The organism is Stappia taiwanensis (assembly GCF_014635285.1).
GTDB lineage: Bacteria > Pseudomonadota > Alphaproteobacteria > Rhizobiales > Stappiaceae > Stappia > Stappia taiwanensis.
Window position 1 is genome coordinate 115,344 of the sequence record NZ_BMCR01000004.1, and the last position, 115,343, is coordinate 230,686.

A 115,343-nucleotide genomic window follows, 5' to 3' on the forward strand; every position below is an offset into this window, starting at 1 on the left:
ACGAGGTGATCGTCTCCTGCGGCGGTGGCGCCGTCGGCGAGGCGCTGCTTGACGCCGCCCTTGACGCCCGCGCCCTGTCGCGGCGGGCCGGCGATTGCCGCTGGCGGCTCCTGGCCGGGCACGGCATTGCCGAGGACCGGTTCGCCGAGCTCACCGCCCGCGCCGGTCATGGCGTCATTGTCGAGCGGGCCAGAAGCGACTTTCCCGCGCTGCTTGGCCGGGCGCGGCTCTCGGTCAGCCAGGCCGGCTACAACACGGTGCTCGATATTCTCCATGCGGGGGTTCCGGCGGTGTTCGTGCCCTTCGCCCAGATCCGCGAAACCGAGCAGCAGCAGCGCGCCGAAGCGCTCGCCCGCCATGGCCGCGCGGTGGTGACCAGCGAAACCGGCCTGACGGCGGAGCGCCTGGCCGCCGCCGCCGACGATGCGCTGTCCCTACCCCGCCGGCCGGTCAAGGTCCGGTTCGGCGGCGCGGCGGCGAGCGCCGACCTTCTCCTTGCAGATCTTGAGGCCATGACGCCGCGATGACCGCCACCGATCCCGATTTCCTCCAGTTCCGCGATGGCCTCCGCCGCCATCTCGACTGGTTCGCGGCACGTGGACGCAGCGTACCGGTCTGGTGGCGCGACGATGACGCCATCGAGCCGACCCCGGCGCTCGACCGGCTGCTTGCCATCGCCAACCGCCATGGCATCGAGGTGGCGCTGGCGGTCATTCCCCGGGACGTGCAGCCGGCGCTGGCCGACCGGCTGGCCAGTGAGCGGTTCGTCAGCGTGCTGCTGCATGGCTATCGCCACCAGAATTTCCAGAACAAGGCACGCGGGGAAAAGGCCGCCGAGCTTGGCAGCCGGAGGGATCCGGACGAGGCAATTGCCGAATTACGCGAGGGCGCGGCCCGCCTGTTCGCCCTGTTCGCAGAGCGCTATCAGCCGGTTCTGGTGCCGCCGTGGAACCGGATTGCCCCGCAGATCGCCCGGCGCCTGCCAGAGGTGGGGGTGCGGGCGCTCTCGACCTTCACCGTGTTCCACCCCCACGCCTTTGCCCAGGTGCAGACCCACATCGACATGATCAAGTGGAAGAAGGAGCGGCGCTTCATCGGCTGGCGCAGCGCGGCGCTCCGGTTCGACTTTCAGCTGGCGCGCCGGCGCACCAACCCGGATGAGCCGATCGGCATCCTGTCGCACCATCTGGCGCAAACCGATGCCTCGTTCGACTTCCTCGACCGGGTGTTCGAGATTCTGGGTGCGCACCCGGGCGCCCGTTTCGCCCGGGTCGGCGAGCTGATCCCTCGCTCTGCCAGCTCTGACACCGCCGCCGGGACAACCGGCGGTTAATCCGCCGGCTTCAAGAGCCGCAGGCGCCAGGTGACGTTCTTCTTGTCCGAGGTCAGGCGGTAGTCGTCGAGCACCTGCCAGTCGTCGCCGTCGGTGGCCTCCCACAGCCGGGCGATCAGCCGGTTGGCGCCGGACTCCAGCCGCTTGGGCGAATACATCGAAATGGCGATGACCCCGCCGGGCGCGAGGAACGGCACGAAGCGCGCGACCACTGCCGCCGGGTCCTCAGCGAAATGCAGCACCTCGTTGAAGACGATGGCGGAGAAGGTCTCACCCTCGGCGGGCGCGAAAGTGTGCATGTCGCCGGCGCGCAACGAGGCGATCTGCGGATCGACCTCGGCGATGTTCAGCGCCGCCGGGGCCAGGTCGACACCGACATAGCGCTTGATGCCCATGGGCTGCAGGCGCTCGTACAACAGCCCCTCGCCGCAGCCGATGTCCAGCACGCTGCCCATCGCATCGTTGAGCGCCAGCCACATGCCGATGATGCCATAGCGTCCGCTCTCAGGCAGATCGCGCAGGAACGCCCAGCGCCCGGCCCGATACTCCTCGTCCCATCCGGCGGAGGTGTTCGCGTTCTTGGCCATCTGCATTCTCCGGTTGGCGTCTTGATCCTCAGGTCGCCGGTGCGCGGCGACAGGCGGTTGCCGTCACTTATAAGGGTCCGCGGCGTCACGCAAACCGTCGCCGAGGAAATTGAACGCCAGAACAACGATAATGATGGGGATGACCGGCGCCATCAGCCAGGGATAGACCACCACCACGGAGATATCCTGCGCCTCGTTGAGCAGCACCCCCCAGGAGACCGCTGGCCGGCGCAGGCCGAGATTGAGGTAGGACAATGCGGTCTCGCCAAGGATCATCGCCGGGATCGACAAGGTGGCCGAGGCAATGATGTGGCTGGTGAAGCCGGGCAGAAGATGCTTGCGGATCACCCGCGAGGGCCGCGCGCCCATCAGCGTCGCCGCCTTGGCATATTCCTCCTCGCGCAGGGCCAGAAGCTTGGAGCGCACTGCCCGGGCGAGCCCCGGCCAGTCGAGCAGACCGAGAATGACGGTGATGCCGAGATAGATCCACACCGGCGACCAGGTCACCGGCAGCGCTGCCGACAGGGCCATCCACAGGGGCAGTTCCGGCAGGGAGCGCAAGATCTCGATCAGCCGCTGGATCAGGCTGTCGATGACCCCGCCGAAGAAACCGGCCAGCCCGCCGAAGAACAGCCCCAGCACGATCGAGATGGTCACGCCAATCAAGCCGACCGTGAGCGACAGTCGTGCGCCATAGACCAGCCCGGAGAACACGTCGCGCCCGAGCCGGTCGGTACCGAGCAGAAACAGCGTGCCGCCCTTGGCCGGGCAGACCAGATGGAAACTGCCTTCGACCAGCCCCCAGAACCGGTAATCCGGCCCCTTGCAGAAGAACCGGAGCGGCTGCACGTCGGTCCGGTCTTCCTCGAACACCCATTTCACGGTTTCAAGGTCGATGCTGGAGGTCATGCCATAGACGAAGGGGCCGACGAAGGACCCTTCATGAAACAGCCGCACCTGCTGCGGCGGGGCATAAAGGTGATCGTTGGAGCGTTCATTCGCCGTATAGGGGGCGATCAGTTCGGCGAAGGGAACGCACAGATAGAACAGCATCAGGATCACGCCGGACCAGACCGCCACCTTGTGGCGGCGGAACTTCCACCACATGATCTTCCACTGGGAGGCCTGATAATAGGCCTCCTGCTCCGCCGTCAGCGTCTCGGCACGGGCCGGGTCGAACGGTTCGGGATTGACGTAATGCTCCACCGGGGCGCCGGCCTCGTCCTTCACGCTCACGACACGGCCCTCCCGCCAAGGCGAATGCGCGGATCGAGCACCGCCAGCAGCAGATCCGAGACCAGCATGCCGATCAGCGTGAGAATGGCGACGAACAAGAGGATAAAGCCGGCCAGGAACTGATCCTGCGACTGCAGCGCGTTCAAAAGCACCGGCCCCACCGTCGGCAGGTTGAGCACCACCGAGACGATCACCGAGCCGGAGACCAGCGACGGTATCAGGTTACCGATGTCGGCGATGAACGGGTTCAGCGCCATGCGCAGCGGGTATTTCAGCAAGAGCCGGGCTTCACGCATGCCTTTGGCCCGGGCGGTGGTCACATATTGCCGGTGCAGCTCATCGAGCAGGTTGGCCCGCAGACGCCGGATCATGGCGGCGGTTCCGGCGGTGCCGATGACGATGGTCGGTACGATGAGATGAGCCAGGATCGACAGCATCTTGTCGACGCTCATCGGCTGGCCGATGTATTGCGGGTCCATCAGCCCGCCGATCGACAGTCCGAACCAGCGGTTGGCCAGATAGAGCATGATCAGCCCGAGCAGGAAGTTGGGCGTCGCCAGGCCGATATAGCCGATGAAGGTGAAGCCGTAGTCGCCCCAGGAATACTGCCGGGTGGCGGAATAGATCCCGATCGGGAAGGAGACGACATAAACGAACAGGATGGTCGCCATGTTGAGGATGATCGTCATCGGCAGCGTCGGCCCAATCACCTCCGCGACCGGTTTTTCATACTCGAACGACCAGCCCCAGTTGCCCTGAAGCAAACCGTCGAACCCATGCGGGCCGGGCCACAGCCCGACCCAGATCAGGTAGCGCTCCAGAAACGGCCGGTCGAGCGCGAATTCCGCCCGCAGGAACTCCAGCTTGGCCACGGAGGAGCTTTCGCCCGCCGCTTTCAGGGCGGCGATCTGGTTGGAGATGTAGTCACCGGCCGGAAGCTCGATGATGATGAAGGTCAGGAAGCTGATCACCAGGAGCGTCGGGATCATCGTCACCACCCGGCGCAGGATGTAATAGAGCATCAACCCGTCCTTGTTTCCTTCGGGACCGCCATCCCGGCGGATGCATCGTCGTTGTCGTCAAATCGCGGGCGCCGGAAGCGCGGCAGGCAGGCCGCGCCAGCGGGCCTATTTCACAAAGAACTCATCCATGCGGTGAATGCCGAAATGGGCACCGGGATCCCAACCGTAGATTCCCTCCTTCGGCACATTGCCGAGCCCCTTGACGACCACCGGCTGGCGCACCTCGGAGACAAGGCCGATGTGAATTGTCTCATCGGCATGGATCTGCAGGATTTCATGCCAGATCGCAGTTCGCTCCTGCGGCGATGAAGAGACCAGCCAACGGTCGTAGAGCTCGACCAGCCGCGCGGCGGGCGCCCAGTCCGGCTTCTCGCCGGTCTTGCCCTCGGTTTCGTAGTAATCGCCCCACAGGGACCAGGAGAGGAAATCCCCGCGTACCGGCACGAAATCCTCCGGCGGCATCTCCGAGGTCGGAATGCCATTCTCGAACCCGGCCCAGACCGACATGACGAGAAAACCGCTCAACGCCCGCTCGCGCATGGTGTCGCGCTGGCTGGGCTTGGCGAACAGCTTGACGCCGATCTCCTTCCAGGTCTCGCCCACCAGTTCCAGCGCGTCGAGCTGTTCCTGGCTTTCGCCACTGGCCTCGACGATGATTTCCAGCGGCCGGCCATCGGGCAAAAGGCGGATGCCGTCGCCGCGCCGCTCGGTCAGCCCCATCTCGTCCAGCAGCGCATTCGCCGCCTCAAGGTCGAACTCGGCATAGGCGTCCCGGTATTCCGGCTTGAACAGCGGGCTGCGCGACAGCACCGTGTCGTTGCCCGGCGTGCCGAAGCCAAGATAGAGCACCCGGTTGATCATCTGCCGGTCGATGCCGAGCGACAGCGCGCGGCGGAATCGGGTGTCGCGCAAGGTTTCCCGCCACACCGGATCCTTCACCGTCAGATTGGGCAGCAGGGAAATCTGCGAGCCCTTGCTGATCGGCCAGAGCAAGGTCTTGTAGCCGCCGGTCTTCTCGCCCTGCTTGAGGATGGTGATGTCGGAAAAGCCGATGTTGCGGGCCTGAAGATCGACCTCGCCCGCCTGGGTCTTGGCCGGGATGATCTTGCCGTCGGCCACGGTCATCACCACCCGGTCCGCATAGGGAAGCTGCTGTCCGGCGGTGTCGACCCGGTGGTAATAGGGGTTGCGCTCCAGCACGAAGCGCCGTTCGCCGGCATCCTCGAACCGCACCCAGGGCTGCAGCGTCGGCAGGTCCGGATTGCGGGCGTTGTACATGTCGTCTTGCTTGTTGAAGAGCGGCGCCCAGCCGCGCAGTTTGCGGGCGGCGGCCAGCTTCTTGATCTCCGCCTCATCGGCGTATTTGGCGTGAAACTGCTTCAGGTAATGCGCCGGGCGATAGATGAACGGCGGGCGCGACTTGGCCAGTTCCGGCTGAAACAGCGGATTGGGCGTGTCCCAGGTAAACCGCACCGTCGTTTCGTCAAGCACCTCGAACTTCGGCGGCTTGCCCCCCGCCAGCATGAAGGGCGGCAGACCCGAGGGCTGCAACCTTTCATTCAGCGCCACATCCTCATACCAGAAGCGGATGTCCTCGGAGGTGAACGGCGCGCCGTCCGACCACTTGTGCCCCTCACGCAGGTGCAGCGTGAACCTGCGGCCCTCCTCCACCTCGAAATCCTTGAGGATATCCGGCACCAGATTGAGCTCCTCGTCATAGCCAACGAGGCGGGCATAGCCCCATACATTGATGAGCCGCACGTCCTTGGAGCGACCGATCAACGTGTCGATATCGCCGCCCTGCCGGCCCGTGACCCGGCCCTTGGCCTCCAGATCGACCACCAGAGGCTCGCTTGGCAGGCGCTCGCCCACCGGCGGCAGGTCCTTTCCGACCCGCGCCTCCAGCATGGGCGTTTCCTTGAGATCGAGCGCCGACGCCGGCGACAGACCGAAGCCTGCCCCAAAGGCAAGCGCGGCCCCGACAAGGGCGCCGGCGGAAAGAGAAAAACGGCAACTCATAGAATAGCCTCCCTGGCCGGCTCGGGCCGTGTGGCGGATGCGCCAGGCGCGCAGACGAAATGGCCGGGCCTCATCTCGACGAGCACCGGCACAGTGCCGTCGGTCAAGCGGAACGGTTCGGGCCACAATGACGGCTCGGATGCGCGCTGCTCATCGAGCGCGGCGAAGTCGAGCGGCGCGTCAAGATCCGGCTCGGGCACCGACCGCAGCAGCGCGCGGGTGTAGGGGTGCAGCGGCTCCTGCACCACGCTCCGGGTTTCCCCGATCTCCACCACGCGCCCCCGGCACATCACCGCAACCCGGTCGGCGATATAATCAACCACCGCCAGATTGTGGCTGACGAACAGATACGTCAAGCCCAGTTCCGACTTCAGGTCCTTGAGAAGGTTCAGGATTTGCGCCTGAACCGACACATCGAGCGCCGAGGTCGGCTCATCGCACAGGATGAACTCCGGATTGAGCGCCAGCGCCCTTGCAATGCCGATGCGCTGACGCTGGCCGCCGGAGAAGGAATGCGGATAGCGGCGCAGGAAACGCGGATCGAGGCCGACCAGCCGCATCAGCTCGCGCACCCGTTCAGCCCGCTCCGCCGGCGTTCCCACCTCGTGGATGATCAACGGCTCCAGCAGGATGTCGTTGACCGTCATGCGCGGGTTCAGCGAGGAGAACGGATCCTGGAAGATCAGTTGCACCCGCTTGCGATAGTCGAGTAGCGCCGGCCCGCGCAGCCCGGCCACATCCATCGGCCCGGCGCCGGTGTCGTAGTGGATCTTGCCACCGTCGATGTCGATCGCCCGCAGGATCGCCTTGGCGGTGGTGGTCTTGCCCGACCCGGATTCGCCAACAAGCCCCAAGCATTCGCCTCGCCGCACCGTCAGGTTGATGTCGTCCAGGGCCAGAAGCTCATGCGCCCGCGAGCCCAACAAGCCACCCTTGCGGGTCAGAAAGGTCTTGCTGACATGTTCGAGGCGCACGAGCGGCGCCCCCTTGGCCACTCCGTTCGACCGCCCCCCCGCCAGAAACCCTTCCGCATGGGGCTCGATCGGACGGATCGGCACCAGCCGCTCCCCCGGCTCCATGCCGATGCGTGGCACCGCATTGAGCAGCGCCTTCAGATAGGCGTGTTGCGGATTGGCAAACAGGGCATCGGCCGGGCCCTTTTCCATGATCTGGCCGTGGTAGATCACCACCACCTCATCCGCCATGTTGGCGACGACACCGAAATCATGGGTGATCAGCAGCACGGACATGCTGAGTTCGCTCTGCACGTCCTTGATCAGCTTGAGGATTTCCGCCTGGATCGTGACATCGAGCGCGGTTGTCGGCTCATCGGCGATCAGAAGCGCCGGATGACAGATCATCGCCATGGCGATCATCGCCCGCTGGCGCAACCCACCGGACAGTTCGAACGGATAGGAATTCAGCGCCCGGGCGGGATCCGGAAAACGAACCAGCCGCAGCATTTCCCGGGTCAACTCGCGCGCCTCGGCGGCGTTGACGCTACGATGCAACTCGGCTGCCTCGCCGATCTGGTCACCGATGGTGTGCAGCGGCGACAGGGAGGTCATCGGCTCCTGGAAGATGATGGCGATGCGGTTGCCGCGAATGGCCCGCATCTCCTCTCCCTTGCGGTTCAGCGCGGCGATGTCGACCGCGGTGCCGCCGGCCATGTCGTTGAACAGCATCCGACCGCCAGTGATTTCCGCCTTTTGCGGCAGCAATCCCATGATCGCCTGGGAGATCACCGTCTTGCCCGAACCGGATTCGCCGACCAGCGCCACCGTCCTGTTCTCGGGAACGGAGAACGACACAGTGTCGACCGCGCGCGTACGCCCCTCACTTGTCACGAAGTCGACGCTCAAGCCGTCGACTGTCAGCACATCCACGTAAACCACCCTCCCCGGCGAATTTTTCCGGCCATTATAGGTGTCGCCGCACCAATCGAAAGGCCCCATGCCCGTCCAGACAGTGCGCAGGGCAGATCACACTTCCATGTCTTGCAGTTGACAGCGCCCTTGCCAAGTACGGTCTTTCAACAAGGTGTCAAAAACCTGCACGGCACCGGGAAAAAACTGGCTGGATCCGGAAGACCTGCAGCCAGATAGGGAACAACACCTGGGCCCGGACCCTATTCCGCCGCGCCGACCGACGAGGCCGCGGGCAGGTCGCCAATGAGCGGCGAGGCCCTGTCATCGACCCGCCAGACCGTCACCGCACCGCTGCGCCCGCGCAGGCGATGGGTGCCCGCAGGCGAAGAGGCAATGCCCCCACCTGCCCGGCGTATGGTGTCCTCGCTGGCGAGAATCACCACCTCATCGTCGGGGCTGACGTCCCGGCCCAGCGACTGCAGCCGCTCGCACAGGTTCACCGCGTCGCCGACCACCGTGTAGTTCCAGCGATCGAGCGCGCCCACATTGCCGACCACCACCTTGCCGCTGTGAATGCCGATCCGCAGCCGCATCGGCGGCTCGCCCCGCTCAGCGCAGGCCCGGTTGTCGGCCCGAAGCGCGGCGGCCATGCCGACACACGCCCGCACCGCCGCACGGGCATGGTCGGGCCGCGCATCCGGCGCGCCCCAGAAGGCGAGCATTCCGTCGCCAATGAACTTGTCGACGGTTCCCCCTTCCCGCTCCACCGCCGCCACCAGCAGGGCGAAATGCTGGTTCAGCGCCTCGGCGGTCTCCACGGCCGTCAGGTTCTCCGACAGGGACGTGAAGCCGACAATATCGGTGAACACGAGGGTGATCTCCATCTCCCGCGCCACCATCGCCTGATCCATGCCAAGGCGCATCAGCTTGCGAAACAGCGACCGGGGCACATAGGTGTTCATTGCCCGCAAGCCGACCACCATGGCGTTGAAGGCCTGATACACCTGATTCAGCTCGCGAATGCGGCTTTGCGGCAACGGCTTGACCCGGTCGAATTCCAACGCCCCGATGTATTGCGCGCGCTTGGCAATCTCCGCCAGCGGGCGCGCGGCGCGGCGCAGCAACAGCACCGCCAGAACCAGCGCAACGACAATCGAGAGAAGCCCGACGGTCGCCGACCCGAACAGGCGCCGGATCTCGCGCGAGATGGTCGAGGCCTCGTAATACTGCCCGACGATCCACACATCCGGGCCATAGCCCTCCAGCCGCTTGGTCATCGACAGGTGGTCGGGGCCGTCGTCATGGGATTCGATGTCGCGCACGTCGACCCCCAGGGCGCTGGCCTTTTCGAAGGTCTCCATCAACTCGCCGGTCGCCAGGCCGCTCAAGACCGAATCGCCCAACTCGGAGATGGTGGCCGGAAGTGCGATCGACTTGCCGGTCAGGGCCCGCACCAGCGCCAGGTCGGAATAGGCGATCACCTCATCGCCATTGGCCAGGATGAACACCGTGGCATCGTCGCCGCCGTCGAGCTGGCGCACCGCGTTGCCGATCTCCTCCGTCGACACCGCTGCCGTCAAATACCCGGAAAGCTTGCCCTCGTTCACCAGTGGCACGGTGACATTGGCATAGAGTTCACCGCTCGCCTGCACCAGCGGCCCCCAGGTCGCGCCGGATCGGGCTGTGACCTTCGGCAGGACGTAGCGCTCGGAAATTTCCGGCACCTGTTGCCGCTGAAACGGCCAGAGCCGGCCGGTCTCGCCGCGATAGATGCCGAATTCCTCGCCGCTGACATCGGTGATCACAAGCACGTCGATCACCATGTTGGAGTAGACTGCGGCGAGCAGGGACGGTTTCAACTCCTCGAATTGATCCAGACCGATCTCACGGTTGTCGAAAAGGTTCTTCAGTTCCAGCACCGCGCCGGCGGCAAGATCGAGATGGTCGCTGACCTGCTGCGCCAAGGCATTGGTGGTCAACACCGCCTTGTCGTTCAAGAGCGAAAAGGTGTTGCGGATATTCGCGGTGACGGCAAGACCAAGCACCAGCAGCATCGACACGGTCAACAGCGCGCCGAAGGCCGTGCTGACCAGCGCGGTCATCGAAATGCCGCGCACACTTTTGGTGCCGAACATCGTCAGCCGTTTCAACATGCTTGACCGATTACCTTTCGCTCGCCCTCGCCACTGCCGGTAGCATACTCCGGTTTTCAGTCCAAACGTGATTCACTAGGGTCCAGCCCCATAACTGCGGCTGCCCCTGGCGCCCCCCGCCTCCTCCCGGCTGTACTCAATCCCCGCGAGCGGTTAAGCAGCCATGACGAGCATGCCCTGCCGCCGGAGCCACAATGACCGTGATCGACTACGAAGCAGAATACAACAACCGGGCTCTGGTGCCCGAGCATCCGTCACTGATCGAAGGATGGCGCCGGGATGCGGCCGCCTACCGCAGTGAAGCGAACGCGGAACTGGATATTTCCTACGAGCTCTCGCCGCGCGCCGCTTATGATCTGTTCCTGCCCACGGGCGGTTTGCCGTCACGTGGCGTCATCGCCCTGTTCCTGCATGGCGGCTACTGGCAGGCGCTCGACCGCAGCTTCTTCTCGCATATGGCGCGCGGCCCGGTGGCCCATGGCATCCCCACGGTGATTGGCAACTACGACCTGTGCCCGGAGGTGCGCATCGGCGACATCACCGAGGAAATCCGCCGGCTGATCGCCCATTTGTGGGAGCGCTACCGCAAGCCGGTCATCGTCTATGGCCATTCGGCCGGCGGCCATCTCACCGCCGAAATGCTGGCCACCGACTGGCGTCAGCGTGGCCTGCCGCCGCGGCTCGTGCCCGCCGGCCTTGCCATTTCCGGCCTGTTCGACCTTCAGCCGCTGGTGAGCACATCGCTCAACGCCAATCTCCGGCTCGACCGGCAGGAGGCAATCGCCGCGTCGCCGATCGCCCGGATCGCCCCGGCCGGCACCGCCCTGATCGCGGCGGTGGGCGGTGATGAATCCTCCGAATTCCTGCGGCAATCGCGGATCATCGCCGACATCTGGGGACGCGGCGGCGTCGACACCACCCTCGACATCCGCCCGGGGGAGAATCATTTCACCGTGATCGCCCCGCTGGCCGATCCGGACAGCGACCTGACCGCCGCGCTGGTGGCCCAGGCCCGGAAGGTTTGCTGAGCCTCCAATTCCCCGCCGCAAAATATGACACCGGTCAATGCGCCGCCCCGTCCTCGCCGACATCGTGGCGGTCAAGCCATTGCCAAGCGGGCGCCCCGAGCCTTCCGGGAGCACCCCGCCGCCGAAACAAGGAGCCCTTGATGCGTCCCGACACTCCCGCACCGGTTCGCCTGGAAGACTACCGGCCGACGGATTTCGCGATCGACACCGTGTCTCTCGACATTCGCCTCGCCCCGAAGGCGACCCAGGTGCGCGCGCGTCTCGCCATCCGCCGCCGCGACACCGCCGCGAAAGGCGCCCCGCTGGTGCTCGACGGCGACGAACTCGATCTTGTCAGCCTGGCGCTCGACGGCCGTCCGCTCGCCGCTGACGCGTACACCGCCGCGCCGGACCGGCTGGAGATCCGGGCTCTGCCCGACGGCCCCTTCGTGCTGGAGATCGAGACCCGCCTTGACCCGGACGCGAACACCAAGCTGATGGGGCTTTACCGCTCAAGCGGCACCTATTGCACCCAGTGCGAGGCGGAGGGCTTCCGCCGCATCACCTATTTCCTCGACCGGCCCGACTGCCTGTCGGTCTACACCACCCGCATCGAAGCGCGCGAAAGCGATGCCCCGGTGCTGCTGGGCAACGGCAACCCGGTGGAGGCCGGCCGGATCGAGGGCACGGACCGCCACTATGCGGTCTGGCACGACCCGCACCCCAAGCCTGCCTATCTGTTCGCCATGGTCGCCGGCGACCTTGCCCGGGTGTCCAACCGTTTCACCACCGCCGACGGGCGCGATGTCGCGCTCAACATCTACGTGGAGCACGGCAATGAAGGCGCCTGCGACTGGGCGATGGACAGCCTCAAGCGCTCCATGCGCTGGGATGAGGAGGTCTTCGGGCGGATCTACGATCTTGAGGTGTTCAACATCGTCGCCGTTTCCGACTTCAACATGGGCGCGATGGAGAACAAGGGGCTGAACATCTTCAACGACAAGTATGTTCTCGCCAGCCCGGACACCGCCACCGATCAGGATTACGCCGGCATCGAGGCGGTGATCGCCCATGAGTATTTCCACAACTGGACCGGCAACCGGATCACCTGCCGCGACTGGTTCCAGCTCTGCCTGAAGGAAGGGCTGACCGTCTTCCGCGATCAGGAATTTTCCTCCGACATGCGCTCGCGCCCGGTCAAGCGCATCGCCGATGTGCGGCTTCTGAAGTCGCATCAGTTCCCCGAGGATGCCGGCCCGCTCGCCCATCCGGTGCGCCCGCGGCTCTATCACGAGATCAACAACTTCTACACCGCCACCGTCTATGAGAAGGGCGCCGAGGTGGTGCGGATGCTGAAGGCTCTTCTGGGGCCAGAGGACTTCCGCGCCGGCATGGATCTGTTCTTCGAGCGGCATGACGGCGAAGCCACCACGGTGGAAGCGTTTCTCGCCTGCTTCCAGGAGGCGAGCGGCCGGGACCTTGCCCAGTTCTCCCTGTGGTACGAGCAGGCGGGCACGCCGACGCTGACGGTGGACAGCAAGTACGAGCCCGAGGCCCGGCGCTTCACCATGACGGTGCGCCAGAGCGTGCCGCCGACCCCGAAGCAATCGGCCAAGAAGCCGATGACGATCCCGCTCAAGGCGGCGCTGATCGGACCGGACGGGACGGAGATGACCGGACTGAGCGTCGCCGGCGCGGAAATGACCGGCGACACCCTGCACATTCGCAACCCCTCGCACATGATTGTCTTTTCCGACGTGCCGGCCCGTCCGGTGCCGTCCTTGCTGCGCGAGTTTTCCGCGCCCGTACACCTGAAGTCGGATCTGTCCGACGCGGACCTTCTGTTCCTCGCAGCCCGGGACACCGACCCGTTCAACCGCTGGCAGGCGTTGCAGTCGGTGGCGCTCAGCGCGCTGATCAAGGCGACCCAGGCCGCCGCCGGCCAACGGCCGATCACGGTCGATCCGGAACTGGTGGACGCGATCGGCGCCAGCATCGCCGATGACAGCCTCGACCCGGCCTTCCGCGCGCTCTGCCTGCAGTTGCCCGGCGAAACGGATCTTGCCCGCGAGATCGGCAAGGATGTCGATCCGGAGGCAATCTGCCAGGCGCGGCGGCAGGTGCGGGCGACCATCGCCGACCGACTGGCGGAGACCATGCTGGCCACCTACACGGCCATGACCAGCCCCGGGCCGTTCTCCCCCGATGCGGCGGCAAGCGGGCGCCGCGCCCTGCGCAACGTTCTGCTGGAGTATCTCAGCCACGGAACAGGTGGGCAGGATGGCACGCTGGCGCGGGCCCATTTCGATGCCGCCGACAACATGACCGACCGGGCGGCCGCGCTCGGCGTGCTCGTCCATGCCCGCCTGCCGGGACATGAGGAGGCGCTTGCCGCCTTCGCCGACCGGCATGGGCACACGCCGCTGGCGCTCGACAAGTGGTTCACCATCCAGGCCACCGCGCCCTTTGGCGATGCGCTGGACACGGTGAAGCGGCTGACGACCCACGCGGGCTTCTCGATGGGCAATCCGAACCGGGTGCGGGCGCTGATCGGCGCCTTTGCCACCGGCAACCAGAGCCAGTTCAACCGGGCCGATGGCGCCGGCTTCGACTATCTGGCCGAGGTTGTGCTTAGCCTCGACAAAACCAATCCGCAGGTGGCCGCGCGCCTTGCGTCCGCGTTCCGCTCCTGGCGCTCGCTCGAACCGGAACGGCAGGCCCGGGCGGAGGCGGCGCTGCGCCATGTAGCCGCCATGGCCGAGTTGTCGCCGGATGTGCGCGACATCGTCGACCGTTGCTTGCAATAGGCCTGACGGGCTCAATTTGACGCTGCGTCCCACTGGGTTTTGCGCCGATGCGCCAGGCCTGGTGGGATTTACCTTTGATTAACCATATTTTTCCGCGCAGACTCTAGACAAATCAGGCGAATACGATTCAAATGAAAATGATTCGAGGGCGCCCCGCGCTCACATTTGCGGCTAATTTGCGGCTTAATCGACACATCGGGAGCTACCACGATGGCGCGCGCCTTTGTCGGCACTGCGTCCGCGCGTCGATTCGCGGACTTGATCCGGAAACACCGGAACAGTAAGTCGCTGACCGGCCACATCCGTCTGCTGGCCCAGCCCGCCTATCAGCGCCTGTTGCTTGCCGAGCCGATCTTCCGCCGCACCATTCCGATCCTGTGCGTCGTCTTCGTCGCCACTCTTGCCGTCTACCGCGCGCTCATCCTGTCCTATGAGCATCAGGAGACCGACCGGCGCGCGCAGGACGACCTGACGATGATCGCCACCACCCTGGCCGCCCGTCTTAGCCTGTCCGAAACCGCGCTGCCCGAACAAGGCTTCCGCACCGCGCTGCAGGCCGAGCTTGCCGACAGCCTGCCGCCGCGCGCCACCAGTGACGCCCGCCAGATCCTCATCGCCGATCCGGATGGCAAGGTGGTTGCCAGCGCGCCGATCCGCTCCGATCTGGAAGGCATGCTTCTTGCCGACATTCTCGGCGCCGGGCAGCCACTGACCGTCTTCGGCGCCCGCGCCGGCGTCTTGACCGTCGCCACCGACACCGACGAGGAGGCCTATGCCACCGTTCACCACCTGAACGGCCGGCTCGGCATGGTGGCACTGACCCAGCCCAAGGACATGATCTTCGCCGACTGGCGCGCCAACGTCTCGGCCAATGTCACCTTGTTCGTCGGCACCGCCTCGGTGCTGCTGGTGCTGATCTACGCCTTCTTCGCCCAGGCAACCCGGGCCGAACAGGCAGACCAGATTTACGCCGCGACCCGGGCGCGCATCGACCTGGCCTTGAGCCGGGGACGCTGCGGCCTGTTCGATTGGGACCTGTCGCGCGGCCGCATTTTCTGGTCGGCCTCGCTCTATGAAATGCTCGGCATGCCGGCGCGGGACGACATTCTCGGGTTTGCCGAGATTTCCGCCCTCACCCACCCGGATGACGTCGATCTCTACAAGCTGGCGGAGAGCCTGCTGGAGACCGGCGAGACCACCGTCGACCAGATGTTCCGCATGCGCCATGCCAATGGAGAATGGGTCTGGCTGCGGGCCCGGGCGGAGGTGCAGAGCGAGCCGGGCATTTCCGAGCCGCATCTGATCGGTATCTGCATCGACGTGACCGAGCAGAAGCAGCTCGCCGAGCAGAGCCGCACCGCGGACCTGCGCCTGCGCGATGCGATCGAGACGATTTCCGAGGCCTTCGTGCTGTGGGACACGGAAAACCGGCTGGTGATGTGCAACTCCAACTACCAGACCCTGCACAACCTTCCGAACGCGGCGATCCGCGCCGGAACGCCCTATGCCCAGGTCATGGCCTCCGCCCGCCAGACCGTGGTTTCGGCGAGCCCGACCATCGGCAGCGACGGCAGCGATCCCTCCTCCAGCTACGAGGCCCAGCTCGCCGACGGCCGCTGGCTGCAGATTTCCGAGCGGCGCACCAAGGATGGCGGCTTTGTCTCCGTCGGCACCGACATCACCGCCCTGAAGCGGCATGAGGAAAAGCTGATGGAGAGCGAACGCCGCCTGATGGCGACGGTCGCCGACCTGCGCCAGTCGCGGCAGAAGCTTGAGGTTCAGGCACAGCAACTGGTCGAGCTTGCCGAGAAATACTCCGAGGAGAAGACCAAGGCCGAGGAAGCCAATCAGGCGAAGTCCGAATTCCTCGCCAACATCTCACACGAACTGCGCACGCCGCTGAACGCCATCATCGGCTTTTCCGAGATCATGGATCAGGGCATGTTCGGCCCGCTCGGCTCCGACAAGTACCGGGAATACTGCACCGACATTCACGACAGCGGCCGCTACCTCCTGAATGTGATCAACGACATTCTCGACATGTCGAAGATCGAAGCCGGCCGCATGGAGCTGAAGCGTGAGGAGGTCGACCTCGTCAGCATCGCCGCCGATGCGACCCGCATCATCTCCGCCGCTGCTGCGGAAAAGACCATCACCGTGGAGCGTCAGACCGAGGACGACCTCGCCCTTGTCGGCGACCGCCGGGCGATCAAGCAGGTGTTGTTGAACCTGCTCGCCAATGCGGTGAAATTCACTCCGGATGGCGGCTCCGTCACCCTCGACGCCCGCCGCGATGCTGACGGCAAGGCGGTCACGGTGACCATCTCCGACAATGGCATCGGCATCCGCCAGACCGATATCGCCCGGCTCGCCAAGCCGTTCGTCCAGGTCGAGAACCAGTTCACCAAGACCCACAAGGGCTCGGGTCTCGGCCTTGCCATCGCCCAGTCGCTGGTGAAGATGCACGGCGGCGACATGGTCATCCAGTCGGAAGTCGGCAAGGGCACGCGCGTGACCGTCTCCCTGCCGGTCCACCCGCAGGACGCCTGAGGCGTCCGGCCGCGCGTCCCGCCAATCAGCCGCACTTCCAGACCAGCCAATCGCCAGTTCAGCCGGTCGCCTCCTTCTCCGCTTTCACCGGACCGACGATCCGCTCGAAACAGGCGCGGACATCGCCTTGCATTTCCGCCAGGCGATGTTCCTGATGGGCGAAATCCGGTGCCTCGCCGGCATGGACCAGAAGATCGCGCACGCCCTTGGGCACCTCTTCAGCCTTGAACCGGCCTTCCAGCGCCAGTCGCTGCACCTGGGTCAACGCATGATAGGTACGGCCGGCCGGCAGCAGCACCTCCGCATCCTCCGGCGCGAGGAACCCGGACCGCAGGCAGCGCTCCAGCGCGGTTTCGGTGGTCTGTGACAGGATGCCGGGATCCGCGGCGCCGTGCACCAGTTGCAGGAACTGGGCAATGAACTCAATGTCGACCAGCCCACCGGCGACCTGCTTCAGGTCCCAGATGTCCTTGCTGCCCTTCTCCGCCTCGATCCGGGCACGCATGGCCGCCACCTCGCCGGCCACCGCCGCACGGTCGCGCGGTCGGGCCAGCGTCTCGCGAATGGTGGCCTCGATCCGGGACTGGAACGCCGGCGTGGACGCGCAGATCACCCGGGCGCGGGTCAGCGCCATGTGCTCCCATGTCCAGGCATCCTTGACCTGGTAGGCCTCGAAGGCGGAAAGGCGGGTGGCAAGCGGCCCGGCATTGCCGGAGGGGCGCAACCGGAAATCCACTTCGTAAAGCCGCCCTTCGGCGGTGGGCGCGGAGAGCGCCGCCACTAGCCGCTGGGTCAGGCGAATGAAGTATTGGCCCGGTGCCATCGGCCGCTTGCCGTCGGTCGCGGTCACCGCCTCGTCATGCTCGTAAAGCAGGATCAGATCGAGATCGGAGGAGGCGGTCATCTCCCGCCCGCCGAGCTTGCCCATGGCCAGCACCGCCCAGTCCGCGCCGGGCAGACGTCCGTGGTTCTCCGCCACATGGTCGATCACATGCGGCAACAGGCCGGCGACGATCTGCTCGGCCAGCCGGGCCAGCGCCTCGCCCACCTGATTGGGAGTGAGGGTATCGGAGAGAAGCCGCAGGCCGATCAGGAACTGTTGTTCCTGGGCGAAGATCCGCGCCCGGTCGAGCGCATCCTCGTAGAAACGAGCCAGCGTCAGGGTCCGCTCCAGACCGGCGGCGAATTCCGGCGAGGTCGGCATTGCCCCGAAAAACGCCGGATCCAGCACCGCGTCGAGCACATGCACCCGCCGCGACACCACTTCGGCCAGGCGCGGCGCCGCGCCCATCACCGTCGCCAGCAGCTTCAGGAGTTGCGGATTGGAGCGCAGCAGGGAGAAGAGCTGCACACCGGCTGGCAGTTTCGACAGGAAGCCATCGAAGGCAAGCAGTGCCTGATCGGCATTGTCGGTGCCTGCCAGTGCGTCAAGCAGCACCGGATGCAGCTCGGTGAGCCGTTCGCGGGCCTTGGACGAGCGCACCGCCGGATAGCGGCCGAAATGCCAGGCGCGGATGATCCGCGCCGCCTCGCGCGGGCGCTTGTAGCCGAGCCGCGACAGGGTCTCCAGCGTGTCCGGGTCGTCGTCGTCGCCGGTGAACACCAGATTGCCGAGTTCGGAGGCCAGCTCCGGCTCGTTCTCGAACAGGGCCGAATAATGGGTCTGCACCGTCGACAACTCAGCACGCAGCGCCGTTTCGAAACTCGCCAGATCGGTAAAGCCCATCAGCCGCGCCACCCGCATCCGCTCGGCCTCGTCGGCGGGAAGGATGTGGGTCTGCTCGTCGTTCAGCATCTGGATGCGGTGTTCCACATGGCGCAGGAACACATAGGCGGCCGTCAGCTCATCCCGGGTTTCGCCGGAAATCCACTCCAGCTCCGCCAGCGTGGCCAGTGTCTCCAGCGTGCGCTTGCCGCGCAGCTCCGTGATCCGTCCACCGGCGATCAATTGCTGGGTCTGGGCGAAGAACTCCACCTCGCGGATACCGCCGCGCCCGAGCTTGACGTTATGGCCGGCAACCGCGATCTGGCCATGGCCCTTGTGCACATGGATCTGGCGCTTGATCGAATGCACATCGGCAATCGAGGCATAGTCGAGATACTTGCGCCAGATGAACGGGGCAATCTCCTTCAGGAATGCCTCGCCCGCCGGCACATCGCCGGCGCAGGCCCGCGCCTTGATCAGCGCCGCCCGCTCCCAGTTCTGCCCCAGGCTCTCGTAGTAAACGAGCGCTGCCGGGATCGACATGGCCAGCGGCGTGGCACCCGGGTCCGGCCGCAGCCTGAGATCGGTGCGGAAGACGTAGCCCTCCGCCGTGCGGTCGCCCATGATCTTGACCAAGCGCTTGGTCAGCCGGACGAACTCCACCGGCGCCTCGGCACCGCCAGTGATCGGCGCATGCTCGGGGTCGTAGAGCACGATCAGGTCGATGTCGGAGGAGTAATTCAGTTCGAAGGCGCCGTATTTGCCCATGGCAAGGGCAACGAAACCGCACCCTTTTTCCGGCCGATCCGGGTCGGTCGGGGCGAAGCGGCCGCGCCGTTCAAGATCCCACAGGCAAAAGCGGATCGCGGCGGTCAGCGCCGCATCGGCGAAGCCGCTGAGCGCGGCGGTCACCGCCGTCAGGTCGAGCGCCCCGCCGATATCGGCCAGCCCAAGGGTCAGCGCCAGATCCTTCTTCAGCGCGCGCAGGCGCGCCATCAGATCCGCTTCCTCCTCGCAGCGCAGCGCGTCCGCCGCCGCGATCAGTGCCCGGACGCGCTCGGCCGGCACGCTGGTGAGGACCTCCCCGAGCCGCTGCGGATCGGAACAGGCAAGATCGCGCAGGTATGGCGCGTTCGACAGCACGCCCCCGAGGAAGGCTTCCGCTTTCCGTCGGCTTTCGTCGCCGTCCAGCATGGCCAGCGCCGGCTCCAGATCGGCAAGGGTCGCCTCGGCCACCGCCGCGTCCCGCGCCTCTGGCAGGACGGTCAGCGCCGCCATCAAGGGCGCCGTCGCACCCGCACCTTGCGTCTCATCCACCATCTCCAAGGCCACCTTCATTCCCCTGCTTTCGCGCCTTCGCCTTGCCCAGCGGCAGCTCCAGCACCGCCCTCAACCCCGGCGCGGCGTCCTCCAACACCAGCTGTCCACCGTGCAGCCGCGCCACCGCGTTGACGAGGCTGAGCCCCAGTCCGGACCCTGGCAGGTTCCGGCTGGCCTCCAGCCGGACGAACCGCTGCACCGCCCGCGCCCGATCGGCCGCGCCGATCCCCGGGCCGTGATCACGCACCGACAGCCGCACACCGTCGCCAGACCGCGTCACCGCCAGTGTCACCTTTAGCGGATCCGCCCCCTGCGGCGTACCGTATTTCAACGCATTCTCGATCAGATTGATCACCGCCTGAACCAGAAGCTCGCGATTTCCATGCAGAGCCAGGCCGGACGCGGCCTCCACGGTGAGGCTGCCGCCCACATCCTCCACCACGGGGGCGTAGAGTTCCGCCACCTCGGCGACAAGCGCGCCCGCATCGAGATCAACGAGCGCCGCATCGGAGGAGCCCGCCTCGATCCGTGCGATCCGCAGAAGCGCATCGAAGGTGCGGATCAGGCCATCGCAATCCTCAATGGTGCGGGACAGGGCATCATCACTTGGCGCGCCCTCCCCGCCCTGGCGCATCGCCTCCTCCAGCCTGTTGCGCATCCGCGTCAGCGGCGTCTTCAGGTCATGGGCGATGTTGTCGGAGACTTCCTTCAGCCCCTGCATCAGCGCCTCGATGCGCTCCAGCATGGCGTTGAGGCTGACCGCCAGCCGGTCGAACTCATCGCCGCTGCCATCGACCGGCAACCGCTCCGACAGATCCCCTTGCATGATCCGCTGGCCGGTGGCCGACATGGCGTCTATGCGTTTCAGCACCCGGCGGCTGACGAACACCCAGGTCACCAGCCCAAGCGCGGCGATCACGAACAACCAGAAGCGCATGGCCTCGGACAGAAGATCGCGAAAGAACTGATGCTCGCGCAGGTCGCGGCCGACCAGCAGGCGGAAACCGCCGCTGAGCTGGAATACGCGGACGAAGGCCTCACGCTTGGCACCGCCGCCGAACGGCGCATAGGAGACCCGCTGCAACTCACCGCTTTCGCCGGCGAAGACGCGCTCGCCAAACCCTTCCACATTGCCCGCCAGCACGTTGCCGGCGAAATCCGTGACCAGATAGAGGCTTGCACCGGGCTGACGGGCGCGCGCGTCGATGGTGGCGACGAGACCGCGAATGCCGCCGGTGCGGTAGCGCTCGGCCAGACCGGAGATTTCCGCATCGACCGTTTCCACCACCTGCTCATGCAGCAGCGAGGCGGTGTTCTGGGAGAGGTAGACGATCACCGCACCGGAGGCGAGCGTCAGCGCCGCCAGATAGATCAGCGCCAGCTTGAACGCGGTGGTGCGGAACAGCTTACCGAGAGACGTCACGGATCGTGTACCCGGCGCCTCGGATGGTGTGCAGCAGCGGTTTGTCGAAGTCCTTGTCGATCTTGCCCCGCAGCCGCGAGATATGCACGTCGATTACATTGGTTTGCGGGTCGAAGTGATACTCCCACACATGCTCCAGCAGCATGGTCCGGGTCACCACCTGGCCAGCGTTCTGCATCAGGTATTCCAGCAGCTTGAACTCACGCGGCTGCAAGGGAATGTCGCGTCCGCCGCGCGAGACGGTGTGGCCCAGCCGGTCCAGCACCAGATCGCCGACGGTGTAGCGGGTTTCCACCTCCTGCTGGCGCGGCCTGCGGCCAAGCGCCTCCACCCGGGCGAGCAGCTCGGAGAAGGCATAGGGCTTGGGCAGGTAATCGTCGCCGCCCGCGCGCAGGCCGGTCACCCGGTCATCGACCTGGGCCAGCGCCGACAGCACCAGCACCGGGGTGTGATTGCCTTCGCCGCGCAAGGTGGAGATCACCGACAGGCCATCGCGCTTGGGCAACATCCGGTCGACCACCAGAACGTCATAGGGTGCGGTCGCGGCCAGCTCGTAGCCCGCCTCGCCATCGGCGGCATGGTCGACCACATGCCCCGCTTCGCGCAGGGCCTTGGCCAGATAATTGGCCGCTTCGACATCGTCTTCGACAATCAGAATACGCATGATGGTCTGGCAATCACCGTCGCTGGCAGGATGGACATGAACGGCACGCAAACCGGCCCGTTGGAGGCTTGCTCCACCCGGACCGGCCAGCGCACCGGATCCTGTCCGATTTAACGCAGAAAGGTTGATCAATTTCCAGCCGGGTGAAAGGCCCGGCGGACCACCCCGCCGGGCGGCGGGATGATCCCTGTTTTCAAGTCAGGTCGCCGGATCAGCCGCGGGCAACCGGCACCGCCACGAAGCGGGTGGCGGCATCGCCGCGCTGGACACGCATCAGCACCGCCTTGCGACCCTTTTCATCGGCGGCAAGCACCGCCTCGGTCACATCGCGCGGGGCATTCACCTCGCGGCCGGCGATCTCCAGGATCACGTCACCGCGACGCAGGCCCTTCTCGCTGGCGGTGCTGTCGGGCGCCACATCGGTCACCACCACACCGCGTTCCCCGGCACCGACCGCCTTGGCGGAGGCCAGTTCAACCCCGAGTTCCTCGACAAAGGCCGCCCCCTTGTCCCCGGACTTGCCAGCGCGTGCCGCCAGCTTGCCTGGCTCCTTCAATTCACCCAGGGTCACGGCGATGGTCTTCTCCTTGCCATCGCGCCAGATCGACAGGTCGACCTTGCTTTCCGGCGGATAGCTGGCGATCTTGCGCGCCAGATCGCGCGGCCCGTCGACGGTCTTGCCATCGACCTTGAGGATCGTGTCGCCGGACTGGACGCCCGCCGCCAGCGCCGGGCTGTCATCCTGGGCCTCGGCGACGATCGCGCCCTTGGCCTCGGTGAGACCAATACTCTCGGCGATATCCTCGGTCACCGGCTGGATCTGCACGCCGAGCCAGCCGCGCACCACCGTGCCATCGTCGCGCAGGTCGGCGACGATATCCGTTGCCGTGGACGCGGGAATGGCGAAGGCGATGCCGACGTTGCCGCCGGAGGGCGAGAAGATCGCCGCGTTGACGCCGATCACCTGACCCTTGGTGTTGAAGGCCGGACCGCCCGAGTTGCCCCGGTTGACCGGTGCGTCGATCTGGATGAAGTCGTCATAGGGACCAGCGCCAATGTCGCGGCCACGGGCCGAGACGATGCCGGCGGTCACCGAACCGCCCAGACCGAACGGATTACCGACCGCGACCACCCATTCGCCGACCTCCGGCGCCTCATCGGCGAATTCGACGTAGGTGAACTTGGTGTCCGCATCCACCTTCAGCAGCGCCAGATCGGTGCGCTCGTCCGAGCCGATCAAGCGGGCGTCGTATTCCTCACCGTCATCGGTGACGACGGTGAAGGCCGTGCCGTTGGAGACCACATGCTCATTGGTCACCAGATAGCCGTCATCGGTGATGAAGAAGCCCGAACCCTGGCTCTGGCCAAAGCGCTTGGGACCGCGCTCGCCGCCCTGGCCGCGCCCGTCCTCACCGAAGCGGCGGAAGAAACGGTAGAGCGGGTGGTCGGACGGCAGGTTCTCAAAGCCCGGCATGCCGCCCGGGGCCGACATCATCCTCGGCTGAACCTCGGTGCGCACCCGCACGCTGACCACCGCTGGCTTCACACCGGCCACCACCGCGGCAAAGCTCTGCGGCGCGGCGGCATCGACGCGCACCGGATCGGCCAGGGCGAACTGGCCGGGAACGAGAGTCTGCGCGCTCAGGGCGCCAGCCAGACCCAGCGCGACCGCACCGGCCAGCACGCTGGCACCGCGCGAGCGGGAGCGGCGGGGCGCCTTGATTTCACGAATGTCACGCATGTCGGTTCTCCACGTCTTGGATCGAAACTCGTCAGGTCCGGAGGCCGTGTCCTTGCGCCGCCGGTCCCTGTTGTCCCGTCCTATATGGAGACCGCTGCCTTACCGCTGCCTGTCGGCGGGATTAAGCTTTTGTAATGTTGCCGATACCGGATCTGCCTCTTCCAGCCGGGTGACGACGAGGGCGCCGGCCTCCAACGTCCGGTGCACCGGGCATTTGTCGGCAATTTCCTGCAGGCGCTGACGGGTGCCCGTGTCGAGGCTGCCCTCGATCCGCAACACCCGGTCGAAGCGGTCAATGCGCCCGCCCTTGCCCTTCAGATCCTCGTCGCACTCCATGCAGTCATCCGCATGAACCTTGGCGTGAAACACCCGCGTGGAGATGCGGTCGACGGCAATGCCCTTGCGTTCGGCATACATGCGCAGGGTCATCACCGTGCAGGCGCCAAGCGCGGTCGACAGGTAGTCATAGGGCGACGGGCCGCTGTCGAAACCGCCCACCGCCTCCGGCTCATCGGCCAGCATCCGGTGCGCACCGCTCCTGACCATCGCCTGGAATTTGCCCTGTCCGGTTTCGCTGACGAGCACGCCGGCGCCGGCCTCCTCTTCCGCCTCAGGCGCTTCGCTGGCGAGATAGCGGGCGGCCCATGCGGCGATCACCCCGGCGGCATAGATCGCATCCGCCGGATTGCTGAGAAGATGATCGGCGGTGTCGAGCGAGACGAAGCTTTTCGGGTGCTTCGCCGCCACGAACAACGCGGTCGCATTGTCGATGCCGACGATCTCGTCCCGAGGCGCGTGCATGACGAGCAAGGCCTTCTTCAGATTCTCCACCTTGCCGCGCACGCTGTGGCCGGCGATGTCATCGAGAAACTGCCGGCGGATGGTGAAGCTGCGGCCGTCAAGCGTGACGTCCGCCTCCCCTTGCGCGCGGATGGTCTCCAGATCTCCGCGGAAATTATGCACCACATGCTCGGCATCGGCCGGCGCGCCAATGGTCGCCACCGCCACCGCTTCGGGAATTTCACTCGCCACCGCTAGCATCGCCGCCCCGCCGAGCGAATGGCCGATCAGGAGCCGCGGCGCCTCGTAGTTATCGCGCAGGAAGGCCGCCGCCTTCAGCAGATCGCCGACATTGGAGGAAAAGTTGGTGGAGGCAAAGTCGCCGCCCGAGCCGCCCAGGCCCGTGAAGTCGAACCGCAGGACACCGATCCCCTCGCGGGTCAGCGCCTCGGAAATCCGCCGTGCCGCCACCAGATCCTTGGAACAGGTGAAGCAATGGGCAAACAGCGCGTAGGCACGGACCGGGCCGGTCGGAAGGTCCAGACGGGCGGCCAGTTCCGCGCCTTGTGCGCCCGGGAAGGTCAGTCGAATGGGGGTCGCGGACAATTCGGTCTCTCCCTGTTCACGCGCGCCGGAGGCTCAACCCTCCGCCGGGCAGATTAGTATACCGCCCGCACCGGCGGCCATCGTCGATTGAAAACAGTCATGGGAGGGGGAAAGGGGGCGGGCCGGCGGCTCACTTGCCGTCGGCGCCCTTGTCCAGCAACCGATCCAGCGCGGCCTGCTCTTCGGCGCTCAGCCCGGTGGGCTCACCCACCGTGCCGGCTACCGTGCGCCGCCGCGCCTTCATCACCAGCACGAATGCGCCGATCAGCAGCATCACCGGCGCGATGGTCCACAAAAGCAGCGTGTGCATGGAAAAGCGCGGCTTCAGGAGCACGAATTCGCCATAGCGCGAGACGAGGAAGTCAATCACCTCGCCATCGCTGTCACCGGCGACAAGCCGTTCACGGACGAGAACGCGCAGATCCTTGGCGAGCGGCGCGTCGCTGTCGTCGATGGACTGGTTCTGGCACACCATGCAGCGCAGGTTCGCCGACAGGTCGCGGGCCCGCTGTTCCAGCACCGGATCGGCCAGCACCTCATCGGGCGCCACCGCCCGGGCCGGGACCGGACCGAGCAGGGCAACCGACATCATCGCCAGAAGGCAGGCGGACAGAATGCGCATCATCGCCTCCTATTCTGCCGGAACCATGCGCTGGCGCGCCGGCTTCGGGGCCCCGACGCGCAGGCGCCGGTCGAACAGCGACAACGCGCCGCCAAAAGCCATCACCAGACAGCCGAGCCAGATCAGCGTCACCAGCGGCTTGTGGTAGACGCGGATATCCGCGCCGCCGTCGCCATGCACCTCGCCGATCGACACATAAACCTGCGAGAACCCGAAGGTGACGATGCCCGCCTCGGTGGTCGGCATCTTGCGGGCGGTATAGAGCCGCTTGGCCGGATCCGTTTCGGCCACCTTGACCCCGCCCTTGAGGATGTCGAAATGGCCGACGTCGTCGATGTAGTTGGGGCCCGTGCGGCGGGCGAGCCCGCCGAAGGTCAGGGTGTAGTCGGCGACCGTCACGCTCTCGCCCGGCCGGATCGTCACCACCTTTTCCACCTGGAAGGCGGTGGCGGCCACGAGGCCGAGCACGGTGACACCGATGCCGATATGCCCAAGCGCCGTTCCCCAGGCCGCGCCCGGAAGCCCGACCAGCCGGCGCAGGCCGGTCGACAGTCCCACCTGGGAGAAGCGGGCGCGGGAGAGGATTTCCGCCGCCGCCCCGGCGATCACCCAGATGCCGAGACCGAAGCCGAGCGCGGCCAGAATGCGATCGACCCCTTGCAGCCAGGCCACCAGCAGCGTTGCCGCCAGCGCCAGCCCGAGGGCGGCATAGAGCCGCTGCGACACCGCGTAAAGATCCCCGCGTTTCCAGGCCAGCAGCGGCCCGAACGGCATGGCGATCAAGAGCGGCACCATCAGCGGGCCGAAGGTCAGGTTGAAGAACGGCGGGCCAACCGAGATCTTCTCACCGCCGACCACTTCCAGCGCGAGCGGATAGAGGGTGCCGACGAAGACGGCAACAGCAGAGACCGTCAGCAACAGGTTGTTCAGCACCAGCGCGCCCTCGCGGCTGACCGGCGCGAACAGGCCGCCCTGTTTCAGCAGCGGCGCCCGCCAGGCGTAGAGCGCCAGCGAACCGCCGACGAAGATAGTCAGGATGCCGAGGATGAAGGTGCCGCGCATCGGATCGGTGGCAAAGGCATGAACGCTGGTCAGCACGCCGGAGCGCACCAGGAAGGTGCCCAGCAGCGACAGGGAGAAGGCCAGGATCGCCAGCAGCACGGTCCAGACCTTCAGCGCACCGCGCTTTTCCATGACGATGGCCGAATGCAGCAGCGCTGTGCCCGCCAGCCAGGGCATCAGCGAGGCGTTCTCCACCGGATCCCAGAACCAGTAACCGCCCCAGCCCAGCTCGTAATAGGCCCAGTAGGAGCCCATGGCGATGCCGAGGGTCAGGAACATCCAGGCCAGCAGCGTCCAGGGCCGGACCCAGCGTGCCCAGGCCGCATCGACCCGGCCGAGGATCAGCGCGGCGGCGGCGAAGGAGAAGGTGATGGAAAAGCCCACATAGCCGACGTAGAGCAGCGGCGGATGGATCGCGAGACCAACGTCCTGCAGGATCGGGTTGAGATCGTTGCCTTCCATCGGCGCCGGCGACAGGCGCAGGAACGGATTGGAGGTCACCAGCAGGAACAGCAGAAAGGCAAAGCTCACCATGCCCTGAACGCCCAGGGTCGCGGCCCGCAGTTCAGCAGGGATGTTGCGTCCGAAGGCGGCGACCAGGGCGCCGAACAGCACCAGGATCAACACCCACAGCAGCATGGAGCCTTCGTGGTTCCCCCAGACGCCGGTCAGCTTGTAGAGGAACGGCTTGGCCGAATGGGAGTTCTCAACGACGTTCAGAACGGAGAAATCGGAGGTCGCATAGGCCATGGTCAGTGCGGCAAAGGAGATGCCGACGAACAGGAACATCATGCCCGAGACCGGCGGAGCCACCGCCATCATCCGATCATTGCCGGTCACCGCGCCCCAGACCGGCAGCACCGATTGAACCAGCGACAGGATCAGCGCGAGAATCAGCGCGTAGTGTCCGATTTCAACGATCATCCCGGCCGTCTCCCCAGTGGTGCGCGCACCTTAGTCATTGGCGCCAAGGTCGTGGCGCCGTTTGCAGCGAAGATCATTCCTCGCCCTGCCAGACGCCCTTGCCCTTGAGCGCCTCGGCGACTTCCTTCGGCATGTAGTTCTCGTCATGCTTGGCGAGAACGCTGTCGGCATGAAACCAGCCATCCGGCTTCATCACGCCTTCGGCAACCACCCCCTGCCCCTCGCGGAACAGGTCCGGCAACAGGCCCACATAGACCACCTGCACCGTTTCCACCGTATCGGTCACGGAGAAGCGAACCTCCGCCCCGTCCCGGCGCTCGACGGTGCCATCGGCGACAAGCCCGCCGAGGCGGATGCGCTGGCCGTCCGGATGCGCCTTGCCGACAATATCGCTCGGGCTCTGGAAAAACACGATCTGATCGTTGAGGGCAAACAGGATCAGCCCGACCGCCACGGCGAGCACGCCGCCGGCCGCCGCGATCATCGAAAGGCGTCTTTGCTTGCGGGTCATGGTGTTCTCGTCCCCGTCATCTCATCTGGTTGTACCGGCCGCCGGATCCCTCCGGCGAAGTCCTGGCCAATCCGGCTCAGGAGCCGATCCCGAGTTCCGCGGCCAGACCGCGCAGCTTCGCCTGCGCTGCCGGATCATCCTTCAGCGCAACAAGCGCCCGGTCCTTGACTTCGCGCAAGCGGGGGCCATCGCCCAGCACCGCCAACGCCCGCATCAGCCGCATCCATTCCTCGGCGGAGCCGCCCTCCTCGCTGAGACGGGTGTCAAGCCGGTCAACCATGCCCTTGATCATCTCGGCGCGGTCGCTGGCCGACATCTCGGCGGCGGCGGCCATGGTCTCGCGATCCGGTCCCGGCAGCGCCGGCGACGGCGGCACTTCGGCGCCGAGCTTCGCCATTTCCATGCGCACCGCCTCGACCCAGGCTTCGCCGCCCTTGGCCTCGGCGAGCAGCGCCTTCCAGGCGGCAATGGCCTCGTCCTTGCGGTTTTCCTGGCCGAGCGCCAGCGCGAGGAAGAATCTGGGTTTGACCGCCTTGGGGTCAAGCGCAACGGCCCGGTCGAACGCGGCCCGCGCCTCCGCCGTGACGATGCCTTCGGAAAGGATCACCAGCGCTTCGCCAAGATCGGTTTCCCGGCGCACGTCCGAGCCCACGAGCCGGATGGCATTGCGATAGGCAACAACCGCATCCCCGGTCCGGCCAAGGCGCATATAGACCGGCGCCAGCACGTCCCAGCCACGTCCATCATTGGGATTGTCGGCCAGATGCTGCTCCACCTTGGCGACAAGCGCCGCCATCGAGCGGTTCTGCTGCGTGTCCTCAAGCCGCGCGGACAGCGGCTGGTCGGCGAGGTCCGGCGACCCGAGCGCCAGATAGGTGAAAAGAGCGGCGGCGGGAATGGCGATGACCACCGCCACCTGCAACAGGCCGCTCGCCCCGCGCCGTGCCGGGCTGCCGGACAGGGAGGCCGCCGCGTCCGCCTTGTCTTTCGTGCCAGTCTGCGCACCTGCCCCACCGGAGGCCTCCGCCTCGCGGCTGGCGGCCAGCAGCCGCCGGGCGATCTCGGTGCGGGCGGCGGTTGCCGCCTCCTCCGACACCAGCCCCCGGTCGAGGTCGCGCTCGATCTCATCGAGCTGGGCGCGGTAGACTTCCGCGTCATGGGCTGCGGCGGGCGCATGCCCGCGTCGTCCGCGGGCCAGCGGGACCAGCACCGCAAGCGCAGCGGCGACGGTCAATAGCGCAAAGGCGATCCATAGGGTCATACCCGGCATATAGACCGCGCATTTGCGCATTTCGCAAGAGCCGGCACCCTGTGACAGGCGGTCGCGGGGAAAGAAGTTGACCGCCAGATGGTCTTACCCGGGCGAACCGGTCAGCCGGTGGCCCGTGTCTCTTGTTTCCGCGAAGACAGGGCGGCCTTGCGGCTGCGACGCAAAAGGTCGGCGTAATCCTTGCCGAAATGGGTTTCGCACAGGCAAATCGCCGTATCCACGGCGGCAAGATGAGCCGAAAGCCGGGCCTCAGGCGAATCGGACAAGGCGCCGAGCAAGGCCCGGGTCTTGATCTCCAGTGTCTGGTCCAGTGCCTGCCGGGTGCGGGCGGTGATCTCGTTGGCCGCCAGGCTTTCCGCCGCATCGCGCATCCGGCTAAGCAGCAACACGCCGCGCTTGGCCTCCTCGATGGTTGGCGTGTCGAGCTGCGGCTGGCCATCGCCATCGAGCGGCGGCACCGCCAGCGCACGGCGAATGTTGCTGGCCGCCGCCTCCAATTCGCCGGTGATGAAACGGGACAGCGCGCGGCGGGTCGCCGCGATCCGCCGGTGCCACGCCGGTGCGTCCTCCAGCTCGAATTGCCGATCGAGGGTTTTGACCAGCGCGTGATAACCACCGAGCGCTTCGAACAACACCGCGTTGGAACAGCCGCCGCACACAATCGCCGCGAACCGTTCCGCCTCGGAAAACGCCATCTCCGCGAAGGCCGCATAGGGCGAGGCCGCGATTTTCCGCAGGTTCGGCGTCTCCGCCAGATTGCTTGCCAGCAGCAACAGGGCTTCGGGCGCCTCCGCCCGGCGTAGTACCACCGCCGCGATGATGATCGCGTGATCGCGCTTGCGGTCGGTTACCGCCTTGATCCGCCGGAGCGACGGGCTGCCCGGCTTGAAGTCCCAGACGGTGAGCCGTTCCGGCAGGCTTTCACGCAGCGGGTCGAGCCAGGAGAGACCGTGAAACGCCTCCATCATGTCCACGAGATCGCGCAGCGCCCGCTCGCCACCCACCTGCATGGCCAGCCGCTGGCGCGCCCGGTCATCGCCCCGCGCGACTGCAAGTTCCTCGTCGATCCGCGGCATCACCAGATCGCGCAGGTCCTCGGCAAGCGTCGCCACCTCTTCCGGCTCCACTTCCAGCCGCAACGCCCGCTCGCCGGCCGAGGCAAAGGCCTCCGGCGCCACATCGCGTTGCAGCCAGGTCCATATCAGCGGCAGGCTCGCCCGGGTGATCCGGCCGCGCTCCTTGTGCTGCAAATTCTCATCGACCAGCAGATCGGCGACAGGCGCAAAAAACATCCTCTGCAGCCAGTCGCAGCGCGGCTGACGCGGCAGCCGGTCCACTTCCCCGCGCCGGGAGGCCTCCATACAGGCATCAAGGATGAGATCGATATGCGGATCGTCCGTGCCCCGCGCTCGTTCATTCTCCAACCCGCGCATCAGCGTGCGCAGCGCCTGCACCGACAGCGCGTCGAGATAGGATCGGATTTTCACACTCAATTGGTGCCGGTCCGGCATCGGCTTCCGCTCGACGACAACAGGGTTTGGAAATGAGGTATGACCTTCGCAGAAAAGGATTAATCAATGCTTGGCAGCGCGCCGGCGCGCACGCCGACCAACGCCGGCAACGCCTGCACGCGCCCGTCCAGCGACAAAAAATTACGTAACGTCAGATAGTAAGCTCAGGTGATCGGCTGCCAACCGCCGCCCTGACCGCGACAGGCGGAGCCGCGCATGGAGCGTTCTCCGTCCTTCAGAAGCAGCACATGGGTGTAATCCCGGCACAGGATATTGTTGACCTGATAGTTCGGACCGGCAATCACCCGGCCGCGCACGCCGCTCGACCTGTTGCTCCAGTCGACGGTCTCGCCGGTGCGATTGGCAACAAGCGCATTGCGCAGAGCGGTGGCCGCCGCCCGGCGGTCCGCGTCCGACAGCGCCTGCCCCGCATCGGTCTTCAAGAGATCGGCGAGCGCCAGATCGGCCTCGCTCTGGCGCAAGGGCTGTTCACGAAAGGCGCTGCCGAGGAAGCCCCCGCCGACGACAATCGAGCCATCCGACGGATCACCCGTTCCCGTGCATCCCGCCATCAGTCCCCCCGCGACGACCACCGCGCCGAGCCTGCCCCAGATCATGTCGCTTTTCCTGTCCAGCTCACGTCAATTCCGTTCCTGACCCGCGCGATCCGCGCGGCACCCCACGCAAGGCCTACCCTAAAGCAATGGGCCCGGTGGCTCCATCCACCAAATTTCGGGATCGGCGCCCAGCGCCGGCCTGCGGCGGGAGAATGGCCGCATCGGCCATCCCGTAGCGCAAGGTTACCCATGCCTTTGTGGCCGAACTGCGTCATCGAGGGCGGGCAATACCAGCCGCGCGCACAAGCCGCCGGACGGCGCCGGCTCCAGGGTGAAGCTCCCCCCATAGAGCCGCGCCAGATCGACGACGATCGACAGACCTAGCCCGGTTCCCGGCACCGTTTCATCGAGCCGCCGTCCCCGCTGCAGCGCCTCGGCGCACTCTTCGGGGGAAAGGCCGGGGCCATCGTCGATGACCTGGATGACGAGCGTTTGACGTGCGTTGCCATCCGGCTCCAGCCCGGCCTCGACCCGCACCCGGCCACGCGCCCATTTGCAGGCGTTGTCGATCAGATTGCCCGCCAGCTCCTCCAGATCATGCTCCTCGCCGCGAAAGCGCGGGGCGCCGGTCACCTCAAGCGCGAAGTCGAGATCCCGGTCGCGGTAGATCTTCGACATGGCCCGAATGAGCCGGGCCAGCACCGGTTCCACCTCGGTGGCCGCACCGATCACCCGGCGCTGCGCCGCCATGCGCGCCCGCTCCAGGTGATGATCAACCTGGGTGCGCATCAGCACCGCCTGTTCGGACACCTTGTCGGCGAAGGGGCCGGGATGGCCGCGCGCCTCATTGACGATCACGCTGAGCGGTGTCTTCAGTGCATGAGCCAGATTGCCCACATGGGTGCGCGAGCGTTCCACCACCTCCCGGTTGGAGCGCACCAGCGCGTTCAGCTCCACCGCCAGCGGCGCCAGCTCGGGCGGCAAATCCTCATCGACGGCCTCCGCATCGCCCTGGCGGACGGCAGCGAGCGAGGCGCTGAGCGCGGCCAGCGGTCTGAGGCCGATCCGCACCTGCAGGAAGATGGCCGCGACCAGCCCGAGGCCCAGCACGAACAGCGTCAGCGCCACCCGCCCGGCGAAGGTCGCCACCCGGGCCTGCAATTCAGCCGCGTCTCCGGCGACGGCAATCAGGTAGGCGACCCCTTCGCCGAAGATGATCTTGCGCTGCAACAGGCGCAGTTCACCCCCACGCGGACCGGAAATGGTGGAGCGCAGGTCCCCGGGACCGGACAGGGGCGGCAGGTCCAGCCGGTCGCCGAACAGCGACTGCGAGGCATAGATCATCTCGCCGCTGCGGGCGTTGGTGACGCTCCAGTACCAGCCCGAGGCCGGCAGGTCGAAGCGCGGCTCGCCAAGATTGCCCGGCTCCACCGGCTCTTGCGGCGTACCGGCGGCCATCTCACCGACGATCGCCTTCACATAGACATCCAGCCGGGCATCGAAGGACCGTTCGCTGTCCTCCCGGTAGAGCGCGACGAGCACGACCCCGGCCACCGCCAAGGCCAGCACCGACCAGATCGCCGCGACGGTGATCAGCCGGGTCGACAGGGCGCGCTTGCCGGATCGGCGCCGCTTGGTGGCCTGCGCCTCAGGCATCGGCGGCGGCATCCCCATCGGCGATCCGGTAGCCGAGCCCGCGTACGGTCTCGATCAGATCGGCGTCGACCTTCTTGCGCAGCCGGCCGATGAAAACCTCGATGGTGTTGGAATCCCGGTCGAAGTCCTGATCGTACAGATGTTCGATCAACTCGGTGCGCGAGACGATCCGGCCCTTGTGGTGCATCAGGTAGGAGAGCAGACGGAACTCGTGCGAGGTGAGCTTGATCGTCATGCCGTCGCGGGTGACCTTGCCGGCGCGAATGTCGAGGCGGATCGCGCCGACGCTGATTTCGTTGCTGGCGTGGCCGGCGGCCCGGCGCAACAGGGCGCGCAGACGGGCAACCACCTCCTCCATGTGGAACGGCTTGGCGACATAATCATCGGCGCCGGCGTCGATGCCAGCGACCTTGTCGCTCCAGCGGTCGCGGGCGGTGAGAATCAGCACCGGCATGGCGCGGCCGTCCCGGCGCCAGCGCTCCAGCACACTCAGCCCGTCCAGCACCGGCAGGCCGAGATCGAGAACCACCGCGTCATAGGGCTCGGTATCGCCGAGGAAATGCCCTTCCTCGCCATCATGTGCGGTATCGACCACATATCCGGCTTCCGTCAGAGCCTCGACCAGTTGCCGGTTCAGGTCCCGGTCGTCTTCCACCACCAGCAAACGCATTGTTGACGCAATCCTTCATTTGGGAAACTGCCACTGTGGCGGCCGCAAGACGTGGCCGCCGCTCAGTTCAGCACCTGGCCGGTGCGGGCATCGACCACCCGTGTGACCAGCCGTTCGCCGCTCAAGACCGACAGACGGTACACCAGCCGCCCCCCTTCCTCGCACAGTTCGGCGCGAACGATCTCCCCCCGCACGGCCCCGGCGATGGCGCCAAGGGGTTGGGCCTGACCGTTGGCGACGGCCGCACGGGCCTGGGACGGACTGAGGCAAGCGGCCATGGCGGCCTGCGGCACGGCCAGAACGGCAAGGGCGGCCAGCGCAAACGCGACAGCCTGCCGGCGAAGGGCCGGGGCAAAGCTGCTGGCGCAGCGGCGAAGGGGGCGGGCGATCCAGAACATGAGGGCGACCTTAGCGTTTCCTGCCTGAATAGCATATGAACGGAATGCTCATCTCGAGCCGCAACTGGACATTCTCAGGCAGCCTCCCCCTGGTCTACCGGCCACCGCCGCCCGGTCCTTTGCCCGCCCGTGTCGCCCGCACCGCCCCTTGCAGTCCATCGACCAAAAACAGGCTGACGAGGATGCCGCCGGCCCAGTCATCGAGCGGCGCCGGCAAGGCGGCGACGTCCCAGGCAAAACCGAAGATGCTGTCGGCGATCACCGCCGCCCACCACAGCCCAAGCGGCAGCACGAACAGCAGCCGGCCGAGCCGGGCGGCGGTGAAGAAATGCCCCTGTTCGGCCAAGAGCACCGCGCGCGCCTCCGCCCGCGCGGCCAACTCGCCGCGTATTGCCTCCGCCGCCAGACCGACCGACAGACGCTTCGCCTCGCTTTGCGCCGCCACCCGGCGATCCAGATGGGCAAGCAGCAGCCGCGCCAGCGGTCCGGCGACGAGCCGGAGCAGTCCGATCATCGCCCCTCCCCCTGCCGGCGCCAACCCGCCGGGCCATCGGTCACATGCCGCAGGAGGATGTTGCCAAGATTAAAGGCGATGACCACCCAGAGCGCCGCTTGCGGCCCCAGATGGCTGGTCCAGTCCACGCCCGCAAGATAGTGCAGGCATTCCAGAAGCAGCGCCGCACCGGCGGCAAGGCCATTGAGCACAAGGGTTTTCCAGCCACGCATGAGGGGTCCTTTCCGGAACGAGAGAGAGAAGAGACCAGACAGCCATCCACGCAGACGCCCACGCGCGCGCCAGACCAGCCAACCGGCAAGGAGCGCCGCGAGGAGCCCCGCACCGGCCAGCCAGAGGGAGCGATTGCCGCCCGCAGCCAGCAGTGCGGCGGCGCCGGCCGGCAGCAGCGCGACAAGGCCCTTGCGACGAAAAAGGGGGCGACGGACCGGGCGGCGGGGCGCGGCGGTTTTTGTGCGCTCTCCCGCATCCGCCGCCGGACGGGCGGTGTTTTGGGTTTCGGACGTGGCAGCATCCTTGCCATCGCTGTAGTCGCCCGTGAGCAGGAGCCTTGCCTCCTCCCGGCGGCGCCGGACCAGTCCGGCCAGGCGGCGACCGCCGGCGGTGGCGTAGTTGTCCGCAAGGATCCGCGCGGCGCCGGTCACATCGCCCGCCGCCAGCGCGCGCGCCCAGCGCCACTTGAGAGCGCCGGGCCCGAGATTGTAGGCAACAGAGCAACAGGCATCGAAGCGATGCTGCGGCAAGGCGCCGAAACGGGCAAGAACCGCCGCGCCGTACTCTTTCTCCACGAGGCGGGCCAGCAACACTTCGCAGTCCTTGCGCGCGATGCGGTCGCCGATGGCGAGCGGGCGGCGATGCCGTTCGCGCCACCACGCGCGGAACACGGCGGAGCGTTCGGTGAAGCCGTAGCCGATGGTCACCACCCCTGCCGGATCCCGGTAGGCGCGGGTGACGAGCCCTTCATGCCGCGCGATGAACGCGGCGCCCCTGTCGCTGAGACGCATCGTATTGGTTCTCCCTGTGACGTGACCGGAGTTTTTCCGTGAGATCGACGGCTAGAGCTGCAAGGTTGCCGTTGCCGGCAGCCCGTTGCCCATCACGGCGGAGAGCTGGCGCAGCCGCAGGGTGAAGCTGCTCTGCACCGCGCCGAAGAGCGCCAGTTCCTCCGCCGGATCGAGGCGCAGGCTGGTGGTCTCCACCTCCCGGCTCACCAGCGGCACGGCGCCGGAGCCCAGCAATTCGACCCGGTAGGCCTCGCGCTCCTCGCCCAGCGGCACATCCGTGCCGATCCAGCCATCGCCAGCGGTCCGGGTGCGGCGGATCCAGGAAAAGCTCACCGCGCCATCGGCCTGACGACGCGCCTTGAGATGCACCGGCGAAAACGGCATCAGCCCCAACCCGGAAGCGGTGTGGCTGAGGTCCGCCCGCGCCGGACTGTCGAGCGGCGCCCCCGACGGCACGGCGGTGTAGTCGAACGGCAGCCCCAGTTCATCGCGCGACAGTGGCAGGGTCACCAGCGCTTCGTTCAGCAGCAGCACACCGGCACCTTCGGGCGCACCCGCCGCCGCCCCCGCATCGGTGCCGAGCAACCCGCGCAACAGACCCTTCAACAGGTACCGGCGCGGCCCGATCAACTCGGCGGTCTGAAACTGGATGATTTCGATGCCGCCGCCGGGGGCATGCACCGCCAGCGAATTGACCCCGCCCAGCACATCCAGCCGTGCCCGACTGGAAAGCGTACCGCCATGCAGTTCGACCTCCAGACGGGCGGCCCGATCCCACACGCCGAGCGGCCCGGGAGCCAGCGCGGCCTTGGTGGTGCCGAGGATCGCCGGTGCGTCGATGCGCGCATGCAAGGACGGCGGCGCGCCAGCCTGCGCCCGGTAGACATCGAGCGCGCCGGGCCAGGGCACGGCAAAGGCGGCCATGCGCGGGGCGTGCGGAGCCGGATCGTCCGGCAGTGGCGGCAGGTCGAGGATCAGGAGTTCCGCCGCGCCGATGGCGCCGCGCACGGCGCGCGGCCGCGCCTCCCCGCCCCGGGCCTTGCCGTCGGCGCGCGGCGGCGGCATCACCCGGCGGGCGCGCAAACGTCGAAGCAGCCCCTCCTCCACCGCCTCGATGCGCATGTCGACCGGCGCCGTGCTGCCCAGCACCGGATCGGCGGCAAGGGTGACCACGTCGCCCGGCTCGATATCGAGCCGCCCCGGCGGCAGGGCAAGGGTCACCTCCTCCCGCTCGCTCCAACGCCGGGCCAGCAGCCGGTCGGCCAGCGCCCGGGCGCGACCCGGATCGACCGACCCGCCCAAATCGAGGTCTTCCACCCGGCGGCTGTGGCCTTCGCGGCGGCGCGAGGACACCAGAAAGCGGCGGTGATCGCGGCCGCTGTCGCGGGCGGCAACGCGGATTTCCGCCGGCAGGTCCGCATCCTGCGCCCGGCGGATGGAAACGAGCGCCGCGCCGGCCTCCGGCTCGGCGATCCCGTCCGCTGAAAGGGTTGCCACCGGCGGCGACCAAGCCGGGCGAAAGGCGATCACCGCGCCCTGATCGACAGCCACCGCGCCCAGCGCATCGAGCAGCGGCATCAGCACCGAGCGCAAAGCGACCGGGCCGGCCACCGTCATGCCATCGAGGGTGCCGGAGAGCCCGGCGCAGCGGAACACATCCGCCGGCACGCCGAAATCCTCCGCCAGCAAGCGGATCATCCCCTCCAGCGTCGCCCCGCCGAGTCGGCCGGTGAGCCAGTGGCCGGTGCGCCAGTTGTCGCCATCGCTCCAAAGGTCGGTCTTCACCGGAAAGGCCGGATAGGGCCGCGCGTCCCAGCTCCACAGATAGATCCGGTCCGCATCGACCATCGGCCCGCCATAGACCGGCGAGAGCGGATTGTCGCCGATGCCCAGGCGCGGATGATCGCCGCTCCACCAGGACAGCACCGCCTCCAGCGCCCGGCGCTGGATCAGGTCATCGCGTCCGCCGTTGGAAAAATGCGGCAGGGCCGATTCAGAGGATTTGGCGTCGTGAAACACATTCGGCTGGTTGGCTCCGGCATCGACCGCCGGTACGCCGAGTTCCGACAGCCAGATCGGCTTGGACATGGGCACCCAGTCGGTCGGCGCGCCCAGCTCCACCCCGCCGACCCGCTCCACATGCGGGTTCGACCACCAGCCCTTCAGGTCCTTGGCGCGGAACACCCAGGGCTTGGCATGGGCCCCGTCGGTGATCGGTGTGCGCAGGCCCGCCGCGCGGTCCTCGGGGCTGGCGTAGTACCAGTCGTGATCCTCGCCGCCGGCCACATGGGCGCGCAAGGCGTCGAGATCGTACGGGTCCGTTCGCCCGTCCGGGTCGCCGCCGTGACGCTGGTCGGCGAGCGGAAAATAGGCGTCGATCGCCACCGCGTCGATGGCCGGATCGGCCCAGAGCGGATCGAGCGGAAAGCGCAGTTCGCCCGCCTCCGGCACGTCGCCGCCATATTCGGTCCAGTCGGCGGCGTAGGTCACCTTGGCCGTGCCGAGCAACCCCTTCACATCGCCGGCCAGCGCCTTCAGCGCGGTGACGAAGGGATAGACACCCGGGCCGGAGCGCAGACGGGTCAGGCCGCGCATTTCCGAGCCGATGAGGAAGGCATCGACCCCGCCGGCGGCGAGCGCCAGATGGGCATAGTGGAGAATGAAGCGCCGGTAGGACCATTCCGCCGGGCCGACATAGCGGATGGTGCCCGCCGGCCAGTTGGAAAACTGCCCCGGCGCCGCGCTGCCGGCGAACGCGGCCACCTCGGCGGCGGCCACCGCGCTGCCGTCCGGCGATCCGGGCTCTCCCGGCGCCAGCGACGCGGTCATTCGCCCGCGCCAGGGGTGAGGCGCCTGCTCCGCCCCGCCATAGGGGTCGGGCAGCCCGTTGCCGGCCGGCACGTCCATCATCAGGAACGGATAGAGCGAGACCTTCAGCCCGCGCGCCTTGAGATCGCGGATCGCGGCGATCACGCTGGCATCGCTTGGGGTGCCGCCATAGGCCGGACGGCCGCCGGTCTGGCTGACCTCGCGCGCCTGATAGCGCGACAGACCGCCCACGCCCCAGGTGGCGCCGGTGGTGGTGCCGCCCTTGGCCTCCACCCGCGGCGTCACCGTGCAACTGCCGCAGCGCAGATCGTCGCCGAACCAGGCGACCACCAGCGCCACCCGCTCCAGATTGGGGCACAGCGCCTGCAACTCATCGAGCGAGGCGGTCCAGTTGCTGGCCGCATGCAGCACCACCCGGTTGACCTCCTCGCTGACCCCCGGGCGCGGCGAGTGGGTCACCACCGCCGGATCGTAGACGAACTCGCCGGCGCCGGGGATCAGGGTCACCGCCCGCACCATCTGCTCCAGCGGCTCCACGGTGCGGATGACCTCGAAGGTGAGCTGCGGCAGGCGGTCGCCGAATGGCTCCAGCGGCAGGCGCTCGAACACCACATAGGCGGTGTTGCGATAGGCCGGAGTGTCACCCTGCCGAGCGGCGATCAGCGGGTCGGGCAGTTGATCGGCATCGCCGTGGTAAAAGCGGCAGGTGATGCCGGTGAGATCGAGCGGCTTGCCATCGGCCCAGACCGCGCCGATCCGCGCCACCGGTCCGGCGCACAGGGCCACGGCGAAATTGGCGAAATAGCGATAGCTGCGCACGGTGGCACTCGGACCGCCACCTTTGCCGCCGCTGCTTTCCTCTTGCACCACCTCCTCGAACCGGGTCGCCCAGATGATCTGTCCGGCCAGCCGTGCCCGACCATAGACCATCGGCAGCGGCGCCCCTTCGGTGGAGGACTGCACCGACAGATCGTCGAGCCGCCGTCCCTCGATGGTGCGGCTGCCGCCGAACAGCGCCTGATCGAACGCATAGCCGGCGACCGCGCCGGCGGCCTGGCCGAGCAGCGCGCCAAAACCGCCCAGAAGGGCACCGCCCAGCGCCTTGCCGGCGGCAGCGAGGATCAAGGTTGCCATGGCAGAACTCCCGGAAAGGCAAAGACAGCGACAAGACGCCGGCGCCAGGCCGGCACCAACGCGCTTTCGGCAACGGCCACGCCCTCGTAGGCGTGGATCATGGTGTCGGCGGAGGCGAGAATGCCGACATGCTTGGCCGGGGCGCCGTCGCGCCAGCGAAACAGCAGGACATCGCCCGGCTCGGCCTCTGCCAGATCACGCTCGGTGAAGTGGCGGCGGGCGGCGGCCAGCAAGGTCTCGCGTCCGCCGGTCTCGGCCCAGTCGCGGCTGTAGGGCGGCAGAGGTTCAGGCTCCGACCCCAGCACCGCGCGCCAGACGCCGCGCACCAGACCGAGGCAATCGGCCCCTGCCCCCTTGCAGCTTGCCTGATGACGATAGGGCGTGCCGATCCATTGGCGCGCCTCATGGAGGATGCGCTCGCGTTCGATCATCCGCTTGTCCTTCGCAGCTTTGTCCGGTGGAGCCAGAAAGGAGCGTGCCAGCCTGCTCCCGGCGCTCACTCCATCAACGCGCCGCCGTCGTTTTCCGGCGCGCCGCGACTTGGATAGGTCAGCGCGAAATCGGCCCCCGGCATGTGGGGAAACCCCTGAAAGGCGGCGCTGTTGGCGAATTTCGCGCCGCAGGTGGAAAAATGCTTGTCACAGCCGGCAGTCAGCCGCACCGCCGTACCGGGATCGAGTGGCAGCGGCAGAGGCACCAGCAACGCGATGTCCCGCACGGTGCCGGCGCCGGGCATATCGGAGACGATTTCGCCGACATGACCGGCGGACGCGCCGTCGATCACCTCCAGCCGGCCGCCGGCGAACCAGCCATCGGCGGCGGCAACGCCGTCCACCCGCACCTCCGCCTCCCCGCCCCCGCTCACCGTGCCGGCCCTGCGGAAGGCCGGCAGGTCCAGATCGACACCGCAGCGCCCATCGCCCAGATCCGCATCGCACAGGTGGGAGAACACCCGCCCTTGCGGCTGGTCGAACAGATGGGGCAAGGCCCGCAGCTCGGCACGGAACACGCCGCCGGCCCGCGACACCTCGCCGACGATGGCCCGGCGCAACAGCAGCCGAACCGAAGGGTCCTGCCAATCGACGGCGAAGATCTCCACCTGCGCCCCGTCCCACAGGCCACCGGCCAGTTCCGCCTCGCCGATGGTCCGCGACGACAGGATGCCGGCCACCTCGGCGGTGCCGGCGGCCAGATCCGGCTCCAGCGTCGCCGCCGAGCTGTCAAACCCAAGGCGCGGCTCGAAAGTCACCCCGTCGAAGCGCAAGGTCCGGTCATGATCGGTGAAGCCAAGCACGGTGCCATCCTGCCGGGTCACCCGCCAGCAGGTGGCCCGGGTCGTCACGCTACCGGCGAATCGGGCCAACACGTTTGGGTCCAGCTCCCGCATCAGCCTGCCTCCTCTGCTGTCAGGTCGATCTCAACCAACGGAATGGTCGGCACCCGGCCGGCCTCCACATGGGTCAGGCTCATGTCCAGCCGGTCGGTGTCGAACCGCACCGGCACATCGAAGCGAAACCCGGCGGTGACCACCGCCCCGGGCGGCGGCAGATGCGCCGGCAAAATGGTGACGAGACCGGTGGCGGTGTCGCAGGTGAACTCAGCGCCCTCGGTCAGTTCGCTGCCGTCGATCGCCACCCGCACGGTGCCCGCCACCGGCTTCAGGATCGGCCGCCTGTAGGGTTCGGGGCCGGCGCCATAGGTCTTCACCAGCGGAAAACTGCCGGCCACACCGTCGCCGGTGCCGATCACGCAGTCGGTGGGCGCGAGAGCCGGTCCGGTTGCCGCCGACAGATGATCGAACGGGTCGCGAAAACGAAACCCACACAGCCGCCCGCGCACCCGCTCGAAAAACGCGGCGACGGCCTGAAGATCGGCGAGCGAGCGCACGCCCGTTCCCGCATCGTAGCGCCGCCGGGAATGCGCCCAGCGGGCGTTGCGCGTTTCCGCGCCCGAGCCCAGGGTCACCACATCCGTGCGCCGCTCCGGCCCGCCGCTGGCGCCGAAGGCAACGGACAGCGGAAAGCGCTCGTCGATGAACTCAACCGTCATTTGCAGAAAGCCCCCTTATGCACAGGCCGGGCGCCGGAATTTCACGGCATTTGATCTTGCTCAAGGAAACGGGTAGCGGGAACGCGCAATGTCGCATCACCAACGGAGGTCATTACCCGAATGAGTCACGTTCCCCACGATTTGCACGAAGAGTTTCCCGAGAGCGCCGAGGCGTTGCACGCGCTGAAGGTTTCCAACGCGCATTTCGCAAAGCTCGCGGAGGAATATCACGCCGTGAACCGCGAGATTCACCGCATCGAGAGCGAGGTCGCTCCTGCTTCCGATGAGGCGCTGGAGGAACTCAAGAAGAAGCGTCTTCACTTGAAGGATCAGATTGCGGAATTGCTCTCCGCAGCCTGAAACGCCGGTGCCTGAGCCCCTCCTGTTCAGGCCCGACGTCAAAGCCCGCGCCGTCCCCGTCCGACGGCGCGGGCTACCATTGTCGAGATCTGCGCCTCCGAGCGGGCAAAACTGTCCGCGTCCCGCGCTTCCACATTGAACACGATCTGCGGCATTGCCGGCCCGCCTGCGCCCGCCGCCACGCCGAGCCGTCCGCTCGCATCGCGCGCCAGCGGCAGGATCGCCTCCGCGCCCGCCTCCCCCATCAGCCCGGTCGATTGGCCCGACATCGGGAAATAGGTCGGCGTGCCGACGACCCCACCCTTGGCAAACGGGGTCACCGTGGGTGTTGCCGTGCCCAGAAGGCCGCCCCCCAGCACGTTGCCAAAGCCCCCCAGCAGGCCGCCAATCGCGCCCGACAGCCCCTTTTCCAGTGGCGCCAGCGCAGCAGACAGAGCCTTTTCCGAGAGGGAGAGCGCCAGCGCGCGAAACACCGTCTCAAGCCGCTTGCCGTCGACCAGCGCCTGTTTCAGCGCTCCGCGCAGGTTGACCGAAACCTCCATCGAGCTGTCGCGCACCTTGTCCATGGCCCGCGCCAGCTCGTCGGCACCGCGCAGCGGCAGTTCGACCTTGTCTCCATCTTCGTTCATTGCCCATCCTCCTCTTTCCGCGCCCGCTCATCGGGATAGTGCCGCATCAGGCGTTCGAAACTCGCCCGGTTGGGCGCGCCCGTCCGTATCGCCGCCGAGGCGCCAGCCCCCAGCGCCAGCGCCACCTCGCGCGGGGTGGCCCGCCAGAACGCCTCCGGTGGCCAGTTGAGCCCGCCGAGACAGAGCCGCATCACATCGTTCCAGGGAAAGGCCGCGACCGGTGTCCCGCCCGCGGCCCGGAAGGGTTTTCGCAAGGCTCCGGGTCCGCCGCCTCCTGCTGCCCTGCGGCCTCAGTGGGCGCGCCGGTTTCCGCATCCGGTCCAGCGAAGGTCACCTGAAGCAGGGTCGAGACAAGGCCGGCCAGCGCCTGCACGCCGCCCTCCGCTCGCATTTGCCCCACCTCATCGTCGGTGACGTCATGCCCCGCGCCGCGCAGGCCCGCGCCGATGATCCGGCTGAGATCGCGCGCCGACAGCCGGCCGGAGCCGAACCGGTCGGCGAGCGCGGCAAGGTCCTCCACCCCGAAGGCGTCCTCCAGCTCGGCCAGCGCGCCGAGGGTGAGAACCAGGGTCCAGCGGCGTCCGTCGAGCGTTGCGCTCACTTCGCCGCGATGACGGTTGGCCATGGCTCAGCTCCCGGTGAAGGTCAGGGCGCCGGCGGATTCCAGCGCGATGTCATAGGTCACTTCGCCATCGTGATCGCCGGCGTAGTCCAGCGTGACGATCTGGAACGGCCCGGCGATGGTGCCGAAGTCGGGGATCACCACCTGCCAGTCACGGATCAGCCCGTCGAAGAAGAGGCCCCGCACGCTGGCGTCCGCCGCGCTGTCGCGAAAGATCCCCGCGCCGGAGATGCTGGCGCTGCGGGTGCCGGCACCGGCCAGCAGCTCGCGCCAGCGCCCGGCGCTGTCCGCATCGGTGATATCGACGCTCGCCGCGTTGAGGGCGATGCGCCGGGCGCGCAAACCCGCGACGGTGACGAACCCGCCGATCCCGTCGCTGTCGCATTTCAACAACAAGTCCTTGCCTGCCTGGGCAGCCATGAGACACTCCCTCGGTTTGTGATGGTGAGGTTGGGTGCCGCCGCGCCGGTCAGGCGAGCGGTTCGGTGACGATCCGCACGCTCAGCCGGCCGCGCCAGGTACGCCCGTTGCGCAGCCGCTCGCTGCGCGACACCGGATCGGCGATATGGATCAGCCGGTGACCGACAAGATGCGCCGCCAGCGTCGGCAGGGCGGCCTCAATCGCATCGAGGATCGCCGCCACCTCGCCGCGCGCCGGCCGGCGCGACAGCACGTGAATGTCGACCGCATGGCGCTCGCCCTCGCCGCGCTCCGCCGTCAGCAGCCGGGTTTCCACCGCTCCCAGTTCGACGAAGGGATGGGGACAGCCGCGCGGCGCGCCGTCATGGATGCGCGGCCCGCCAATGAGGGCCAGCAGCGCCGGATCGGCGGCCAGACCTGCAACGATGGCCCCGCGCAGGGCCGCTTGTCCGCTCATCGGCCGTCCTCCTCGACAAGGCAGGTGATGTAGCCTGCGCGCCGGTCGCTGTCGTCGACTGCCAGGATGCGGAACACCCGCGCGTCCTCCACCAGCCGCCAACCGCCGGTGATGCGCCCATCGGCACGCAGCCGCGCCCGGTGGGTGGCGATGCCGTCGAGCCGCTCCGCCTGCCAGCGCTCGGCAAGGCTGGCCGGCGCCAGCGCAACGAACACAGGTCCCATGTCGGCGAAGACGAGTTCCGCCTCGCCATCCGCCGCCTCGATCCGGTCCGGCCGCTCCAACCGCATTGCCCGGTCGAGCGCCCCGATCCGCCCGCTCACAGTCGCAAGCTCCGGTAGCGGCCCAGCAGCGCGTCGAGCCCGGCGGGAACGGCGGCCATCGCCGTTTCCACCCCAAGCGCGCGATGCTCGAACCAATGGGCGGTCAGAAGCAGCACCGCCTGCACCAGCACCGGCGGAACCGCGCTGGCATCCGCGCCATAGCCGGCGGTAAAATCCACCTCGATGCCGTTGAACCCGTCGAGCGGGCCCGGCGCACCGGCGGCCACCTTGAGACGCGGCGCGCCCGAGGCGCCGTCAAGGCGCAAGGACGCGGGCGCCACCGCGACCGGGGCCCCGTCGCCGGCGAACACCAAAACGCTTTCCACCGAGGCGACCGGCGCCACCGGCAGGTAAATGACCCGGCCCGGCGGCCAGTCGTCCAGATAGTAGCGCCAGCCCTGGGTGATCAGCGCCCGGCGGGTCACGCTTTCCACATGCGCCCTTGCCGTGCGGATCAGCCGGGCGATCAGCCCGTCTTCCGCCGTCGAGGTCAGCCGCAGGTGCTGGCGCGCCTCCTCCACGCTCACCGGCTCGGCGGCCGGCTGCGTCGTCACGATCGCGGTCATGTCGGTCCTTTCCCCGCAAGGATCTGGGATCCGCCGCACGCGGGGGCGCGCACGGCGGATCGACCTCGTTCCGGTTCGGCTGAGCGATCAGGCGGAGAAGGTCAGCAGCTTGATGGCGTCGAAATCCTGAACGCCGCCGCCGACCCGCTTGGTGGTGTAGAACAGCACGTAGGGCTTGGCCGAATAGGGATCGCGCAGGATGCGCACCCCCGTGCGGTCGACCACCAGATAGCCGCGCCGGAAGTCGCCGAAGGCGATGGCCGGGCTGTCGGCGGCAATGTCCGGCATGTCCTCCGCCTCGATCAGCGGGAAGCTCATCAGCGTCGCCGGGGCGCCGACGCTTGCCGGCGGCTGCCAGAGGTAGTTGCCATCCGCATCCTTCATCTTGCGCACCGCCGCTTGGGTGCGCCGGTTCATGACGAAATGGCCGTTCTGGCGGTAGCCGCTCTTCAGCGCATAGACGAGGTCGATCAGCACATCGCCGGCATCGCTCGCCGGGAACGCACCGGCGGTACCGGTCGAAACGGTGCCCAGATTGCCCCAGCTCCAGGCGGCTTCAGCGACGCGCGGATAGTCGAGCAGCCCGCGCGGCTTGTTGACCCCATCGCCGGTGACGAAGGCGGTGCCTTCCTGCGCGGCGAAGGCGGCCTCCACCTCCTCGGCGATCCAGGCATCCACATCCACCGCCGCATCCTCCAGCAGCGACGGGGTCGCCGCCGGCATGGCGTAGAGCTCCATGGTCGGGAACGAGAGCTCGGCGAGCACCGGGGCGTCGGTCTGCGGCCGGGCCGCCGTTTCCGCCACCCAGCCCGACTGCGGCCCGTTGGTGGAGAACGGCTTGCGGAAGACGCTGGAGGACACCTGGCGAATGCCGGCAATGGCGCGGATCGGCGAAATCGCGGTCAGCGCCCGCAGGATGCCGCTTTCCGTCTCCTCCGGCACCAGATAGCCGCCATCGGGATCGGAGCCGGTGGACATCGCCTTGCGCTCCAGATCGCGCAGCCGCTCGTCCTGCCCCTTGCGCATATAGGCGTCGAAGGCCTCCTTGTGTTCCCGGCCGGCGGCATTGCCGACGCTGCCACGGCCCGTCTCACCGGCGCTGCGGCCCGGACGCGCCGCCTTCAGCGCCAGATCGTCGAGCCGGCGCTGCTGCCGGTCGAGCTGGCGGTCGATGCGCTCCAGTTTCTCCGCCGTCAGCACATCGGTGCTGCCGCGCGCCTCGATCTCCGACAGGCGCTCGTCGTTGACCTCGCGAAAGGCGGTGAAGGCGGTGCGCATCTCGTCGAGCTCGTCGCGCGGCGACAGCCCGGTCTCGCGGCCGGTCGCCGCCTTGGTTTCGGTCAGCGGCAGGGCATGAGACATGTGCGAAGGATGGGTCATGAGGGGCGAAGGCTCCTGTGCTTGAGGGTCGGCTGGGCAAGGGGCCCGGGCGCGGCGAGACGGGCGCCCGGGTGTAGCGGGAAGGTGACGAGCGACACCTCCCAAAGGTCGATGTCATGCAGGCGGCGGATGCCGGTATGGGGATCGCGCCGGGCGCTTCTGGCGCGAAAGCCGATGGACAGCCCGTCGAGCGCACCAGCGGCAATCAGCACCGCCGCCTCCCGGCCAGTGGCGGTTCCGGTCAGAAGCCGCCCCTTGACGAACAGGCCGGTGCGGTCCTCGCGCATCTCCTCGAAGACGCCGATCGGCCGGGCCGGATCGTGCTGCCAGAGAAAGCGGATACCGGCCGGGCCGCGCTCGCGCAGGCTGCGGTGGAAGGCGCCGCGCATCACCAGATCGCCGGCATCGTCGAGGCTGCCGAACAGGCTGGCATAGCCGCTGACGACCGCGGTCGGCGGATGCACCGTCGGTGGGTGTGCCGGGTCCGGTCCAGCCAGGGGCGCGCCGCTCACGCGCCCTGCCCGGCCTGCCGCGCCCGCCGCTGCAAGAGCCGGGTGAGCGCGACGGCGAAACGGGCAAAGACGGCGCGATGGCCGCGCGGGCGCGCGAGTCCGGTCGCAGCCGGTCGGTGATCGGCCATGGTGGGTCTCCCTTCATGGTGGTCAGGTGGTGGGGGCGATCCTCGGGGCGGCAAAAGTTCAGGCCCGTCCGGGTTCGCAAACTGATTCAATTGCGGGGCAAACACGCTTGATCGTCAGGGGTTTGCAGCGTGTTCCCGATAAAGGGATTCAGTCGTCGAAATCGCTGAACAGGCGGTTCAGCCGGGCAATCGCCTGGACGAAATCGTCAAAGCGGCGGTTGGAGCGGATCATCTCCCGCACGGTCCAGACCAGAAGGCTGCTCACCGTGCCGGCCCAGAGGAACAGCACCAGATGGGCCAGATCCCCCCGGGCGCCGATCATCTGCGCCAGCGGCGTCAGCGTCTCCATCACCCCGCCCCCGGGGTTGAGGTGTCGCCGCCGCCCTCGACGCTCCCCTCGGGAGGCAGATCGGGCGGCAGGTCGGCGCCATAGCCGACCGCCACCCGCTTTTCCGAAGCGCTGAGGAAATCCGCCGCGCCGACCCGGCGCCACAGCGCCTCGCGCTCGCTCGACAGGGCCTCGACCCGGTCCGCATCCGGCCTCAGCCGCAAACCCGTCCCCTCCGCCGGGCCGAGCCAGCGCGCCAGCGCCTCGGCCACCCGGCCGGCAAGCGGCAGCACGGTCTGGCGCCAGAAGGCGCGGTTGGCCTCCTGGAAATTGGCGTACGTGTTGTCGCCGGGGATGCCGAGCAGCATCGGCGGCACGCCAAAGGCGAGCGCGATCTCCCGCGCCGCCTGGTTCTTGGCGGCGATGAAATCCATGTCCCTCGGGGTAAAGCCCATCGGCTTCCAGTCGAGCCCGCCTTCCAAAAGCAGCGGCCGGCCGGCATTGCGCGGCCCCTGATAGCCCTCCTCCAGCTCCTTCTTCAGCCGGTCGAACTGCTCGTCGGAGAGATTGCCCCCCTCCGCCCCGCCATAGACCAGCGCGCCGGAGGGCCTTGCCGCATTGTCGAGCAGCGCCTTGTTCCAGGCGCCGGCGGCGTTGTGCAGGTCAAGACTCACCTGCGCCGCCTCGATGGGGGCGAAGCCGTAGTGATCGTTGAGCGGATGAAACACCTTGAGATGCAGGACGGTGGGCCGGCCATCGGCCTCGCTGGGGCCAAGCCGCACCGTGCGCCCGGCCACCGAATAGTCGAACGCCTCCGGCCAACCATCGCTGCCCAGCACCACCTTCACCCGGTCGGGCCGCAGGGTGTGGAGTTCGCGCGCCGCCCCGTCGATCAGCACCCGCTCCAGATAGGCGTTGCCGGCCACCAGCAGGTGGCCATACACCTCCTCCAGCAGCGCGGTGCCGGAGGCCATCGGGCTTGGCCGCGCCAGAAGGTCGAGCAGCGGATGCCGGTCGAGCTCCCGGTCCTCCTCATAGAGCACCAGCGGCACGCTGGCGGCGGCCTCGGAGATCATCCGCACCGCCCGGTGCACCACCGGATTGCGCGCATAGCCCTCGCGGGCGAGCGCTGCATAATCGCGCGGCGTCCACACCGGCCGGCCGGCGGCATGGAAGGCCAGCAACGCCCCGGCGCGCGAGGCCTTGACCTCGCCGGGCGTATGCAAAAGTGATTCAAGCATGGATTTCAAGCCCATGATATCCTTGGCCTTTCCCTTGAAATCTGAGAAACGGATTCAGTCGCTTGAGCGGCTGATTCAACGCCTTGCAAGAGTGGATCAGATCCGACGCAGGCGGGGCATCGGCGTGTCCTTCAGCGCCAGTTCGCTGATGGCGTAGACCAGCGCGTCGAGCCGGTCCGGCGAGCGGCCGCTGGACAGGCCGTCGCTGGTGAAATCGGTCATTTCGTCTTCCAGCGCCGGCAGGGCGCCCACGTGGCGCACCCGCCCCTGTTCGTAGAGCAGCGCCACCGGTTCGGCCCTGAGCCACTTGCCGCGCCGGGCGCGCACCGCCCGCACCGGCACGGAAGGATCGACCCCGGCGATCATGCCGGTGACCATCTCGCCGCCCTGGTTGACCTCGGCGACGAGGCAATCGGCCTCCGCCTCGTGCCAGGCGCGCACCGCCGCCCGGGCCCAGGCGCCGGGGGTGGCGCGGGCAAGGCTGCGGTCGGCCAGCACATAGACGATGCCGGTGGCGGCGATGCCGGCGACGATCAGCCCGCAGGCATCGGAGTTGCGGCCCGAGGTCGCCGGCGGGTCGAGCGCGACCACCACCCGCACCAGCTCCGGCGCCTCCTCCACCCGGCAGGCTTCCAGCCCGTCGCGGCTCCACATGGCCCCTTCGCGCTGTTCCACCAGTTCGCCGTCGAGTTCCTGCCGCGCCAGCCGGGTGCCGGCGTAGCGCTTGCGGATGGCGGCGACGAAACCGGCGGCCAGATGAGCGGCATTGGCTTCCGTCGCCGCGCCCACCACCCGGGTGGCCGGGTCGGCGATGATCCGTTTCAGCAACGGTATCGGGCGCGGTGTGGTGGTGACGAGCTGGCGCGGGGATGCGCCAAGCCTCAGGCTGAATTGCAGCATGTCCCAGGTCTCCTGCGGGTGGCGCCACTTGGCGAGTTCATCGCACCAGGCAAGCGCGAATTGGGGCCCGCGCAGCGCATCCGGGTCCTCGGAGGAGAACACCTGCGCCACCGCCCCGTTGGGCCATTCCAGACGCCGCCGCGAGGGTTGCCAGGTGGGCCGCTCGCCGGTCGGGTGCACCGCCAGCAGGCCGGACACCCCCTCGATCATCACCTCGCGCACATCGGCATGGGTTTCGCCGACAAGGGCGATGCGGCCGCCGTCCGGGTTCGCCCCGCGCCGGGCGCTGCCGACGGTCGCCCGCAGCCACTCGGCGCCGGCCCGGGTCTTGCCGGCACCGCGCCCGCCCATCAGCAGCCAGCAGCGCCAATCGCCCTGCGGCGGCAACTGATGGGGGTGGGCCCACAGCGCCCAGTCATGGCGCAGGAAGGTCAGCGCCTCCCGGTCAAGCCCGGCCAGAAACTCCGGCAGCGCGCCCCTGGCGGCACAGGCGATCAAGCCGGTCCGCAAGCTCCTGTCTGAGCGCATCCTCGTCCTTTCCGGATGGTTCCAGGTCCTTGATGCCGGCCCGCAGCTCGATCAGGATGTCGAGGGTCTTGGCGAGACTGCCGAGGGTGCGGGCATTGCGTTCCACATGACCGGCGGCCTCACCGCCCTTCAGCGCGGCACCGGCCGCCGCCTCGCCGCGAAGCTGGCTTTCCACCGCCGCGATCTGGATTTCGAACGCCCGGGTCAGCCGGGCAACCATGCGGGCAACACCCCGGGTGTCCCCGGCCTCGATCAGGTCCCGCACCGCGCCGTGTCGCACCCAGCCATCGGCCCGGGCGCGGCGTGCCACCGTCGCCTGTGTCACCTCCATCATCTCGGCGATGACCGCGACGTGGAGCTGGTCCTGTTCGAACAAGCGGCGGGCCGCCGCCCAGCCCTCGGCGGTCAGATGCACCGGCCGCTTGCGCCCCGGCGGCTTTCCTTTTGCCTGCGGGGTGGGCGGCGGCGGGTCAGACGGCTGCAGCCTCGATGCCGCTCCGGTCTTCGCTTCCGCTTCCCTGCCCCTGTCAGTCCTGCCCTCTCCGCCCCCGGGCTTCCGGCAAGGGCGGCCAGCGGCCTCTTCCTCAGCCATGCGCGCTCCCTCCGTTTCGGATTTCATGTCAGCATGCGCCCTGCCCGACCCGCCGTGCCGCTGGCGAACGGGCACAAAAAAACGCGCCGGGCTGCGGCGCGTTCGGGCAGGTCTCTGTCAGTGTCCTTGTCGGGCCTTTGCCCCTTTGCTCGCCGGATCGACATGAAAAAACCCGGGGTGCAACGCCCGGGTTCGAAAAATCTGCTCTGAATGATCCGTTCCAGGCCGCGTCCACCGCGACCAGCATCGGCGCCCTTAACACCGGCGCCGGACGCAATTCTTCGACCATGACCAAACCCTAGCCGATCACCGTCACGCTGTCAAGAATATTTTCCTAGGATTTTTATCCTATAATATTTCAGTCATCAGCCATGATGGTTGGCCTCATCACTAATAGTGCTCCCCTCTCAACTTCCAGAACTCTTATCCACTCCGCCGCCCTCTCAAAAACAATAAATATTTTATCACAATAAACACATCTACGAGACTTGGGTTTTGGAGCTGATTAAACTCCTCCTACAGCCACCGTAACAGATTACCCCCCCAAAAACCTGATCCTATATTTCAGGTATAAATCTATATTTAGATAGCCAACCTTATTCAGACGGACTTTCCGTATGACGGTTCTGATCGCGTTCAGCATCAGCTGGAACTGAGAACGATGCAATGACAGAAAAAAACACTGCAATTACAGAAAATACAATGCCAGCGCACACATAAGCCACACCCCGCCCCGCGTAAATGATAAAATTATACGCACCTCCTCTCACAACCCTATTCGAATAGGAGTCGTCATACATCAAATTTATGCCATAGAACGTAAAACCCAGCGCAACAATTGCCGAGACAAAACCTATCGAGATCCAAAATCCCCTCATACAAAAATCCTTTACCTGAATATTAAATCTCGCCTCAACTTACATCGCTTGGACGATGATGTAGATACCACAATCGCTATCAGTAGACCTAGTTTTGGCGGAAACTGCAACTCAGAGCAGTCAACCGCATCACCCACCAGAGATTTTCCTAGGATTTTTATCCTGACGCCTCGGAGGTGTCCTCCATCGGGTTCTCGCCCGGCCAGTCGGCGAGGAAATTCTCGTAGTCTTCCAGCGGGATCCCGTCTTCGGGGAACACCCGGCCGCGCACGGAAATGCCGGCGGCGTGGACGCTCTGCGGATCGCCCGAGACCAGCGGGTGCCACCAGTAGAGATCGCGCCCTTCGGCCATCAGCCGGTAGCCACAGGTCGGCGGCAGCCAGCTCAGGCCCGGCACGGTTTCCGGCGTCAGCGGCAGGCAGTCCGGCACCTTTTCCAGCCGGTTGTCGTAGTCGCGGCAGCGGCAGCTGCCCTCGTCGAACAGGGTGCAGCTCAGCGAGGTCCAGACGATTTCGCCGGTGTCCCAGTCCTCCAGCTTGTTGAGGCAGCAGCGGCCGCAGCCGTCGCACAGGGATTCCCATTCGCTGCCCGTGAGTTCGGCCAGGGTCTTGCGGCGCCAGAACGGCAGCGCCTCGGCGGACGGCTCCGCCGTCTTGCCGCCGGGAAGGGTCGTGCTGTCGTCGCTGGCGGTCATGGTCTCGTCCTCTCCCGCCCTTGGTCCGTCGTCGGGCCTGTCGCTGGCGGGATTTCTTGAATCATGTGGTCGATCGGGATTAAAACAAGTCTTGTGATCGGTGCGGGGGAAGGTTGGCGCCGGCCCGCTCCTCATGCGCTTGCCTGAGCGCCATAGCAGAACGGACGGTCAAGGTGAACCAGAGATCCTTCGATCCCGAAGGAACCCCGCCAGAAGACAAGGGCACGCCGGAGGGCTCCGGCCGCCGGGGCTTGCGTGCGCGGCTCCTGTCGGTCGATGCCTTTGTCGACACCTTGCTGTGGCGCAGCTTCTCCGGCCTGCGGCTTGCCGGCGAGCGCTATTCCGCCTGGCTGCGCCGGTTCCGGGTGCGCGGTCCGGGGCGGATCGCCGCCGAGCTGGCGTCCGATGCGGTAACCTTCGGCGTGCTTGGGCTGATTCTCATGCTGGCCCTTGCCCAGGACGCCTTTCAGCAGACCGACCGGGCCGACTGGCGCACCACCGACGATTTCTCCGTGACCTTCCTCGACCGGTTCGGCAACGAGATCGGCCACCGGGGCATTCTGCTCAACGACACGGTACCGCTGGCCGAGATTCCGGATCACCTGATCAAGGCGGCGCTGGCGACCGAGGACCGGCGCTTCTTCCATCATTTCGGCATCGATGTGGTCGGCACCTTCCGCGCCATGGTGGAAAACGTGCGGGCGCGCACCGTGGTTCAGGGTGGCTCCTCGCTGACCCAGCAGCTTGCCAAGAACCTGTTCCTGTCGAACGAGCGCACCTTGAAGCGCAAGATCAACGAGGCCTTCCTGGCGCTGTGGCTGGAAATGAACCTGACCAAGCGCGAGATCCTCAAGCTCTATCTCGACCGGGCCTACATGGGCGGGGGCACCTTTGGCGTGGCGGCGGCCTCGGAGTTCTATTTCGGCAAGAACGTGCGCGAGCTGAGCCTCGCCGAAGCGGCGATGCTGGCCGGCCTGTTCAAGGCGCCGAGCAAATACGCGCCCCATGTGGACCTGCCTGCCGCCCGCGCCCGCGCCAACGAGGTGCTGACCAACATGGTGCAGGCCGGCTTCATGACCGAGGGCCAGGTGATCGGCGCCCGGCGCAATCCGGCGGTGGCGATCGACCGCAGCGACCACCGCTCGCCCGACCATTTCCTCGACTACGCCTTCGAACAGCTCAAGGAGCTGGCCCGGACCCGGCCGGACCTGACCCGCGACCGCATCCTGACCGTGCGCACCTCGCTCGACCCGGGCCTGCAGCGGCAGGCGGAACGGGCGATCCTGTCCAGCCTGCGCCAGCATGGCCAGCGCTACCGGGTAGAGGAAGCTGCGGTGGCCGTGGTGGTGCCGGAGACCGGCGCGGTGCGGGCGATGGTCGGCGGCAAGGACTATGGCGCCAGCCAGTTCAACCGCGCCGCCGACGCGCTGCGCCAGCCCGGCTCCGCGTTCAAACCCTTCGTCTATATTGCCGCCTTCCTGAACGGCTATTCGCCGAAATCGGTGGTGCCGGACGCGCCGATCTCCATCGGCGGCTGGAGCCCGCGCAACTATTCGCGCGGTTATGCCGGTGCGGTGACCTTGAAGACCGCGCTGACCAAGTCGATCAACACCATTCCGGTGCGGCTGGCCCAGGCCATCGGCCGCGACAAGATCGTCGAGGCGGCCCATGCCATGGGCATTACCAGCGAACTCAAGATCACCCGCGCCCTGCCCCTTGGCGTCGCCGAGGTGCGGATCATCGATATGAGCGCGGCCTATGCCTCCTTCGCCACTGGCGGCTACAAGGTGACGCCGACGGCGATCCTGGAAATCAAGAACTCCTCCGGCGCGACCATTTACGAGACCGCCGCCGGACGCGGTCCGCGCCAGCGGGTGATGCCGGAGGAAAAGGCGGCGGAGATGAACGAGGTGCTGGTCAATGTGGTGGAGCGCGGCACCGGCCGGCGCGCCCGCATCGACGGGGTCACCGCCGCCGGCAAGACCGGCACCACCCAGGCCTATCGCGACGGTTGGTTCGTCGGCTACACCGGCAATTATGCTGCCGCCGTCTGGTTCGGCAACGACGATTTCAGCTCCACCGGCCGGATGACCGGCGGCAGCCTGCCAGCGATGACCTGGCAGTCGATCATGGAATACGCCCATCAGGGCGTCGAGCTGAAGCCGCTGCCCGGCGTCGACCGGCCGCCGCACTCGGCTGAGGAACAGCTGCTCGCCGGCGACGGCACCCAGGGCGCCGGCCGCCCCCGGCTCCTGCGCGAACAGTCGATCTCGGTGCTGAAGGACATCGGCGCCCGGCTCGATGCCATCGGCAAACGCGCCGAGGCCCCGACGGCGACGGCTGGCGAAGGACCGGTATCCCAGTGACCCTGACGCTGCCCAGCAATCCGGAGACCGACGGTCTGCGCGCCGATCCGCTGCCCCCGCTGCTGCGGCCACGCCGGCGGCGGATGGCCGCCCGGCTTGCCGTCCTCTGCGCCATCGCCCTTGTCTCCGGGCTCGGCAGCGCCTTCCTCGCCATCGACAAGGGCGGGCGGTTCGACGCGCTGACGCTGGGCGTGTGGGAAGCCCGGCCGACCGAGGGCACCCGCGAGGCCGATCCCTATTCCGCCGCCATGCATGCCCGCACCGGCCGGGTGCCGCTGGCCAATGGCGAGGGGCTGATCTTCCTCGCCAGAACGGACAGCACTGGCGCGGATCTGAGCCCGCGCTGCGAATACGTGATCGAGGGGCAGGCCGCCCCGGCCCGGCTGTGGACGCTGACCGCCCTCGATGACGACCTTAAACTGGTGGAAACGGTGACGCCGCGCCCCGGCCTCAACAGCCGGCAGATGCTGCGCCGGCCGGACGGCAGCTTCCGCATCACCGCCGCCGCCGAGGCGCGCGCCGGCAACTGGCTGGCGACCACGCGCGATGCCGGCGGGCTGGTGTTCGCGCTGCGGCTTTACGATACGCCGCTGACCACCGGCACAGGCGTTGCCAACGTACCGATGCCGGAGATCCGCCGGGAGGGCTGCCGATGAGGCTTCCAGCCCTGACACAGCGCCTGCGCCTGTCGCTCCCCCTTCTGTCTTTCCCTCGCGTTTCGCTCGGGCGGTTTTCTCCCAGTCGCCGGCCGTTGCGCCTGCCGCGCCTTGTCCGCCCCGATGGGCTGACCCTCGCGCGCTGGGGCCTCGTTCTCCTCGCCGGCCTGTTTCTCGGCGGCATCATTCACATCCTGGTGGTGATGCGGGTGCCGTCGATGGTCCACCAGACCGCCTATGCGCGCGTCGCCGAGTTCGGTCCCGATGGCAGCTTCAACCGCCTGCCCGACAGCCTGCCAGGCGCTGAGCCGCTGCCGCTGCTCGATCCGCAGATGCTGCATGCCGCCTGCCGGTTCGATCTCGACACCGGGCCGGTGCGAATCATGGCCGCCCTGCCCCCGCCATTCTGGTCCTTCGCCCTCTTCAACGCCCAGGGCGAGGCGATCTACAGTCTCAACGACCGCACCTCCGGCAATGGCGGCACGCTCGACGTTCTGGTGCTGACCAGCGCCCAGCTTAGCCAGGTGCGGGAGAACCCGCCCATCGGCCTTGAAGACATGATCGTCATCGAAACCGCGGAAGACCGGGGCTATGCGCTGCTCCGGGCCTTCGGCGGCGATCCGGTGCGCCGGTCGATCACCGAGGAAGCCCTTTCGGCGGCCCGCTGCACCGGCCTTGAGGAAAGCGGCGTGATCGTCACCCTTCCGGCCACGACCGACACGGCACCCGCCGGACAGTAGACTACCCACGGTTGCCGGACGGCGCCCGGCGGTGCAAATTGCCGCCAGACTCGCCCCGGTTACTGCTGCCGAAAGCCGGCACCCGCGGGCGCAACGCGACAGCATGAGGTATGGCGTGACCCAAGCGATCAAGACGGACCCGCGCGAGGCGCGCCTTGCCGAAACGGTGCGCCGGGCCATTGCCCTCATGCGTCCGCAGCTCGATGCGCATTTCTCGGTGCGCCTGTGGGATGGCACGGTGGAGCCGCTCGGCAATGCGGTCAAACCCGGGCTGACCGTCGCCCTCAACGAGCCCGGCGTGCTGCCCTCGCTGCTTCGCCGCCCCTCGCTGGACCGGCTGATCCGTCACTATGCCCATGGGCATATCGACATTGAGGGCGGCACCATCATCGACATCGGCGCGCCCTATGCCATCGACAAGGCCGCCCGCCGCCGCTTGCGCCGGATCGGCAAGATGGAGCTGCTGAAGACGATCTGGCCGCTTCTGACCGCGCGCGGCATCTCACCGGACGAAACCCGGGGCTTTTCTGGTGGCAAGGCCGATGGCCACAAGCGGGTGAAGAGCGACAACAAGCGCTTCATCGGCTTTCACTATGATGTCGGCAACGACTTCTACCAGCTCTTCCTCGACCCGCAGATGCAGTATTCCTGCGCCTATTTCCCGACCGAGGACACCACGCTCAACGCAGCTCAGGCGGCGAAGCTGGAAATGATCTGCCGCAAGCTGCGGCTGCGCCCCGGCGAAAGGCTGCTCGACATCGGCTGTGGCTGGGGCGGGCTGTTGTGCCATGCGGTGCAGAACCATGGCGTCATTGGCCATGGCGTCACCCTGTCGGAGGAGCAGCTTGCCTTCGCCCAGGCGAAGGCGGAGCGCCTTGGCATCGCCGACCGGGTCACCTTCGAGCTGCGCGATTACCGGGACCTTTCCGGCCAGTTCGACAAGATCGTCTCGGTGGGCATGTACGAGCACATCGGCCTTGCCAACATTCCCACCTATTTCGGCACCGTGCGCGGGTTGCTCGCCGAGGACGGGCTGTTTCTGAACCACGCCATTTCCCGGCGGGCCAAGGGCAAGAAACGGCGGCTGATCAAGCGGCCGGAACAGCGCGCCTTGCAGAAATACATCTTTCCCGGCGGCGAGCTCGACGACATCGGCCACACGGTGGCGCAGATGGAACGGGTCGGGTTCGAGGTGCATGACGTGGAGAACTGGCGGCCGCACTACGAGAAGACCACGCAGATCTGGTGCGACCGGCTGACCGCCCGGCGCCAGGAGGCGGAGGAGATGGTCGGGCCGGAGCTTTACCGGCTGTGGGTCGCCTATCTGGGCGGCTGCGCCCTCACCTTCCACCGGGGCTCGGCGCGGATCTACCAGACGCTGGCCGGCAAATCGGCCAAGGGCCATCCGCCGGTGCCGCTCAGCCGCGCCGATCTCTACCGCTGACAGCCAAGCCCGAAGCAAGGCATCGGCAGCCCTTACTTTTGCAGCGGCGGGCGCTCGGTGCCCCAGTTGGAGTAGATCCGAGACCGGCGCAGCGGCGTGTCCTGGCCATAGCGGTTGCTGACGTCGCAGCCCTTTTCCAGGCGCACCACCTCCGCCGCGAGCCGCTTCCAGGCCACATTGGCATCCCAGACCTTGTCGCTGGACGGGGTCTCGATCTCCAGCGCGTCAATCGCCTTTCGGTAGGAGACGAGACGGAAGCGCAGGGCATGACCGGCCCATTCGGTCATGCGCTTGTTCTCCCAGACCCGGGCCTGGGCACCGGCCAGCTCCTCCCGGGTGGAAATATCGCGCCGGCCAAGCGCGCGCAGGCGCTCCTGATCGGCCTTGGCCACCCTGAGCGCCACCTTGCAGAAGGGATCGACCAGCGCCGCGTCGCCGGTGGCATCGGCGGCCACCCGGTCGTAGCGAACCTCGCTGGAGGCATAGCGGTCGGAGCGCAGGAAGTCGTAATAGCGCATCGGGTCGATCCGTCCGGAAGTTTCCGGCAGGATGCGCGTGCGCATCAATTCGGTGCGGCTCCCCTCGATCCAGTCCTTCGTCGCCGGCGGGCGGATCAAGGTCCAGGCCCGGTCGCGCAGCTCCTGCTCGTCATCGGTCAGGTTGAAGCGCGAGACCGGCTCGCCGCGATTGGCGGCCATTTCCGCTCCGACGGCCGGCATCAGCGTGTCATGCACCACCGACGGCGCCGCCCGGTCGAAATCGCCCGTGGGCCGGCTGCATCCGGCCAGCAACGCGGAAACCAGCGCCAGGATCACCAGCGATCCGCGCCGGCCGTGCGATGCCGGCGCCCGATGTCGAAGTCCCTCGATGGTCAATCCGCGTCTTTCCCGTTTCCGGCCCGAACCCGGCCTGTTCCCGGAACCTTGCCAGTGCCAAAGGCCTTCCGGCCACCAGCCGGAACGGGTCCCTGCCGTCAGATCGAACGGCCCGGGTGATCACGGTCGGCGGCCCCGATCAGGCCACCATCGACTTTGCGCCCGATTCGCGCGCCAAGATCAAGGGAATGACGCTCCATCCGGATCCCCGGAAAGATAATCACCTCCCCCCGCGCGGTGCGGGTGTAGGCCGCCTGCCGGCACGTCCGGCGCTTCGACCGGGGAGCGGTAGAAAAACTCAGCACGGTACCCATTGCATCCTCCATGAGCCCCGAGGAGCGGCCCCTTGCCGTTCCTGACCCCTGGCAGGTCACGCGAAACCATCTGCCGTAAGGTTAGTAGGCCAGTGCCTGGGTTAACAAGTTGCTAACGGTTTTTTGCCAATTTGATGGAACGGGCCGCATCGTTCAGAGCGGCTGCGGTCAGAAGAGTCCCTGGGCGCTGTTCTCGCCCTTGCGTAGCGTACAAGTCGGGCCGTGTCGAAATCCTCTTACAAGTCATTGGACGGTGTCGTGGATCTGTCCCTGGAAACGGACCGAAATCGCAAGGATCGCGTGTTGCTGGCGGCCAGCGAGCTGTTCGCCACCACCGCCAGCCATGACGGATCCGAGGCCCACATCTTCGCCGAGCTGTTTCGCCAGCTTCTGCCGGCGACGCCCGATGCGGACCGGCTGCGCATCGCCGAAACGCTCGCGCCCTATCCGCACACGCCGCCGGCCTGTCTGGCCCAGCTCATGGCCGACGCCAATGAGGATGTCGCCGCCATCGCACTGAACGCGGCCGCGCCGTTTTCCGGTCCGGATCTGGTGCGGCGCATCGCCCGCGGTCCGGAGCGTCTGCGCGCGATCATCGCTGCCCGGCCGGACCTTCCCCGGGACGCGGTGACCGCGCTGTTTCATTTCGCCGACGCGGACACCTTGCGCGCGCTGCTCACCCGCGAGCCCGAGGCCCTGGACGATGACGCGCTGGCCGCCCTGTCCGAGCGCAAGGAGGTCTTGCGCGCGCTGGCGGATCTGCTCGCCCGCCGCAAGGCGTTGCCCTCGACGCAACTGTTCGCGCTGTTTCTCGATCTCGACCATGCCGGGCGGCTGGAGGCGATTGCCGCCGCCGAGGCCCGCACCCTGTCGGAACTGGTCAAGCGCCAGGATCCCCGGGTGCTCAATGCCGCGTTCAAGCCGGAGGTGCTGAAGCATCTGGTGGAGGCGGCGCTCAATGGCGGGGCGGCGGTGTTCGCGGCCCATCTGGCCTACACGCTGGACATTCCGGCGGAGACGGCGGCGCGGATCGTCGACGATCCGGGCGGCGAGCCGCTGGTGATCTGCCTGCGCGCGCTCGGCACCAGCGATGCCGATGGCGGGCGTATTCTGGTGCGGCTGCTCGGTCAGCGCCGGCCGCTTGCCGAGCTGCGCGATCTGCTGGCGCTGCTGAACTCGATCACCCCGCGCGCCGCCATGTTCCTGATCCACGAATGGCAGTCGGGCCGCGAGAGCGCTGCCCAGCCGGCGCAACAGGGCGTGCATGCCCCGGTCTATGACGGGCTGGCTCAGGCGGAACGGCCGACGGTTGCCAAGAGCGGCACCCGCCGTTCGTCGCAGGACCGCGCGCTCGCCCCCTCCCGCCGCGAAGCCAGCTGACGCTCGGCGATCCCGGTCAGCGCGGGATCAGTCCCCGCTGTCGGCCACGTTCCAGAACACCCGGCCCTCGCGATCCTCGACCTCGACGATCCACACATCCGGATCCATGCGCCGGTCGCTGGCAAGCCGCGCGTCCACCGCCTCGCGATCGGCCAGCGACAGCAGCGGCTCGAACAGCCGTTCGCCGCCGTTTCCCTCGCCGAAAAACGACTGCGGCGCCGGGCCGTAAAGGTCGTAGCGCCCATCGAGCCGGTCGACGACGATATAGATCGCACCGGCTTCCGTCGCGCCCCGGGCGGTCAGACCGGCAAAGGCGTTTTCGGCAAAGCAGCGGCGGATCAGCGCGGAAACCCAGAATTCGGAGGTCAGACGCATGGGCGCTCCTGCGGCGGTTCGTCAGAGGGAATGTGGCGGGGCTTCAAGCAAGGCCGCCCGGGTCATCCGCCGAGCGGACGTCCGGTCACCTTTTCGATTTCCGTAACCAGCGCGGGCGAGAGCGCACCGGTGATCGGCTTGCCGCGGTCGAGTTCGAAGCGGCGAATGGCATTGGCGGTCTGCTCGCCCGAATACCCATCGACATTCAGCGGACCATAGCCCAGCCGGACCAACGCCGCCTGGATGCGCGCCACCCGGGCCCGTTCGCCCGACAGGGTCGTCTCGCTTTGAGAGCCCGTCTGCTGGTGCGCTGCGGGCGGCTCGGGCGGGGGCACCGGCAGAGGTGGCAGGCCGGCCTCCGGCGCGCCGCTGCCGGTATCCATCGCCAGCCGCGCCAGCAGTCCCTCATCGATCTGGCCGGTATCTCTCAGGCCGCGACTGCGCTGATAGGCGCGCACGGCCCGGTCCGTCGCCGGTCCCTTGAGCCCGTCGAGGGAACCTTCATAGACGCCGAGGCGGCGCAGCTCGACCTGAACATCGCGGACCAGCACCCGCTGCGCCGACCTTGCCCGCTCCTCCGCCGGGGTCAGTGCCGGTGCGGGCGGCGGCGCCGCCTTGCGGGTGGCGAACAGCGGCGCCGGATGCGGCCCCGACTGAAACGCGGTCGCATTGGCGATGATCAGGCAGCCGGTCAGCACCATCACCAGCCAGCCGCCGGCGGCCACCGGATTGTCGAGCGCCATCGCGCCCAGTCCGGAGGGCTCGGGCTTGGCTGCTGGCGTCTTTCGCCGTGGCGCCTTTCGCTGCGCGCGGCTCATGGCTGGTTCTCCCGGCTCATGCGATCTTCTGCAAGGCGGTGTGATTGGCGTTGGTGCCGGTTTCCCTCGCTACGTCCTTGCCCGTTTTCCTGTCGCCGGGCAAGTCCTCGGACCTCTCCCCGCGCGGCACGTGCGAGACGGCCGCGTCGGTGTCTGCCCTTGACGGAACAGCGGCGGCCTGTTCGCCCGTGGCGGCACGGCGCGGCAAATACACGGTGACCGTCGTCCCCTCGCCCAGCCGGCTTTCCAGGGTCATGCGCCCACCCTGAAGCTCCGCCAGCCCCTTCACCACCGCCAGGCCGAGGCCCGACCCTTCATGGGTGCGGGCCGTGCCGCTGCTTGCCTGAACGAACGGCAATTGCACCCGCTGGGTGTCTTCCGGGGCAATGCCCGATCCGGTATCGCGCAAACCGAAGGCCAGCCCTTCACCTTCGAGCCGGGCGAAGATCACCGCCCGCCCGCCAGAGGGCGTGAATTTCAGGGCGTTGGAAATCAGGTTGAGGGCGATCTGCCGGCAGGCCCTTGCATCGGCGGTGAAGCTACCGATTGCCAGCGGCACATCGCAGCTCAGCCGCACGCCCGCCTTCTGCGCCTGCGGTTCCATCATCCGGCGGCAGCCATCGAGGCAGGAGCGAATGTCAAACGGTTCGGCAATCGTCTGCGCCTGCCCGGTCTCGATCCGCGTCATGTCGAGCATGTCGTTGACCACCTGAAGCAGGTGATCTCCGGACTGGTGGATCAACCCGGCATATTCCCGCACCCGCTCCGGATCCGCCGCCGTTTCCGGCAGTTTGCGCATCAGGTCGGAGAAGCCGATGATCGCATTGAGCGGCGTGCGCAATTCGTGGCTGACCGTCGCCAGAAAGCGCGACTTCGCCTGATTGGCGCTTTCCGCCTCGGCCCGAGCGGCGGTCAGTTCTTCCTCCGCCTGCTTGCGCCGGGAGATATCGCGCAAAACACAGACGATCCGCCCGCCCTCGGGTCCCTCCTCCGCCGCCTTCTTTCTGCGGCAGACCAGTTCCAGCCAGCCGTATTCCGCCATGCCGGTTTCGCCGGGACGGGCCTCGCCGCGACGCACCCGCAGTTCCAAAACGCGCGTTTCGCCATCGGAAAGGGTGTCGGACAGGGCCTTCAGATAGGCCGGCCGGTCGGCCACATGGATGCGCTGAAACAGGCCATCGCCGAGGATGTCCGCCCGCGCGGCACCGATGATGCCGCGCGCCGGCGGGGTCGCGAACAGCACCTTGCCGGCGCTGTCATGCACCGAGATCGCATCGGCGACACTGGCGGCGACCAGTCCGTATTTCTCTTCCTCGCGGCGCAAGAGCGTCGCCTGATGGCGGGCATCGGCCTGGAAACGGACAGCCAGCATCGCCGCGTACAGCAGCGCCAGCCCGCCGCCGACGGTTTCGACCGGCAGCCAGCCGGCAATCGGAGCAGCCGAGAGCGGCCCGACCAACCCCTGGCCGCCAAGACCGGCCAGCAGCGCCACCAGACCGCCGACCAGACCGGTGGTCGCGGCGATTGCCTTGCGCGATCCGGCGAAGGCCGCCTCCACGGGCGCGAGAATCACGAAGGGCAGCAGCGGCGAGGCGAGCCCGCCGGTGAGCCCGGCCAGCGCGGTGAACAGCCCCGCAAACAGGGTCGCCGACATCACCTGGGCGCGGTCATGAGCGCCGGTGCGCGAGACATACATGGCCAGCGGCAGATGCGTGATCAGCCAGGCGAGAATCAGCGTGAAGAACAGCGTCACCGCCCCGCCTAAGGCCAGCATCAGCGGCAGCAGCGCAAGCGCCAGCATGCCGCAGGCAAGATGATCGCGAATGAAGGTGCGATGACGATGGAATGCCCGCGCGTCCGCCGCCGAGGGATGCACCAAGGCATCCACATATCGGCTCACCGGCCCGAGGGCTTCCCGCAATTCTGGCATCATTTTCTTATGTCCCGGCACGCCTGCCGCTTGTTGGCCAAACTGTTCCTCATCGTCACAGGAACGGTTTAAGGAACCATGAAACGGCGGCGCCGGGCCGTTTTCCCTGAGGCATCCCGGGACCTTTCCGATTTGATTAAAATTTGACGCAAGTTTTCATCAAATTCGCCTCGAACTTGATGAAAATGCCCTTCGTCCTCGCAACCGGGCGTTCGAACCTCCTTGCTAGGTTTGTCCCATAACGCGCTCCGGCGACCGCATGGCCGGCGACCGGAGCCGACCGAACGATATCTACAAGGGCGGCTGTCATGTTCTTTCTTCTCAGAACGGCATTCTGGATCGGGCTGGTGCTCCTGCTCCTGCCGATCGACACCGGAAGCGACGAATCGCAGGTCAGTGGCGTCTCGCCGGTTCAGGCGTTCTTCGCCGCGCAATCGACGATCAGCGATCTCTCCGGTTTCTGCGAGCGCAACCCGGAGACCTGCGAGACCGGCGGTCAGGCGATTGCCCGGATTGGCGCCAAGGCCAAGGTCAGCGCGCAGATGCTCTACGAGTATCTGGAAGAAGACGAGACGGCGGCGCGCACCGGTACGCTGACGGCGGCGGACCGCACCCCGGCCTGGACCGGCGATGCGCGGACGGCGGCCTCGCAAGGCCTCGCGCCCCACGACAACACCGATGCGACCGACACCGGTGCGGCCGATACTGGTGCGGCCGATACTGGCGCGCAGCTCACCACCCGGCTCAGTGCCCGCAGCGGCGGCGCACCGGCGGCCCTGCCCCAGCCGAAGCCGATCCGGGGCAACGGCCCGGCCTGATCTTTTTCGCCAGGCCGGATGATGTCGCCCCGCAGCGACCCCGACCCGGCATCCGAACACCGACGGTTTGGCGGTTCCTTTCCAGACCACGCGATTGTCTTTCGCGCCAACACCTTGGCGGGCCCGTCCCGCCAGCCGCAGGCGGGCTGCTGCCCAATACCGCCTGCGGCTTTTTCTTTTTTCGCGACACCACGCCGCAGCGCCATCGCCCCCGGTCTGCCCACGCCGACGCACGCAAGGTTTCCCCCGCCGCCTCGCCGGTCTATATGTCACGGGTAATACCCCTAGAGCAGCATATGGCGGCCATGACCACGACCCTCGACAGCATTCTCGACGATTTCGCCTTTCTCGATGACTGGGAAGACCGCTACAAATACGTCATCGAACTGGGGCGGATGCTGCCGCCCTTCCCGGACGACGAACGCACCGAGGCCAACAAGATCCGCGGCTGCGTCTCCCAGGTGTGGCTGACCAAATCCGTGGAACGCGACCCGAGCGGCGCGCCGGTGCTGGTCTATGCCGGCGACAGCGATGCGCATATCGTCAAGGGACTGGTGGCCATCGTGCTTGCCATGTTCTCCGGCCGCACGGCGCAGGAAATCGCCGAGACCGATGTCGACGCGATCTTCGCGCAGATCGGCCTCAAGGAACACCTGACGCCGCAGCGCTCGAACGGCCTGAAATCCATGGTCGAATCGATCAAGGCGGACGCCCGGTCGGTGCTCGCCCAGGCCTGATCCTCCCACCGGTCGCCGCTACCGGCGACTGCCGAGCCCATAGTGCCGGGCCAGCCGGTCGAGGCCGAGGGCCAGAATGACCTTGGCCGAGCGCGCCGGCCAGCCGCGCTCCCGTTCGACCGCCTCCAGCCCCTTCAGCAGGCAACAGACGTCGACCAGCACGCCGGAGAGCTCCGGTCCGACAGCGTCAAGCGCCCGCTCCATCCGCTGCCGCGCCGCCATCACCGCGTCGGTCAATTCACCGATGCCGCCGCGCCGGGAGCCGCCGCCGGTCGCCCCCGTCGCCAGCGTTTGCCAGGCCGGGGCGGCCAGACCCGGGGCAATCTGACCGAAGGTATGATCGGCCCGCAGCCGCTCGCCCGCCTCGAACTGCTCCTGGCTCAGAAAGGCCTTGCCGTTGCGGGTCCGCCGGGTGCGCAGCCAGGCAAGCGGGCTTTCCGCGTGATTGACGGTCATCACCTCCACCGTGCCGTCCCGCGCGCGATCCCGGCGCAGCCCACGCGCCTGATGCTGGGCGCGAAAGCCATCCTCCCCGGCAAGCGCCCGGCGCAGGCGCGCCCGGCCAAGATCCGTGAGCTCGATGGTGCCCGCTTCCGTCATCCGCAGCAACTGCCGCCGCAGCCCCTGCCCCAGGCTCGCGGCCGGCACGGTCAGCACCGGCGGCGCGCCGGTGCGCGCATCCGCCCGCCCGGCCGCGGCGCGCAGCCGCCAATCGCCATCGCCGGCACCGCTGCGGTCCACCACCACCCAGACGGAGGCCCGTGACAGGCGTTTCAGCAGGCGCATTAGTGCCCCGCCCTCCTCACTGAGACGCGCCGATACGGCCCGCCCGCTCATCGCTGCCCCCCGGCCCGAACCGGACACAGCCGCACCAGCCGAAGCCCCGAAGCGATCGCCTCCTCCAGCGCGGAGAGCGTTGCCTCGAACTCCGGGTCGTCCCGCCGGTCCTCGATCACCCGGCACGCATGAGCGACCGTTGTCCGGTCGCGCCCGAACGTCTGCGCCACCGATGTCAACGTCCGCTCAAGAACCACATGATGGAGATACATCGACACCTGCCGTGCCAGCGCGGTGCGGGCCGGCCCCCGGCTGCGACGGTCGATGTCCTCCTGCGTCACCCCAAAGGCCGACATCACACAGGCGGTGACGATCAGCTCAGCCCCCCTGTGTTCCGCGCCCGCGCCCGAAAACGCCCGCTCTTCCTTGTGAAATTTCGCTGGCCCCTGCATCGGCTGCCCGTGAACAAGCATGGCAATCTCCGTCCAAAAACAATCATAGGTTTATATTCCTATAGATTTACGAGATTTTTCCCGCGAGGGGATAAATCTTTCACGCCATGCACCAACTCCGCGCATCGCGCGGCGGGTTGTCCGCCCCTCCCCGGCGCCATGTCACACTGGCGACAGCCCGCCCCAGTCCCCCGCCGCAATCAGCGATGGGCCCGGACGGGCGGCAAGGGCCGGCGTCGCCCGCCCGGCGGCGTTGGAGGGAAACAATGAACGGTATCGGGGACAAGTCACCGCAAGCGCCGGACGCGGCATCCGCATTGCCCTGTCGTCAGCGCTATCTGATGATGATGGACCGGCTGTTTCCCGACCGCGCGGCACCGCGCCCCGGCACACGCGATGGCTGCGAGCGCATCAGCCGTGAAGGGCTCCAGGCGCAGCGCGCGCGACTCGCCGCCGCATTGGCTGCGGAAGCGGGGCGCGGCATCGCCGGCCACTGGAGTTTCGACGCGAACCGTCTGCTGGCCCTGCGTCAGGCCTCGGACCAGTGCCATGCGCTGCTCGACGCCATCGGCCCCGGCACGGCCGAAAAACCATCGGAGACGCCCGGCAAACGCAAAAACGCCACCGTGGAGACCCACGGCGGCGTTCCGAATTCCATCTGAGCCGAAGCTGCGCTTACTTGGTGCGCTTGCGCTGCTGGCCGAGGCCCATCTTCTTGGCGAGCTCCGAACGCGCTGCCGCATAGTTCGGCGCGACCATCGGGTAGTCGCTGGCAAGGCCCCACTTCTCGCGGTACTCTTCCGGCGACATGTCGTAATGGGTCCGCAGGTGGCGCTTCAGCGACTTGAACTTCTTGCCGTCTTCCAGGCAGATGATGTAGTCGGGCGTCACCGATTTCTTGAGCGGCACAGCCGGCTTCAGCGGCTCCGGCTCAGGCTCGGCCACTGCATTGCTGGTGCGATGCAGGGCATTGTAAACTTCACTGATCAGGCCTGCCAGATCGGTCGATGCCACCGTGTTGTTGGCGACATAGGCCGACACGATGTCGGCAGTCAAGTCAATGAGATTGGCGTCGACAGCCGTTTCCGTCATAATCCACCCGCTAGTTTTGTCGGTACGTTCGGTAACAGATCAGCAATTTCATGTTCGGCAAACTATGACCGATAGGCGTTACTACCAGTAACCACCAGCCGAACTACGATTCAGCCAATCAAATTCAGTGCCTGTTCTATATCGCGCAATTTTTTCAATCACAAGCAAAAAACATAAGATTGATACCGCAAATCATCCGGTTTTTTATGAACCGGAGCAGTTTGCCCTAGTCTTCGCAACACTGAACCAAAGCAGACGATCAATAAATTTCCTCAATCCGCCAAGTAGCCCCTGACCATACAAACCGGCAAGGCGCTGCGCCGGGCCAATCCCCCGACGGCAACGGCTCACTCCTCCGGCTTCGGCATCTCGTCGACCTTGGTCGCCGCACAGGGGCGATACCCCACTTCCAACGCGGCCTTGGCCAGAAGATGCGCCGACACCGGCGCCGTCAGCAGGAAAAACACCACCCCGGCCAGCGCACGGGTGATCACGTCGATCTGATGGGCATGTATGGCCAGGGCAATCAGCATCAGTCCCGAGCCCAGGGTTCCGGCCTTGGAGCCGGCATGCATCCGCATGTAGACGTCCTGCAGCCGCAGCAACCCGATGGCGGCGATCAAGGCGAAAATCGATCCGACCACCAGAACAACACCAACGGCCACTTCATAAATCGGGGTCATTGTCCGCTCTCCCGCCGGGCGATGCTGTCCTGAACCTCATCGACAATGGTGGCATCCTTGGCCAGCCCCCGGTTCAGCACGAAACGGGCGAAGGCCACGGTCGCCAGGAAGCCGACAAGCCCCAGGGCGATGGCGATATCGAGATAAAGGAAATAGTCGGTCTGAACGCCGATGGCGGCGATGAAGCCGATGCCGACCGCGACGAGCATGTCGAGCGCCACCACCCGGTCCGGAAGGGTCGGCCCGCGCACGATCCGCACAACGATCAGGAAGAACGCCACGGTCAGGATCGCCAGCGAAATATTGACGCAGACGTCGAGGAACCAGGACGAGAACTCCGGGGTCATCGGAAGGCCTCCAGGATCTTGCGTTCGAACCCGTTCTTGATGTCGTCGATCGTCGCCTGGGGATCGGGCACATCCAGGCAATGCACGTAAAGCACCTTGCGATCCTCCGACACATCGACCGAGAGGGTTCCCGGCGTCAGGGTGATCAGATTGGCCAGCATGGTGATCTCGAAATCCCGGTCCACCGTCAGCGGATAGGCGATGATGCCCGGCGACAGCTCGATCTTCGGCATCAGCACGATCCGGGCGACCCGCAGGGCCGACAGCACCAGCTCATAGACGAACAAAACCGCCAGGCTGACGATCTGCCAGGCCCGATTGAGGTAGCCGGCGGTGCCGACCTGCTCGCGAATGAGGTACAGCGCACCGGCACCGAGCAGGAAGCCGAAGGCCAGGTTCACCGCTTCGAAACTGCCGGTCACCGCCCCCCAGGACAGGGCCAGCAGAATGTTGATCAGAAACAGGCCGGTCATTGGATCGCGTCTCCGAATACGGACCGAAGGTAGCCGAGCGGTTCACCGAGGGACGCAGCACCGCGCCCGGCGACCTGCATCATGAACTCGGGCTGGATGCCCAGAAGGACGATAAGCCCGAGCAACAGGCCGATCGGCAGCCAGATGCCCGCACCAGTGATCTTTGGATCGGGGACCGCCAGCGCCTTCTCATAGCCATCGGGGGTTCCTTCCGCCCCGCCGCGCCAGAAGGCGAAGACCCAAACGCGGCCAATGGCGATCGTCGTCAAAAGGCCGGTGATCAGGATCGCGGCGGCGATCCAGCCATGGCCACCGACCAGCGCGGCATCCACCAGGAGCACCTTCGGCCAGAAACCGGAAAACGGCGGCAGGCCTGCGACTGCGAAGCCGAGCATCAGGAACACGGCGGCAAAGGCCGGATTGGCCCCGTAGAGCCCTCCCAGCTCCCGCAGGGAGAACGAGCCGCCAAGCGCCCGCATGACGCCCGCCGCCATGTAGAGCGCGGTCATCACCAGGATCGAATGGACCGCGTAGAAGATCGCGCCGGCCAGCGCCGGCGTGGTGCCGATGGCAAGGCCAGCCAGCATCGAGCCGATGCCGGAGATCACCAGATAGCCGAGCAGGCGGCGAATGTCGGTCTGTGCCAGCGCGCCGAACACACCGGTCAGCATGGTGAGAATGGCCACCAGCGCGATCAGGTCGGCCAGGGCCGCGCGGGCATCGGGCATCAGGAGCACGAAGATGCGCAGCAAGGCATAGACGCCCACCTTGGTCAGCAGACCGGCGAAGACCGCCGACACGACGATGCGCGGCGTGTGATAGGAGGCGGGCAGCCAGAAATTGACAGGGAAGGCCGCCGCCTTCATGGCGAAGGCGAGGAAATAGAGCACCGCCACCGTCGTCAGTGGGCCGTCCATGCCGATCCCCCGCGCCTTGATGGCGATGTCGGCCATGTTGAGCGTGCCGACGATGCCATAAAGCAGGCCGGTGGCGATCAGGAACAGGGTCGTGGCGATGATGTTGAGGATCGCGTATTTGACCGCGCCATCGAGCTGCGCGCGCTCGTTGCCGAGCACCAGCAGGCCGAAGGAGGAAATCAGCAATACCTCGAACCAGACATAGAGGTTGAAGATATCCCCGGTCAGGAAGGCGCCGCAGACGCCGGTCATCAACAGCAGCAGGAAGGGATAAAAGCCATAGCGCCGGCCGGACCGGTCAACATCGCTTGCCCCATAGACCGCCACCGCCAGCGCCACCAGCGACGAGGTCAAGGCCAGGGTCGCCCCGAGCGCATCCGCGGTGAAGGCGATGCCGAAGGGCGGCAACCAGGAGCCGGCGACCATGGTCACCACGCCCTTGTCCAGCACCCGGGCAAGCAACCCGGCGCAGCTGAGCACCAGCAGGGTCAGGAAGATGATCGCGACCTTCGGCTGCGCCTCGGTGTTCTTGCGCGTGATCAGGCAGAGCGCGCCGCCCAGAATGGTCAGGAGCAGCGGTGCCACCACCAGCCAGTCGCCGGGCAACACCGGCTCAAGGCGCATGGCCTGCGACAGATCCACGGCTGTATCGGCAGCGGCCATGCTCAATATCCCTGCGGCGGCCGCACGTCGCCGGTCGGCTCGGCCACGCGCATTTCGTTGGTGTCATCGGTGCCCAGCTCCTGATAGGCGCGGAAGGCCAGCACCAGAAGGAAGGCAAGGAAGGAGAAGGAAATCACGATCGCCGTCAGGATCAGCGCCTGCGGCAGCGGATTGGCAATCGTCTCGGCGGGAACCTGCAAGGCCTCCGGAATGATCGGAGGCACCTCGCGCAACAGCCGACCGGAGGTGAAGATCAACAGGTTGACCGCATTGCCGAGAATGGCGATGCCCAAGAGGATGCGCACCAGCTGGCGCGACATCAGCAGATAGATCGCAACCGCGAAGAACAGTCCGATCAGTACGGAAACGGTGGCTTCCATCAATCGCTCTCCCGCTCTTCGAGGGCCAGGGCAATCGAGCCGATCGACCCGACCACCACCAGATACACGCCGATATCGAAGATCATCGGCGTCGACAGCGGCACCTCCACCCCGAACAGGCGCACATACCACCACTGGCTGGTCATGAACGGCTGGCCGGTGAACAGCGACACCAGCCCGGACAGCGCAGCCATCAGGAGACCGGCGGCGGACAGGCTCATCGGATGCAGGGTGATCGCCCGGCGCACCGCCGCGACCCCGCAGGCAATACCGTAGATCGCCAGCGCGGATGCCGCGATCAGCCCGCCGATGAAACCGCCGCCCGGCTCATTGTGGCCGCGCAACAGCACAAAGACCGAAAACAGCACCATCAGCGCCGCCAGGTAGGGGGCGATGGTCCGGAAAATGACCGTTCTCATACCCGCGCCTCCTCGCGCTTTCGCAGCGCATCGCCACCGGCGGCAAGATCAAGCGCTTCCTCCGCCGACCGCTTCGGCCGCACCCGGATCAGCGCCAGCACACATAGCCCTGTCACCATCACCACCGCAATCTCGCCAAGCGTATCGAACCCGCGGAAATCGACGAGGATGACGTTCACGATGTTGCGCCCATGGGCAATGGTGCGGCTGTAGGCCTCGAAGAAATCCGACAGCCGCCGGTCGAAGGGCGCCGAGGTGATCTGGATCAGCAATCCGGCGAAGCCGGCACCGATCGCCAGCGCGATCACGCTGTGGCACAGGCGCGCGGCCATTGGCCGATGATCGCGCGGCTGCAGATTGAGCCGGGTCATGACCAGGGCCAGGATCACCACCGACAGGGTCTCGACCATGAACTGGGTGAAGGACAGGTCCGGCGCGCCGAACAGCATGAAGATCAGCGCCACGGCAAAACCCTGGATGCCCAGCGAGACGATGGCGGTGAGCCGCGTCCTGGCAATCAGCACCGCTACGAGACCGGCGGCGGCAATCGCCAGGACGCCCCATTCGTAGAACCGGAAATCGGGCATGGCAAAGCCCGTCGGCCAGGTGCCGGCCACGGTCATCGGCACCAGGATGGCGGCGGCGGTGATCAGGAAGGTCATGGTCATGTAGACCTCCATCCGCCCGCCCTGCACCGTGCGGGTCACCCAGGCGGAGAAGCTGACAATGCCGGCGATCACCTGGTCAAAGCCCTTGTCCGGGCCCCAGCCGATGGCCGTCAGCAACCGCGCCGTGCCGGCCCGCAGCGCATCGAGGCGCAAGAACAGCACCACGCCAAGGGCAATGGTGCCGAGCGACAGATAGAGCGCCGCGCCGATATGGGTCGGCACCAGATGCACATCCACCGCGCTCGGCACCCCGAGGATCGACGACACCACCGGACCGATCACCAATACGCCGGTGTCATGCGCCAGCAGCGCGCTTGCCAGACCGACGAGCGACAGCACCACCGGACCGGCATAAAGCAGCACCGGCCCCTCGTGGGCGTGCTTGGGCGTTTCCACCTTCGGCCCGAGGAACGGCTTCAGGGCTACGGCAGCCGCAATCACCAGCATCAAGGCATTGCCCAGAACCGCGGTTGCCGTCAGCGCGTAGTTGGCGCCCGCACCGCCCCAGATGCCGGTGTAGAGATATTCCTTGGCGATAAAGCCGACAAAGGGCGGCAGGCCGGACATGGACAGCGCCGCAAGACAGGCGGCGGCAAAGGTGATCGGCATCGCCTTGCGCAAGCCGCCAAGCCGGGTGATGTCGCGGGTGCCGGCTTCGTGGTCGATGGTGCCGGCGACCATGAACAGCGCGCCCTTGAACAGGGAGTGAGCCAGGAGATAGAGCGCCGCCCCCTCGATGGCCTTTTCCCAGCTGGTGCCGGTGAGCATCACCAAAAGCCCGAGCGAGGCGACGGTGGTATAGGCCAGCATCAGTTTCAGATCGGTCTGACGCACCGCCAGAATGGTGCCGACCAGCAGCGTAGCGCCGCCGAAGACCGGCAGGATCGTCGTCCACAGCGCGGTATCGCCCAGCACCGGATGCATCCGCATCAACAGATAGACGCCAGCCTTGACCATGGTCGCCGAATGCAGGAACGCCGACACCGGCGTCGGCGCTTCCATGGCGTTCGGCAGCCAGAAATGGAACGGGAACTGCGCCGACTTGGTGAAGGCACCGCCCAGCACCAGCGCCAGTACCAGCGCATAAAGGCCGCTGTCGCGCAGCGTGTCGCCGCTGGCGAGCACCGCCGACATATTCGCCTCGCCCGTCACCGCCATGATCACCAGGAAGCCGGCCAGCAGCGACAAGCCGCCGCCGCCTGTGACCACCAGCGCCTGGATCGCCGCGCGCCGGGAGGCGGCGCGCAGATGATCGAAGCCGATCAGCAGGAAGGAGGTGATCGACGTCAGCTCCCAGAAGATGAACAGGGTGATCAGGTCGTTGCCAAGCACCAGCCCGAGCATCGCGCCCATGAACAGGAACATGAACGAGAAGAACCGCCCCTGCTGCGGATGCCCCTTCAGATACCCGCCCGAATAGAGAATGATGAAGGTGCCGATGCCGGAGATCAGCAGGGCAAACAGGGTGGAAAGTCCATCGACGAAGAAGGAGAAGGTCACGCCGTAGGCCGGCGCCCAGTCCACCGCCGGCGTGAAGCTGGCCCCGCCCGCCACCTCGGGCACGAGCCCGGCGAAGAACAGGAAGATCGCCGCGGGCACCAGCGCCAGCGGCCAGGCCGCATTATGCGCCAGAAGGCGCGTCAGGGTCGGGGCAACGATCGCGGCCGCGAAGGGGGCCAGAACGGCGATGAAGGTCGCCTCGGATCCTATGAGCGACATGTGCCTCCCCTGGGAAGATGAAACGGGCCAAACGGCCGGATAAACGGACGACTCATGACGGACCACCGAGTGTTCCCCAAGAATCGCCCCACATATAAACAGCCCTCTCGTGCGAGCAAGCGAATTACGCCTTGAAACGCTGGAGTTTCAACGAAAGTTCGCAAACCATTGCGGCAGCACCGAGGGGACCCTATTTAATCGGGTTGTCTATCTTCCTCGCACGGGAGCGCCGCATGATCAAATCCGGGGACCGCAAATACGTCCGCAAGTCGGATGCGGAGTGGCAGGCGGCGCTGACGCCAGAGCAGTTTCATGTGCTGCGCCGCGCCGGTACGGAGCGCCCGTTCACCGGTCCGTTCTGGGACACATTTCACAGGGGACGCTATTCCTGCGCCGGATGCGGTGCCCCGCTGTTTCACTCGGACACGAAGTTCGATGCCGGCTGCGGCTGGCCCAGCTTCTTTCAGACCGTGTCGCCGGACGCGGTCACCGAGATCGAGGATCGCTCCCATGGCATGGTGCGCACGGAGATCCGCTGCGGCGCCTGCGACGGCCATCTGGGACATGTCTTCCCGGACGGGCCGCACCCGACCGGCCTGCGCTACTGCATGAACGGCACCGCCCTCACCTTCGAACCGGCCACGGATCGCAACGAGAGCTGAACCGCGAAGACGCGCCGCCCTCGCCTGTCAGACAGGCAGCGGCACCGCTTGGCTCACCCCTCCGCCCCGAGCTCCAATATCCGCGGCACCACGATCTGAAAGTGGTCGTCCCAGCTTGGCGGACGGAATGTCTCCAACCTGCGCACCTGCCGGGCGCGGCGCCGGGACCCGGGGTCGGCGTAGTCGCAAATCGCCTCCGCCCAGCCGAGCCCGTCGACCGGGTTCAGATACTCCGGCACCCCGGCGCCGATTTCCCGGAATGCCGGGATGTCGGAGGCCAGCGCCGGCACCCCGCTGGCAAGCGCCTCGACGAGCGGCAGGCCGAAGCCCTCCACGAAGGAGGGAAACAGCAGCGCGCGTGCATTCCCCAGCAACTCCGACATCGCCGCATCGGACAGATCCGCCCGTTCGCTGACATGACCGCGCAGCGCCGTGCAGCGGTCGAGCATGTCAAACACCGCTTCCGCTTCCCAGCCCCGCCGGCCGACGATTTCCAGACGCGGGGTTTCCGGCCCCATCCGCTCGGCCAGTTGTCGCCAGACATTGAGAAGCAGCAGGTGGTTCTTGCGCGCCTCAATGGTGCTGACAAACGCAAAATATGGGCGCTGCGAGGGCGCCGGTGCCGGCAGCTCAGGGCGCCCACCCTCCCACAGGCGCCCCTCGACGCCCAGATGGGCCGTGACCGTTTTGGGCGTACGCAGGCCCTTCCGGGCCGTATACGCCTTGAGCGCCCCGTCCGTGTAGTGAGAATTCGCGATCACAAGATCGGCACAGGCGCTGATGGTTTCCACGCGTCTCTGGTGCTCGGAAATAGACCGCTCCACGACATATTCGGGGTGGGTGAGCGGGATCAGATCGTGCAGAAAGCAGACAACCCGAATGTCCCCGCGCTGCGCCAGGCGCCGCACGATCCCGCCTGGCTGCAGGCCACCATGGTCGAGCGACAGATAAACCGTTCCCGGAGCAAGGCCGCGCATCGCCATGCCGCCCCCGGTCAGCACCCGCAAGGCCGCGGCGCGGAGCGCCGCCAGCCGCCCGCTCCCCGGCCCAAGCGAAGCGTCCGCCCCGCCTCCATCGAACCAGCGCGCGCGCGTGGCATCGATCAGCCGATCGCCGAAAGTCTCGGGAAAGCGAAACAACCGCCCCCCGGCCGCGTAGGCACAGGTCAACCGGATTTCCGGCCGTGCCCGCAATTCCAGAAGATAGGCCAGGATGACCCGGTCGATGCCTGTCGGGGTTGCCCGCGACAAACGCCGGACCAGACGCCCGATATCAACAACGACTTCAGTCACCATCCGCTTCTCATCCGCCGCGCGCATCCAGCCACCACACGCCTGCGTGGTCATACACCCGGTGATGGCACAAGCGACGCGACAAAGCGAGCATGGCGGGACGCCCCCCCGCGCACCTGAAGCTTGGCCGCCAAAAACACCCCGTTACAACAAGCGAAGCGGAACGGAATTCAAGCAGAAAAAAGACAATAAACTGATACACTCAAGTCTCTTCAGGACAACACCAGCTCCACCGGCAACATTCAACGCAGAATTGATTGATTTTATTATTATAGTCCTATCCCTTCAAATGGTTACAAGCATGATGCGGGGATTTGCAGGCATGCAATCGACCAATTCCCCCTCCAGCCGCCCTTGCATCCCGCGCCTTTGTCGGTAAATCTCCCGCCCGCCGCCCGGCCGCCCGACAACACCTGAGCGATTCGCCACGTGCAAACGACGCAAGACAGACACCGCCTTGTCAGATTTTTGCGGCATAGCCTTGGGCTTCGGGAGCCTTTCGGACTCCTGGCCTTTCAGCAGCGCATGGCTTCAGACTTTTCAGCGGAGCAGAAATGAAAATCCTCAATGAATTGCGCCCCTCGGCCGAAGGGTTCGCGGGCATCCCCCAGGAAACCCGGATCATTCATTCAATCCTTCTGGAAAACGATACGATCAAGCCTTACGGGCTCCTCAACAGCAATACCGCTCCACTTGGCCCCAGCGTTGCCCGGCTTGACCGCCTGAAGCGCGACCTCCGCTACGCACAGGCGCGCGTGGTGCTGGAACTCGCCGAAAACGGCAACAAGAAGTTTTTCGAAGTCGTCAATCGCGAAATCCAAAAACTCCTGACAGCACAGGCCCTCAAGTTCCGCACGCTCACGGGCTATAAAGTCCGGTTGCATGGCGTCCCGATGCAGGACCACGGCGACTTTCTCTGGCGCAAGTACTTTTCCAAAACGCTCGACCCCAAGGAAATGACGAACGTCCTGGGGGGCGATTATGTCGCCATGCGTTTTCCCTGGCAGATGCTGCAGAGCGTGGGGATGAAGAAGCCCTTGCGGAAGACCTACGCGCGGCTCGACACCAGCAAATACGACGTGTTCATTTCGCAAACGCCCTGGCCCGCGCGCGTTTCACCGAATACCCAGCTCGTGGTTCGGTATCACGATGCGATTCCGATGTTCTACCCGCACACGATTCACAATGCGTTCCGTCACCAGTTCACGCATTACTTCCCGCTGAAGAGCAACATCCAGCAAGGCGCGAAAATCGTTTGCAACTCGGAGAACAGTCGCAACGAAGTTCTGAATCTCTTCCCCGGACATGAAAAGCTGACCCACGTCATCCCCTGCGCGGTGTCCGATCTCTACAAGGCGACCGATGAGGTTCCGAGCCGCGAGCGCCTGCGCGACATCATCCGCGGCGGCATCGAGCCGGCAACCGCACCGGAATTTCTGAGCACACGGGAAGAGCGCCTCTTCTACGACCGGCACCTGAATGCGGACACGCTCGACTACATCATGATGGTCTCGACCATCGAGCCGCGCAAGAACCACAGCCGGCTGATCGCCGCCTGGAACGCCCTGCGCCATTTGGGGCACGAAAACACCAAGCTTTTGATCGTCGGCCGCCCGGGCTGGCACGTCGAAAGCACGCTGGAGTCGATGAAGACGTTCCAGCAGCGTGGCCTTCTGTTCAATGTCTCCCGCGTCAGCGCGGGCGACCTGCGCCGTCTCTACAAGGGCGCTCGGGCGGTGGTCTGCCCGTCGATCGCGGAAGGCTTCGACCTTTCCGGCATCGAGGCCATGCTGTCTGGCGGCGTCGTCGCCGCCTCGGACATTCCCGTGCACCGCGAGGTCTACGGCGATGGCTGCACCTACTTCAACCCCTACTCCACCGGCGAGGCCGTTCAGGCCATCCAGAGACTTCTGGACCCGGCCAATGCCGAGGAACGGGAAACCATCCGCACGCGCGGCGAAAAGCTCGCGCAGCGCTACCGCCGCTCGGTGATTGCCGACGAATGGCACACCTATATCGACCGCCTGCGCGCACGCACTGCCTGAGGAACCGAACCATGTCAGTCACCCGCGAAGACGTCATCTGGGCCTATCGCATGATCCTCGGGCGCGAGCCTGAGAGCGAAGCTGCGATTGAGCATAAGATCGCACGCCTCCAATCACGGAAAGAGCTTCGTCGCGCCCTGCTGTGTTCAAAGGAGTTCGTCGGCACTGCCAGCCCGGTCGAACTCGAAAATTCTCAAAATTTCCTGAAAACCGAACGCGCCGAAAGTCTTTCGCCCACCGTCATTCATCTCCATATCCCGAAAACTGCCGGGACAAGCCTGAATGAGAAACTGGCCGAAAATTACGCCAGCAGACCAAAATGGTCTTATCACGATCAGAACATCACCAAGTTTTTTGAACTAACGCCAGAAGAGAGATCACATCTCGATCTCATCTTTGGGCACATGGACTATGGTATTCATGAGTATATACCTAGAGAACACGTCTATCTTTTCGTCCTAAGGAAACCAATTGACCGTATCTACAGCTATTACAACTACGTAGGCAAAAATAAGGAACACCCACTTTTTGGAAAAGTAAAAACAGGGCCTGAGAATTTCGGGAAATTCCTTCGACAATCGATGTCTCGTAGCGAGATCCAAAAAGAGATCAACAATTCGCAAGCACGCAGAATTGCAGGCGACTATGACAAGCAGGAACTCAGTCCCTCCGATTGCCTCAAAAAAGCGTGTCACATCTCTTTCGCGCCCAACGTCCATTTCGGACTGACGGAAGATTTTGGCGAATACCTACAAAGACTCCACAAGCTTGGACACGTAGCGCAGACCTCAGAGATTCAAAGAAACGCACTCAATAGCCAGTCCTCTCTCGAAAAGGCACTGGAAGGATTGTCAAGCCAGGAAAGCGAAATATTAAAAGATTACACCTTGATAGACGATAAACTTTACAAGTCATGCCATGAATTCATCGAGTTTAACAAGAATAAAAAATAGGAAGAATCATGACAATCACTAAAGAAGACGTCATTTGGGCCTATCGCATGATCCTCGGGCGCGAGCCTGAGAGTGAGGAGGTCATTCGTCTGCATATGGGCCTTGCCGACAGGGAGGCCCTGCGCGCCGCCATGCTGGCGTCCCAGGAGTTCCAGTCCAAGCAAAAAACAATCGAGTTTCCGGAGAAGTGGGTCAGCACCGACGTTCATGCCGGCGCCTTTCGCATGTGGCTCGATCTGGGTGACAAATACGTCTCCTTCGGCTGCCTGATGGACAATTACGAGCCACTGGAAAGCGGCTTCATCGCCCGCAACGTCAAACCGGGACAAAATGTACTGGACATCGGCGCCAATATCGGCTGGCACATGCTGGGGCTGCGCAAGGCGGTCGGCGCGGATGGCAGTGTCTGGGCGTTTGAGCCGCGCCGGCCAACGCTCGACTATCTGCAGCGCACCCTTGCCGACAACGACCTGTCGGACAGTGTCACGATTCACCCCTTCGGCCTCTGGGACGAACCCCGTTCGGCCCAACTGGCCTGGACGGAAAAGACCACCAATCCCGGCGGCAGCTATGTCGACGCGGAGGGCACCTCCGGGCAGAGCAAGATCGACATTGACCTGCGCGCGCTCGACTCTCTGAACCTGCCCCGGACCGACTTCATCAAGATCGACATCGAGGGCGCCGAACCGCGCGCGCTCAAGGGTGGCGCCCGGCTCATCGCGGCGCATAAACCGCTGATCCTGTCGGAGTTGCATCCGGACCAACTGCAAAACGTTTCCGGCGTCTCGGCCGCTGAGTATATCGGATACATGAAGGGCTTCGGCTATTCCTGCCAGTTGCTTGAGCCCGGCCGCATCGGCGAGACCATCGACGATTATCCCTCCGATCTTCCCCGCGAATTGACCAATGTGGTCTTTTCGACGCCGGAGCATGAGGTCTCCTGGTAAGCTCTCGCAACAACCTCTCTCCGGAGCTTCATACAGGCTCCGAAGAGAGGTCGAGTGGCAGGCTTCACCGTGGCATGGCCAGAGCCCGCAATTGGGCGAATTCATCACTTTGCACAAGAGCCCGATAGACCTCAGCCAGGCTCAGTCCTCGCTCTCGAGCACTCCTCAGATAATGCTCCCGCCCGGCCGGCCCTACCTCGCGTCCCAGCACCCGGCGATAGGCCTCCTCTAGCCGCTCCCGCGTGACCGGCTCTGCCAAGGCCGAGGGGGCGATATCCCAGGTCATCAGGCGTAAAAGCGACTCGTCCGTCTCCACAGAAACGCTGGCGAGAACCCGCCTCGCCAGTGCTTGGGCAAAGGTGTGAGCCGGATGCTTGCGGTCCTCAAACGCAAGTCCACGCTCCGCATGGCGTGCCAGCCCGTCGAAAACATTTGGCGGCGTGCGGAAACACGGCCTCAGATCCGCGCCCCTTTCATCGACGTAGTACCGGTTCAATCCGTCAAAATAGACGGACGCATAGCCGTTCTCGAGAAGCAGCCCCTCCCACTCCTGATGGTTTTCCCGTTGCGACATCGGATAGGTCGCCTCGACAAGAACCACTGATGGACGGAAGCGTTCGAAGTCAGCGCCCGCCAAGACGTCCGCTTCAAGTCCTTCCACATCCACTTTCAGGAATGCATAGCGCTCCGGCACGCCGCATGCTGTGCAGATCTCCGAAAGCGGCCGCACCTCGATCTCAATCTGACGCGCAACGCCTGCATGGCGGCGCATGTCCTCGGCGATATCCGCCCGCAAGGTTGACAGCCCGCCGGTGCCCTCGAACACGTTCAGCATCGCCTGCCCGCTTTCGCGCCCCACCGCCACATTCAGGTTGTGATCGCGCGGACGACAACGCACGAGCTCCCGGTACCTGTCCGTCAGCGGCTCGATATTCACACCGCGCCAGCCCTTCCTGTAAAAATGAAAGGTCACGGAGTCGGCAACCGGGCTGGACGCTCCAACATCGACATAAAAGCCGGTAGCGGTCTCCGCGAAGCAGCGCTGCAGCATCACGTCTTCATAATTCTGGGCGTAGGAAATCACTGTCTGCCTCTGTTTCTGATGAGCTGGGTTTGCCGTGCGCTGCAAGCCTGCCACATCCTTTGCGCCCCTTAAATCTCCGCGGAATAGGCATAGGGGCCGCTGCCGCTCTGGACCGGCGTGACGCGCATGCCCCCCGCAAGATCCGCCGGATCGCGCGATGTTGCATAGACACGGTAATAGCGCCGGCACAACGCAAGATCGAGCGCGGGATGCTTGAACTCGAACGGCGTTGCCACCTTCCCAAGCTCGACCTGCACCCCTGTGACAAGATAGCGCCCCACCATATCCGGTTGCCGCAGCAGACCGAACCACGAGCTCGGACCGGCCGGGATCGTCTGCGTGTTCACGATCCGCTGCCAGCCCCCCGTGAAGGAGACAAACTGCCCCTGGTCCTTCACGTCGAATTTTGCCTGCGCCCCGACCGGCCCCTTCACCCAGAGCGATAGCGTCACCTGTTTTCCCTCGAACCGCTTGAACACGAGCGGTTCCAGATACTGGCGAATGCCCCAGTCGGCGGATCCGAGCGCGGTCAGATCAACCGCCATGGAATACAGCAGCCCCTGCCCGGCGGGCACCTCGTCCGACCGCTCGATCGTGCCGCTGCTATCCGCGCCAACGTCGAAGACCCGCCACTGGTCGGCCTTGTAGCCTGAGCGTGTGTCCAGGCCGGTGGCGCCCCGCTGCCAGATGCTCATGTCGCCATTGATGCAAAGGTTGCGAATGCCTGCGGTCGGAAAGCCGCCGATGTCGGACAGGCCGACCGGAATGGACACCGCACCGCTGTGCCGGTCGGCACGCAACGCCTCATGCCAGGTCCCCCCGTCCGGCGATACCTTGACCGCCAGATCGTCCCCGCCAGCCGTGCCGATCTCGGCGCGGCCGCCGTACCCCGTCTGGAACACCAGCGCGGCCGTGCGCTCCGGCGCCTGCTTGTTCAACACCTGCCGAATGTCGCCGCTGCCCGGCGTGACATCATCGTGGCTGAACAGCACCGCATCCGACTTGACCGCGAGCTTGTTCACCGCATCCGCCAGGGTGTTGACCCCCACACGGTTCGCCGGGTTCGGATTTGCCGTCACCTCCCGCCACTGGGTGCCGTCCCAGACGATGGTGCCAGCTTCGTCTTCCACCCAGGCTCGCCAACCGGCCGCCGGCGCAAACACGCTCCAGCTTCCATCCTGAAAGGCCGCGATCGCGCCCTCCGCGCCCGCCCAGGCCCCGGATGCGGCGGGCGCAACGATATAGCGTGCCCCTTCCTGTGGCGTTGCCGGAGGCGCACCGAGAGATCGCGTTCGCACCGACAGCTGGACCAGCGCATCAAGGGCCCGCAGGGCCTCGTTGTGGGTCACATGTTTTTGCGCCTGCGAAGACGCGATCAGCGGCAAGGCAAGGTTGGGCGTCGTCATGGTCACCATCGTTCTCCCCTTCATCGGAGAACAGAATACGGCAACGCCCACGACCGGGGATTGGCGCGCACATCTCCTGCACCAGCCCCCCCCCTCCACCATCAGCGGAGCATGTCAGACGCAGAATTTTCGATCAAAATTGCGCAGAATTGTCGCTCTTTCTCGCAATTTCATTGGTTCTGCAGATGGTTGTGCATGTCAATCGCGTCAGAGATATCCTCGTAGTAATACAAATGCCCCTGATGCAAGACGCACCCACTCTGACAGTATCGACGCAGCATCTCATTGCTGTGCGAGATCATAAGGATATTCGAGTCTTTCAGCTTCTCTTCAAATACCTCATTGCACTTCTTCTTGAAGCGGGCATCACCAACCGCCGTGATTTCGTCAATCAGGTAGTACTTGAACTCAATCGCCATACTCACGCCGAAGGCCAGGCGCGCCCGCATACCACTTGAATAGGTCTTGATCGGCAGACGCATCGACGGTCCGAGTTCGGAAAATTCCTCGACATAGGAAATCACCTCATCCGGGTCCTCGCCGTACATCCGCGCAACAAAGCGCGCGTTTTCAACCCCCGACATGGTCCCGTTGAACCCGCCACCGAACCCGAGCGGCCAGGAAACCTTGGCGTAGCGCATGATGCGCCCGGCATCGGGCAGCTCCGCCCCCGCAATCAGGCGCATGAGGGTGGACTTGCCGGCGCCATTCTGTCCGAGTATCGCAATATTCTTGTCACCCGGAAGGTCAAGACTCAGCCCGTCAAGGATAACCTTCCTGACACCGCTCATCTTGTAGGTTTTTCGCACGCCCCGGAACCCGATCACCTGAAGCCTCCTACTTCTGATGCTTGCGGAACAACCGCTCGGAACTGAAGGCGATCACAAGAAGTATCATGACATAAAACAGAAGATAAGGTACATCGAGCGTTGCACTCTTGTAATGCGGATAATATCCGGTCCTGAACCAATCGATCCCGTGCAGCATCGGATTCCAGGACAGGATGTAGCGAATATGCGGCGGAAAGGCGTCCGGAATGAAAAAGACACCGGACAGAAAGAACATCGGCCTGGTGATGATCGCCTCAACCCGCGCCCATGTGGGCCAAAGCAGATAAATCACCGCATTGGTAAGCCCTGCCCCCAAGCCGAGAAGAGCGACCGAGGCAACCGCCAGCAGCACGACACCCAGATTCGCCGGGAACTCCGCCAGGCCAAACACGATCAGCGCACTGAAGAACACGATGTAGACGAACAGATAGGTCGCCGTAATCAGGGTAAACCGTGCAATGACCACATCCGTTTCCTTGACCAGAGGATAGGCCATCAACCCCCTGTTTCCCTCAAAAACGGTCATCAGGGAGCTGGACAGCTTCTGGTAGAATTGGAAGGTAATAATCCCCGTGGCGAAAAACAGCGGGAAGCTGGTGCCAATCGGCGGGTGCCGCGTGACGAACGAAAAGACCAGAGTGAGAATTGCCGTCCCCAGCACCGGCTCCAGGATCGCCCACATGTAGCCGAGCTGCACCGCACCGAAGGTGACCTTCGTCTCCCGCAGAACCAATGCCCCAATGACCCGGAGTTGAACCAGGAACGGGTTTTCCGCTTTGGCGTCCGACATGACGGTCCTTTAACGTTCCCCGCGCCTCAGCGCATATGATCGCGAACGGAATAGGCGATCAGGAGCCCCAATCCCCACACGATCAAAGCAACGACAAAGACCAGAAACGTGTTCAGAAGGCGTTTCGGATAGATGGCCTCCTCCGGGGTACTTGGCGCGCGAAACACCGCCAGAAAGCGCTGCTGACGATCGGCCTCGACCCGTGCCCGCTCCAGCGAGGAAAGAGCCACCGCGTAGGCCTTCTGCGCGAATTCCTGCTCAACCTTCAGCCTCTCGTAGTCGGCGAGCAGGCTCGACAGGTTGGACCCCACCGTCCCCTGCTCCTGACCGGAAAGGCCGACCTCCGATTGCTTCTGCCGCAACTCCGTCTCCAGTGCCGCGATCTGCCGTCGAAGCTGCCGCACCGATGGCGCATCCTGATCCAGGGTCGTCGTCATGGAGCCCAGACGCGACCGCAGCTCGATCAGTTCCTTCTCGATACCCGCGACCAGTTCAACCTGTGCAGCGGCACTTGCCGTCGGATCGATTGCATTGGAGGTCTTGCGAAACTCCTGCATTTCCTTGCGAAGGATTTTCAGCCGCAGCTCAGCGGAGGCCACCTCCTTCTTCGCGAACTCGACCGCGTCCTTGCGCGCTTCCTCGGAGAGCCGATTGATCAGCCTCTGGCTATACCCCACGATGAGATCGGCGACGCGCTGCGCATCTTGCGCACTGAAGGCCTGCACCTCGAAATTGAGGATTGATGAGGTGTTGTCGTAAGAGGTGGATATCATCCAGTCCCAATACTCGACCACCTCTTCGATGGGAGCTTCCGTATCGAGGCGGTAGAGAAAATCTATCTCATCCGATCCGTAAGCCTGCAGGAAATCAATATCCTTCCGCAGCTCTTCAAGCAGTTCTCGGCTCTTAAGGTATTCCAGCAGGATATAGGAATCGGTGGTGGTCGTTCCGACACTCGACAAGCCTGTCAGAGCGCCCAGGAAGTCATTCCCCACGGTCGTGCTGTCCATACTCCGGACCGAAAAACCTGCCCCGGCGGCATAGCGGTCGGAAGCGATCAGCCCGAAATACAAAGCGCCGAACAAGGTCGGCAGGAGCACGCAGGCCACGAAGGACAGCTTGACGATCAGGTGCCGCAAAGCCCGCGGCCGCAAATCGAGCTCGGCGGTCTTGGCAATGGCTGCGGCGGCCTTGTTGATCCGAAGGGGAATAACCGGCGCCTTCTCCGTTTTCCCGGCCGGAGCCTTCGGCGCAGGCGCGTTTTTCTTGTCCGGCTCTGCGGCGACCTGAGCCGTATTTTCAACCTTGTCTGCCATGAGCCGGACTTCCCTCGTCAAACTGGTTCCGCCAAACCTGCGCGGTAAACAGGTGTATAGTACTATCGCAATTCGTTAACCGAAACGTTGCAACTCGGCTGCGTCTTTTCCCAGCATGCAAACGCAGTCCCCGCGTTTGCCCATCACTTGCCGGGTCACCCTCAAACGCCCTCCCCCGTGAAGAGGGGGCGCCAGAAGCCGCCCGCTCCTTTCGTCCTCCCAGTTCCGGCACCGCCCTCCCGGCGTTGCTCGTTCAGACCAGTCCCCGCCGTTCCAGAAATGCCAGCACCTCATCTGCGAGCTCTTCCGGATCGCGCCCCAGTGTCCGGAGATGCAAATCCGCTGCCTCGGGGGCCTCATAGGGACTATCGACGCCGGTAAAGTTTGGAAGCTTCCCTTCATCCGCCTTCTTGTAGAGCCCTTTTGGATCACGCCGACGACACTCCTCAATCGGCGTATCGACAAACACCTCGATGAACTCTCCTTCGTCGAGCAGATCCCGCACCATTCTCCGTTCGGCACGGAACGGAGAAATAAAGGAGACCAGAGTCAGCAGCCCGGCTTCCGTAAACAGCTTGGCGACCTCACCAACACGTCGGATGTTTTCGACACGGTCGGTATCGGTAAAGCCCAAATCGCGATTCAGGCCATGGCGCACGTTGTCGCCATCCAGGGTGTAGGTCAGCCGCCCGCCCAAATGGAGCTTCTTTTCAACCAGAGAGGCAATGGTCGACTTGCCCGACCCCGACAGACCCGTGAACCAGAGGACAGCCGGCTTCTGGCCAAGTTGCTCGGCCCGCGCCGCCTTGTCGACCTCCAACGCCTGCCAATGAATGTTGGAGGCGCGCCGCAGCCCGAACCACACCATACCGGCCGCCACTGTCGCATTGGTCAGCCGGTCGATCAGGATGAAGGCTCCGGTCCCGCGATTTGCCTCATAAGGATCAAAGGCCACGGGCGCTGCCAGCGCGAGATTGCAGAACGCAATCTCGTTCAGCTCCAAATCCTTGGCTGCCGTATGCTCGAAGGTGTTGATATTGATCTTGTGCTTGATCTCCGTCACGGTCCCCGAGACCGTCCGCGTGCCGATTTTCAGGTAATAGGTCCGGCCTGGGAAAAGCGCCTCATCCGCCATCCAGACAAGATGCGCCGCGAACTGATCGGACACCTCAGGTCGCGCGGCCGGTGTCGCCAGAAGATCCCCACGTGAGATGTCGATTTCGTCCTCCAGGACGATCGTGACCGCGTCTCCGGCGCCTGCCGTGGCCACCTCGCCGGTAGCCCCAACGATCTCGCGCACCCGCGACCCTCGCCCCGAATTGGCCACGACGATCTCATCGCCCACGGCAACCCGCCCCCCGGCGATGGTCCCGCTATAGCCGCGAAAATCGAGATTGGGCCGGTTGACCCACTGCACAGGCATGCGGAAAGGCGCATCAAGGGAGTGCTCGGCAACGTCGACCGTCTCAAGATGTTCGAGCAAGGTCGGCCCTTCGTACCAGGGCATGCGTTCGCTGCGGACCGAGACATTGTCGCCGAAGCGGGCAGAGATCGGCACCGCGACTTGCGTCTCGAAGTCGAAGCCTGTCGCGAACACCTCAAAGGCTGCGCGAATGTCCTCGAAACGCTCCTGCGAAAAATCGACAAGGTCGATCTTGTTGATCGCAAGCACCACATGGCGCACCCCCAGCAGCGACGCAATGAAGGCATGCCGTCGTGTCTGGGTCAAAAGTCCCTTGCGGGCATCGACCAGAAGCACAGCAAGATCCGCCGTGGAGGCGCCCGTCGCCATGTTGCGGGTGTACTGCTCGTGCCCGGGTGTGTCGGCAACGATGAACTTCCGCTTTTCCGTTGAGAAGAAGCGATAGGCCACATCGATGGTAATGCCCTGCTCGCGCTCCGCCTCCAGGCCGTCGACCAGCAGCGCCAGATCGAGATCCTCGCCAACCGTTCCATGTTTGCGGGAGTCGCGTTCCAGCGCGGACAGCTGATCCTCGAAAATCAACTTGGAATCGTAAAGAAGTCGCCCGATCAGCGTCGACTTGCCATCATCCACCGATCCGCAGGTCAGAAAGCGCAACTGATCCTTCGCATGCTGTTCCGCCAGGTGATCGACGATGGTCACCTCGGAGACCCGCTCCTGTGTCTGCGTGCTCATCTCAGAAGTACCCCTCGCGCTTCTTCTTCTCCATCGACCCGCTTTCGTCGTGGTCGATCAGGCGCCCCTGGCGTTCCGAAGTGCGCGCAAGCAGCATCTCGCGCACGATCGCCTGTAGCGTATCGGCATCGGATTCGATGGCTCCGGTCAGCGGATAGCACCCGAGCGTGCGGAAACGGACACGCCGTGTCTCTACCGTCTCGCCAGCGCGCAACGGAAACCGGTCATCATCAACCATGATCAGCATACCATCGCGTTGCACAACCTGTCGCGGTGCAGAAAAATACAATGGCACGATGGGAATGTTCTCCATCAGGATGTATTGCCAGATATCCAGCTCGGTCCAGTTCGACAGCGGAAAGGCGCGGATGGATTCCCCCATCGCGATCCGGGCATTGTAGAGATTCCACAACTCCGGCCGCTGATTCTTCGGGTCCCATCCATGCGTCGCGGTCCGGAAGGAGAAGACCCGCTCCTTCGCGCGACTTTTCTCCTCATCACGCCGGGCACCGCCAAATGCCGCATCGAACCCGTATTTGTCCAAAGCCTGTTTCAACGCTTCGGTCTTCATGACCTGCGTGTGAACCGCCGACCCATGCACAAAGGGATTGATGCCCTTTTCCAACCCTTCCGGATTGCTATGGACGATCAGATCAAGTCCGAGACGCTTCGCGGTCTCGTCGCGAAAGCGGATCATTTCCTGGAACTTCCAGGTCGTGTCGACATGCAGAAGCGGGAACGGCGGCTTGGAAGGAGAAAACGCCTTCATCGCCAGATGAAGCATCACCGCGGAATCCTTGCCGATCGAATACAGCATCACCGGATTGCGGAATTCCGCCGCCACTTCGCGAAGGATATGAATGCTTTCAGCTTCGAGCCGGCGCAAATTGCTTTGTCTCACGAGTTGGTCGCTCATACAGCCCTCAATCCTTTTCATGCGGCATCTCAATCCGGCATCTCAATCCGGCAGTCTTCGCGCATCATGCCCACCGACCAGACAGACGCGCATCCCGAAAAGCGCACCAGTCCCTCACCTACGCCATGCATAGCGCGTCCGACCGCCCGATGCAGCCGTTGATATCGAACGGCTGCCGACCTGCCATCGGTGCCCTTCACGATGGCATTCAGCCCTGCATCACCGCTCGGCTGATCAGATCGCGATTGCCTGCGGCAAAGAACCCGGGATTGGCAAAGTCCACATCGTCCGCCTGGTCGGTTTTGCCATACCCGAAGGGGGTCCCGTCCAGATGCGTCACGAGCCCTCCGGCCGCGCTCAGGACAGCTTGCCCCGCAGCGGTATCCCACTCCATGGTTCGCCCGAAACGCGGGTAGAAATCCGCCTCCCCACAGGCCACCATGCAGAACTTCAGCGACGACCCCACGCTGATCCGCTCTCCCACGGACAGACGCGTCAAAAGGTCTTCTGTTTTCGCATCGCCGTGGGACCGGCTGGCGACCGCGACCGGTGGAACCTCCGCTGCTTCACGCACCTGAATCGGCTTCCAGGCGCCGATCCGGCCCTCCACAATCTCCGCAAGAGCCGCGCCGCTCTCCCGCTCTCCTGCGTAGAGGACCTGCCGCGCGGGTGCGAGCACCACGCCAAGCACAGGCTCGCCGTCTTCCACAAGAGCAACATTCACCGTGAAATCACGGCGACCTGAGATAAATTCGCGTGTTCCATCAAGAGGATCGACCAGAAGAAACCGGCCACCGATCCGGGGCACATCTCCGCCGGCGACGGCCTCTTCCGCGACAACGGGAACACCGGAGAAGATCTCTCCCAGACCGGCCAGAATGATTTCTTCCGCCGCCCGGTCGGCTTCCGTCACCGGGCTGTCATCCGCCTTGTGTTCGACGTCCACGCCCAAGCGGTGAAACCGCAGGATCGCATCACCTGCCTGCTTGCACAGCTCGGCAACTTTTCCGATTTCGCTCGACCAGGTCACAATCTCTCCCCACATCCCGCCATGTCTGCCCGGCACCCGGGGCCGTACCTCTTCGCTTGCGGTGGCTTTGTCAAGCGGAGACCCGGCCATGATATTTCCTGCGGGAGAGAACGGACGCCCAGGCTCTTCCCCTCCCGCCTGCTGCCACCGTGCTGTCAGTAGGCGGGAGGGGGAGAGCGGAAATGCGCGGACAAGCCGCAAGCGCGGGGTTTTCCGGCCGAGGCTTTCGCCCCATATTGCCGCCATGGCCAAGCGACCCTCCTCCTCCCGTCCGAATGCCGGCGCACCCGACCCCGACGCGCTGCCCACCACCACCGGCGACGACGCGCCCTCCGGTTTCGGCGAAGCGCCTCAGGCTCCTTTCGAGGGCGCGCCCCTCTCCGGCGGGGTGTCCGATTGGGCGCGGCAGATATCCGAGGAGGACGGCGCTCCCACTTCCGCTGACAAGACCCAAGAACCGGCCGCCCCATCCAAGGCGAAGAAGGCCGACAAGGCCGCGACCAAGACGGGCGCCAAGGCCAAGCCGGCCCGGTCGGCCCGGGGCACCTCCATGGGCGCCAGCAACGACCCGCGCGAACGCGCCGCCGGCGGGCTCAATCCGGTCGCCGGGCTCGACATCTCGCTGGAGGATGCCGAGGCGCTGCTGGAGAAACAGGTCGCGGAGACGAAAAAGCGCAACAAGCGCAAGAGCAAGGCTTCGCCGCCGGAAATGTCCGATGGCACCACCGGCCATACGGAAACCGTGCGCGCCCTGTCGGCGCTGATCGAAAGCGGCAACCCGCTGCACAAGAACGGCGAGACCTGGACCCCGCACCGTCCGGACCGACCGGAGAAATCCGAAGGCGGCGTGCCAATCAAGCTGGTTTCGGAGTACGAACCGAAGGGTGACCAGCCGACAGCCATCGCCGATCTGGTCGAGGGGCTCGATGGCGAGGACAAGACCCAGGTGCTGCTCGGCGTCACCGGCTCGGGCAAGACCTACACCATGGCGCAGGTGATCGCCCGCACCCAGCGCCCGGCGCTGATCCTGGCGCCGAACAAGACGCTGGCGGCCCAGCTCTACGGCGAGTTCAAGGCGTTCTTCCCGGACAACGCGGTGGAGTATTTCGTTTCCTACTACGACTACTACCAGCCGGAGGCCTATGTCCCGCGCACGGACACGTTCATCGAGAAAGAAAGCTCGATCAACGAGCAGATCGACCGGATGCGCCACTCGGCCACCCGGGCCCTGCTGGAACGGGATGACGTGATCATCGTCGCCTCGGTCTCCTGCATCTACGGTATCGGTTCGGTCGAGACCTATACCGCGATGACCTTCGCCATCGAGGTGGGCGAGCGCATAGACCAACGCCAGTTGCTCGCCGATCTCGTCGCCCTGCAATACAAGCGCAACGACGCCGCCTTCCAGCGCGGCACCTTCCGGGTGCGCGGCGACACCGTCGAGATCTTCCCCGCCCACTACGAGGACCGGGCCTGGCGGGTGTCGCTGTTCGGCGACGAGATCGAGGCGATCACCGAATTCGACCCGCTCACCGGGCAGAAATCGGCGGAGATGAAGAGCGTCAAGATCTACGCCAACTCCCACTACGTGACGCCCAAACCGACCCTGGCCCAGGCCACCAAGTCGATCAAGTCGGAGCTGAAACAGCGGCTGGAAGAACTCACTGCCCATGGCCGGCTGCTGGAGGCGCAACGGCTGGAGCAGCGCACCCTGTTCGATCTGGAGATGATGGAGGCGACCGGCTCCTGCGCCGGCATCGAGAACTATTCGCGCTACCTCACCGGCCGGGCGCCGGGCGAGCCGCCACCGACGCTGTTCGAGTACCTGCCGGACAATGCGCTGGTGTTCGCCGACGAAAGCCATGTGACGATCCCGCAGATCGGCGCCATGTACCGGGGCGACTTCCGCCGCAAGGCGACGCTGGCCGAATACGGCTTCCGCCTGCCCTCCTGCATGGACAACCGGCCCTTGCGCTTCGAGGAATGGGACGCGATGCGGCCGCAGACCATCTGCGTCTCCGCCACCCCGGGCTCCTGGGAGATGGAACAGGCCGGCGGCGTCTTCGCCGAACAGGTGATCCGTCCGACCGGGCTGATCGACCCGCAGATCGACATTCGCCCCGCCTCCTCCCAGGTCGACGACCTGCTGGGCGAGGTGCGCGCGGTCGCCGCCAAGGGCCTGCGCACGCTGGTCACCGTTCTGACCAAGCGCATGGCCGAGGACCTGACCGAATACCTGCATGAGAACGGCGTCCGGGTGCGCTACATGCATTCGGACATCGATACGCTGGAGCGGATCGAGATCATCCGCGACCTGCGTCTCGGCGCCTTCGACGTGCTGGTCGGCATCAACCTGTTGCGCGAAGGCCTGGATATTCCCGAATGCGCGCTGGTCGCCATTCTCGATGCGGACAAGGAAGGCTTCCTGCGCTCGGAGACCTCACTGATCCAGACCATCGGCCGGGCGGCGCGAAACGTCGACGGCAAGGTGGTGCTTTACGCCGACCGGACCACCGGCTCGATGGAGCGAGCCATCGCCGAGACCAACCGGCGGCGGGAAAAGCAGACCGCCTACAACACCGAGCATGGCATCACGCCGGAAAGCGTGCGCCGGACCATCGGCGACATCCTGCAGAGCGTCTACGAGCAGGACCATGTGACGGTGGACTCGGGCTTTGCCGAGGAGGACGGGCTCGTCGGCCACAATCTCAAGGCCCATATCGAGGATCTGGAAAAGCAGATGCGCGAGGCGGCGGCCAACCTGGAGTTCGAGACGGCGGCGCGGCTGCGCGACGAGGTCAAGCGGCTGCAGGAAACGGAACTGGCGGTCGCCGACGATCCGCTGGCGCGCCAGTCGGCGGTGGAAGAGCGCAGCGGAGGCTATCGCGGCGACAAGAAATATGGCGCCAGCGCCAACTTGCCCACGGGCTCGAAGGTGCGCAAGAATACCCTCGACGAGATGACCGTGGGCCGGACCGAAGTGCCGCTATCCGGCAAGCCAGCGCCGCAGAAGCCGCGCCCCGGCGCACCCACGGCGGAAGACGATGTCCGCCCGGTCGTGCGCGGCAAGATCGGCGCCGGCTCCTACGAGGACCCGGCAGAGGAGAAACGCCATCGCGGCCGCCCGAAGAAAAGCGGCAGGCCGGGGCGGTAGGGGGAACCCGCTCCTCCCGGTGTCATCCCGGGCAAGTTTTTGCGCGACCCGGGATCGGGAAGCCGAAAGGAAAGCGTTTTCAATCGGCTGGATCTGAGAGGCCGTGGCTCGCCGATCCCGGATCTCCGCTTATGCGTCGTCCGGGAGGACGCGGAGCGGGGGGAAATGTCCGGGACAAGGCGAAGGACGCAGGCGCTCGCTGCAACGCCGAGGCACGGCAGACAGGACGAATGCCGCGCTTTCGGAGCAGTGGCCCGCCCAGTCGCCCTTGCCCATCTCCTCCCCTTTTCCGATGAGCGCCCGGGGCTTACAGTCGCGCGATGAGCATCTGTCCTGACATCACCTTCTCCGCCCCGCATCCGTCGGCCCGCCTGCGTCGGGCGTCCAGAGCTGCGCGGTGCGGCCTCGCCGGGGCGCTACTTGCGCTCCTGCCCTTCCTGCTTTCCGCGTCGGCGCAGGAGATGCCGGCCTGTGCCCAGACCGGGGCATCCTCGGTGATGATCAATGGCCGGCCCGCACTGCGTCTGTCGGATGTGGCGACCTGCCCGCCCGACATGTTCGAAACCGTGCCGGGGATCATGATCGAGGGGCAACCGGCGGTGCGCTTCGCCGCGCCGGTGGAGGGCTGCGTTGCGACCGGTTCGGCCGATGTGCTCATGGGCGGTACGCCGGCGGGCCGAGCCGGCGATGCGGCCTGCCCGCCGAAGTGATCCCTACCCGCCGAGGAACAGCAGCGCCGCGCCGAGCAGCACGAGCCCGCCCCTGAGCAGCGGATTGAGCGGGGCGATCACGCCGAACGAGATGGCGGCAAGGCCGGCACCGACCTTGACCATCGCCAGCAGTGCGGTGACCGGATCGGCGGCCAGCTCGATCAAGGCCGGGTTGGCGATCATCCCCAGTGGCACGAGATAGAGGCCGAGCCCCAACGCCATCGCCGAGATCGCCACCTTGAGCCAGTTTTCCCCGACCATGCCGGCGGCGATGAACACCGCGCCGCAGACCGGCGGGGTGATGGTCGATAACAGCGCATACCAGAAGACGAAGAGATGGGCCTGCAGCGGCGACAGCCCCAGGTCGATCAGCGCCGGGCCGGCGACGGACACGCAGATCACATAGGCCGCCGTGGTCGGCACCTCCATGCCCAGGATGAGACAGGCAATGGCGGTCAGCAGCAGCGCCGGCCAGAGCAGGCCGCCCGACCCGGACAGGATCAGCGACGTGATCTTGACGCCGAGCCCGGTGAGGCCCAGCACGCCGATGATGATCGACGCGCAGAGGATGATGGCGGCGATGGTGGCGATCTGCCGGCCACCGGTGATGCAGACGGTTTCGATCCGCCCCAGCGTGCGCCGGAGATCGAAGCTGAGCCTCACATCAAGCGCCAAGAGCAGCACCCCGGCGAAGATGGCGAGGCAGGCGGCGTATTGCGGCGTGACACCGGCACCGAACATGCCCCAAAGCAGAACCGAGAAGGGAACGAGGAAAAACGCCGAGGTGATCAGCACCAGGCGCGGCGACGGCCGCTCGTCGGCCGGCAGCCCCTTCAGCTCATGGCGAAGGGAAAAAGCGTCGATGCCGACCCAGACGGCGATGAAATAGAGCAGCGCCGGCAGCGCCGCCGCCGCCATGATGCCCACATAGGGGGTGCCGGTCAGCTCCACCATGACGAAGGCGCCTGCGCCCATCAGCGGCGGCATGATCTGACCGCCGGAGGAGGCCACCGCCTCGACCGCACCGGCGAGCGCGCGCGGATAGCCGAGCCGGGTCATCGCCGGCAGGGTGATCGCCCCGGTGGAGGCGACATTGGCCGAGGCGGAGCCGGAAATCGAGCCGAACAGCGCCGAGGACAGGACGGAGACCTTGGCAGCACCGCCGCGCAGCCGTCCGGCGGCGGCGGCAGCCACATTCATGAAGCCCTGCCCCGCCTCGCCGGCATTGAGCACCGCGCCGAAGATCACGAAGATCGACACCACGGAGACGGACACCCCGGTCAGCGAGCCCCAGACCCCGCCTTCGGTGATGGTCAGGGTGCCAAACAGGCTGGACATCGGCAGGCCGGAATGGCCGAACTCACCGGGGATGTATTCGCCCCAGACCGCATAGGCCAGCGCCAGGGCGGCCACCAGCGGCAGCGGCCAGCCGATGGCGCGGCGGGCCATCTCCAGCACCACCGCCAGCAACACCAGCGCCAGCGCCATCTGTCCCGGGCCGGACAGGTAGCCGTATTGATCGCCCAGCGCCGAGGCGTTCAGCGCGATCCACAGACAGACGCCGATGCCGATGGCGGCGATCACCGCGCCGGAGCGGCGGGCGGCGGTGCTGCCGGCCATCAAGACGAGGACGAAGGGCAACGCCAGCGCCATGTGCAGCGGCCGGGAAACCAGATTGGGCACCAGACCGGAGAACACCAGGTAAAGGTGAAAGCCGATCGACAGCGCGCCAAGCGCCGTCCAGAACAGGCGGGCGGGGACAGACATTCGCGAACTTTCCGGAAAGACCGGCCCGGCCCCGCGTCCTGATCGATGGACGGGAAAGCCGGGCCCGGAGACCTTGCCGGCCGCCAAAGGCGGCGACCGGTCAAGGCGGGGTCGTCACTTCTGCGCGTCGGTCAGGGCAATGCCCGCCTCGGCATAGTAGCGCGCGGCGCCGGGATGGATCTTGCCGCTGATGTTGGCCAGCATCTCGGTGGTCACCCCCTTCCACCAGGGTGCCGTGTCGGCCATCTTCGCCTTCTCTTCCCAGAAGGTGCGGGTGATCTGATAGGCGGTGTCGTCGTCCATCGCCGTGGTGGTGTAGGCGATCACCGGCAGCGAGGTGGTGGTCACCGGCGCGTCCTGTCCGGCATAGGTACCGGCGGGAATGACCAGCTTGGTGCGCTTGGTCTTGGCAATCTGCTCGTCGGAGAGCGAGAGCAGCGTGATGCCGGTGCCGGCGGCGGCCTCGATCACGTTCGGCGCCGGGTAGGAACCAGAGGTGACGAAGCCGTCGATCTGGCCGTTCTTCAGGGCAGGACCGGCGTTCGACAGCTCCGCGTCGGCGAGCTTGACCTTGTCGGTCAGGCCGAAGAGGTCAAGATACTTGGCGCCTTCGCGGGCGCCGAAGCTGCCCTTGCCGATCAGCATCGTCTTGCCGGCAAGGCCGGAGAAATCCGTCACGCCGCTGTCGGCGCGCATGACGAAATGCATGGTCAGCGAGGGGATCGGGAACAGCGCCCGGATCTCGTCGAACTTCGGGTTGCCCTTGTCCTTGAACATCGCCTTGCCGTTCTGGGCAAGCGAAATCAGCGCCGGCGGCGAGGTGAAGAAGTAGTTCCCCGGGCGCACCGCCGCTTCCATCACGTTCTGGACGGACCCCTGGCTCTCCTCGACGGTGACGATCACCTCGCCGTCGGTGCCGGCCTTGACCGCCTCGGCAATCTGCACCGCCATCTGGTAGTAGGACGATCCGGTCTTGGCGGCTTTGTAGGTGATGCGCGTTTCGGCGGCGGCCATCTGCGGCAGCAGCGCGGCGAGGCCGACAAGGGCAAACTTGCTCCAGAAGGTCATGAGGGCACCCGGGATCCTGTTCTCGTTGAATGGGAGCCAGAGACTACTTGCTCCCACGCCCCGATGCACCTGCAAGAGCGCCGGTTTTTCACCTTTTCTCCACAAGGCCTCACGGTTGCAGCTCCGGTGCATTCTCCCTTTTCCGGGAAAGACATCCGCTATAGCCTTCAGACTGATACAGAGAATCTTCCGGAGACGTGAGACCCCATGCTGGTCTATGCCGCCAAACGACTGGCCAGCCTGTCCGCAACGCTGCTGCTGGCGACACTGGTGGTGTTCCTCGTCCTGGAAATCCTGCCCGGCGATCCGGCCGAGCTGATGCTGGGCATGAATGCCAGTGAGGACACGCTCGCCGCACTGCGCAGCGAGCTCGGCCTCGACCGCCCGGCCTGGCTGCGCTACGGCGACTGGGTCGCGGGCTTTGTCACCGGCGATCTCGGCATCAGCCATACCTATTCGGTTCCGGTCTCGGAGCTTGTCGCCGCGCGCCTGCTGGTCTCGCTGCCGCTGGCGCTCTTGGCGCTTGTCCTGTCCACCGCGATTGCCATTCCGGTCGGGGTAATCGCCGCCAGCCGGCGCGGAAGCTGGCAGGACAGCAGCCTGATGAGCCTGGCCCAAATCGGCATTGCCGTGCCGAATTTCTGGTTCGCCATGCTGCTGGTGTTCGTCTTCGCGGTGAGTTTGCGGCTCCTGCCCTCCGGCGGCTTTCCCGGCTGGGAGGCGGGGCTGCTACCGGCGCTGAAGGCGCTGCTGCTGCCGGCCATCGCCCTGGCCCTGCCGCAGGCGGCGATCCTCGCCCGGGTGATGCGCTCGGCGCTGATCGACACGCTGGGCGAGGATTACATCCGCACCGCCCGGGCCAAGGGGCTGACCCGGCACGCCACCTTGTGGCACCATGCGGTTCGCAACGCGCTGATCCCGGTGCTGACCATTCTCGGACTGCAATTCTCCTTCCTGATCGCCGGCACCATCATCATCGAGAACGTGTTCTACCTGCCCGGGCTGGGACGGTTGATCTTCCAGGCCATCACCCAGCGGGACCTGATCGTGGTGCGCAGCGTGGTGGTGCTGCTGGTCGCCTCGGTCATCCTCGTTACCTTTCTGGTGGATCTGGCCTATGCGCTGGCCGATCCGCGCCTGCGGAGCCGCTGAGCCGATGGCCGCCCCCTCGTTCCTCCACCCCCTGCGGCAGCACCGAGCGCTGGCCATCGGCGGTGCCATCGTCGCCCTTGTCACCGCCGCCGCCGCGCTGTCGCTGGTCTGGACGCCCTACCCGATCGACGTTCTGTCGGTCGCCGACCGGCTGCAAGGCCCGTCCCTCGCCCACCCCTTCGGCACCGATCACTATGGCCGCGACATGCTGTCGATGCTGATGGTGGGCGCGCGCACCTCCATCGCCGTCGCCCTGCTCGCCGTGGGCATCGGCGCGCTCATCGGCGTGCCGCTGGGGCTTCTGGCGGCGGCGCGCGGCGGCTGGCTCGACGAAGCGGTGATGCGCCTCAACGATCTGGTGTTCGCCTTTCCCGCGCTGTTGTCAGCGGTGATGATCACCGCGATCCTCGGGCCGGGCGCGGTCAATGCGGTGCTGGCTATCGGCATCTTCAACATTCCGGTGTTCGCCCGGGTGGCGCGCGGCGGCGCGCTGGCGACCGGATCGCGGGAGTTCGTGCTGGCTGCGCGGGTCTCCGGCAAGGGGCAGCTCCGCATCACCGCCGAACACATCCTGCCCAACATCGCCAACCTGCTGATCGTGCAAGGGACCATCCAGTTTTCCCTCGGCATTCTCGCCGAGGCCGGCCTTTCCTATGTCGGGCTCGGCGCGCAGCCGCCGCTTGCCTCCTGGGGGCGCATGCTGAACGAGGCGCAGACCATGATGATGATGGCGCCGTCGCTGGCGCTCTATCCGGGGCTGGCCATCGTCATCACCGTGCTCGGGCTCAACCTGATGGGCGACGGCTTGCGTGATGCGCTCGATCCGCGCCTGAAGCGCCGCCGGGCGCGGGAGACGGCGCCATGACTCTGCTGGAGGCGCGCGGCCTGTCGCTGTCGATCCACGGAACGCCGATCCTCCGGTCCGTCGATCTGAGCATCGCGCCGGGCGAGACCCTCGGTCTTGTCGGCGAAAGCGGATCGGGCAAATCCATGACGGCGCTTGCGGCAATGCAGCTCCTGCCCGAGGGGGCGGAGGCGCGCGGCAGCCTGCATCTTACCGGCTCGGACCTTCTTTCCATGCCCGAGCCAGAGCTGTGCGGCTTGCGCGGCCGGCGCATCGGCATGGTGTTTCAGGAGCCGATGACCGCGCTCAATCCGGTGAAGACCATTGGCGCGCAGATCGCCGAGGGGCTGATCTGGCATTTGCGGCTCTCCCGCAGTGAGGCGGCGGAGCGGGCCCGCGCCCTGCTCGACCGGGTGGGGCTGCCCGCCGCCGGGGTGGGACCGGAGCGGTTCCCGCATCAACTGTCCGGCGGGCAGCGGCAGCGGGTGGTGATCGCCCTTGCCATTGCCTGCGATCCGGAGCTCTTGATCGCCGATGAGCCGACCACCGCGCTCGACGTCACCATTCAGGCGCAGATCCTCGACCTGATCCGCGATATCGTCGAAACCCGCCAGATGGGCTGCCTGCTGATCAGTCACGATCTGGCGGTGGTCGCGCGCATGGCCGACCGGGTGGCGATCATGAAGGCCGGCGAAATCGTCGAGACCGGGCCGACGGCCCACCTGTTCGCCAATCTCACCCACCCTTATTCGCAAGCGCTGCTGGAGGCGACGACCCACGTACCGGCGCGAGCGGCAGAGGCCCCGGCGGGAACATCCCCACAGCAGCCGACGCCGCTGCTGTGCGTGCGCGATCTGGTGCGCTGCTATGCCGGACGGCGGCGGTCGCTGTTTCGCCGGCCGCCACCGGTGACGGCGGTCGATCGGGTCAGCTTTGACATCCACCCCGGCCAGAGCGTCGGGCTGGTCGGCGAAAGCGGCTGCGGCAAGTCCACCCTGGCGCGGGCGTTGCTCGGGCTTGAAGCGCCGGATGACGGCGCCATTTCAGTTCTCGGACAGGATCCGTTTTCCGCCCGGGGCGAAACCCGGGAGGCGGTGCACCGGACTGTGCAGGTAGTGTTTCAGGACCCCTATGGCAGCTTCAATCCACGCCATCAGGTGGGGCGGATCATCGCCGAGCCGCTGCATCTGCTGCGCCGGGAGATCACCCCGGCGGAGAAGCGCCAGCGGGTGCTCGACGCGCTCGGCGAGGTGGGACTGTCCGCCACGGACGCGGGCAAATATCCGCATGAGTTTTCCGGCGGTCAGCGGCAGCGCATCGCCATCGCCCGGGCATTGGTCACCCGCCCGCGTCTGATCATCGCCGATGAACCGGTCTCGGCGCTGGATGTATCGATCCGGGCGCAGATCCTCGACCTGTTCGCCGATCTGCGCGCCCGCCTCGGGCTGGCCTATCTGTTCATTTCCCATGACCTGTCGGTGGTGCGGGCGATCACCGACGAGGTGATGGTGATGCGCGGCGGGCAAATCGTCGAACGCGGGCCGACCGGCGCGGTGTTCGACCACCCGCGCCATCCCTATACACGGGAACTGGTGGCCGCCGCCCCCAGCCTCGACGCGGCCCTGGCGGCGCGGCGGGCGGACGAAGCGGCGGGACGGGCGGGCAGCACGCCAGCACCAGTCGGGCGGAGATGACAATGGACGGAGGACGACCCATGCGGCTCGGGATCGACTGGGGCGGCACCAAGATGGAAATCATCGCGCTTGGTCTTGATGGCGAGGAACGCTTTCGCAAGCGACTGCCGACCCCGCGCGGCGACTATGAGGGCTGCATCCGCACCGTCACCGATCTGGTCGCCGCCGCCGAGCAGGCGACGGGGCAGACCGGTACGGTCGGGCTCGGCATTCCCGGGTCGCTGTCGCCGGCCACCGGTCTCGTCAAGAACGCCAATTCCACCTGGATGAACGGCAAGCCGCTCGACCGCGATCTGGAACAGGCGCTGGGGCGCCCGGTGCGGATCCAGAACGATGCCAATTGCCTGGCCGTCTCCGAGGCGACGGACGGCGCCGGGGCCGGCGCGCGGATCGTCCACGCCATCATCATCGGCACCGGCTGCGGCTCCGGCATCGCCATCGACGGCAAGGCCCATCGCGGCGCCAATGGCATCGGCGGGGAATGGGGCAACATCTCCCTGCCATGGATGCGCGAGGACGAATTCCCTGGGCCGATGTGCTGGACCGGCCATCGCGGCACCATCGACCTTCTGTGTTCGGGCACCGGCTTTCAGCGCGACTACCGCGACAGCACCGGCGCGGCGCTGACCGGCGCGCAGATCATGGAGCGGGTGCATGCCGGCGAGCGGGCGGCGCAAGCCACGCTGGAGCGCTATATCGGCCGGCTTGGCCGGGCGATGGCGATGGTCGCCAACATCCTCGACCCGGATGTGTTCGTGCTGGGCGGCGGCATGTCCAACATCCCGGAGCTTTACGCCGCATTGCCGGCGGCCATGCAACCACATATCTTCTCAGATCAGTATGACGTGCCGATCCGCAAGGCGATGCATGGAGACAGCTCCGGCGTTCGCGGCGCGGCATGGCTGTGGAACGACTGATGAGGTAAAGGATATGGCGTACGCACGCCCCCGCCTCTCCTGGCTGACAACGGCCGGGCTGACAACGGCGCTCCGTCGGCTCGGCGCCGGCGCGCTGCTGCTCTGTCTCGCCCTGACCCCAGCCAGTGCCGAGCCCCGGACCTTCGTGATCGACCCGGAGCATTTTTCCATCGTCTTCAACGCCAAGCACATTGGCTACGAGCGGCTCTGGGGCATGTTCCTGAAGGGCGAAGGCCAGTTCGTCTACGATGAGGACACCCGGGCGCTGAGCGACCTTCGCGTCACCATCGACACCACCAGCGTCTTCAGCAACCACACCCAGCGCGACCAGCACTTGCGCAGTGCCGATTTCCTCGACGCCAAGCAATTCCCGCTGATGACATTCGTCATGACCGATGCCACGCCGGTCAGCGACCGGACCGGCACCGTGACCGGCGATCTGACATTGCGCGGCGTGACCCGGCCGGTGACGCTCGATGTGACCCTGAACAAGATCGGCCCCTACCCGTTCGGCGGAACCTATGTGGTCGGCATCAGCGCGAGAACCCGGCTGAAACGCTCCGACTTCGGCATGGTCTATGCGGTGGAGAACCAGCTTGTCGGCGACATGGTGGAGATTTACCTCGACCTTGAGGCCATCCGCCAGTAACTCGCCTCAAGTAGCCCGGCTCAAGAGCCGATCTGCTCAGGCATCAGGGGGCGCGGTCACCGACCGCAGATGGCCGGATTTGACATAGACCCGCGCGCCGGACGCCCCGACCTTTGCGGTGAGGTCCATGCCCGGCGGCAGGCGCAGCCATGCATCCTTGCCAAGCTGCTCGCCGTCATGGGTGAAGCCGCCGTCCAGCACGAAGAGTTCCAACCCGCCCGCATCGGCCAGGCGAATGTCGCTGCCTGCGTCCCAGACCTCGATGCGCACATCCTCATGGGCGTCGCGGTAGAGCGGCAACACAGAGACGCCCGGCCGGGCGCGATGGGGCACTGGCGCCGCCTTCTCCGTGTCGATACGCACATGGGTGCGGTCGTCCGGGTCGAACTGCCAGAGCTTGACGAAGATGGTGCAGCCGCCCGCCGCCGCCGGCGCATGGGAGGAGCCCGGCGGATTGCGCACATAGGTGCCGGCCGGATAGTCGCCGTGCTCGTCCTGAAACACGCCTTCCAGCACGAGGAACTCCTCGCCGCCGGTATGGGTATGGGCGGAAAATCGGCTGCCCGGATCGTAGCGGACGATGGAGGTGGCGCGGGCGACTTCGCCGCCGAGCCGGTCGAGCATCCGCCGGCTTACCCCCGCCATTGGCGAGGGGACCCAGTCGAGCCGGTCGGCATGAACCACCGCCGGCGCCGCAAAATCCGCATTCAGTTGCATGGCCCTCATCCCTCGCCGCGCTTGCTCCGCCGCGTCTTGCGCGGCGAAGCGTTCCGATATGTGGGGCACCTTCCCTCGCGGGAAAAGGGCATGCGGCTCAAACGCGGTTGAGCAGCCGCGCGCGGATCGTGCCGGACAGGCCCCGGATTTCCTCCAGAAGGTCGACCGCCCGGTCCACCGGCCCATCGGCATCGAGCACCACATAACCGATCTCGCCATCGGTCTGGTAGTGCTGGGCAGCGATGTTGATCTTCCAGGTGGCGAACAGATCGTTCAGCTTGCCCAGCTCGCCCGGCGAGTTGCGCTGCACCTGGATGAAGCGGGTGTTGTTGGTGCCCTTGGGCAGTTGCACCTGCGGGAAGTTCACCGCGCCGATGGTCGAGCCCACGTCGGAATATTCCACGAGCCGGCGGGAGACCTCCTCGCCGATGCGCTCCTGCGCCTCCTCGGTCGAGCCGCCCACATGCGGGGTGAGGATCACGTTGTCGAGACCGCGCAGCGGGCTGATGAACTCCTCGTCATTCGACTTCGGCTCGGTCGGGAAGACATCCACCGCCGCGCCGGCAAGATGCCCGTCCTTCAGCGCCTCGGCCAGCGCCTCAATGTCGAGCACCGTGCCGCGCGCGTTGTTGATCAGGTAGCTGCCCTTGCGCATGGCGCGGATCTCGTCGCGGCCGATCATGCCACGGGTTTCCGGCGTCTGCGGCAGATGGATCGACACCACGTCGGAGGCGGCCAGCAGCTCCTTCAGGTCCGACACCGGCTCGACATTGCCATGGCGCAGCTTGTCGGTCTGATCGAAGTAGATCACCCGCATGCCCATTCCCTCGGCCAGCATCGACAACTGGGAGCCGATGTTGCCATAGCCGATGATGCCAAGGGTCTTGCCGCGCACCTCGTTGCTGCCGGCGGCGCTTTTCAGCCAGCGGCCATTGTGGGCGGCGCTCGACTTGGTGAAGGCGCCGCGCATCAGCATGACGATCTCGGCGATGGTCAGTTCGGCAACGCTGCGGGTGTTGGAAAACGGTGCGTTGAACACGGTGATGCCGCGCCGGTTGGCGGCCACCAGATCGACCTGGTTGGTGCCCACGGAGAAGCAACCGACGCCGACCAGCGTCCCGGCAGCGGCCAGCACCTCTTCATCCACCTGGGTGCGCGAGCGGATGCCGAGCATGTGGACACCCTGCAGCGCGTCGATCAACGCCTTCTTGTCGAGCGCGGTCTTCAGGTGCTGCACATTGGTGTAGCCGGCGGTGCCAAGCACATTGACGGCGGTCTGGCTGATGCCTTCCAGGAGCAGCCAGCGGATCTGATCCTTGGGGCGCGACAAGCCGATGTTCATGAGATCTTTCTCGTCCTTGGGACTTGGGGGGAGTTCGAACAGTGCCGAAGTGAGGTGCCCCGTCCAGACGAAAAGATCAAGCGGACCTTGCGCAAAAAGCCGTTCAGCGGGCCGCGACCCAATCCCGCAGGCGCGCGGAAAACCGCTCCAGCCGGGCGCACAGCGGGGCGAAACCATCCGTCTTCCGGTAGGTTTCCACATCCATGTAGAGCGCCCGGTTGACCTCGATCTGCAGCGAATGGCGCCCGGAGGCCGGATCGCCATGCCGGCGCAGGATCTCCGCCCCCCGGAACGGATCGTTGATCTGCACGGAAAACCCGAGGTCCAGGAGAATCGCCCGGGCCGCGTCAATGAAGTCTCCCGCGCAGCTCGTCCCCTCCCGGTCCGACAGCACGATGTCCGGCCGAGGCGCGCCGCCGGCATCCTCATGCATGACATTGGCGATCGGCTGCATCGCATGCAGGTCGAGGTGATAGACGTCGGCGGCGCCCGTCTCCCGGCGCACCCGCTCCAACAGCGCCGATAGCCCGTCGTGATAGGGCTGCCAGACACGGGCAAGACGGGCGGCGACCATCGCGCCGGTCGGCGGCCGGGCGAGCAGCGGCGCACCATCGGGCGGGGTCGCAGTCCAGATCACCCCCTTGCCGAGCCGCGCCTTGGGGCCGGGGGCAAACCGCAGCCCATCGGCCTCGCGCACGTTCGCCGGGTCGAGGTCCTCCACCGCCCGGTTAACGTCGCAGTAAATCCGGCCGACGCGGCAGGCCATCAGCGGAATGCCGAGGCCGGGCGCTGCGGCGAACAGCTCGTCCACATACATGTCCTCCGCCCGGCGGTAGCGCTCGGGCGGCTGAGCCGGCTCGAAATCCTCCGGATACCAGGTGCCCGAATGCGGGCTGTCGAACAGCAGCGGCACCAGCTTCCCTTGCGGATAGCGCAGGGTGAAGACCTCGTTCTCGGCACCCGTCATCCCCTCACGCCCCCGCGTCGTTGAGATGGCAGGCGGAGGTCCAGCCCGGCGCGATCTCGCGCAGGCGCGGCACTTCTTCACGGCAGCGCGCCGTCGCATGTGGGCAGCGCGGATGGAAATGGCAGCCGGAGGGCGGAGAGAGCGGTGACGGAATCTCGCCCTTGACCGGCTGGAACTCCCGCTTGCGCCGGTCGATGCGCGGCACCTCGTCCAGCAGAGCGCGGGCGTAAGGGTGGTTTGGCCCGCTGAACAACGCCTCGGTCGGCGCACTTTCCACCACCCGGCCGAGATACATGATCACCACCCTGTCGGAGAGATGCTCGACGACACCGAGATCGTGGGAGATGAACAGATAGGTCAGGCCGAGATCGGTGCGCAGGTCCATGAACAGGTTGAGCACCTGCGCCTGGATCGACACATCGAGGGCGGCGATGCTCTCGTCGCAGACAAGGAAGTCCGGCTTGACCGCCAGCGCCCGGGCGATGCCGATGCGCTGCCGCTGGCCGCCGGAGAACTGGTGCGGATAGCGGGTCTTGTAGGCCGGATCGAGCCCCACCCGCTGCAGCATCTCATCCACATAGGCCGGGATCTCGGCGGCCGGGACGAGGCCATGCACCCGGGGGGCTTCGCCGATGATATCCGCCACCCGCATGCGCGGGTTGAGCGAGGACATGGGGTCCTGAAAGATCATCTGGATCTTCAGAAGCGCATCGCGCCGCGCCGCGCCGCTGAGGCCGGCGACATTCTTGCCGCGCCAGATCACCTTTCCGTCGCTGGGCTGATGCACCCCGGCGACCACCCGGCCAAGAGTGGACTTGCCGCAGCCGCTTTCACCGACAAGGCCGACCACCTCGCCTTCTCGCACGTCGAGTGAGACATCGTCCACCGCGTGAACCACCTCCTCCCGGCGACGTCCACCGACGAGATTGACCAGTTTTTCCGCCGCATCAAGATGCTTGGTGAAGCGCTTGGAGACCCCCTCCAGACGGAGCAATGGCTGTTCGCCGGTCATGCGCGCGCCCTCCCCGTCTCGCCTGCCACCTCGCCGGTTGCCCGGACTGCGGTTTCACCGGGTGGCTGATGCGGATGATGGCAGCGCATGGCCCGGTCGCCGCCGGCTGCCACCAGATCCGGCATGGCCGTGCAGGCGCCATCGGCACGGGCGCATCTGGGGGCGAAGCTGCAACCCGGCGGCAGCGACAACAGCGACGGCGCCATGCCCGGGATCTGGGTCAGCTTCTGGCCGCGCCGGTTCTGGCTTGGCACGGATCCGACCAGCCCATGGGTGTAGGGATGCAGCGGCCCATCGAGCACCGCATCCACCGGCCCCTCCTCGACAATGCGCCCGGCGTACATCACCGCCACCTTGTCGGCGAGACCGCCGACCACCGCCAGATCATGGGTAATCCAGATCATCGCCATTCCCGTTTCCGCGCAGAGCTTGCGCACCTCGTAGAGGATCTGCGCCTGAATGGTGACGTCGAGCGCGGTGGTCGGCTCATCGGCGACGATCACATCCGGCTCATTGAGAAGGGCAATGGCAATCGCCACCCGCTGGCGCATGCCGCCGGAGAACTGGTGCGGATAGGCCGCCAGCCGCTCGTCCGGCGAGGGAATGCCGACCCGGGCGAGCGCCGCCCGCGCCCGCTCCCGGGCATCCGCCTCGGACACCGGCGCATGGGCGCGGATCGCCTCGATCATCTGCGTGTCGATGCGCAGCACCGGATTGAGCGTCATCATCGGATCCTGGAAGATCATGGCGATGCGGGTGCCGCGCAGCGCCTGCCAATCGCGCTCGGAGCGGCCGATCAGCTCCTCGCCGCCAAGCCGGATCGACCCGCCGACGATCCGTCCCGGCGGATCGACGAGGCCGAGCAGGGAAAAGCCGGTCACGGTCTTGCCCGAGCCGCTTTCGCCGACGAGCCCCATCACCTCGCCCCGGCCAAGGGAGAAGGAAACGCCGTCGACGGCCCGGGCAACGCCCGCCCGCGTGAAGAAATGGGTCCGCAGGTCCTCGACCTGGAGCACCGGTGGGGTTTGGCTCATGGTCGTCTCACTTCTGCAGGCGCGGATTGAGCACATCGCGCAACTGGTCGCCAACGATGTTGATGGAAACGATGGTCAGCAACAGTGCCACCCCGGGGAACACGGCGATCCAATATTTGCCGGACAGCATGTATTCGAAGCCGTTGGAAATCAGCAGGCCGAGAGAGGGCTCGGTGAGCGGCAGGCCGACGCCGAGGAAGGAGAGCGTCGCCTCAAGGGCGATGGCATGGGCGGTCTGCACCGTGCCGACGACGATCAGCGGCGCGACGCAATTGGGCAGGATGTGGCGAAAGACGATCCGGGCATGGCCGAGACCGAGACAGGCGGCGGCCTCCACATATTCCCGCCGCCGCTCCACCAGCGCCGAGGCGCGCACCGTGCGCGCGTAGTAGGCCCACTGGGCAATCACCAGGGCAATGATGATCTTGTCGACGCCCTTGCCGAGAATGGCGAGCAGGATCAGCGCGATCAGCACCGCCGGCAGGGACAGTTGCAGATCGACGACGCGCATGATCAGCGTTTCGGTGCGCCCGCCGGCATAGGCCGCGGCGAGACCAACGCTCATGCCGACGATGATGGCCAGGATCCCGGACATCACGCCGACGGAAAGCGAGATGCGCAGGCCGTAGAAGATCGCCGACAGGAGATCGCGTCCGGCCCCATCGGTTCCCAGCCAGAAGGTGGTGCCCTCCATGCTGGTGCTGCCGGGCGGCAAGCGCGCATCGAAGATCGACACCACCGCCAGATCATACGGGTCCTGCGGCGAGATCCAGGGCGCGAACAGGGCGATCAGGATGATCACCGCCAGCATCAGCGCCGCCAGCAGCGCCAGCCAGCTTGCGGAAAAGTCGGTCAGGAAGCGCCGGAGCGGGCTTTCCACCGGGGGCACGGCGGGCATCGCCGCCGCCAGCGCGGCACCGCCGGGAGGCGTGGCGCCCGGTTGCGTGTTGGGTGTGGTCATGGCCGGATCTCACGCGCCGCGATCGCCGAGCCGCACGCGCGGATCGAGGATCGAATAAAGGACGTCCACCACCAGATTGATGACGACGAACAGGAACACGATCATCATCAGGTAGGCGACGATGACCGGACGGTCGAGCTGCTGGATGGATTCGATCAGCAGCTTGCCCATGCCGGGCCAGGCGAAGATGGTTTCGGTCACCACCGAAAAGGCGATCAGCGAGCCGAACTCCAACCCGAGCACCGTCACCACCGGGATCAGGATGTTCTTCATCACATGAACGCCGACGATGCGGCCCCGCCCCAGCCCCTTGGCCCGGGCGAACTTGATGTAGTCCTGCAGCATCACCTCCCGGGTACCGGCGCGGGTCAGCCGGATCACCAGCGAAATCTTCAGAAGCGCCAGATTGAAGGCCGGCAGGATCAGGTGGCGCAGGCCATCCAGGGTCAGGAAGGAAACGGGCACGCCCAGCACATCGACGGTCTCGCCGCGCCCGGTGGAGGGCAGCCAGCCGAGCATGACGGCAAAGACCATGATCAGCATGATGCCGACCCAGAAGGTGGGCAGCGAGAAACCGAGAATGGACCCGGCCATGATCGTGCGCGACACCGGGCTGTCGGGCTTCAGACCGGCGTAGAGACCGAGCGGGATGCCGAAAACGATCGCCATCAGAAGGGCGATGAAGGCCAGCTCCAGGGTCGCCGGCATCCGCTCCAGGATCAGGCCCAGCGCCGGCTGGCCGAAGACGAAGGACTGGCCGAGATCGCCCTGCAGGGCGCTGGTGACGAAGGCCCAGAACTGCTCAAGGATCGGACGGTCGAGACCGAGCGCGCGCACCACCTGCTCGATATCCGCCTGATCCATGTCGGGCGAGACGAACATGTCGACCGGATCGCCGACCAGATGCATTCCGAAAAACACGATGGCGGCCATCGCCACCATCACCAAAGCGCTCTGCATGAGGCGGCGCAGGATGAAAACACTCATGGGCCGGGATCTTTCCACGGGAGCGCAGAGGGGCGCGAAAGACGTGAAGACAGCGGAGAACGGGCGAACCGGGACATGGGCTTCCCCAAGAAGTCCGGCGGGGCGAAGACGGGCTTTTGTCCCCGTCCCGCCGGACCTTCAGCCGTTACTGGGACCGGGCGTAATGGGCGAGCGTGTACTCGTCCGAACGCGGCGTGTAGACGATCCCCTCCCGCGAGGCCCAGGTGTTGACCTGGTAGTGGATCGGGATGATCGCCAGATTGGCCATCGCCCGTTCCGTCGCCTCGGCGAGCAGCGCCGCTCGCTTGCCATCGTCCACGGTCTTCAGCGCCTGCTCGACCAGCTCATCCACCTTGGCATCGGAATGCCGGCCACGATTTGCCGCGCCCATGCCCTTTTCCTTGTCATAGGTGGCAATCAGCGAGCGCAGCGGCGAAGAGGCTTCGCCCGACCCGGCACCCCAGCCGACGAGGATCAGCGAGAATTCGGGCAGACCGCCCTCCCCGCCGGTGGAAGCGCGCTTGAAATAGACCGAGCGCGGCATGGTCTCGACCTTGGTCTTGATGCCAACGCGGGTCAGCATCTGGGCGATGCCCTCAACGATCTTGGCGTCGTTGATGTAGCGGTCGTTCGGGCCATGGATCGTCAGCTCGAACCCGTCCGGCACCCCGGCCTCGGCCAGAAGCGCCTTCGCCCCTTCCGGATCATAGGCTTCCGGCTTCAGCTTGTCGGAGACGCCGAAGAAGCCGTCAGGCAGAAGCTGGCCGGCGGGAATCGACAGCCCCTCCATCACCCGGTCGCGGATCAGCTCGCGGCTGATCGCCTTGGAAATCGCCAGCCGCACCTTCTGGTCGAGCAGCGGGTTCTTGATGTCGCCGCCGCCGTTGGCCTTCACGAAGGGCGAATCCTCGCGGAACTGATCCACATGCAGGTAGATCACCCGGTTGGACACCCCCTGCGACAGGACGATGCCCTTGGTTTCCTTCAACGTGCCAATGTCGGTGGTCGGCACGCCGCTGATCATGTCGACATCGCCGGCCAAGAGCGCGGCCACCCGCGACGGACCGGCCTTGATCGGCTTGATCGTCACCTTGTCCCATTCCGGACGGCCGCCCCAGTAGTCTTCGTTGGCGGCCAGCACAATACGGTCGCCCGGCACGTATTCCACGAACTTGAACGGGCCGGTGCCCATCGCCGCCTTGCCGTCGTTGAAATCGGCGGTGGTGGCGCCGCAGCCGACCTCATCGGAGATCACCGGGATCACCGACAGGTCGTTGGCCATGGTCGGATAGGGCTCGTCGGTCGTCACATGGACCGTGAAGTCATCGACCTTCTTGAAGGTCTTGCCCTTGATGTAGGTGGAGAAGCTGGCCGGGGAATTCGGCACCTCCGGCGCCCGCGCGAAGGTGCACAGCACATCGTCGGCGGTGAAGGGCGAGCCGTCATGGAAGGTCACCCCTTCCCGCAGCTTGAATTCCCAGGTGGTGTTGTCGATCGGCTTCCACGACACCGCAAGCCCCGGCTGAAGCTGCTGCCGGTCGCCCTGGTTGATCAGCCGGTCGAAGATCTGCGACGCGACCTGATTGTTGGGTCCCAGATTGTGGAAATGCGGATCAATCGAGGTGGCTTCCGAGGCCACACCGATTCGCAGATCGGATGCCAGCGCCGGGGCGCTCACGGCAGCCGCACAGGCAAAGGCCACGGCCGCGCGCAACAGCGGCGTTCGAACAGACGTCATTTGGTAGTCTCCCCTCCCGATCCCTTGTCGCTTTTGTGTTTCGCCGGGGCAGGATCGCGGTGAACCCCGGCAGCTTGTCGGGAAGGCTATTATGCGATTATATGATCGACAATCTGAAAACGATAACAAAACAACATACTGATATTCTCAAGGCAAATAGATGGATCGGGAACAGGCCGGCTCCGCCCGGCGCAACGGCTTCACATTGCGCGAGCTGGAAGTGTTGCGGGCGGTCATCAGCGAGGGCAAGACGACGGCGGCGGCGCATCGGCTGGGGATTTCCCAACCGGCGGTGAGCCGGGCGCTGGCCCAGCTTGAGGAGCGATTCGGCCAGCCGCTGTTCCGCCGCACCGGCAACCGGTTGCAGCCCACCTCCGAAGGCCTGGCGCTGAACGAGGAGATCGAACCGATCTTCACCACCCTGGCGCGGCTGCGCACCGCCGATATCAACAAGTCCAACCCGAAGCGGCTGCGCATCGCCGCGCCGCCGACCCTGAGCCACCGGCTGATGTCCTGGCTGTCCGGCTCCTTCCTGAAGCACAACCCCGGCACGACGATCCATCTGGAAATCGGCATGTCGAACAACGCCGTGGCGGCAGTGGCGGACGACAATGCGGACCTCGGAATCAGCGACGGCTTCATTCGCCATGACGGGCTGACCGTTCATCCGTTCCGCCACGCGGTCGCCCATGCGGCGATCCCGGCCGGGCACCGGCTGGCGGACAAGGTGGAGATCACCCCGGAAGACCTCGCGGACGAGCCGTTCATCGCCCTGACCCGGCGCTTTCACCAGCGCAATGTCTACGACCGGATCTTCACTGAGCGGGGCATCCAGCGCGACATCAAGGCGGAGACGGCCACCAGCATCGCCATTTGCGAGATGGTGCGCGAGGGCGTCGGCATCGGCCTCGTCAACCCGTTTCCGGTGTGCCTGCGCCCTTATGAGGGCATCGTCTTCCGCCGTTTCTCCCCCCGCGTGGACTATGTCACCAAATTCTTCGTGCCCGCCGGGCCGGTCACCCCGATCGCCCAGCGTTTCATTGAATACGCGCGCCGCACCGTGCCGGCGGATGCGTATTCGCATCCGGCCTGACCCGGCCACCAGAGGACCCTCATGCTGCAGACCGTGACCCCATCGCCGACCGACATCCTCAGGGATCTCGTCAGCTTCGACACCACCAGCCGCAATTCCAACCTGGAGCTGATCGCCTGGGTCGAGGCCTTCCTGGAAGCGCGTGGCATTCCTTCCACGCGGATCTACGACGAGACCGGCGAGAAGGCCAATCTGCTGGCCACCATCGGCCCGGCGGATGTGCCCGGTTACGTGCTCTCCGGTCATACGGATGTGGTGCCGGTCGACGGTCAGGAGTGGACCAGCGCGCCCTTCTCGCTGACCGAACGCGATGGCCGGCTCCATGGACGCGGGGCCTGCGACATGAAGGGTTTCCTCGCCTGCTGTCTGTCGAAGGCTGGCGAGATGGCCGCCCGCGATCTCAAGGCGCCGATCCATCTGGCCTTTTCCTACGATGAGGAAGTGGGCTGCAAGGGCGTGCCGAGCCTGATCACCAAGCTGGTGGAAACGGTCGCCAAACCGCGCGCCTGTTTCGTCGGCGAACCGACCGAAATGCAGGTGGTGATCGGCCACAAGGCCAAGCGCTCCTACCGGGCCATCGTCACAGGCTACCCCTGCCATTCCTCGCTGGCCCCGCATGGGGTGAACGCCATCGACTATGCCGCGCGGCTGCTGCTCCGGGTCCGGGAGATGGGGATCGCGCTGGCCGAAGGGCCGAGCGATGCGCTCTATGACATTCCCGTCACCACCGCCCATACCGGCACCATCGCCGGCGGCACGGCGCTCAATATCGTGCCCGAGCTTTGCACCTTCGCCTTCGAATTCCGCGTGCTGCCGGATCAGGACGCGGACGCACTGGTCTCCGAGGTGATGCGCTACGCCCGCGAGGAGCTGGAGCCGGAAATGACCGCCCGGGCCGCCGGCACTGGCATTGCATTCGAGGAAATCTCGTCCTTCCCCGGGCTCGCCACCGATCCGGAGGCGGAGATCACCCGGCTGACCAAGCGGCTTGCCGGCCGCAACGGCCACAGCAAGGTGGCCTATGGCACCGAGGCCGGGCAATTCGTCGAGATCGGCGCTATTCCCACCATCGTCATCGGCCCTGGTTCCATCGAGCAGGCGCACAAGGCCGATGAGTTCATCGCCATCGCCGAGCTGGAGAGCTGCACCGCGTTTCTCGACCGGCTGATCGAGGAAGCCTGCCGCTGACCCACCGACGTTTTTGACAACACCCATTGCCACTTCCAAGGACCCCGCCCGCATGGACGCCACGAGCACGCCCCCGTTTTCCATCGACCTGCCGAAGGTCGACATCACTCCCTATCGGGCAGGAAACATCGGCCTTGAGGGGATCACCACCCTCGACAGCGGCCGGCCGGGGCCACATGTGGCGATCTCCGCCATCGTTCACGGCAATGAACTCTGCGGCCCCATCGCCCTCGACTGGCTGTTCCGTCAGGACGTGAAACCGCTGAAGGGGCGGCTGTCGCTGGTGTTCGTCAATCTCGATGCCTATGATCGGTTCGACCCGGCCGACCCGTTCGCCTCCCGCTGGGCCGATGAGGACATGAACCGGCTGTGGCAACCGGAGACCCTTTCCGGCGGCAAGACGGCGGAGCGGCGCCGGGCCGCCGTCTTGCGCCCGTTCTTCGACACGGTGGACCTGCTGCTCGACCTGCACTCCATGCAGAACGCCACCGCGCCGCTGATCCTGTCTGGCGCCCACCGCAAGGGCCGCGATCTGGCCCGGGCCTTGCGCGCGCCGCAACTGGTTGTCAGCGACGAGGGACACGCGGCGGGCAAGCGCCTGCGCGACTATGCCGCCTTCGGCGATCCGCAAAGCCCGCGCAACGCCCTTCTCGTGGAATGTGGCCAGCATTGGGAAAAATCGAGCGCCGAGGTCGCCATCGACGCAAGCATCCGCTTCCTGCGCGCCTGCGGCACGGTGGAGACCGACTTCGGCGCCGAGGTGCTGGCCACCCGCCTGCTGCCGGAGCCGCAAAGCTTCATCGAGATCGTCTCGGCCGTGACCGTTGAGAGCGACAGCTTCCACTTTGCCGCCGACTATCAGGGACAGGAAGTCATCGAGAAGGCCGGCACCGTGATCGGCCATGACGGCGACCGGCCGGTCACCACCCCGGAGGACCGGATGGTGCTGATCATGCCCTCCCGCCGCTTGACAAAGGGCATGACGGCGGTGCGCCTTGGCCGGTTCGTCGAGGACGACTGATCTCGGCCCGCAAAAACGGCCGGGAGAAAACTCCCCGGCCCGCTGGCAATCGGCCGTTGCGCGCGGCGGCCGATTGCGCTACTGACGATGCCATGAACACGATGATGACCCTGTCCAGCGGTTGGTGGTGGCGCCTCTCATAAAGGCGGCAATCGACAGCCCGTGACCTGATGTCACTCAAGCAGTTTCGAACAGACCGCCGCGGACCCCGCCGGCGGCTTTTTTGTATCCAGCAGCCTGCGGAGACCTCCAGCGGCAGCGGTACAGGAGAATGAAATGCAAGCGGGACACGCACAGACCTTCCAGACAGAGGGCGGCATCACCGTCTCGGTCGCCTCGCGGCCAGCCGATTACGCAGAAGGCATTTCCCGCTGGGTCGACCGGCTCGACAGCGAACGCGGCGTGGTCCTCTCCTCCTCCTATGAGTATCCGGGCCGCTACACGCGCTGGGACATGGCGCTGGCCAATCCGCCGCTGGTTCTGGAAGCGCAGGGACGCCGCGCCCATGTGCGGGCGCTGAACGCCCGGGGCGCGGTCCTGGTGCCGGCCATCGAGCAGGCGTTGCAGGGCCACCCGGACATTGCCCGGCTCGACCGGGACGGCGACGGCGACACGCTCCTCATCGAGATCGCCGTGCCGAACCGGGCCTTTGCCGAGGAAGAACGCTCGCGCCAGCCTTCGGTGTTCTCGGTGATGCGGGCGATTTCCGCGCTGTTTGCCTGCGACGACGCGCATCTCGGTCTTTACGGCGCCTTCGGCTATGACCTTGCCTTCCAGTTCGAGCCCATCGACCTGGTGATCGAGCGCCCGGACGATCAGCGCGACGTGGTGCTCTACCTGCCCGACGAAATCCTGCTGGTCGACCACTACGGCCGCAAGGCGCATGTGCTGGAGTATGACTTCACCGTCGGCGGCCGTTCCACTGAGGGGCTTGCCCGCGATGGCGCGGCGGTGCCCTACCATCCGGCGAGCGAGGATCCCGGACGCGGCGACCATGCCCCCGGCGAATACGCTGAGCTGGTGCGCGCCGCCAAGGAGTATTTCCGGCGTGGCGACTTGTTCGAGACCGTGCCCGGCCAGACCTTCTACGAACGCTGCCCGGCGCCCCCCTCGGCGGTCAGCCGCAAGCTGCAGGACATCAACCCCTCGCCCTTCGGCTTCTTCATCAATCTGGGCAATGCGGAATATCTGGTCGGCGCCAGCCCGGAAATGTATGTGCGCGTCACCGGTGGACGGCGGGTGGAGACCTGCCCGATCTCCGGCACCATCCGGCGTGGCCGCAACGCCATTGAAGACGAAGCGCAGATCCGCAAGCTGCTGAACTCGGCCAAGGACGAGGCGGAGCTGACCATGTGCTCCGACGTGGACCGCAACGACAAGAGCCGCATCTGCGTGCCGGGATCGGTGCGGGTGATCGGCCGGCGGCAGATCGAGCTCTACTCCCGGCTGATCCACACGGTCGACCATATCGAGGGCACCTTGCGCGACGATCTCGACGCGCTCGACGCCTTCCTGTCGCACACCTGGGCAGTCACCGTCACCGGCGCACCGAAACGTTGGGCGATGGAGTTCATCGAAAAGCACGAACGCACCCCGCGCGCCTGGTATGGCGGCGCAATTGGCGCAATCCTGTTCAACGGCGAGATGAACACCGGCCTTACCCTGCGCACCGTGCGGATCAAGGATGGCGTGGCGCAGATCCGCGCCGGCGCCACCCTGCTCTACGACAGCGTGCCGGAGGACGAGGAAGCGGAGACCGAATTGAAGGCGGAGGCCATGCGCACCGCCGTGCGCGAGGCCGGCCAGACCGGCCCCGCCGGCGCCGACGCGGAGCGCGACCTGCCAGGCGCGGGCCTGCGCATCCTGCTGGTCGACCACGAGGACAGTTTCGTCCACACCCTTGCCAACTACTTCCGCCAGACCGGGGCGGAGGTCGTCACCTACCGCTCGCCGGTCAGCGATGCGGTGTTCCACGATGTCGATCCCGATCTGGTGGTGCTGTCGCCCGGACCGGGCAGCCCGAGCGATTTCGACTGCGCCTCCACCATCGGCCGGGCGCGGGCGCGCGGCCTGCCGATCTTCGGCGTCTGCCTCGGCCTGCAGGCGCTGACCGAGGCGCTCGGCGGCTCGCTGGCTCAGCTTGAGGTGCCGATGCACGGCAAGCCCTCCCCGGTGACCTTCACCGGGGATTCGCTGCTGTTTGCCGGGCTTTCCTCTCCGGTCACCGTCGGGCGCTACCATTCGCTGCATGCCCGGCGTGACACCCTGCCGGAAGGGCTGCGGATCACCTCCGAAAGCACCGATGGGGTGATCATGGCAATCGAGCACGAACGCGAGCCGATCGCCGCCGTGCAGTTCCACCCGGAATCGATCATGTCGCTCGATCAGGAAGCCGGGCACCGGATCATCCGCAACGTGGTGACCAAACTTGCCCGGTCACGTCAACGGCAGGTCGCCGCCAGCGCCTGATGCAAAACGAAAACCGCCGGCGCGAAGGCCTTTCGCGCCGGCGGTTGCAATGGCCTTGGGCCGAAACAATCAGGCCGGCAGGATCGCCGTGCCCTCGATTTCCACCATCGCCTCGGGCTCCACCAGCGACAGGACCTGCACCACGGCCATCGCCGGGAAGTTCCGCCCCATTACCGAGCGATAGGCCGGGCCGAGGTCCTTGAGGCAGGCGCGGTAGGCCTCCATGTCGGTGACATACCAGGTCAGCCGGGCGATGTGCTCCGGTCCGCCGCCGCCCGCACGCACCACCGCCACGAC

General features: G+C 66.1%; 104 protein-coding genes and 1 pseudogene (2 of these 105 cut by a window edge). 29 read left to right on the forward strand and 76 right to left on the reverse strand.

All coding sequences use genetic code 11. From position 1 onward, the window contains the following. Both IEV83_RS11270 and IEV83_RS11275 read left to right on the forward strand, forming a co-directional pair. Positions 1-527, forward strand: partial view of a glycosyltransferase family protein gene (locus tag IEV83_RS11270; RefSeq protein WP_181759145.1) — the 3' end only. It extends 676 nt beyond the left edge of the window; 527 of the gene's 1,203 nt are visible here — the last part of the coding sequence; its start codon lies beyond the left edge, outside the window; the stop codon is at positions 525-527. Further along, positions 524-1,333 (forward strand): polysaccharide deacetylase family protein, encoded by an 810-nt coding sequence (locus IEV83_RS11275; protein ID WP_181759144.1) that lies wholly within the window; start codon positions 524-526, stop codon positions 1,331-1,333. Before IEV83_RS11270 ends, IEV83_RS11275 begins: the two co-directional genes overlap by 4 nt. Here IEV83_RS11275 and IEV83_RS11280 read toward each other — a convergent pair. The 6 genes from IEV83_RS11280 to IEV83_RS11305 all read right to left on the reverse strand — a co-directional run bounded on the left by IEV83_RS11280 (position 1,330) and on the right by IEV83_RS11305 (position 10,200). Continuing rightward, positions 1,330-1,920, reverse strand: a complete 591-nt coding sequence (locus IEV83_RS11280) for a class I SAM-dependent methyltransferase (RefSeq protein WP_181759143.1) — start codon at positions 1,918-1,920, stop codon at positions 1,330-1,332. The genes IEV83_RS11275 and IEV83_RS11280 overlap by 4 nt on opposite strands. A 63-nt stretch (positions 1,921-1,983) precedes the next feature. Beyond that, on the reverse strand, positions 1,984-3,156 hold the full coding sequence (locus IEV83_RS11285) for an ABC transporter permease (RefSeq protein ID WP_209003121.1): 1,173 nt from the start codon (positions 3,154-3,156) through the stop codon (positions 1,984-1,986). Then, complete coding sequence (locus IEV83_RS11290) at positions 3,153-4,178, reverse strand: ABC transporter permease (RefSeq protein WP_181759142.1); 1,026 nt, start codon at positions 4,176-4,178, stop codon at positions 3,153-3,155. Before IEV83_RS11290 ends, IEV83_RS11285 begins: the two co-directional genes overlap by 4 nt. 105 nt (positions 4,179-4,283) lie before the next feature. Further along, positions 4,284-6,197 (reverse strand): ABC transporter substrate-binding protein, encoded by a 1,914-nt coding sequence (locus tag IEV83_RS11295; protein ID WP_181759141.1) that lies wholly within the window; start codon positions 6,195-6,197, stop codon positions 4,284-4,286. After that, positions 6,194-8,083, reverse strand: a complete 1,890-nt coding sequence (locus IEV83_RS11300; RefSeq protein WP_181759140.1) for an ABC transporter ATP-binding protein — start codon at positions 8,081-8,083, stop codon at positions 6,194-6,196. The genes IEV83_RS11295 and IEV83_RS11300 overlap by 4 nt, the downstream gene beginning before the upstream one ends. 242 nt (positions 8,084-8,325) lie before the next feature. Then, positions 8,326-10,200, reverse strand: a complete 1,875-nt coding sequence (locus IEV83_RS11305; RefSeq protein WP_209003123.1) for an adenylate/guanylate cyclase domain-containing protein — start codon at positions 10,198-10,200, stop codon at positions 8,326-8,328. A gap of 212 nt (positions 10,201-10,412) precedes the next feature. Here IEV83_RS11305 and IEV83_RS11310 point away from each other — a divergent pair, with 212 nt between their 5' ends. From IEV83_RS11310 to IEV83_RS11320, 3 genes are all read left to right on the forward strand, one after another. Next, entirely contained in the window at positions 10,413-11,246 is an 834-nt protein-coding gene (locus IEV83_RS11310; protein ID WP_181759138.1) for an alpha/beta hydrolase, read from the forward strand. Positions 11,247-11,386: 140 nt separating this feature from the next. Continuing rightward, a complete protein-coding gene (gene pepN / locus IEV83_RS11315; protein WP_181759137.1) occupies positions 11,387-14,032 on the forward strand; it encodes an aminopeptidase N in 2,646 nt (881 codons plus the stop codon). A 210-nt stretch (positions 14,033-14,242) separates the two neighbouring features. Continuing rightward, entirely contained in the window at positions 14,243-16,582 is a 2,340-nt protein-coding gene (locus IEV83_RS11320) for a PAS domain-containing sensor histidine kinase (protein ID WP_181759136.1), read from the forward strand. Positions 16,583-16,640: 58 nt separating this feature from the next. Here the strand turns inward: IEV83_RS11320 and IEV83_RS11325 are convergent, their stop codons facing one another. The 20 genes from IEV83_RS11325 to IEV83_RS11425 form a co-directional block, all read right to left on the reverse strand. Further along, a complete protein-coding gene (locus tag IEV83_RS11325; RefSeq protein ID WP_244628150.1) occupies positions 16,641-19,625 on the reverse strand; it encodes a bifunctional [glutamine synthetase] adenylyltransferase/[glutamine synthetase]-adenylyl-L-tyrosine phosphorylase in 2,985 nt (994 codons plus the stop codon). Next, positions 19,597-21,030, reverse strand: coding sequence for a sensor histidine kinase (locus IEV83_RS11330; protein WP_181759135.1), 1,434 nt, complete (start codon positions 21,028-21,030; stop codon positions 19,597-19,599). Before IEV83_RS11330 ends, IEV83_RS11325 begins: the two co-directional genes overlap by 29 nt. Then, complete coding sequence (locus IEV83_RS11335; protein WP_181759134.1) at positions 21,014-21,694, reverse strand: response regulator transcription factor; 681 nt, start codon at positions 21,692-21,694, stop codon at positions 21,014-21,016. Before IEV83_RS11335 ends, IEV83_RS11330 begins: the two co-directional genes overlap by 17 nt. 211 nt (positions 21,695-21,905) lie before the next feature. Beyond that, on the reverse strand, positions 21,906-23,435 hold the full coding sequence (locus tag IEV83_RS11340) for a Do family serine endopeptidase (RefSeq protein WP_181759133.1): 1,530 nt from the start codon (positions 23,433-23,435) through the stop codon (positions 21,906-21,908). 99 nt (positions 23,436-23,534) lie between these two features. Continuing rightward, on the reverse strand, positions 23,535-24,821 hold the full coding sequence (locus tag IEV83_RS11345; protein WP_181759132.1) for a bifunctional alpha/beta hydrolase/OsmC family protein: 1,287 nt from the start codon (positions 24,819-24,821) through the stop codon (positions 23,535-23,537). 130 nt (positions 24,822-24,951) lie between these two features. Continuing rightward, positions 24,952-25,443, reverse strand: a complete 492-nt coding sequence (locus tag IEV83_RS11350; protein WP_181759131.1) for a cytochrome c-type biogenesis protein — start codon at positions 25,441-25,443, stop codon at positions 24,952-24,954. Positions 25,444-25,452: 9 nt separating this feature from the next. Beyond that, positions 25,453-27,429 carry a heme lyase CcmF/NrfE family subunit gene (locus IEV83_RS11355; protein WP_181759130.1) on the reverse strand — a complete coding sequence of 659 codons (1,977 nt, stop codon included), beginning with the start codon at positions 27,427-27,429 and terminating at the stop codon, positions 25,453-25,455. A gap of 73 nt (positions 27,430-27,502) precedes the next feature. After that, complete coding sequence (gene ccmE / locus IEV83_RS11360) at positions 27,503-27,940, reverse strand: cytochrome c maturation protein CcmE (RefSeq protein ID WP_181759129.1); 438 nt, start codon at positions 27,938-27,940, stop codon at positions 27,503-27,505. Positions 27,941-28,016: 76 nt separating this feature from the next. After that, positions 28,017-29,201 (reverse strand): c-type cytochrome biogenesis protein CcmI, encoded by a 1,185-nt coding sequence (gene ccmI, locus IEV83_RS11365; protein ID WP_181759128.1) that lies wholly within the window; start codon positions 29,199-29,201, stop codon positions 28,017-28,019. Positions 29,202-29,311: 110 nt separating this feature from the next. Beyond that, positions 29,312-30,703, reverse strand: coding sequence for a hypothetical protein (locus IEV83_RS11370; protein ID WP_181759127.1), 1,392 nt, complete (start codon positions 30,701-30,703; stop codon positions 29,312-29,314). A 182-nt stretch (positions 30,704-30,885) separates the two neighbouring features. Continuing rightward, positions 30,886-31,338, reverse strand: a complete 453-nt coding sequence (locus tag IEV83_RS11375) for an RT0821/Lpp0805 family surface protein (protein ID WP_181759126.1) — start codon at positions 31,336-31,338, stop codon at positions 30,886-30,888. A 183-nt stretch (positions 31,339-31,521) separates the two neighbouring features. Next, on the reverse strand, positions 31,522-32,934 hold the full coding sequence (locus IEV83_RS11380; RefSeq protein WP_181759125.1) for a sensor histidine kinase: 1,413 nt from the start codon (positions 32,932-32,934) through the stop codon (positions 31,522-31,524). Next, positions 32,927-33,604, reverse strand: a complete 678-nt coding sequence (locus IEV83_RS11385; protein ID WP_181759124.1) for a response regulator transcription factor — start codon at positions 33,602-33,604, stop codon at positions 32,927-32,929. The genes IEV83_RS11380 and IEV83_RS11385 overlap by 8 nt, the downstream gene beginning before the upstream one ends. Before the next feature lie 62 nt (positions 33,605-33,666). Further along, a complete protein-coding gene (locus IEV83_RS11390; protein WP_181759123.1) occupies positions 33,667-34,002 on the reverse strand; it encodes a PepSY domain-containing protein in 336 nt (111 codons plus the stop codon). 94 nt (positions 34,003-34,096) lie between these two features. Next, complete coding sequence (locus IEV83_RS11395) at positions 34,097-34,516, reverse strand: hypothetical protein (protein ID WP_181759122.1); 420 nt, start codon at positions 34,514-34,516, stop codon at positions 34,097-34,099. Then, positions 34,513-35,520 (reverse strand): lysozyme, encoded by a 1,008-nt coding sequence (locus IEV83_RS20070; RefSeq protein WP_209003125.1) that lies wholly within the window; start codon positions 35,518-35,520, stop codon positions 34,513-34,515. Before IEV83_RS20070 ends, IEV83_RS11395 begins: the two co-directional genes overlap by 4 nt. Before the next feature lie 51 nt (positions 35,521-35,571). After that, positions 35,572-39,483, reverse strand: a complete 3,912-nt coding sequence (locus IEV83_RS11410) for a baseplate multidomain protein megatron (protein WP_181759121.1) — start codon at positions 39,481-39,483, stop codon at positions 35,572-35,574. Continuing rightward, a complete protein-coding gene (locus tag IEV83_RS11415) occupies positions 39,471-39,914 on the reverse strand; it encodes an NlpC/P60 family protein (protein ID WP_181759120.1) in 444 nt (147 codons plus the stop codon). The genes IEV83_RS11410 and IEV83_RS11415 overlap by 13 nt, the downstream gene beginning before the upstream one ends. A 65-nt stretch (positions 39,915-39,979) precedes the next feature. Next, the gene (locus IEV83_RS11420; protein ID WP_181759119.1) at positions 39,980-40,870 is read right to left on the reverse strand and encodes a phage/gene transfer agent baseplate hub protein; all 891 of its coding nucleotides are present in this window, start codon (positions 40,868-40,870) and stop codon (positions 39,980-39,982) included. Continuing rightward, complete coding sequence (locus tag IEV83_RS11425; RefSeq protein WP_181759118.1) at positions 40,870-41,532, reverse strand: DUF2460 domain-containing protein; 663 nt, start codon at positions 41,530-41,532, stop codon at positions 40,870-40,872. The genes IEV83_RS11420 and IEV83_RS11425 overlap by 1 nt, the downstream gene beginning before the upstream one ends. A gap of 120 nt (positions 41,533-41,652) precedes the next feature. Here IEV83_RS11425 and IEV83_RS11430 point away from each other — a divergent pair, with 120 nt between their 5' ends. Then, positions 41,653-41,892, forward strand: coding sequence for an HP1242/YdcH family protein (locus IEV83_RS11430; protein WP_181759117.1), 240 nt, complete (start codon positions 41,653-41,655; stop codon positions 41,890-41,892). 38 nt (positions 41,893-41,930) lie between these two features. On the opposite strand, the gene IEV83_RS11435 is transcribed toward IEV83_RS11430, so the two are convergent. From IEV83_RS11435 to IEV83_RS11500, 15 genes and pseudogenes are all read right to left on the reverse strand, one after another. Further along, positions 41,931-42,521 (reverse strand): phage tail tape measure protein, encoded by a 591-nt coding sequence (locus tag IEV83_RS11435; RefSeq protein ID WP_181759116.1) that lies wholly within the window; start codon positions 42,519-42,521, stop codon positions 41,931-41,933. After that, positions 42,518-42,712 (reverse strand): phage tail assembly chaperone, encoded by a 195-nt coding sequence (locus IEV83_RS11440; RefSeq protein ID WP_181759115.1) that lies wholly within the window; start codon positions 42,710-42,712, stop codon positions 42,518-42,520. The genes IEV83_RS11435 and IEV83_RS11440 overlap by 4 nt, the downstream gene beginning before the upstream one ends. Positions 42,713-42,825: 113 nt before the next feature. After that, positions 42,826-43,146: pseudogene (locus IEV83_RS11445) on the reverse strand (gene transfer agent family protein); the annotation flags it as partial. A 3-nt stretch (positions 43,147-43,149) separates the two neighbouring features. Next, positions 43,150-43,563 carry a phage major tail protein, TP901-1 family gene (locus IEV83_RS11450; RefSeq protein WP_181759113.1) on the reverse strand — a complete coding sequence of 138 codons (414 nt, stop codon included), beginning with the start codon at positions 43,561-43,563 and terminating at the stop codon, positions 43,150-43,152. A 49-nt stretch (positions 43,564-43,612) separates the two neighbouring features. After that, positions 43,613-44,020 carry a DUF3168 domain-containing protein gene (locus tag IEV83_RS11455; RefSeq protein WP_181759112.1) on the reverse strand — a complete coding sequence of 136 codons (408 nt, stop codon included), beginning with the start codon at positions 44,018-44,020 and terminating at the stop codon, positions 43,613-43,615. Continuing rightward, on the reverse strand, positions 44,017-44,343 hold the full coding sequence (locus IEV83_RS11460) for a head-tail adaptor protein (protein ID WP_181759111.1): 327 nt from the start codon (positions 44,341-44,343) through the stop codon (positions 44,017-44,019). Before IEV83_RS11460 ends, IEV83_RS11455 begins: the two co-directional genes overlap by 4 nt. Next, positions 44,340-44,909, reverse strand: coding sequence for a head-tail connector protein (locus IEV83_RS11465; RefSeq protein WP_181759110.1), 570 nt, complete (start codon positions 44,907-44,909; stop codon positions 44,340-44,342). Before IEV83_RS11465 ends, IEV83_RS11460 begins: the two co-directional genes overlap by 4 nt. An 87-nt stretch (positions 44,910-44,996) precedes the next feature. Further along, positions 44,997-46,289 carry a phage major capsid protein gene (locus IEV83_RS11470; RefSeq protein WP_280513996.1) on the reverse strand — a complete coding sequence of 431 codons (1,293 nt, stop codon included), beginning with the start codon at positions 46,287-46,289 and terminating at the stop codon, positions 44,997-44,999. Next, positions 46,286-46,801, reverse strand: coding sequence for an HK97 family phage prohead protease (locus tag IEV83_RS11475; RefSeq protein WP_181759109.1), 516 nt, complete (start codon positions 46,799-46,801; stop codon positions 46,286-46,288). Before IEV83_RS11475 ends, IEV83_RS11470 begins: the two co-directional genes overlap by 4 nt. Further along, complete coding sequence (locus IEV83_RS20360; RefSeq protein ID WP_280513997.1) at positions 46,798-46,929, reverse strand: hypothetical protein; 132 nt, start codon at positions 46,927-46,929, stop codon at positions 46,798-46,800. The genes IEV83_RS11475 and IEV83_RS20360 overlap by 4 nt, the downstream gene beginning before the upstream one ends. 148 nt (positions 46,930-47,077) lie before the next feature. Next, the gene (locus IEV83_RS11480) at positions 47,078-47,278 is read right to left on the reverse strand and encodes a hypothetical protein (protein ID WP_181759108.1); all 201 of its coding nucleotides are present in this window, start codon (positions 47,276-47,278) and stop codon (positions 47,078-47,080) included. Beyond that, a complete protein-coding gene (locus IEV83_RS11485) occupies positions 47,278-48,498 on the reverse strand; it encodes a phage portal protein (RefSeq protein ID WP_209003126.1) in 1,221 nt (406 codons plus the stop codon). Before IEV83_RS11485 ends, IEV83_RS11480 begins: the two co-directional genes overlap by 1 nt. Before the next feature lie 96 nt (positions 48,499-48,594). Beyond that, entirely contained in the window at positions 48,595-49,926 is a 1,332-nt protein-coding gene (locus IEV83_RS11490; RefSeq protein WP_181759106.1) for a DNA-packaging protein, read from the reverse strand. After that, on the reverse strand, positions 49,844-50,341 hold the full coding sequence (locus tag IEV83_RS11495) for a hypothetical protein (RefSeq protein ID WP_181759105.1): 498 nt from the start codon (positions 50,339-50,341) through the stop codon (positions 49,844-49,846). The genes IEV83_RS11490 and IEV83_RS11495 overlap by 83 nt, the downstream gene beginning before the upstream one ends. Before the next feature lie 1,212 nt (positions 50,342-51,553). Beyond that, positions 51,554-52,090 carry a YcgN family cysteine cluster protein gene (locus IEV83_RS11500; protein ID WP_181759104.1) on the reverse strand — a complete coding sequence of 179 codons (537 nt, stop codon included), beginning with the start codon at positions 52,088-52,090 and terminating at the stop codon, positions 51,554-51,556. A gap of 173 nt (positions 52,091-52,263) precedes the next feature. Here IEV83_RS11500 and IEV83_RS11505 point away from each other — a divergent pair, with 173 nt between their 5' ends. From IEV83_RS11505 to IEV83_RS11520, 4 genes are all read left to right on the forward strand, one after another. Beyond that, entirely contained in the window at positions 52,264-54,456 is a 2,193-nt protein-coding gene (locus IEV83_RS11505; protein ID WP_181759103.1) for a transglycosylase domain-containing protein, read from the forward strand. Next, complete coding sequence (locus tag IEV83_RS11510) at positions 54,453-55,112, forward strand: DUF1214 domain-containing protein (protein WP_209003127.1); 660 nt, start codon at positions 54,453-54,455, stop codon at positions 55,110-55,112. Before IEV83_RS11505 ends, IEV83_RS11510 begins: the two co-directional genes overlap by 4 nt. After that, complete coding sequence (locus IEV83_RS11515) at positions 55,109-55,852, forward strand: DUF1254 domain-containing protein (protein ID WP_181759102.1); 744 nt, start codon at positions 55,109-55,111, stop codon at positions 55,850-55,852. The genes IEV83_RS11510 and IEV83_RS11515 overlap by 4 nt, the downstream gene beginning before the upstream one ends. Positions 55,853-55,967: 115 nt before the next feature. Continuing rightward, a complete protein-coding gene (locus IEV83_RS11520) occupies positions 55,968-57,296 on the forward strand; it encodes a class I SAM-dependent methyltransferase (protein ID WP_209003128.1) in 1,329 nt (442 codons plus the stop codon). Between the two features lie 32 nt (positions 57,297-57,328). Here the strand turns inward: IEV83_RS11520 and IEV83_RS11525 are convergent, their stop codons facing one another. Then, positions 57,329-58,171, reverse strand: a complete 843-nt coding sequence (locus tag IEV83_RS11525) for a hypothetical protein (RefSeq protein WP_209003129.1) — start codon at positions 58,169-58,171, stop codon at positions 57,329-57,331. 98 nt (positions 58,172-58,269) lie between these two features. Then, on the reverse strand, positions 58,270-58,485 hold the full coding sequence (locus IEV83_RS11530; protein ID WP_181759100.1) for a hypothetical protein: 216 nt from the start codon (positions 58,483-58,485) through the stop codon (positions 58,270-58,272). Between the two features lie 258 nt (positions 58,486-58,743). Between IEV83_RS11530 and IEV83_RS11535 the strand changes: the two genes are divergently transcribed. Further along, on the forward strand, positions 58,744-59,865 hold the full coding sequence (locus IEV83_RS11535; RefSeq protein WP_181759099.1) for a DUF2336 domain-containing protein: 1,122 nt from the start codon (positions 58,744-58,746) through the stop codon (positions 59,863-59,865). A 27-nt stretch (positions 59,866-59,892) separates the two neighbouring features. Here the strand turns inward: IEV83_RS11535 and IEV83_RS11540 are convergent, their stop codons facing one another. From IEV83_RS11540 to IEV83_RS11550, 3 genes are all read right to left on the reverse strand, one after another. Beyond that, positions 59,893-60,240 (reverse strand): DUF1491 family protein, encoded by a 348-nt coding sequence (locus IEV83_RS11540; RefSeq protein WP_181759098.1) that lies wholly within the window; start codon positions 60,238-60,240, stop codon positions 59,893-59,895. Between the two features lie 62 nt (positions 60,241-60,302). After that, on the reverse strand, positions 60,303-61,058 hold the full coding sequence (locus tag IEV83_RS11545; protein WP_181759097.1) for a peptidoglycan-binding domain-containing protein: 756 nt from the start codon (positions 61,056-61,058) through the stop codon (positions 60,303-60,305). A gap of 16 nt (positions 61,059-61,074) precedes the next feature. Continuing rightward, entirely contained in the window at positions 61,075-62,991 is a 1,917-nt protein-coding gene (locus IEV83_RS11550) for a PAS domain-containing sensor histidine kinase (RefSeq protein WP_181759096.1), read from the reverse strand. A 305-nt stretch (positions 62,992-63,296) separates the two neighbouring features. Between IEV83_RS11550 and IEV83_RS11555 the strand changes: the two genes are divergently transcribed. Further along, positions 63,297-63,806 carry a DUF5330 domain-containing protein gene (locus IEV83_RS11555; RefSeq protein WP_181759095.1) on the forward strand — a complete coding sequence of 170 codons (510 nt, stop codon included), beginning with the start codon at positions 63,297-63,299 and terminating at the stop codon, positions 63,804-63,806. A 305-nt stretch (positions 63,807-64,111) separates the two neighbouring features. Continuing rightward, positions 64,112-64,543, forward strand: a complete 432-nt coding sequence (locus tag IEV83_RS11560) for a SufE family protein (protein WP_181759094.1) — start codon at positions 64,112-64,114, stop codon at positions 64,541-64,543. Positions 64,544-64,561: 18 nt separating this feature from the next. Here the strand turns inward: IEV83_RS11560 and IEV83_RS11565 are convergent, their stop codons facing one another. Together IEV83_RS11565 and IEV83_RS11570 are read right to left on the reverse strand one after the other, a co-directional pair. Further along, on the reverse strand, positions 64,562-65,329 hold the full coding sequence (locus tag IEV83_RS11565) for a DUF6456 domain-containing protein (RefSeq protein ID WP_181759093.1): 768 nt from the start codon (positions 65,327-65,329) through the stop codon (positions 64,562-64,564). Positions 65,330-65,376: 47 nt separating this feature from the next. After that, on the reverse strand, positions 65,377-65,793 hold the full coding sequence (locus tag IEV83_RS11570) for a helix-turn-helix domain-containing protein (protein WP_181759092.1): 417 nt from the start codon (positions 65,791-65,793) through the stop codon (positions 65,377-65,379). Positions 65,794-66,038: 245 nt separating this feature from the next. Here IEV83_RS11570 and IEV83_RS11575 point away from each other — a divergent pair, with 245 nt between their 5' ends. Then, on the forward strand, positions 66,039-66,434 hold the full coding sequence (locus IEV83_RS11575) for a hypothetical protein (RefSeq protein ID WP_181759091.1): 396 nt from the start codon (positions 66,039-66,041) through the stop codon (positions 66,432-66,434). Between the two features lie 13 nt (positions 66,435-66,447). Here IEV83_RS11575 and IEV83_RS11580 read toward each other — a convergent pair whose 3' ends face one another. The 8 genes from IEV83_RS11580 to IEV83_RS11615 all read right to left on the reverse strand — a co-directional run bounded on the left by IEV83_RS11580 (position 66,448) and on the right by IEV83_RS11615 (position 73,133). After that, positions 66,448-66,864, reverse strand: coding sequence for a Ros/MucR family transcriptional regulator (locus tag IEV83_RS11580; RefSeq protein WP_181759090.1), 417 nt, complete (start codon positions 66,862-66,864; stop codon positions 66,448-66,450). Between the two features lie 347 nt (positions 66,865-67,211). Then, positions 67,212-67,547, reverse strand: a complete 336-nt coding sequence (gene mnhG / locus IEV83_RS11585; protein ID WP_181759089.1) for a monovalent cation/H(+) antiporter subunit G — start codon at positions 67,545-67,547, stop codon at positions 67,212-67,214. Further along, a complete protein-coding gene (locus IEV83_RS11590) occupies positions 67,544-67,894 on the reverse strand; it encodes a cation:proton antiporter (RefSeq protein ID WP_181759088.1) in 351 nt (116 codons plus the stop codon). The genes mnhG and IEV83_RS11590 overlap by 4 nt, the downstream gene beginning before the upstream one ends. Continuing rightward, entirely contained in the window at positions 67,891-68,367 is a 477-nt protein-coding gene (locus IEV83_RS11595; RefSeq protein WP_181759087.1) for a Na+/H+ antiporter subunit E, read from the reverse strand. The genes IEV83_RS11590 and IEV83_RS11595 overlap by 4 nt, the downstream gene beginning before the upstream one ends. Further along, on the reverse strand, positions 68,364-69,947 hold the full coding sequence (locus IEV83_RS11600) for a Na+/H+ antiporter subunit D (protein ID WP_181759086.1): 1,584 nt from the start codon (positions 69,945-69,947) through the stop codon (positions 68,364-68,366). Before IEV83_RS11600 ends, IEV83_RS11595 begins: the two co-directional genes overlap by 4 nt. Before the next feature lie 2 nt (positions 69,948-69,949). After that, positions 69,950-70,327 carry a Na+/H+ antiporter subunit C gene (locus IEV83_RS11605; RefSeq protein ID WP_181759085.1) on the reverse strand — a complete coding sequence of 126 codons (378 nt, stop codon included), beginning with the start codon at positions 70,325-70,327 and terminating at the stop codon, positions 69,950-69,952. After that, entirely contained in the window at positions 70,327-70,746 is a 420-nt protein-coding gene (locus IEV83_RS11610; RefSeq protein ID WP_181759084.1) for a Na+/H+ antiporter subunit B, read from the reverse strand. The genes IEV83_RS11605 and IEV83_RS11610 overlap by 1 nt, the downstream gene beginning before the upstream one ends. Next, positions 70,743-73,133 carry a putative monovalent cation/H+ antiporter subunit A gene (locus IEV83_RS11615; protein ID WP_181759083.1) on the reverse strand — a complete coding sequence of 797 codons (2,391 nt, stop codon included), beginning with the start codon at positions 73,131-73,133 and terminating at the stop codon, positions 70,743-70,745. Before IEV83_RS11615 ends, IEV83_RS11610 begins: the two co-directional genes overlap by 4 nt. A gap of 233 nt (positions 73,134-73,366) precedes the next feature. Between IEV83_RS11615 and msrB the strand changes: the two genes are divergently transcribed. After that, complete coding sequence (gene msrB / locus IEV83_RS11620; protein WP_181759082.1) at positions 73,367-73,795, forward strand: peptide-methionine (R)-S-oxide reductase MsrB; 429 nt, start codon at positions 73,367-73,369, stop codon at positions 73,793-73,795. A 53-nt stretch (positions 73,796-73,848) separates the two neighbouring features. Here the strand turns inward: msrB and IEV83_RS11625 are convergent, their stop codons facing one another. After that, the gene (locus tag IEV83_RS11625; protein ID WP_188478599.1) at positions 73,849-75,090 is read right to left on the reverse strand and encodes a glycosyltransferase family 4 protein; all 1,242 of its coding nucleotides are present in this window, start codon (positions 75,088-75,090) and stop codon (positions 73,849-73,851) included. Between the two features lie 551 nt (positions 75,091-75,641). Here IEV83_RS11625 and IEV83_RS11630 point away from each other — a divergent pair. Genes IEV83_RS11630 through IEV83_RS11640 form a run of 3 tightly spaced genes read left to right on the forward strand, consistent with a single transcriptional unit; the run spans position 75,642 to position 79,032 of the window. After that, positions 75,642-77,132: a glycosyltransferase family 4 protein gene (locus IEV83_RS11630; RefSeq protein ID WP_181759080.1), complete on the forward strand. Its 1,491-nt coding sequence runs from the start codon at positions 75,642-75,644 to the stop codon at positions 77,130-77,132. A gap of 11 nt (positions 77,133-77,143) precedes the next feature. Beyond that, positions 77,144-78,085, forward strand: coding sequence for a sulfotransferase family protein (locus IEV83_RS11635; protein ID WP_181759245.1), 942 nt, complete (start codon positions 77,144-77,146; stop codon positions 78,083-78,085). 8 nt (positions 78,086-78,093) lie between these two features. Continuing rightward, positions 78,094-79,032, forward strand: a complete 939-nt coding sequence (locus IEV83_RS11640; protein WP_181759079.1) for an FkbM family methyltransferase — start codon at positions 78,094-78,096, stop codon at positions 79,030-79,032. Positions 79,033-79,096: 64 nt separating this feature from the next. On the opposite strand, the gene IEV83_RS11645 is transcribed toward IEV83_RS11640, so the two are convergent. From IEV83_RS11645 to cysQ, 8 genes are all read right to left on the reverse strand, one after another. Continuing rightward, on the reverse strand, positions 79,097-80,161 hold the full coding sequence (locus IEV83_RS11645) for an FkbM family methyltransferase (protein ID WP_181759078.1): 1,065 nt from the start codon (positions 80,159-80,161) through the stop codon (positions 79,097-79,099). A 23-nt stretch (positions 80,162-80,184) separates the two neighbouring features. Next, entirely contained in the window at positions 80,185-81,522 is a 1,338-nt protein-coding gene (locus tag IEV83_RS11650) for a DUF2793 domain-containing protein (RefSeq protein ID WP_181759077.1), read from the reverse strand. Between the two features lie 170 nt (positions 81,523-81,692). Beyond that, positions 81,693-82,349, reverse strand: a complete 657-nt coding sequence (locus IEV83_RS11655) for an ABC transporter ATP-binding protein (RefSeq protein ID WP_371873441.1) — start codon at positions 82,347-82,349, stop codon at positions 81,693-81,695. Positions 82,350-82,359: 10 nt separating this feature from the next. Next, entirely contained in the window at positions 82,360-83,142 is a 783-nt protein-coding gene (locus tag IEV83_RS11660) for an ABC transporter permease (protein WP_181759076.1), read from the reverse strand. Between the two features lie 26 nt (positions 83,143-83,168). Further along, complete coding sequence (locus IEV83_RS11665) at positions 83,169-84,458, reverse strand: KpsE/RkpR family capsule polysaccharide export protein (RefSeq protein WP_181759075.1); 1,290 nt, start codon at positions 84,456-84,458, stop codon at positions 83,169-83,171. A gap of 253 nt (positions 84,459-84,711) precedes the next feature. Continuing rightward, a complete protein-coding gene (gene cysN / locus IEV83_RS11670; RefSeq protein ID WP_181759074.1) occupies positions 84,712-86,616 on the reverse strand; it encodes a sulfate adenylyltransferase subunit CysN in 1,905 nt (634 codons plus the stop codon). A gap of 1 nt (position 86,617) precedes the next feature. Beyond that, positions 86,618-87,532: a sulfate adenylyltransferase subunit CysD gene (cysD, locus tag IEV83_RS11675; RefSeq protein WP_181759073.1), complete on the reverse strand. Its 915-nt coding sequence runs from the start codon at positions 87,530-87,532 to the stop codon at positions 86,618-86,620. Between the two features lie 208 nt (positions 87,533-87,740). Then, positions 87,741-88,562: a 3'(2'),5'-bisphosphate nucleotidase CysQ gene (gene cysQ / locus IEV83_RS11680; protein WP_244628151.1), complete on the reverse strand. Its 822-nt coding sequence runs from the start codon at positions 88,560-88,562 to the stop codon at positions 87,741-87,743. A gap of 244 nt (positions 88,563-88,806) precedes the next feature. Between cysQ and uvrB the strand changes: the two genes are divergently transcribed. Together uvrB and IEV83_RS11690 are read left to right on the forward strand one after the other, a co-directional pair. Continuing rightward, positions 88,807-91,716 carry an excinuclease ABC subunit UvrB gene (gene uvrB, locus IEV83_RS11685; RefSeq protein ID WP_181759072.1) on the forward strand — a complete coding sequence of 970 codons (2,910 nt, stop codon included), beginning with the start codon at positions 88,807-88,809 and terminating at the stop codon, positions 91,714-91,716. A 320-nt stretch (positions 91,717-92,036) separates the two neighbouring features. Beyond that, positions 92,037-92,426, forward strand: a complete 390-nt coding sequence (locus IEV83_RS11690) for a PAAR domain-containing protein (RefSeq protein ID WP_181759071.1) — start codon at positions 92,037-92,039, stop codon at positions 92,424-92,426. Between the two features lie 3 nt (positions 92,427-92,429). On the opposite strand, the gene IEV83_RS11695 is transcribed toward IEV83_RS11690, so the two are convergent. Both IEV83_RS11695 and IEV83_RS11700 read right to left on the reverse strand, forming a co-directional pair. Then, complete coding sequence (locus tag IEV83_RS11695; RefSeq protein ID WP_181759070.1) at positions 92,430-94,193, reverse strand: TRAP transporter permease; 1,764 nt, start codon at positions 94,191-94,193, stop codon at positions 92,430-92,432. Between the two features lie 114 nt (positions 94,194-94,307). Further along, complete coding sequence (locus IEV83_RS11700; RefSeq protein WP_181759069.1) at positions 94,308-95,261, reverse strand: TAXI family TRAP transporter solute-binding subunit; 954 nt, start codon at positions 95,259-95,261, stop codon at positions 94,308-94,310. 207 nt (positions 95,262-95,468) lie between these two features. On the opposite strand from IEV83_RS11700, the gene IEV83_RS11705 reads away from it, so the two are divergent. From IEV83_RS11705 to IEV83_RS11725, 5 genes are read left to right on the forward strand one after another with little or no spacing between them, the layout of a single operon-like run. Further along, positions 95,469-96,413 (forward strand): ABC transporter permease, encoded by a 945-nt coding sequence (locus tag IEV83_RS11705; RefSeq protein WP_181759068.1) that lies wholly within the window; start codon positions 95,469-95,471, stop codon positions 96,411-96,413. A gap of 4 nt (positions 96,414-96,417) precedes the next feature. Continuing rightward, positions 96,418-97,278 carry an ABC transporter permease gene (locus IEV83_RS11710; protein ID WP_181759067.1) on the forward strand — a complete coding sequence of 287 codons (861 nt, stop codon included), beginning with the start codon at positions 96,418-96,420 and terminating at the stop codon, positions 97,276-97,278. Beyond that, a complete protein-coding gene (locus IEV83_RS11715) occupies positions 97,275-98,951 on the forward strand; it encodes an ABC transporter ATP-binding protein (protein ID WP_181759066.1) in 1,677 nt (558 codons plus the stop codon). Before IEV83_RS11710 ends, IEV83_RS11715 begins: the two co-directional genes overlap by 4 nt. A 20-nt stretch (positions 98,952-98,971) precedes the next feature. Further along, on the forward strand, positions 98,972-99,868 hold the full coding sequence (locus tag IEV83_RS11720; RefSeq protein WP_181759242.1) for an ROK family protein: 897 nt from the start codon (positions 98,972-98,974) through the stop codon (positions 99,866-99,868). A 13-nt stretch (positions 99,869-99,881) separates the two neighbouring features. Continuing rightward, positions 99,882-100,517: a YceI family protein gene (locus IEV83_RS11725; RefSeq protein ID WP_181759065.1), complete on the forward strand. Its 636-nt coding sequence runs from the start codon at positions 99,882-99,884 to the stop codon at positions 100,515-100,517. A gap of 36 nt (positions 100,518-100,553) precedes the next feature. Here IEV83_RS11725 and IEV83_RS11730 read toward each other — a convergent pair whose 3' ends face one another. The 8 genes from IEV83_RS11730 to IEV83_RS11765 form a co-directional block, all read right to left on the reverse strand. After that, positions 100,554-101,234 carry a cupin domain-containing protein gene (locus IEV83_RS11730; protein WP_181759064.1) on the reverse strand — a complete coding sequence of 227 codons (681 nt, stop codon included), beginning with the start codon at positions 101,232-101,234 and terminating at the stop codon, positions 100,554-100,556. A gap of 97 nt (positions 101,235-101,331) precedes the next feature. Next, entirely contained in the window at positions 101,332-102,576 is a 1,245-nt protein-coding gene (gene serA / locus IEV83_RS11735; protein WP_181759063.1) for a phosphoglycerate dehydrogenase, read from the reverse strand. Positions 102,577-102,679: 103 nt separating this feature from the next. Further along, positions 102,680-103,543 (reverse strand): N-formylglutamate amidohydrolase, encoded by an 864-nt coding sequence (locus IEV83_RS11740; RefSeq protein WP_181759062.1) that lies wholly within the window; start codon positions 103,541-103,543, stop codon positions 102,680-102,682. Between the two features lie 4 nt (positions 103,544-103,547). After that, on the reverse strand, positions 103,548-104,555 hold the full coding sequence (locus tag IEV83_RS11745) for an ABC transporter ATP-binding protein (RefSeq protein ID WP_181759061.1): 1,008 nt from the start codon (positions 104,553-104,555) through the stop codon (positions 103,548-103,550). Then, positions 104,552-105,589 (reverse strand): ABC transporter ATP-binding protein, encoded by a 1,038-nt coding sequence (locus tag IEV83_RS11750; protein WP_181759060.1) that lies wholly within the window; start codon positions 105,587-105,589, stop codon positions 104,552-104,554. The genes IEV83_RS11745 and IEV83_RS11750 overlap by 4 nt, the downstream gene beginning before the upstream one ends. Positions 105,590-105,596: 7 nt before the next feature. Next, positions 105,597-106,487: an ABC transporter permease gene (locus tag IEV83_RS11755; protein ID WP_209003141.1), complete on the reverse strand. Its 891-nt coding sequence runs from the start codon at positions 106,485-106,487 to the stop codon at positions 105,597-105,599. 72 nt (positions 106,488-106,559) lie between these two features. Further along, positions 106,560-107,537 carry an ABC transporter permease gene (locus IEV83_RS11760; protein ID WP_181759058.1) on the reverse strand — a complete coding sequence of 326 codons (978 nt, stop codon included), beginning with the start codon at positions 107,535-107,537 and terminating at the stop codon, positions 106,560-106,562. Between the two features lie 145 nt (positions 107,538-107,682). Continuing rightward, entirely contained in the window at positions 107,683-109,275 is a 1,593-nt protein-coding gene (locus IEV83_RS11765) for an ABC transporter substrate-binding protein (RefSeq protein ID WP_181759057.1), read from the reverse strand. A gap of 160 nt (positions 109,276-109,435) precedes the next feature. Here IEV83_RS11765 and IEV83_RS11770 point away from each other — a divergent pair, with 160 nt between their 5' ends. From IEV83_RS11770 to IEV83_RS11785, 4 genes are all read left to right on the forward strand, one after another. Further along, on the forward strand, positions 109,436-110,368 hold the full coding sequence (locus IEV83_RS11770; RefSeq protein ID WP_181759056.1) for a LysR substrate-binding domain-containing protein: 933 nt from the start codon (positions 109,436-109,438) through the stop codon (positions 110,366-110,368). A gap of 21 nt (positions 110,369-110,389) precedes the next feature. Beyond that, complete coding sequence (argE, locus tag IEV83_RS11775; protein ID WP_181759055.1) at positions 110,390-111,556, forward strand: acetylornithine deacetylase; 1,167 nt, start codon at positions 110,390-110,392, stop codon at positions 111,554-111,556. 52 nt (positions 111,557-111,608) lie between these two features. Then, a complete protein-coding gene (locus tag IEV83_RS11780; RefSeq protein ID WP_181759054.1) occupies positions 111,609-112,577 on the forward strand; it encodes a M14 family metallopeptidase in 969 nt (322 codons plus the stop codon). Positions 112,578-112,853: 276 nt separating this feature from the next. Continuing rightward, positions 112,854-115,046 carry an anthranilate synthase gene (locus IEV83_RS11785; RefSeq protein WP_181759053.1) on the forward strand — a complete coding sequence of 731 codons (2,193 nt, stop codon included), beginning with the start codon at positions 112,854-112,856 and terminating at the stop codon, positions 115,044-115,046. Positions 115,047-115,115: 69 nt separating this feature from the next. Here IEV83_RS11785 and IEV83_RS11790 read toward each other — a convergent pair whose 3' ends face one another. Continuing rightward, positions 115,116-115,343, reverse strand: partial view of a RidA family protein gene (locus IEV83_RS11790; RefSeq protein ID WP_245152951.1) — the final stretch only. Its footprint extends 234 nt past the window's final position; the window shows 228 of its 462 coding nt (coding positions 235-462); the start codon falls outside the window, past its right edge; its stop codon occupies positions 115,116-115,118.

Bases quoted from the DNA above. Each gene is read 5' to 3' on its own strand.
- IEV83_RS11275 (WP_181759144.1), top strand. From the start codon at position 524: ATGACCGCCACCGATCCCGATTTCCTCCAGTTCCGCGATGGCCTCCGC.
- IEV83_RS11280 (WP_181759143.1), bottom strand. From the start codon at position 1,920: ATGGCCAAGAACGCGAACACCTCCGCCGGATGGGACGAGGAGTATCGG.
- IEV83_RS11290 (WP_181759142.1), bottom strand. From the start codon at position 4,178: ATGCTCTATTACATCCTGCGCCGGGTGGTGACGATGATCCCGACGCTC.
- IEV83_RS11295 (WP_181759141.1), bottom strand. From the start codon at position 6,197: ATGAGTTGCCGTTTTTCTCTTTCCGCCGGCGCCCTTGTCGGGGCCGCG.
- IEV83_RS11305 (WP_209003123.1), bottom strand. From the start codon at position 10,200: ATGTTCGGCACCAAAAGTGTGCGCGGCATTTCGATGACCGCGCTGGTC.
- IEV83_RS11310 (WP_181759138.1), top strand. From the start codon at position 10,413: ATGACCGTGATCGACTACGAAGCAGAATACAACAACCGGGCTCTGGTG.
- pepN (WP_181759137.1), top strand. From the start codon at position 11,387: ATGCGTCCCGACACTCCCGCACCGGTTCGCCTGGAAGACTACCGGCCG.
- IEV83_RS11320 (WP_181759136.1), top strand. From the start codon at position 14,243: ATGGCGCGCGCCTTTGTCGGCACTGCGTCCGCGCGTCGATTCGCGGAC.
- IEV83_RS11325 (WP_244628150.1), bottom strand. From the start codon at position 19,625: ATGAAGGTGGCCTTGGAGATGGTGGATGAGACGCAAGGTGCGGGTGCG.
- IEV83_RS11335 (WP_181759134.1), bottom strand. From the start codon at position 21,694: ATGCGTATTCTGATTGTCGAAGACGATGTCGAAGCGGCCAATTATCTG.
- IEV83_RS11340 (WP_181759133.1), bottom strand. From the start codon at position 23,435: ATGCGTGACATTCGTGAAATCAAGGCGCCCCGCCGCTCCCGCTCGCGC.
- IEV83_RS11350 (WP_181759131.1), bottom strand. From the start codon at position 25,443: ATGCGCATTCTGTCCGCCTGCCTTCTGGCGATGATGTCGGTTGCCCTG.
- IEV83_RS11355 (WP_181759130.1), bottom strand. From the start codon at position 27,429: ATGATCGTTGAAATCGGACACTACGCGCTGATTCTCGCGCTGATCCTG.
- ccmE (WP_181759129.1), bottom strand. From the start codon at position 27,940: ATGACCCGCAAGCAAAGACGCCTTTCGATGATCGCGGCGGCCGGCGGC.
- ccmI (WP_181759128.1), bottom strand. From the start codon at position 29,201: ATGACCCTATGGATCGCCTTTGCGCTATTGACCGTCGCCGCTGCGCTT.
- IEV83_RS11375 (WP_181759126.1), bottom strand. From the start codon at position 31,338: ATGATCTGGGGCAGGCTCGGCGCGGTGGTCGTCGCGGGGGGACTGATG.
- IEV83_RS11380 (WP_181759125.1), bottom strand. From the start codon at position 32,934: ATGCCTGAGGCGCAGGCCACCAAGCGGCGCCGATCCGGCAAGCGCGCC.
- IEV83_RS11385 (WP_181759124.1), bottom strand. From the start codon at position 33,604: ATGCGTTTGCTGGTGGTGGAAGACGACCGGGACCTGAACCGGCAACTG.
- IEV83_RS11390 (WP_181759123.1), bottom strand. From the start codon at position 34,002: ATGTTCTGGATCGCCCGCCCCCTTCGCCGCTGCGCCAGCAGCTTTGCC.
- IEV83_RS11395 (WP_181759122.1), bottom strand. From the start codon at position 34,516: ATGATCGGACTGCTCCGGCTCGTCGCCGGACCGCTGGCGCGGCTGCTG.
- IEV83_RS20070 (WP_209003125.1), bottom strand. From the start codon at position 35,520: ATGCGTCTCAGCGACAGGGGCGCCGCGTTCATCGCGCGGCATGAAGGG.
- IEV83_RS11410 (WP_181759121.1), bottom strand. From the start codon at position 39,483: ATGGCAACCTTGATCCTCGCTGCCGCCGGCAAGGCGCTGGGCGGTGCC.
- IEV83_RS11415 (WP_181759120.1), bottom strand. From the start codon at position 39,914: ATGATCGAACGCGAGCGCATCCTCCATGAGGCGCGCCAATGGATCGGC.
- IEV83_RS11420 (WP_181759119.1), bottom strand. From the start codon at position 40,870: ATGCGGGAGCTGGACCCAAACGTGTTGGCCCGATTCGCCGGTAGCGTG.
- IEV83_RS11425 (WP_181759118.1), bottom strand. From the start codon at position 41,532: ATGACGGTTGAGTTCATCGACGAGCGCTTTCCGCTGTCCGTTGCCTTC.
- IEV83_RS11430 (WP_181759117.1), top strand. From the start codon at position 41,653: ATGAGTCACGTTCCCCACGATTTGCACGAAGAGTTTCCCGAGAGCGCC.
- IEV83_RS11435 (WP_181759116.1), bottom strand. From the start codon at position 42,521: ATGAACGAAGATGGAGACAAGGTCGAACTGCCGCTGCGCGGTGCCGAC.
- IEV83_RS11440 (WP_181759115.1), bottom strand. From the start codon at position 42,712: ATGCGGCTCTGTCTCGGCGGGCTCAACTGGCCACCGGAGGCGTTCTGG.
- IEV83_RS11450 (WP_181759113.1), bottom strand. From the start codon at position 43,563: ATGGCTGCCCAGGCAGGCAAGGACTTGTTGTTGAAATGCGACAGCGAC.
- IEV83_RS11455 (WP_181759112.1), bottom strand. From the start codon at position 44,020: ATGAGCGGACAAGCGGCCCTGCGCGGGGCCATCGTTGCAGGTCTGGCC.
- IEV83_RS11465 (WP_181759110.1), bottom strand. From the start codon at position 44,909: ATGACCGCGATCGTGACGACGCAGCCGGCCGCCGAGCCGGTGAGCGTG.
- IEV83_RS11470 (WP_280513996.1), bottom strand. From the start codon at position 46,289: ATGACCCATCCTTCGCACATGTCTCATGCCCTGCCGCTGACCGAAACC.
- IEV83_RS20360 (WP_280513997.1), bottom strand. From the start codon at position 46,929: ATGGCCGATCACCGACCGGCTGCGACCGGACTCGCGCGCCCGCGCGGC.
- IEV83_RS11480 (WP_181759108.1), bottom strand. From the start codon at position 47,278: ATGGAGACGCTGACGCCGCTGGCGCAGATGATCGGCGCCCGGGGGGAT.
- IEV83_RS11485 (WP_209003126.1), bottom strand. From the start codon at position 48,498: ATGCTTGAATCACTTTTGCATACGCCCGGCGAGGTCAAGGCCTCGCGC.
- IEV83_RS11490 (WP_181759106.1), bottom strand. From the start codon at position 49,926: ATGCGCTCAGACAGGAGCTTGCGGACCGGCTTGATCGCCTGTGCCGCC.
- IEV83_RS11500 (WP_181759104.1), bottom strand. From the start codon at position 52,090: ATGACCGCCAGCGACGACAGCACGACCCTTCCCGGCGGCAAGACGGCG.
- IEV83_RS11515 (WP_181759102.1), top strand. From the start codon at position 55,109: ATGAGGCTTCCAGCCCTGACACAGCGCCTGCGCCTGTCGCTCCCCCTT.
- IEV83_RS11530 (WP_181759100.1), bottom strand. From the start codon at position 58,485: ATGGGTACCGTGCTGAGTTTTTCTACCGCTCCCCGGTCGAAGCGCCGG.
- IEV83_RS11540 (WP_181759098.1), bottom strand. From the start codon at position 60,240: ATGCGTCTGACCTCCGAATTCTGGGTTTCCGCGCTGATCCGCCGCTGC.
- IEV83_RS11545 (WP_181759097.1), bottom strand. From the start codon at position 61,058: ATGAGCCGCGCGCAGCGAAAGGCGCCACGGCGAAAGACGCCAGCAGCC.
- IEV83_RS11550 (WP_181759096.1), bottom strand. From the start codon at position 62,991: ATGATGCCAGAATTGCGGGAAGCCCTCGGGCCGGTGAGCCGATATGTG.
- IEV83_RS11555 (WP_181759095.1), top strand. From the start codon at position 63,297: ATGTTCTTTCTTCTCAGAACGGCATTCTGGATCGGGCTGGTGCTCCTG.
- IEV83_RS11560 (WP_181759094.1), top strand. From the start codon at position 64,112: ATGACCACGACCCTCGACAGCATTCTCGACGATTTCGCCTTTCTCGAT.
- IEV83_RS11565 (WP_181759093.1), bottom strand. From the start codon at position 65,329: ATGCGCCTGCTGAAACGCCTGTCACGGGCCTCCGTCTGGGTGGTGGTG.
- IEV83_RS11570 (WP_181759092.1), bottom strand. From the start codon at position 65,793: ATGCTTGTTCACGGGCAGCCGATGCAGGGGCCAGCGAAATTTCACAAG.
- IEV83_RS11575 (WP_181759091.1), top strand. From the start codon at position 66,039: ATGAACGGTATCGGGGACAAGTCACCGCAAGCGCCGGACGCGGCATCC.
- IEV83_RS11580 (WP_181759090.1), bottom strand. From the start codon at position 66,864: ATGACGGAAACGGCTGTCGACGCCAATCTCATTGACTTGACTGCCGAC.
- mnhG (WP_181759089.1), bottom strand. From the start codon at position 67,547: ATGACCCCGATTTATGAAGTGGCCGTTGGTGTTGTTCTGGTGGTCGGA.
- IEV83_RS11590 (WP_181759088.1), bottom strand. From the start codon at position 67,894: ATGACCCCGGAGTTCTCGTCCTGGTTCCTCGACGTCTGCGTCAATATT.
- IEV83_RS11595 (WP_181759087.1), bottom strand. From the start codon at position 68,367: ATGACCGGCCTGTTTCTGATCAACATTCTGCTGGCCCTGTCCTGGGGG.
- IEV83_RS11600 (WP_181759086.1), bottom strand. From the start codon at position 69,947: ATGGCCGCTGCCGATACAGCCGTGGATCTGTCGCAGGCCATGCGCCTT.
- IEV83_RS11605 (WP_181759085.1), bottom strand. From the start codon at position 70,327: ATGGAAGCCACCGTTTCCGTACTGATCGGACTGTTCTTCGCGGTTGCG.
- IEV83_RS11610 (WP_181759084.1), bottom strand. From the start codon at position 70,746: ATGAGAACGGTCATTTTCCGGACCATCGCCCCCTACCTGGCGGCGCTG.
- IEV83_RS11615 (WP_181759083.1), bottom strand. From the start codon at position 73,133: ATGTCGCTCATAGGATCCGAGGCGACCTTCATCGCCGTTCTGGCCCCC.
- msrB (WP_181759082.1), top strand. From the start codon at position 73,367: ATGATCAAATCCGGGGACCGCAAATACGTCCGCAAGTCGGATGCGGAG.
- IEV83_RS11625 (WP_188478599.1), bottom strand. From the start codon at position 75,090: ATGGTGACTGAAGTCGTTGTTGATATCGGGCGTCTGGTCCGGCGTTTG.
- IEV83_RS11630 (WP_181759080.1), top strand. From the start codon at position 75,642: ATGAAAATCCTCAATGAATTGCGCCCCTCGGCCGAAGGGTTCGCGGGC.
- IEV83_RS11635 (WP_181759245.1), top strand. From the start codon at position 77,144: ATGTCAGTCACCCGCGAAGACGTCATCTGGGCCTATCGCATGATCCTC.
- IEV83_RS11640 (WP_181759079.1), top strand. From the start codon at position 78,094: ATGACAATCACTAAAGAAGACGTCATTTGGGCCTATCGCATGATCCTC.
- IEV83_RS11650 (WP_181759077.1), bottom strand. From the start codon at position 81,522: ATGACGACGCCCAACCTTGCCTTGCCGCTGATCGCGTCTTCGCAGGCG.
- IEV83_RS11660 (WP_181759076.1), bottom strand. From the start codon at position 83,142: ATGTCGGACGCCAAAGCGGAAAACCCGTTCCTGGTTCAACTCCGGGTC.
- IEV83_RS11665 (WP_181759075.1), bottom strand. From the start codon at position 84,458: ATGGCAGACAAGGTTGAAAATACGGCTCAGGTCGCCGCAGAGCCGGAC.
- cysN (WP_181759074.1), bottom strand. From the start codon at position 86,616: ATGAGCACGCAGACACAGGAGCGGGTCTCCGAGGTGACCATCGTCGAT.
- cysD (WP_181759073.1), bottom strand. From the start codon at position 87,532: ATGAGCGACCAACTCGTGAGACAAAGCAATTTGCGCCGGCTCGAAGCT.
- uvrB (WP_181759072.1), top strand. From the start codon at position 88,807: ATGGCCAAGCGACCCTCCTCCTCCCGTCCGAATGCCGGCGCACCCGAC.
- IEV83_RS11690 (WP_181759071.1), top strand. From the start codon at position 92,037: ATGAGCATCTGTCCTGACATCACCTTCTCCGCCCCGCATCCGTCGGCC.
- IEV83_RS11695 (WP_181759070.1), bottom strand. From the start codon at position 94,193: ATGTCTGTCCCCGCCCGCCTGTTCTGGACGGCGCTTGGCGCGCTGTCG.
- IEV83_RS11700 (WP_181759069.1), bottom strand. From the start codon at position 95,261: ATGACCTTCTGGAGCAAGTTTGCCCTTGTCGGCCTCGCCGCGCTGCTG.
- IEV83_RS11705 (WP_181759068.1), top strand. From the start codon at position 95,469: ATGCTGGTCTATGCCGCCAAACGACTGGCCAGCCTGTCCGCAACGCTG.
- IEV83_RS11710 (WP_181759067.1), top strand. From the start codon at position 96,418: ATGGCCGCCCCCTCGTTCCTCCACCCCCTGCGGCAGCACCGAGCGCTG.
- IEV83_RS11715 (WP_181759066.1), top strand. From the start codon at position 97,275: ATGACTCTGCTGGAGGCGCGCGGCCTGTCGCTGTCGATCCACGGAACG.
- IEV83_RS11720 (WP_181759242.1), top strand. From the start codon at position 98,972: ATGCGGCTCGGGATCGACTGGGGCGGCACCAAGATGGAAATCATCGCG.
- IEV83_RS11725 (WP_181759065.1), top strand. From the start codon at position 99,882: ATGGCGTACGCACGCCCCCGCCTCTCCTGGCTGACAACGGCCGGGCTG.
- IEV83_RS11730 (WP_181759064.1), bottom strand. From the start codon at position 101,234: ATGCAACTGAATGCGGATTTTGCGGCGCCGGCGGTGGTTCATGCCGAC.
- serA (WP_181759063.1), bottom strand. From the start codon at position 102,576: ATGAACATCGGCTTGTCGCGCCCCAAGGATCAGATCCGCTGGCTGCTC.
- IEV83_RS11740 (WP_181759062.1), bottom strand. From the start codon at position 103,543: ATGACGGGTGCCGAGAACGAGGTCTTCACCCTGCGCTATCCGCAAGGG.
- IEV83_RS11745 (WP_181759061.1), bottom strand. From the start codon at position 104,555: ATGACCGGCGAACAGCCATTGCTCCGTCTGGAGGGGGTCTCCAAGCGC.
- IEV83_RS11750 (WP_181759060.1), bottom strand. From the start codon at position 105,589: ATGAGCCAAACCCCACCGGTGCTCCAGGTCGAGGACCTGCGGACCCAT.
- IEV83_RS11755 (WP_209003141.1), bottom strand. From the start codon at position 106,487: ATGCCCGCCGTGCCCCCGGTGGAAAGCCCGCTCCGGCGCTTCCTGACC.
- IEV83_RS11760 (WP_181759058.1), bottom strand. From the start codon at position 107,537: ATGAGTGTTTTCATCCTGCGCCGCCTCATGCAGAGCGCTTTGGTGATG.
- IEV83_RS11765 (WP_181759057.1), bottom strand. From the start codon at position 109,275: ATGACGTCTGTTCGAACGCCGCTGTTGCGCGCGGCCGTGGCCTTTGCC.
- IEV83_RS11770 (WP_181759056.1), top strand. From the start codon at position 109,436: ATGGATCGGGAACAGGCCGGCTCCGCCCGGCGCAACGGCTTCACATTG.
- argE (WP_181759055.1), top strand. From the start codon at position 110,390: ATGCTGCAGACCGTGACCCCATCGCCGACCGACATCCTCAGGGATCTC.
- IEV83_RS11780 (WP_181759054.1), top strand. From the start codon at position 111,609: ATGGACGCCACGAGCACGCCCCCGTTTTCCATCGACCTGCCGAAGGTC.
- IEV83_RS11785 (WP_181759053.1), top strand. From the start codon at position 112,854: ATGCAAGCGGGACACGCACAGACCTTCCAGACAGAGGGCGGCATCACC.